The following is a 112,517-nucleotide window of genomic DNA, read 5'->3' as shown; positions in this document are numbered from 1 at the left end:
TCGACCTTTTGCTCATTCTGCACCAGGCGTTTATACAGCGGCGAGGTGCGGCCGAACGACAGCGACAGCAGGGTTGCCAGCGCAGCCTGGTCCTTGTCCTTCACGGAAAACGCGGGCGCGTGGAAGCCGACGGCCACCCACGGCAAGGTCGGCGTTGGCCAGGCCACGTGCTTGTAGACGGGGCCGCGCGGCGCGGGTTCCACGGGCACGGCCGCCTGCTGCTTGCCGCGCTGCCAGCTGCTCCAGTATTTTTCCACCAGCGCGATGGCTTGCTGCGGCTCCACGTCGCCGGCGATGATGATGGTGGTGCGCTCGGGACGGTACCAGCGGTCGAAGAAGAGCTTCGAATACGCGTACTGGTTCGGCATGTCTTCGATGTCCTGAATAAAACCCATCGTCGTGTGCTTGTAGGTATGCGTCGTGTAGGCGCTGTCGCGCATCACTTCGAACAGTTTCGAAACGGGATTGGCGCTGTTCTTGTTGTATTCGCCCAGCACGGCCCGCGATTCCGTCTTGAACGCGTCTTCCGCATAGTCGAGGTGCTGGAAACGGTCAGCTTCCACCTTCAGCACGGTTTCCAGGTCTTGCTTGGCAAACGTCGTGTGGTAATTGGTCAGGTCGTCGCTGGTATACGCGTTCTGGCGCGCGCCGGCGCGGGTGATGACTTCCTGGTATTTCTCGGGCGGATACGCCTTGGTGCCGCGGAACATCATGTGCTCGAAGAAGTGGGCAAAGCCGGACTTGCCCGGCTCGACTTCATTGCGCGAACCCGTCTGCACGGGAATCTGCAGCGAGACCAGGTTGGGAAAACCGGTCGGCACGATGATGATTTTTAATCCATTGGCCAGGGTCTTTTCCGTTGCCTTGAACGGCAGCAAATCGGCCTTGCTGGCGGCAGCGCTGTGGGCGGCGGCCGGTTTGACGGGCGCGGCGCCCAGGTTCGACGAGGCCATGGCCGACAGGGCCAGGGCGAAAGCGGGTAATAAAGCGGGCATGATTCTTGACACGAAGGCTCCTTCTTTTCTTGGAATGTGGAAAGTGCAACGCCGCAGCATAGAATATTCACGCCGCCCTGCATAGGGGCTAAAAGTCGGGCCGCAGAATGCGCGTCGTGAGATGGCTGAGAAAATCGCGCCGGGTGGGCAGGAACATGCGGATGTACACGCTGCCGTGCGCACGGTCGTGATGGTAGATCACGCGGATATCCTCGCACAGGCGTTGCCGCACATCCATGCCGACTTCGCGGGCAGCCTCGACGGGCGTCTCGCTGTCGGGAAAGGCTTTCAGATCAGCGAATAATTGCCGGAAAGCGGCGGTGAACTGCGCCTGGGCGGCGGCCGTGTGGCGCGCCTTGAAGTCGCTGCGCAGTTCATTGAAATCGGCTTGCGCGCTGTTCAGCACGACGATGCGCGCCATCTCAAGCCTGGTCAAGGCTGGACAGGAAGTCTTCTTCGGACACCACGTCGCCGCGCGCGATTTCCTGGTTGCCCATGGCGATCAGCTTCATGAACGCATGCTGTTCCTGCATCTGCCGCGCTTGCCGCTTGCCTTCCTGGTAGGCGTGCATGGACAGCACGACCATCTTCGCCTCGCCATTTTGCGTGATGATGATGGGCTCATCCTGGCCAGCGTCAAAGCTGTTGACGATTTCCGTCGTATTGGCCTTGAGATAGGAGATCGGTTTGATGCGTTCCTTGAGGTTCATGGCGGCTCCGAATGAGACAAACTGCGAGACGACCAAATATACGCCAAATTTGGTCGTGTTACTTGGACGCGTATTTGCTGCTTACGTCAGCGTCGTTTCCGGCAGGCTGATGCGGTTGCGGCCCAGGTGCTTGGCGCGGTACAGGGCGCAGTCGGCCGTGTGGATCAGCTGCCCCAGTTCCGTGCCTGCACCGGGCAGGGCCGTGGCGGCGCCGATGCTGACGGTAACGCAGGCGCCATCGGGGCGCTTGCGCGGCAGTTGCAGCCGCTCCACGCGCTGGCGGATGCGTTCGGCCACGATGGCCGCGCCCTTGAGCGACTGGTTCGGCAGGATGACGGCAAATTCTTCGCCGCCATAGCGGGCCACCAGGTCGTTCGTGCGCATTTCGCTGGCCACGGCGCCGGCCACCTTGCGCAGGCACAGGTCGCCGCCCTGGTGGCCGTGGCTATCGTTATACTCCTTGAAATTGTCGACGTCGACCATCAGCAGCGACAGGGGCTGGCTTTGACGCTGGGCGCGCTGCCACTCGGCCAGGATGGTATCGTCGAAGCAGCGCCGGTTTGCCAAGCCCGTCAGGCCGTCGCGCGTGGCCAGGCGTTCCAGTTCCACGTGCGCGCGTTTTTCATCTGTCATGTCGCGCAGGGTTTCGACGACGGCGATCAGTTCGCCGTGATTGCCATAGATGGGGCTGGCATCGACGGCCAGGTAGCGCCGCCGCCCCGTGCGCGGCATGTCGCACCAGTTTTCCGCGCACAGATTGTTGCCCGTGCTGCTGCGATATTGCTGCTGTGCATGCAGCGCGCGCATGTCGCCGCCGCGCCCGGTCAGCAGCAGGTCGGCCAGGGTGGGGCGCTCGTCGTTGTAGAAGCAGCGGCCCGGCTCGCGCGTGCGCAGCACTTCGGCCGCCGGCACGCCCGTCAGCTGTTCGCAGGCGCGGTTCCAGATCATCACCTGGCCATGCACGTCGAGGACAAAGGTGGGCACGACCAGCAATTCCATCATTTTGACGGCAAAACCCTGGGCTGCATCGCAGGGCGATGCGCTGGCATGTGCATGGCTATCCGGCATGTAAACATCCTTCTTGGGGTGAATGGGGCTGGCTCGCTGGCCATGATGCAGCGCAGCGAGACAGGAGATGTTGATATTGAGCAATATTTTCAGCGATGCGCCATCGCTTCGTCGTGGCAGTCCGGCAGGGGCAGCGACACGCGCAAGGTGGTGCCGGTGTCGATTTGGCTTTCGATGTGCAGGCTGCCGCCGGCGGCTGCCACGCGCTCATGCATGCCGGACAGGCCGCAACCGAGTCGCGGCGGCGAGCCCGACAGCCCGACGCCGTCGTCGCTGATGCTGCAGGCCAGGGTGGCGCCCGTTTGTTGCAGGCTCAGCTGGACATGCGTGGCGCGCGCATGGCGGGCGATATTCGCGAGCGCTTCCTGCAGCGCGTGGTACAGCAGGGGGCCGTGCGCGCTGCCGGCGGCCGCGTCGAGCCGGTAATCGCAGCTGCAAGCGATGCCCGTGGTACGCTTGAAGTCCGCCAGCAAGTCGTCGCACGCCGCTTGCAGGCCCGCGTCGAGGGCGGGCGGGCGCAGGTCGTGGATGACGCAGCGCAGCGCAGCGATGCTGAGGTCGACATTGCGCGCCATCACGGCCAGTTGCCGCGCCAGCAAGGGCGCCGCGTCATGCGTGCTGGTCTGCAGCATGGCCAGGTCGAATTTCAGGGTCAGCAGATGCTGGCCCAGGTCGTCGTGGATGTCGCGCCCGATGCGCAGGCGTTCCTGCGCGCGCGCCTGTTCGGCCTCGGCGCGCAGCTGTTCCAGCGCCTGCAGGCGCAGCGCCAGGCGGTGCTGGCGCCACAGCAGCAGCGCCAGCGCAGCGAGCAGGATGGCGCAGGCCAGCATCAAGGGGGAGGGCGTGCCATCCAGCAGCATCGGCCCGGCGGCGTATCCGGCGTGCAGGGAAGCGAGTGCGGCGGCCCCCAGACAGGCCAGAATGCTCAGGCGGTACGGCGGACGTCTCCAGCGTTGCAGCATGTCCATCCTCCCCAAGAATGTTTTCCATCAGGCAATGTTATTACGGAAAATATATTAACTTGGGGCTATTTATATTGTCTAAACGCAAAAGCTGCGCAGTTATGCCTGCGAATATGGTTTTCTTGCCCCGGATGCCGCAGCAGCAGGGAGCGGGCACGGCATTTGCACGGGAAGTGTCGTGGCGGCATATAATAGAGGGTTGTCAATCGGCTTTTGCGGCGACGGCGCGGCGCGCCGGCCCCGATGCGTTCGCCCCGCGCGATGACGCCAGCCAGCTCTTAGGAAATACAGTGACTTATAGCATCAAAGAGATTTTTTACACCCTGCAGGGCGAAGGCGCGCACGCTGGCCGTCCGGCCGTGTTTTGCCGCTTTTCCGGCTGCAACCTGTGGACGGGCCGCGAAAGCGACCGCGCCACGGCCGTGTGCCAGTTCTGCGACACGGATTTCGTCGGCACCGATGGCGAACTGGGCGGCAAGTTCAAGACGCCGCAGGAACTGGCCGCGCTGATCGACAGCCTGTGGCCGGCCAGCTACGCGCCCAGCAAATACGTGGTGTTTACGGGCGGCGAACCGCTGCTGCAACTGGACACGGCCCTGATAGCCGCCATGCACGCGGTGGGCTTTACCATCGCCATTGAGACCAACGGCACCTTGCCCGTGCCGGCCGGCGTGGACTGGATCTGCGTCAGCCCGAAGATGGGTTCGACACTGGTCGTACACAAAGGCAATGAAATCAAGGTGGTCATTCCCCAGTTCCAGCAAGACCTGGCCGCCTACGAACAACTGGATTTCGAGAACTTCTTCGTGCAGGCGATGGACGGCCCCCTGGCCGCGCACAACATGAAGCTGGCGATCGAAACATGCAAAAGCAACCCGAAGTGGAAGCTGAGCCTGCAAACCCATAAACTCCTGCAAATACCTTAACAAAACAATATGCTGACTATCACACGCAAGCTCGAATTCGACGCGGGCCACCGCATTCCCGACCACAAAAGCCAGTGCCGCAATCTGCATGGCCACCGCTACACGGTGGAAATCACCCTGGTCGGCAAGGTCATCGAAGCGGAAGGCAATTCCGACAATGGCATGATCATGGACTTTTCCGACGTGAAAACTCTGGCCAAGCAGCACCTGGTCGATGTCTGGGACCACGCCTTCCTCGTCTACGAAAAAGACACGGCCGTGCGCGACTTCCTGGCCAGCCTGCCCGACCATAAGACCGTCGTCATCGATCGCATCCCGACGGTGGAAAACCTGGCCCGCATCGCCTTCGAGATACTGAAAGCGGCATTTACCGACCACTTCGGCACGGGCTTGCACCTGCATAAACTGGTGCTGCATGAAACGCCGAATTGCTGGGCAGAAGTGACCGATGACTGAAACGCACGCTAGCGCGCAGGACGCGCGCTACATGCAGCTGGCCCTGGAGCAGGCACAGCACGCATGGGACCTGGGCGAAGTGCCCGTTGGCGCCGTCGTCGTCAAGGATGGCGAAGTCATCGCCGTCGGCTACAACCAGCCCATCGGCCGCCATGACCCCACGGCGCACGCGGAAGTGATGGCCTTGCGCGCGGCCGCTGAAAAGCTGGGCAACTACCGCTTGCCCGGCTGCGAGCTGTACGTGACCTTGGAACCGTGCGTGATGTGCTCGGGCGCCATGTTGCATGCGCGCCTGGCGCGCGTGGTGTATGGCGCGGGCGACCCGAAGACGGGCGCCTGCGGTTCCGTGCTGAACCTGTTCGAGCAGCCGGCGCTGAACCACCAGACGGCGATCGTTGGCGGCGTGCTGGCCGACGAATGCGGCGCTTTCCTCAAGCGCTTCTTTGCCGAGCGCCGCCGCGCGCAGGCGGAAGCGCGCAAGCTGGCCCATCCTCCGGCCTGACCATGCCAGCCATCGCGGCTGGCATTTTTTACAACTGTTGCGAAATAACATCTGTATAGACCACTTTGCCATTCTCAAATGAGAATGATTCGTGTTACAGTATTGTTTTCGCCAGCAAACTTTCCTTATGCATCGTTAACACTTTCGTTATCGATCCGGGTTCAAGAGCCAGCCTTTACTCTTCCACCGGATCATCATGACTACTGTGCCTACGCAGCGCCTCGCTGCACCCGTCGTATCTCCAGCTCACCTGCCTGTCCGCCGCCATAACCTGGTGCTGCGCGCCGCTTTGCTGGGCCTGTTCGCCGCGCCGCTGCTGCCCGTGGCCGCGCAAAACGCCGCCATCAATGCAGGCACGGCCGCGCAGGAACCGGCCAAGCTGCCTGTCTTCCCGGAAATCGTCGTGAACGCCAAGCAGGATTACGAGCGTCGCGCGGGCACCAAGACGGTGATCCGCAGCGACGACCTGGAACGCCGCAACGTGACGGACATGGCCGGCGTCGTGCGCTATCAGCCGCTGATCAGCACGCCAATGGCGGCCTCGGGCGGCGGCGGCATCTGGGATGGCGCGGGCAATACCGGTTACAACATCCGTGGCCTGGAAGGCAACCGGATCAGCCTGGAACTCGATGGCATTTCCCTGCCGGATGCTGCACCGAAGCCGGACAGCAATAACATGAACGCCTTCGGCATGGGCCGCGATTATTTCGATCCAGAAACCTTCCGCGAAGTGCGCATCGATTCGGGCACGACGGCCGTCAGCGGCGCCAATCCCGGCCTGGGCGGCGGCGTGGCCTTCATCACCAAGTCGCCCGAAGATTACCTGGGCGAAGGGCAGGACCATTACGTGGCGTATAAATACGGCCGCGCGACCGCCGACCGCAGCAATGCACACACCCTGACGGGCGCGGCCAAGATCGGCGCCAGTCTGCAAGGTCTGGCCGTGTACGTGCACCGCGATGGCGAGCAGCTGGACAGCCGCGGCAGCGCCACCGTCAACCCGGATGACTGGCATTCGAACGCCTTGCTGTCGAAGCTGGTGTGGGCTCTGCCGGGCGAACAAAAGCTGGACTTGACGGTCGACATGTTCGAACGCAAGAACAAGCGCGATCTCAACAATAAAGTCAGCGCCATGTACCCGGACGGCGTGCAGCAGGATTCCACCACCAAGCGTACCCGCGTCAGCCTGGGCCACGATGTGGTGCTGAAGGATTTCGCCCTGTTCGACCGCCTGACCTCGAAAGCTTATCTGCAGAACGCGAAGATCGACGACAAGAGCAAGGGACGCTATACCTATCAAGGCAACTTCCAGCGCGCCATCGACACCAGCTTCAAGAATGACAGCATCGGCCTGACTTCGGAAGCCGTCAAGCAGCTCAATGCCGACAACGCGCTGCTGTACGGCGTGCAGCTGGAACAGACAAAATCGCGCCGCCCATGGATGGAAGACCGCACCCTCATCGCCACGGGCGTGCACCAGATCACGCGCAAGAACCGCATGGCCGACATGGATGTCACCAAGCTGGCTCTGTACGTGCGCGACGACTATGGTTTCGACCTGGGCGGCAAGAAAGCCGTGCTGACGCCGGGCCTGCGTGCCGACTACCGCAAGCTGGAACCGAAAAACCTGCAGAACTACCTGATCGGCGTGCCGAACGCGGCCAAGGAAGTGCGCAAGGAGAGCGATTCCTACTTCACGCCGAGCCTGAGCCTGTCCGTGGAAGTGCTGCCGCAAATGAATGCCTACGCCACGTTCACGCGCGGTACGCGCCTGCCGACGGCGGTCGAACGCACGGGTACCTATGATTCCATCAGCTATACGGGCACGGGGAATGGCTATGCCGTGCTGGGCAATCCGAATCTGGGCAAGGAAACCAGCAAGGCGTATGAACTGGGGCTCAAAGGCGACGTGACCAGGGGCTTGAGCATGCACGCTTCCGTCTACCAGACGGAATACAAGAACATGATCGAGTACGTGGCGCAAGACCTGGACCCGGTGAATTACCCGACCCTCACCTGGGGCTTGTACCGTCCCGAAAACATCGGCAATGCGCGCACCTGGGGTGCCGAGCTGAGCTTGCACGCGGAACTGGGCACCTGGTTGCCGGCCATGCAGGGCTACCGCGTCGACCTGGCCACGGGCGTGGCCAAGGGGCGCTCCTTCAATACCCTGACGGGCGAGAGCGGCGGCCTGGCCTCGGTGGCGCCGGCCAAGACGGCGCTGACCTTCGGCTATGACCATACGAACAAGTTGTTCGGCCTGGAACTGACGGCGCTGCATGCCGGTGAGAAACAGGCGCCGAACGACTTGCTGATGGGCACGACCGCGCCGCGCTTCAAGGTGCCGTCGTACACCATCTTTGACCTGTCGACCTACTGGAATGTGCACAAGAACGCCAAGATCATCGTCGGCGTGTACAACTTGACGGATCGCAAGTACTGGGATTACGCGGCCGCGCGCAGCCTGTCTGCCGGCACCACGGTGGCCAGCCGTTTGGAGATCGAGCGCTACGCCAAGCCGGGCCGCAACGTCGCCGCCAGCCTCAGCGTCAACTATTGATTTTTACCGGGGAGGGGCGCTTGCCCCTCTTTTTTTCCATGTTTGATTGAATGGTCTCTCTATGAAGTTATCCAAACTCGTTCTATCCCTGCTAGGCAGCCTGCTGATTGCAAACGCATATGCGGCCCCAGCCACCTTGGCGGAACGCTGGTCCACCTTGCGCACGGAACAGCCGAAGCTGCAGATCCGCGACGCGGCGCGCGCGCTGGGTGTATCCGAAGCGCAATTGCTGGCAACCAACATCGGCAAGGGCGTCACGCGCCTGCAGGCCGACGGCAACCAGCCGCGCGAAATCATGCGCGCCGCGCTGGACCTGGGCATCGTGCAAGCCATCACGCGCAATGAAAACGGCGTCATCGAAACGACGGGCGTCGCCAGCAAGTTCAAGCAGGCGGGCGACAAGTCCGAGCAGGCCGACGCCAAGGACCCGGAAACGGAAGCGCGCCAGCGCAATATCGCCGGCGGCTACCTGGGCGGCCAGATCGACCTGCGTTTCCACTTTGAAAACTGGAAATACGCATTTGCCGTGGAACAGGCGGGCCGCGATGGCAAGCCGACGCGCAGCCTGCAATTCTTTGACGCCAACGGTACGGCCGTGCACAAGATCTACCTGCGCAACGAACCGGGCGTGGCCGTCTACGATAAATTGGTGGCGACCTTCCGCCTGCCGCAGCAAAGCGCCGAACTGAACGTGCTGGCCGTGGCGCCGAAAGCGGCGGAAAAGCCGGATGCCGAAATCGACGTCAAGGAATTTCAGCTGGCCTGGAAAGACATGACGGACGTGCACCAGTTCGCGCAAATCATGCGTGAATTCCACCTGTCGCGCGAACAGGCCCTGCGCCTGGCGCCGGCCGGCGTGGTCGAGCGCGTGACGCCAGCGGCGCTGCGTACCCTGCTGGAAAACGCGGCAAAGGACAAGGTCGCCATCATGGTGTTCCTGGGCAATGAAGGCTTGACGCAGATCTACAGCGGCAAGATCGAGAAAACCATGGCCGCCGGCGGCTTCTTCAACGTGCTGGACCCGGACTTCAACCTGCACATCCGCGACACGGCCCTGCGCAGCGGCTGGGTCGTCAAGCGCGGCGGCGTCACCTCCGTCGAGTTCTTCGACAAGGAAGGCACGCAAGTGGTCTCCTTCTTCGGCGTGCGCGAACGGGGCAAACCGCAGCCACAAAGCTGGGTCGACCTGGCCGATTCCTTGCCTAAAGCCAAGTAAGCAGCACCGTTGATTCGTCACCGTTGCCGCGCGCCGTACCGGCGCGGCAACACTTCAGCTGAGTGCCGCGTGCCGGTCTCATGTCTGAAGCACAATAGTGGTATGCTGATTACAAGGCCGCAGCGATCGTGCCTGCGTGCTGGTTCCTGGAAGAGAGGCAATCATGGCAACCATCATGGCGAACGGCCTGAACATAGCTTATGAGAGCCACGGCGACCCCAACGATCCGTGCGTGCTGCTGGTCATGGGCCTGGGCATGCAATTGATTGCCTGGCCGGCGGACTTCGTCGAAGGCATCGTCGAGCAAGGATTTCGCGTCTTGCGTTTCGACAACCGCGACAGCGGCCTGTCGAGCAAGATGGCGCTGGCGGGCAAACCCTATCTGCCGCTGGCCTATGTGAAAAACCTGGTCGGCTGGCCCCTGAAAACTTCCTACACCCTCAATGACATGGCGGAAGACGCGCTGGGCTTGCTGGCGGCCTTGCGCATTGCTCAGGCGCATGTGATCGGTGTGTCGATGGGCGGCATGATCGCGCAAGTGATGGCGGCGCGCGCGCCACAGCAGGTGCTCAGTTTGACGTCCATCATGTCGAGCAGCGGCCGGCGCGGCTTGCCCGGCCCCACGCGGGCCGCGCGCAACGCTTTATTGCAACGCCCGAAACGCAACGCCAGCCGCGCCGAACTGATGGCGCACATGGCCGCCACCGTGCGCGTCATCGGCAGTCCCGCCTATCCCGTCTCGGAAAAACTGCTGTACCAGCGCATCGAAGCGGCGCTGCAGCGGGGCAGTTGCCCGGAAGGCGTGGCGCGGCAAATGGTGGCCATCGCCGCCTCGGGCGAGCGCACGGCCTTGTTGCCGAGCATCAGCTGTCCGGCGCTGGTGATCCATGGCGCGGCCGACCCCCTGATTCCCGTCGCCTGCGGCATCGATACGGCGGCGCTGATCCCGGGCGCCCGGCTGGAAGTCATCGAAGGCATGGGGCACGACATGCCGCCCCAGCTGATCGAGCGCCTGCTCGCCTTGATCGATGTGCATCTGCAAGGTAAGATGGCGCCCCAGATGCGCTCCCAGCCAGCTTGAGCCAGGCGCGCCCACCCCTTGACTAGCCGGGCATATTTTGAAGACACCTGAGATTGGCATCGCCATCGTCGCGCCGGGCGGTTATGCGCCCGACGAAGCGGCCTTGGCACGCGGTATCGCCCGCTTGCAGGCGCAAGGCGCCACCGTCCACAATTACTACGATCACGAACATAGATTCCAGCGCTTCGGCGGCACGGATGCGGGCCGCCTGGCGCAGCTCCATGCCGCCGCGGCCGACCCTGCCGTGCAGGTGGTGATCGCCTTGCGCGGCAGCTACGGCATCAGCCGCATCCTGCCGGACATCGATTTCGACCTCATGGCGGACAGCCGCAAGCTGTTTGTCGGCTACAGCGATTTTACGGCCTTCCACATGGGCTTGATGGCCAAGACGGGCCGCGCCAGCTTTGCCGGCCCCATGATCTGCGACGATTTTACGCGTGATGAGCCCGAGCAATTTACGCTCGATCAGCTGTGGTCGTGCCTGGCCGGCCCCACGCACACGGTCACGGGCACGGCAATAGGCAATCCGCAGGTCGAGCTGAAAGGCAAGCTGTGGGGCGGCAACCTGGCCATGCTCGTGCATCTGCTCGGTACCCCATATTTCCCGGAAATCGACGACGGCATCCTGTTCCTGGAAGACGTCAACGAACACCCGTACCGGGTCGAGCGCATGCTGCTGCAACTGCTGCACGCGGGCGTGATTGGCCGCCAGCAAGCCGTGGTGCTCGGCGATTTTTCCGCGTATAAACTCAGTCCCATGGATAACGGCTACGATTTCGACGCCATGCTGGCATACGTGCGCCAGCGCCTGCCCGTGCCCGTGCTGACGGGGCTCGAGTTTGGCCACATCCGCCGCCGGGTCACCTTGCCGTTCGGCGGCCAGGCGAGCCTGCAATCGGATGCGTCCGGCTTCAGCCTGCGGGTGACCGATTACCCCACCCTGGCGCGCACCTGAACTCCATGTCCGCCAGGCCCGGCAGGTTGCTGCAGCTCGATGTGCTGCGCGGCCTTGCCGTGTTCGGCATCTTGCTGGTGAATATATGGGGCTTTGCCTGGGGCACGATTTCCTTGCGCTACGGCACCTTGCCGGCGCAGCCGCCCGTGCTGGACCAGCTCGTCATTTTTTTGGTGGCGGCGCTGGCGCAATTCAAGTTCTATCCCATCTTCGCGTTTCTGTTTGGCGCCGGCTTTGCCTTGCAGACACGCTCATTGCAACGCCAGCTGGGCAGCTGGGAGCAGGCGCGAGCGGCTTATCGGCGCCGGCTGCGCTGGCTGCTGGCATTCGGCCTGTTGCACGGTTTCCTCATCTGGAGTGGCGACGTGCTGACCTCGTATGCCGTCGCCGGCATGCTGATCCTGCCCCTGGCATCAGCCCGGCTCAGCCGCGTGCGCAACCGCGCCTGGCTGGTGGCGGCCGGTTTTTTGCTGTTCATGTGCCTGCTCATTCCCGTGGGCCAGCAGGGCGGCGCACCGGACATCGCGCGCGACCTGCACAGTTTTGCGCAGCGTTACGCCATCTACACGCAAGGCGGCGCGTGGGCCGTCGCCAAGCTGCGTGCCAACGATTTCCTCGTTTCCTTGCTGTACGCCGCCGTCATGCTGCCGCATATCATCGTGTTGTTCCTGCTGGGCATCTTGTCCGTGCGTTGTGGCTGGCTGACGCAGCCGCAGCGCCACCAGCGCCTGTGGCGCCGCGTGCGCGCCGTGGGACTGGGCCTGGGCTTGCCGTTCAACTTGCTGGCGGCGGGCGCCGTCGCGTGGCAAGTTGCCGACCCGTATCAAACCGTGTTTGACACGGCCCTGTTCGAAGTGGGCCTGTTTGCCGGCGGCCCCGTGCTGGCGGCCGGCTATGTGGCCGCGCTGATGCTGACCGGTCCTTTCATGCTGCGCTGGCTGGGCGCATGGCTGGCGCCCGTGGGCCGCATGGCGCTGAGCAATTATCTGCTGCAATCCTTGATCGGCACCTGGCTGCTGCAGGGGCCGGGCCTGGGCTGGGGCGCAACACTGCGCCCGGCCGAGATGCTGGGCCTGGCGGTAGTCATCATGGCGGGGCAGGTGCTGCTCAGCCGCTATTGGCTGCGGACGTTCCGCCAGGGACCGATGGAAGCGCTGTGGCGACGGCTGGCGCGATTGCCTTAATCCGTTCCCCAGTCAAACGCGCCTTGCGCCGCAGCCGGCGGTGGCGGCTTGGGCTTGGCAGACGGCACCAGCGGATTATCGACGGCATGCCATTCGAACAGTTCTACATCCAGCATGCAGGTGCGCGCCAGGTGCAGCGCCTGCTCCGGCGTCAGGGCGGGGTCGAGCCAGCGGTGCGCGTCTTCCAGGCTGACGGCGACGGGGCGGCGGTCGTGGATATCGACCATGCCGCCCATGCTGTCGGCCGTCACCAGCACGAAGCCGGCTTCCTCGCGGTTATGCTTGTACGGCCCGAACTGGGCCAGCGCCAGCAGGAACAGGGGCGCGCGGTCCTTGCGGTGGATGTGCCACGGTTGCTTGCTGCCTTTCTCTCCCGTCCATTCATACCAGCCGGAAACGCTGACGATACCGCGCCCCGCGCGTAGCAAGGGCTTCCAGTAGGCGCCAGCGAGTTTTTCCAGACGGGCATTGATGGCGATGGGGATTTTTTTCTTGCCGGGGGCGGGCACGGCTTGCGCGGCCCAGGCGGGGCGGTAGCCCCAGAAGACGTCATCGACCCTGTGGACGCCATCCTGGATATGCAGCACGGGCCGGTAAGTGCCGGGCGACACGTTCAGGTGCGGCTCGGCCTCGCTGTCGAACACCGCGTCGGTCCAGCCGAAGGATGACGCCAGCACGGGCGCCGTGTCATTTTGATCGAGTCGTCCACACATGCTGAAATCATACCCGATTGCCCGGCGCCGCGAGGCAGGCGCGCGCGTGCTTTCTGTGTGTGGTCAAACGTACAGACTGCGGGCGGCAGGTGGCGCACAGTGGAGACCAGTCAGCTTCCTGACGCTTCTTGCACCGGAGGAACTATGTCGTTTGAAAATCCCACCATCCACAAAGGTTTTATTATCAGCGCCACGGCCAGTCAGCGCCGCGATGGCCGCTGGGTCGGCTCGTATGTCAGCCAGAACCAGGCATGCGGCGCGTATGCGGACACCTGCGATTACGACGATTGCAGCAACGAAAAAGAGGCGCAGCAACTGGCGCTGTCCGTCGGCTGGCGCCTGGCCGATGGCGTGCAGGCACGCTGAGGCAGCTTGCCGGTCAGCGCTTGCGCCGCAGGGCCAGCAGCAAGCCGGCCACGGGGAAGAGCAGGGCGGTGCCCAGTCGTACGGAGGTCAGCGTAGCGGCCTCCGCGCCGACCACATGCGGCAAGGCCAGCAGCAACAGGGGCGTGGGCACGGCGATGGCAAAGAAAAACAGATACCACGAATAGCCATTCTTCTTGGCCAGCAAGGCAATCAAGGCGCAGCCGACGAGGAAGACCAGCGGCAAATTCACATATTCCATGGTTCTGAGTTTTCATCCGGGAAAGCGCGTCATTATACGCGCGCACCAGGGGTGCCGGATGGACTTGCCGCATCAATTGCCGACGAAATCCGGCGGCTGCGGCGCCTGCTTTTCGGCAAGTGGCGCATCGGCCGGCAGCAGCGCCTTGATGGCGCCGTTATAGATGAGTTCCTGGGCATACGCCGAGGCCTCGATCAAGGCCGCATGCACGGACTTGAAACTGCTGGGTGTTTCAATCAGCACGGGCTTGGCGTACACCTGCAGCGTATCGCCACGCTTGCTGATCAAAATCATGCCCCGGTAGCGCCCATCCTTCTCCAGCGCCCCCGCCACATGAAATTCATACCCCCTGATCTGGTGTTTTTGTTGCTGATCCATGTCTCCCGCCTCCAGACCTGATTGTCGTGGCCCAGGCCTTTTTACGCCTATAGAACAGCTGAGTGTTTGATCTGAATCAAGACTGCCAATTCAAGCCACGATCCAACGAACGTCACGACGGCAGCCGTCATCACCCAGCGCGAATGGCGCGGATCTGCTGGGCCGTTTCCTCGATCTCGCGATACGCTTCCTGGATATAGCCACTGATCGGATGCCCGTCCATCCATTCGAAATAGGCGCGTTCGTCATGCTTGATGGAAAAGGGGACGTGGTGGTCGCGGATCGATTCGGCCGTTTCGCGCACCAGCGAGGCAAACAGCAGCTCCAGAGTTTCCATGATGGTCACCTTGCGAGACATAGAGCTTTTAATGTAGCACAAAGCCACCGGCCGGCCAGGGCGCCAGCCGCAGGCGTGCGGACCCGCCTTCAGGCGTCCTCGTAGCGGACGATGTCGAGCGCGCATTCGGGATATGCCTGCTCGAACAGGAACTGGTCTTTTTCGTACACGCAAAAGACGGCCGTCCGGTTTTCTTCCTCTGGGAAGTAGTCGCCGTCGATGCACAGCACCGTCATTGCGGGGCCGCCGCATTTGACGCGCACGATATCGCCTTCATGAAATTGCTTCATCGCTGATCCCATGCCGTAGGAGTCGAAATGGATGCCGTTGCTGGCAGATTATATTGTCAGTAATCATACGCCAGGAATAGTTGGTCGCGCACACGCTTGACATGCCGCTTGCAGCTATCATGATGCGAGGCGGCATATCGTGTGCCCGCATGCTTGACCCGAACCGTAGATTGTTTGCCATGGAAATTATTCTCGCTCCTTCCAACCTGGGCTTGCGGCCTCTGGCGCCTGGCCATGAACCGGGCACCTGGCGCGCGCCAGCCGTCCTGATGGCGCAGGGCTTGGAGGCGGCTGTGGGCGCACGCACTTGCGTGGCGCTGCCGCGTCCTGCTTATACGCCCATGGCCCAGCCTGGCACGCGCCTGTACAACGGCGTGACGATGCGCGCGTTCAACCTGGAACTGGCCGCGCGCGTCGCCGACAGCCATGCGCGCGGCGTGTTTCCGCTGGTCATAGGCGGCGACTGCTCGGTGCTGCTGGGTGCCCTGACGGGCGCGCGCAGCGCTGGCGGCGTGTCGCTGGTGCATGTGGATGGCCACAGCGATTTTCGCCATCCCGGTAATTATGATCCTGCGCAAACACTGGGCGCCGTGGCCGGCATGGACCTGGCCCTAGCCACGGGCCGGGGCGAGGCGCTGATGACGCAGTGGCCCGGCGTGACGGCGCCGCTGGTGGCGGAAGAGTATGTCGTGCAACTGGGGGAGCGGGAAAACCGCGATGCCGATTTTGCCTGGCCGGATGTGAATGACACGGCCATCACGCGCATCGATGTGTTTGAGGCCAACGCGGCGGGTGCCGCCGTGGTGGCCGAGCGTATCAATGCTGTGCTGGACAGGCGCGCGCCGCGGCGCTTCTGGTTGCACCTCGATGTCGATGTACTCGATCAGGCGCTGATGCCGGCCGTCGATTCTCCAGGCAGTCCTGGCATTGCACCCGATGCCTTGCTGGCCATCCTGCGGACCTTGCTCGATGGTGGTGGCTGCTGTGGCATGACGGTGACGGTGTTTGATCCCGACAAGGATCCGGATGGCGCGTGCACTGCCTTGCTGGTGGCGCTGCTGGGCCAGCTTTTCGCGCCGGCACCGGTGTCAGGCCGGGTGGCCGATATGCTCGTATAAGATCACGCAGCCGATGACGATCAGCACCAGGCCGCCCACCAGTTCGGCGCGCCGGCCCGCCACCGTGCCCAGCACGCGGCCCAGCATCACGCCCAGGGTCACCATGACGAAGGTGGAAAAGCCGATGGCGGCCGCCGTCACGACAATATTTGCGCCCAGCAAGGCCAGGCCCGCGCCCACCACCATGGCGTCGATGCTGGTGGCCAGGCCCGTCACGGCCAGCACCCAGAACGAGTGCGACTGGGCCGGCGCCTCTTCCTCGTCGGCATCGGACAGCGCGTTGCGTATCATCAGCAAGCCGATGATGCCCAGCAGGCTGAAGGCGATCCAGTGGTCCCACGCTTCCACGTAAGGTGCTGCCACGCTGCCCAGGGCCCAGCCGATGATGGGCGTGGTGGCTTCGATGACGCCAAAGATCAGGCCAGTGCGCAACGCCTCGCGCCATTGCGGCTTGTGCAGGGCGGCGCCCTTGCCCACGGCGGCCGCGAAGGCGTCGGTGGACATGGCAAGCGAGAGGGCGGCAGTGGCGGCGAAATTCATCGTTGGCTTTCAGTAAAACCTGGCTGGGATGATAGTTAACACAATAACGCCTAAGAAAACCGTAGCGAGCGGAAGGGAGTTATGGTCGAGAAGCGCAACTGTACGAAGGTACAGTGAGCATCGCAGGCCGTAAATCACGACGCGCAGCAGGTTTGATAGGCGTTTAACGCAAACCCGGCGATTTTACCCCAGGTACAGCACCACCAAGGAAGCCAGCAGGCAATATGCGCCAAAGAAATGCCAGCGGCCCTGTTCCAGCCAGCGCGACAGCCAGCGCAGGGCCAGCAAGCCGGCCAGGAAGGACAGCAGCATGCCCAGCAGGCTTGGGCCGAGCAGGTGCAGCAGGCTGTTGCCGTGTTCCAGATGGTCCAGGCTGCCATTCGCCACGGCCTGGTAAAAGCGCCAGCCTTCCTTGACCAGCACGGCCGGGGTCAGCACGACGGCCAGGGCAAAGCTGAATTCCTCGGCGCGGCGCTGCGGCACGCCCATGGCGATGCCGGCGGAAATGGTGGCGCCCGAGCGTGAAAAGCCGCGGAAAGGCAGGCACAGGCCTTGCACGGCGCCGATCACCATCGCCTTGCCGATGGACAAGGTGCCATGCTGGCGCGCTTGCAGGCGCGACGACACAATGATCAGTACGCCTGCGGCGGCCAGCGCGGCGGCCATCAGCTTCGCGTTGCCGAACAGGTGCTCGATTTCAAAGCCGGGCGCATCCTTGCTCATGACGTGCGTAATGCCTTTCAGCAAGCCGAAGCCGACGATGCCCGTCAGGGCAGTGGCGGCCACGAGCAACAGCACATTGCTGCGAAAGGCGCTGGCCGAGCTGAAATACGTGGCGCGCCAGGATTTCCAGAAATACACGATGACGGCAAACATGGTGCCTGTGTGCAGCATCACCAGCAGCATGGTCAGCTCTGGCGAGGTCGGGTCCAGGCCCATCAGCTTTTCCGCCATGATGACGTGGGCGGAGCTGGACACGGGCAGCAGCTCGGCGAAGCCCTGGACGATGGAAAGAATAAATAATTGCAAAAAACTCATGATTATCTGGACTCGGGCGGGAAAAGCAGGGCCGCCGATTTTACCCGCCCGATCCTGCGGCTACGACCCTCGCCAGATTACAGTTTGTCCATGTTTTATTGCCCAGCCGGCGCCTGCTGCTTGAAGACGCTGCGGAACGCCTTCAGTGCTGCCGGGTGATAGATCGTGCCGTGGGTTTCTTCCGGCATTTTTTCCACATGCCATTGCAAGCCGGGCGGCGCCTGCTTTCGCAGCACCTCCGACAGGCGCTGCACTTCGATGGCGATGCCTGACTCGCTGCTGGACGCCAGGTACAGGCTGTGCTTGCCTGCCGCGCCTTGCGCGAGCAGGGTTGCCGCCTGGCGCGGCAGTGCGCCGTGGTTCCACCACAGGCTGGGATCGAACGCCAGGTAATGGTCGAACAGCTGCGGTTCCAGCAGGTATGTTTCCACTACGAACAGGCCGGCCAGCGATTCACCGACGATGGCCGTCTCGCCCGTCGTGCGGTAACGGCGCCGCACCTCTGGCATCAGCTCGTCGCGGATGAAGGCCCGGTAGGCGGACGCGCCGCCCACGACGGGGGCGATCTTGCGGTCTGCCGCGCTCTCCGTCGGGCCCGTCAAGTCGCGCCGGCGCTGCGTGTTTTGCATGCCGACCAGCATGAAGGGACGCATCGTGCCATTCGCTACCGACACTTGCAGCAAGCCGGCCACGTGCAAAAAGTCTTCCGCCACGCCGCCGTCCGGCATGTACAGCACGGGCAGCGGCGCGTCGGGCGGCGTATCCCAGGCGCGCGCCATATAGACATTGATGTGGCGCTTTTCCTGCAGTGCCTGCGAATCGATGCTGAAACTTTCACCGATGACGAGCGGCGCGGCCGCGCTGGCGGCGGGTGCTGCAATGGCGATGTGGTGGAAGGGGCTGGACAGCAGCAGGGCGGCGGCGAGGTGCAGTGCAAGGCGAGAGTGGCGCATGTTTTCCCGTGATAAGTAAGTCGGATCGATGGCATGCACGTGTATGGACATGCCATCGGGCAATTCTATCTTATCTTTGGTGCAGCATTACTTGATCGTCAAGAGCTTCCGCTCGCGCACGATACCCGCCTTGTCGATCGTGTAGGCGACGAGCAGGGCGCCATCCTCGGCGCAGGCGTGGCAGGTGATCAGGGGCGTGGAAAACAGCACGCTCTGGCCGCCATCGCTGGTCGCCGTGCTGCCCACGAAGTCGGCGGGCGCAAACGGGACAGAGTCTGGATGGGCAGCGGCAAACGCGCGCCAGGCCGGCGTGGCGCGGTCTTCCTCGCCCACGGAGCCTTCGTCGACGTCGATGGCGGCACCATCGCTGCCGATCAGCAAGGTGCCTTCATTCGTGTTGGCGCGGAACGGATAGGTAACGGTGGCCAGGGCCGCCTTGCCCAGCGGCCGCCAGGCGGAGATGAAGCCGGCCTTGTTTGCCTTCACCAGCATTTTGGCCGCGGCGACTGCTTGCGGGCTGGCGCCCGAGCGCTGCATGGTGCGCAGCAGGCAGACGTCGGGCGCCGTGGGCGATTGTTCGCTGCGGCAAGCCGACAGCGAGCGTTCCTGCCACACGGCGCGCGCATCGATGGGGCCGATGTGCTGGGGGCTGGCCGCCTGCGCGCTCGCCAGAGTGGAGAACGCAAGGATGGCGCAGCCGAATACATGGCGGGAAAATTGTGTGGACATGGGGAACTTTCTGTAGCGGAAACAATAGAGCCTCCGATTATAGGAGGGGGCCGGCGAGCTTGCCCACACGAAACGGCCTCGCTGGCGGCCGGCTTGCGTCTCGATTAGCGCTTCTTTGCCGCCGCCTGGCGCAAGGCCTTCGCTTCCTGTTTATTGGGAATATGCGGGCGCGTGGCCAGCTCCCCCTTGACGGCGGCGATGGCGGCGCCGAACAGCTGTTCGGCTTGCTCGACGCTGGCGCCCGCATAGTGCTGCTGGTTGGACTGGGCGGCACGCAGCCGGCGCAGCAGCGCCAGCAATTGTTTGCCGTGCAGGGCGCGCAAGTCCTGCGCCAGCACTTGCGCGCCCAGCGTGACCTCCACATGCTCGGGGGCGAGCAGGTGCAGCAAGGCCAGGCCTGCGGGCTGTGGCACCGGTGTCAATTTATCCATCCGACCATTGTAAACGGGACCCGGATTACAGGTATTCCCAGATTTCATCGAAGGTTTCACGCGCGAAATCGTTACGCCAGGCTTCCGAGTTCTTTTCACGGCTGACGGCAAACACGGCGCGCCAGGTCTGCTTCGGCGAGCTCGTGTAGGTCGCGGCGATCTTTTGCAGACCCGCCTTGCATTGCTCGACCTTGCAGCCGCTCTTCGCCAGTTGCTGGGCCGCAGGCGCCCAGGCCACCGCTACCTTGACGACCTGGCATTCGAAGCTGACGGCAGCCGTTTGTATGCCGTTTTCCACCGTTACCGGGTCAGCCTTGGTGGCCTGGCACGCGGCGCCATTCTTGGCGGCAATGACGTTTGCCGCCAGCTGTTCGGCGGCCGGCGTCAGTGCCGCGCGCATGGTCGCGGGGAACAGGTCGGCGATCAGTTTGCCCGTTTCCGTTGGGAATTTGGCATCCGCTTCCTTCAAGCCGCTGTACGACGCGTATTCGGCGCTCTGGTGGCCCGCCAGGCGCGTGGGGCGCAGATAGGCATTGAGCTTGGCGACGCTGGCTTCATCCTGGTTGATGATGGTCTTGATGTACAGATTGGCCACGTCGACGGGCGCCAGTTCCACGGCGGTGTCGGCGGCGAAGGCGGGCTGGGCCAGCGCCACGGTGGCGGCAAAGCTTGCTGCCAGCAAGAAGGTGCGCGATGTTTGTTGTGTTTGATGCATGTATTTTCTCCACGATTCAATGTCAGGCGCCAAAAGATGCTTTACGGCAATTTTGGCGCCCGAATTATATATGGTGAAAGTCATAACGTTGCGCACATTAGGCCTACGCCTTGCTGGCCGCTTCCAGCAAGGCCAGCAGCAGCTCCTTGCGCCGGCCTTGCGCCTTGCGCGCCAGGGTCGCCAGTTTTTCCAGCTTGCCCCAGACGGGATACAGCATGTGCTCGACCAGATAGCCTTCCAGTCCTTGTAGTTGCTGGCAGAACAGTTCCAGTTTCTCCACGTCCTCCAGTTCCGCCTGGATTTTCACCTTTGCGTTATCCGTGCACGCGCGCAGGCAGGCCGCCAGCACGGGAACGGAGTCTGGCGTGACGCCATGCTTTTCAGCAAAGGCGGCCGTGAACTGATCCTGCACGGACTGGTGCTCCTCGTCGACGTTGGTCATGTAGTGCTGCACCAGGGGGAAATAGCGAGCGTCGAGCAGGCCCAGGCCAAACGTGGCGTAACTGCCTGGCATGCAATTCTTTTCGCCTTCCGTGTCGGCATAAAATTCGAATTGCTCGATGGCGGCGTGCGCATACGCTTCCAGCTGCGGCTGCAAGGCGGGCCAGGCGAGGGCGTTGGCAAAGAAGCGGTGCGTGTCTGACCTGGCCAGGCCTTTCAGGGGAAGATATTCCTTGACCTTGGACTTGAGCTTGATCTGGTAGCTTTTCGGGAAACCGTTGTTCAGCAAATGGGTGATGAACGCCAGCGCCTGCGCATACGCGCCTTCCTCTTCCCGGGCGATGACAATGGTGATGGTGGCAAACACATCATTGGCGCGGCATTCCAGCTGGGCATTTTTCAGGTGGATGGCGTCTGGCTCGAAAGTGCCGCTGCCTTCCTTGAGCATGCGCACGGCCCGTTCGCTGCCCAGTTCGCGGGCGATTTCCAGGAATTTCAGGCCTGTCGATTTGGCGTAGCTCGGTTCGTGGCGCAATATCATCACGGCGCCATATAGCAGCAGGTCGATTGGCTCCAGCGCCTGCGCGTCTGGCGCCGCGCCCGCTTTCAAGCTGTATTCCGCGCTGCGGTAGCTCGATTTCTGCACGTCATAGAACTGCGGCAGGAACTGCTTTTCCACCCAGGCCGTCACGGCCTGGATGATGTCGCTGCGATGTTCGGCCAGCGCTTGCGGGCGCGACTTGTTCAGTTGTTCGATGCGCTCGAATAGCGCGATCGTCCGGGCGATATCGGGCTGCGGAAACAGCTGGGGATCGAGCAGGTGGCGCGCGAGGAAGAAGGTTTCCAGCTTTTTCGTCGGCCGGTTGCCGTGCTCGAGTTTTTGCGTGACGTAGCTGTGTATGCGCTCGAGCAAGGTTGTGCGTTTGCCTTCGTTGACATAATCGAGCAGGTTCAGGTGCAGCATGCCCTGTGCCGTCTGGAATTTGCCGCGAAAGCTGAAGCGGTAGTCGATCAGGGGGGTGTCGGCCAGTGTCTCCAGCTTCGCTTGCACCATGGCAAGCAACTGGGGTGCGATGCTGTCGCGCACGACGGCTTCGTCCAGGCGCGATGGCGTCCTCGGTGCGAATTCCTCGGCATCGGCCAGCTGGAAATCGTCGGCCGTGGTGCGGCCGGGTTTGTAGTCGAGCAAGAAATCATTAAAGATGCCCATCTGCAGGGTGGTCCGATTCACGGCGCTTTCCAGATCGGTGCGCTTCAGGCGTTCGACAAACCACGCTTCCACGGCCGCCATCATTTCCGCCGTTGCCTGTTCTTGCAGTGTGCTCATCCTCTCATGCCTTTCGGTAGTTGTTGTCCTGGCGGCGCCGTTGCGTCCCGCGGAGGCAGTATAAGTGATGCTGCCTTTTCGCCATGGTTTCAAGCGTGCCAGGCTGATTCTTTCTACATGCTTATCTTCCGCATAATGTTGCCTTGCGATGTATTGGTATTTCCGCACAGATCGTCAAGTAAATGCAGGTATGGCTGGACGGAAATGTTACATCTGGGTATTCTGCGCATGATACTTATTTCTATACAGAAAAAGGTAAGAGGGCGGTTCGGGCCAGCGGCAACGCGGCGCGCGCCGCCACGCAAGGTCAGGCATGCAAAGGTGAAGTCGTCCGCTTGCTGAGCGAAACGGTCAAGTTTCGGCTCGCGGCGGGCAGGGAACAGTGCTGTCATCTTTAAAATAGTAGGAGAGGTTGCTCATGGATGCAGAAAAGGATGTTGTGTACGGTACAGAAGATTTGTTGATGAGTTTGTGCAACTCGGTAGTTCGGGTGCTCAACGTTGCAACGCAAAGTAAAGTCAATTATTCGGGCATGGTGCAGCGCATCACCAAGACGGGCTTGAAGCCGGACATCGGCTGTTTCGTCATGTTCGACGGTGGTTTCACAGGCCTGGTGGTGCTTAATTTCGCCGCCGATACGGCAATGGAAATCTACGAGCGCTACATGTTGCACATGGGCATGCCGAAGTCGGAGCTGGCCAGCTTCTACACATCGGACGAAGTGTCGAACATCATGGGCGAGCTGATGAACCAGATCGTGGGCGACTTCACGGGCAAGGTGCGGCGCGAGCTGCAAACGAACATCACCCAGAGCCAGCCGAAGATGCTGGTGCTGAACAAGCAGGTGATGCTCAGCGTCGACACGCCGCTGGACCGCCCGGAAATGCGCCGCGTCACGTTCTATACGGAAAAGAACAATATTTTCTATTTGGAACTGGCGATCGACCGTACCGAGTTCATCAAGCTGCACGATTTCGATTCGCGCGAAGTCGACGCCGACTCGCTGATGGATGGCGAATTCGCGAACCGCGAACGCGACGCCGCTCCGGCGCCTGCAGCGGAACCGGAAGACGACGACAACGCCGATCTGCTCAAGTCGCTGGGCATGTAAGCAGCGGTTGTTGACCGTGCTTGATAGTGGCTGGTGGCAGGTTTGCCGTCAGCCATTGTCGTTTATATGCCTACAAGGCCTTGCTCATGAATACCCGGCTCGTGCCTTCCGGGCTGCAGGCGATGTCGCCGAAGCGGCGCCAGCCGCGCCGTTCGTAAAATTCGGGCGCCTGGAAACTGATGGTGTACAGTACCGCCGAAGCGCAGCCGCGCCGGCGTCCTTCCTCTTCGAACTGCGCCAGTATCTGGCTGCCCAGTCCCAGCCCCCGCAAGGCGGCGGGCAAATAAAACAAATCGAGAAACAGCAGGCCCAGCGAAGTCCGGCCCATGGCGCCGCCCAGCACCCGCTGGCTGTCGCGGTCGCGCACGACCACGCTCAATACCTGTCTGTCGCTATAGCCGGTGATGGCATCGTTATAGGCGTTCAAGCCTTCGAGGATGGTTTGTTCGACCTCTGCGTCGATCGTGGCGCTGACGCAGATGGTGTAGGATAAGTCGATGGGCGTATGTGCTGGCATGCTCGGCAGGGTGAGAGTAAATAACTGTATGAATATACAGTATTTTACCTGTTTTTACCTGTCTTATTGCGGCAATATCAATGTTTCCATCCTACGCATGCCGACCATGCCGCTTTGCTGGCTGTCATCGAGCGACCAATACTCGAGCGCATACGCATAGCTGCCATCGACGATGGTCAGCGATTCCTTCTGGCGCCCGTTGGGTGCCTTGTAATACAGGCGCCGCGCCAGCCTGCCGTCGACCGTGTGCTTGAACGACTGCGGCGAAATGCTGGCGCGCTTGCCCGCCTTGCCGGCCATCGACATGGCCGTGATCGTCACATAGGCCCTGTCCGGGCAGCGGGCCAGCAGGTGCGCGCCGCTCAGGACAGTCGCTTGCGCTGGTTCCAGCGGGAAACCGAACGGCTGCATGCCGACGATATCGTGGCACCCCATCTGCTGCGCCAGGGTGCTCAGCACGGCCGGATCGAGCGCGCTGGTATAGTGTTTTTCAGCGGCCTGCGCCTGCCCCAGCGCCAGGCGGCGCTCCAGTTCAGCCAGCGAAATGTCGCTGGGCACGGGCAGCGGCGCGGGGGCGTCGGGATCGGCGGCCGCGGACGTTTCCGCCTGCATGCGCGCGGCGACAGAGTGGCTGCTCCCGGCTGTGCCATCGAGGGCGTGGGCGAGTGATGTGGCGCTGGCAATGGCCATGGCCAGCGAAAAGGCCGTGTGTTTCAGCATGAAATTTCCCGCTTAACGTGCGGCCATCGCCGACGCAATCTCGATCGAACTGAGTTTCCAGCCCCACACGCCATGGCGCAGCAGGACCAGCGCGCCGTCCTGCGCATTACCGTCTTTTGCACGCACGACAAAGGTGTTCACGCCGGCATAGCCTGCCGAATACTCGGCCTTTTTCTGCGCGCCATCGGCGGGCGCGTCCGCGTCCGCGTTCGCATTCGCTTGCGGGCTGACGGCGCTCTTGTTCACCAGCGCGACGACACCTGCGGGCGAGACCATGGTGTCGACCATCTTGCCCAGCATGGCGCTGGCGATCGACTGGCCCAGCGCGGCCAGCGGGTTGCCGCTGCCGGCTGTCGCTTCGATGCTGCGCGCCATGCTGGCTTCCAGCTGCGTCTTGACGCTGGCGCGCAGGGCGGGGAAGTCCACGTGTGCGGCCAGGGCTTCGGCGTTGCGCTCGGCCAGCGCGGTCTTGATCTGGTGCAAGGCGTAGTACGGCGAAGCGTAGACGGTGGCGGCGAGGGCAATGATGGCCGCAGCGGCGGCAATGGTAGTTTTTTTCAAGTGATGCCTGTGAGTCCGGTAGGGTTGGGATGCGCCCGCACAATACCAATGCCTGGTGGCGGGCGAGCACGCAGCCTAACTGCTAAATACGGACAAGGCAATCATGATGCATGGATAATTTTCAGGGGCAGGCACCGATGTGGATTGCTGCGTCGATGCCTTGCCGAAAAAACGGAGGTTGGAACGGGACGACATACTTTGTGCCGTAGCGGGACTTGCGTTCCAGGGAGCCGAACCGGAGCACGCCTGCAGCGCGATAGTGCCGCGCTGCAGTGGAGGACCTATGGCGATATTTCACAGGTCCGACGTTGCGTTCCCCTCGGGAATGACCAGTACAAAATCGTAGCCCTGAATCATGCCTTGGACACTGCTGTCTCCATTCGCCAGGGATTTGGCCGATCCCAGCAAGGGGCGCACGTCGAACAATGACCAGTCCTTATGCTCTTTCGCCGCGGCAAAGAAGGGTAATACGCCAGCCATGGAGGACTTGGTATCGACTTTTTCGATTTCTGTGATGGCCGACGCGCGCCCAATGCCGGCAAATTGCGCCTGCTTGCCTTTGGATGCCAGCACCAACACATGCAGCGATTTTTGTCCGTGGCCTTCCGCATATTCAGCCAGATAATTGCCGATCTCACGGCTACCGGCACCAAGCGGGTTATAGCCTCGGAATACATGCACTGCACCGGCTTTCAGCAACATGCGCTGTGCAGGCGCAAGCGTCAAATGGCTGGTCACATACTGCTTCATCAGCCTGGCACGCTGTATATTCGACGAATATCCTTGTCCCGGCGTCATGTTTTTGGTGTATATGCTGCGGCTTTCAAGCAATGAATTCAACATCGCCAAGGCGGGCATTTCCTTGGGTGTCGTGAGCAGCTTCTGTAATGCGACTAATTCTTCTTCTTTGATTTTTACCATGAAAAGCTCACGCGGGTCTCCGCTCTCCGATGCTCGGCGATAGTCGTCGCTTTCAAGCTTGCGGAAGGCCTCGACTTTTGATTTCGCCAAAGGACCAAGCGGTTGTTCAGCCATTTGGTCGAGCAAATATTTCGAAGCGCCCATGAGCTCCTGATCCATTCCCACTAAATGGAACGATGGTCCGGCAGCTTTGGCGATACGGGCCAGGAATTGCGCCTCAGCTTGCCACTTGTAAAAAGCAGTAGCGACCGGATATGCCTTATTAAATGCTGCTATGCCAGCGACGCCAGTATCGGCTTTCAATGTTTTTTCCAAAGCATCAGCAACCGTCGGCCCGTTTTCGATAATAAGCGTCGTAAATCCTTGATTTGCCAATTCTTCAAAATACGCCGCCGAAAAATGCGCAATTTCTGCAATGCCATGGTCTTCGCCGATGAGGACGAATTGGCTTTCCAGGCCCGCGTTTATCAATGTTGCCGCGCCGGTACCAACCATCTTTCCATGATCGATTGCGATAGTCGTGCGAAGGGCGGCCAGGCGGTCTGGCAAAGATAGCGGCGTATCCGCCGACAATACAGGTATGGCCAAGCTGGCCAATATGCTAAAAATAATCAAGGAATGAGGTTTTCGCATTATTTTTCTCAAAAGGGTGTTCTGGTCGGCGATTTCAGTCGCGGTGTATTTGGTAGCAGGATTTAACGCCTCCAGTTGACCTTGAAGGATACTTCCTCTTATAAATTTTATATATTGCGGCATGGAGAAACTCGGCAATCCTACGGTAAATCAGGGGGCGCGACAACTATCCGGATACAGGCGGTATTAATGATTTTCTGTAATCGGTCATTAGCACGGCGCTGCCGCCATCAAGGCAACACTATGACCGCAGTAAAGCGCAACAAGCGGGCCAAGCCCGGCCCCAAGCTGCTGACACTGGCCAACTGCCAGAAACCCGCGGACCTGAGCGGTGAAAACGGCCGGCTCAGGCAGCCCACCAGGATAGTGGTTCATGGTGGTTGCTGTATAATGGGAGAAAAGTACCTAACTACCTGTTTTCACTGGATAAAGACCTCACTAATGCTTTCTACAGCAAATATTACGATGCAGTTTGGCGCCAAGCCATTGTTTGAGAATATCTCCGTCAAGTTCGGCGACGGCAACCGCTACGGTTTGATCGGCGCGAACGGCTGCGGCAAGTCGACGTTCATGAAGATCCTGGGCGGCGATCTGGATCCGTCGGGCGGCAATGTCATGCTCGATACCAACGAGCGCCTGGGCAAGCTGCGCCAGGATCAGTTTGCGTTTGAAGACATGCGCGTCCTCGACGTCGTCATGATGGGCCACACGGAAATGTGGGCCGCCATCCAGCAACGCGACGCGATCTACGCGAACCCGGAAGCGACGGACGACGACTACATGCAGGCGGCCGATCTGGAAGGCAAAGTCTCCGAATACGACGGCTACACGGCTGAATCGCGCGCCGGCGAACTGCTGCTGGGTGCCGGTGTCGCCATCGACCTGCATCAAGGCCCGATGAGCAATGTCTCGCCAGGCTGGAAGCTGCGCGTGCTGCTGGCGCAGGCGCTGTTCTCGAACCCGGACATCCTGCTGCTCGACGAGCCGACGAATAACCTGGACATCAACACGATTCGCTGGCTGGAAGACGTGCTCAACGAGCGCAACTCCACCATGATCATCATTTCCCATGATCGCCACTTCCTGAACCAGGTCTGCACCCACGTGGCCGACATGGACTACGGCACCCTGAAGATTTACCCAGGCAACTACGACGAATACATGTTCGCCTCGACCCAGGCGCGCAACCAGCAACTGGCCAACAACGCGAAAGCGAAAGACAAGGTTGCCGAGCTGCAGGAATTCGTGCGCCGCTTCGCCGCGAACAAGTCGAAGGCCCGCCAGGCCACGTCGCGCGCCAAGCAGATCGAAAAGATCAAGGTCGACGACATCAAGCCATCGTCGCGCGCCTATCCGTTCGTGCGTTTCGACGGCGAAAAGAAATTGCACCGCCTGGCCGTGGAAGTCGAGAACATCTCGAAAGGCTTTGACCGCCAGCTGTTCAAGAACTTCAGCATCATGGTCGAGGCAGGCGAGCGCATCGCCATCATCGGCGCCAACGGCGCCGGCAAGACCACCATGTTGCGCTGCATCGCGGGCGACATCGCCGGCTTGCAGCCTGACCAGGGCCGCGTGAAGTGGGCGGAAAACGCCAACGTGGGCTACATGCCGCAAGATCCGACGGAAGATTTCGCCAAGGACACGAACCTGACCGACTGGATCGGCCAGTGGACGAAAGAGGGCGACGACGACCAGGCCGTGCGTTCCATCCTGGGCCGCTTGCTGTTCGGCGGCGACGATGTGAAAAAGGCCGTGAAAGTACTGTCCGGTGGTGAAAAAGGCCGCATGATGTACGGCAAGCTGATGCTGGGCCGCCACAACGTGCTGATGCTCGATGAGCCGACCAACCACATGGACATGGAATCGATCGAATCGCTGAACATCGCGCTGGAAAAATACGCGGGCACCCTGATCTTCGTGTCGCATGACCGCGAATTCGTCTCCTCGCTGGCGAACCGCATCATCGAGATCAAGGAAGATGAAGTGGTCGATTACCGCGGCAACTACGAGGATTACCTCAGAAGCCAAGGTATTGATTAAACACCTGATCAAACCTACTGCGCGTCGCGCTTTGCGGCCTGTGATGCTCACCGTACTTTTGTACGGTTGCGCTTCTCGGCCACAAATCGCTGCCGCTCGCTACGGTTTTATCAGGCGTTTGGAAAGCCGGTGGGGTACTCTGGTACCACCCACACCGACGCGCCGCGGTCCTTTCGTTCCGGCGCACCTGCTTTATTGCAATCGTGCCGGTCTATCCCGTTTTGTTTGACACAGCCATGCAAACTTTAGCCATCAAATCCGTCGAGTACGAACATCCACAAGACGGAGCCAGCTGCACTGCCCACGCCTGGGCACGCACGCCAGCGACGCCTTCCCCGGCTGAAAAAGCCGAACTGATCACGCGCATCAAGCGCTTGCTGATCGAGCGCGAAGCCGTGCTCGTTGCCCACTACTACGTTGATGCTGACCTGCAAGACCTGGCGGAAGCCACGGGCGGCTGCGTCTCCGATTCCCTGGAAATGGCCCGCTTCGGGCGCGACCATCCTGCCAAGACCCTCGTCGTGGCCGGCGTGCGCTTCATGGGCGAAACGGCGAAAATCCTCAGTCCCGAAAAAACCGTGCTGATGCCCGACCTCGACGCGACCTGTTCGCTCGACCTCGGCTGCCCGGTGGATGAATTCACGGCCTTCTGCGACGCCCATCCGGACCGCACGGTCGTCGTCTACGCCAACACCAGCGCGGCCGTGAAGGCGCGCGCGGACTGGATGGTGACCTCGTCCATCGGCCTCGATATCGTTGCCCATTTGCATGCGCAGGGCAAGAAAATCCTCTGGGCACCCGACAAGCACCTGGGCGGGTATATCCAGAAGGAAACGGGTGCCGACATGCTGCTGTGGCAGGGTAGCTGCCTCGTGCATGACGAATTCAAGGGCATCGAACTCGATCTGCTCAAGGAAGAGTATCCGCAAGCGAAGGTGCTCGTGCATCCGGAGTCGCCCGCGAACGTGGTGGCGCTGGCCGACATGGTGGGTTCCACGTCGCAAATGATTGCGGCAGCGCAAACCATGGACACGGACACGTTCATTGTCGCCACCGACAACGGCATCCTGCACAAGATGCGCGCGGCCGCGCCGGGCAAACGTTTCATCGAAGCGCCCACGGCCGGCAACAGCGCCACCTGCAAGAGTTGCGCGCATTGCCCGTGGATGGCCATGAACGGTTTGCTGAACCTGGCGGAAACGCTGGAAAACATGCACAACGAAATCCACGTCGATCCCGCCGTCGGCCAGCTGGCCGTGCGCTCGATCAATCGCATGCTCGACTTCGCCGCCGCCAAGAAGGCAGGCCTTAAGCCGGGTGCGGATCTGGCAAAAGAAACCACATTGTTCCAAGGAATCGGTCCAGCATGAGTACCCTCGTTAATTCTTTCGCTCCTTTCGATCCGGCCCTGGCGCGCGCGTTCGAAGGCAATTTGCTGGCCGCCTTGCTGGAAGACGTGGGTCAATGCGACCTGACGGGCGAGCTGGTGCCGCCTGACCATATCGTCACGGCCCGTGTCATCGTGCGCGAAGCGGCCGTGCTGTGCGGCGCGCCGTGGTTCGAAGGCATCATGAAAAGCCTGGACCGCAGCATCGATATTGCCTGGCATTACGCCGAAGGCGACATGATGGCGGCCGACAGCGTCGTTTGCACGATCGAGGCGCCGGCGCGCGCCTTGCTCACGGCCGAGCGCAGCGCTCTCAATTTTCTGCAACTGCTGTCGGCCGTGGCCACGGCCACGCGCCAGTATGTCGATGTGGTCGCCGGCACCAAGGCCTCCATTTTAGATACGCGCAAGACCTTGCCTGGCCTGCGCCTGGCACAAAAGTATGCGGTGCGCGTGGGTGGCGGCAAGAACCAGCGCCTGGCCCTGTATGACGGCATCCTGATCAAGGAAAACCACATCGCGGCCGCGGGCGGCGTCAGCCAGGCCCTGGAAAACGCGCGCAACCTCGACGCGGGCGTGCCCGTGCAAATCGAGGTGGAAACCCTGGCGCAATTGCAGGAAGCGCTGGATGCGGGCGCCGTCTCCGTCCTGCTCGATAACTTCAGCAACGACATGATGCGCGAGGCCGTGGCCGTTACCAAGGGCCGCGCCTTGCTGGAAGCGTCCGGCGGCATCAATGTCGACACCGTGCGCGCCATTGCCGAAACGGGCGTGGACCGCATCTCGATCGGCAGCCTGACCAAGGATGTGCGGGCCACCGATTACTCCTTGCGCATCGTCGGCTGATGAGCAGAGCAGGGCGGCGCCTGCTGGCCCTGGCGCTGCTGTGGTCTGCGCTGCTTGTACCATCGCAGGCGCCAGCGCGGGAACTGCTGGCCGTGGGCGCGCAGTTCGAGCGCGTGTTCGAGTATCAAAACAGCGGTGAATATGGCGGCCTGGGCGCGGAACTGCTGCGCCTGATGGCGGCGCGCACGGGCAATACCGTGCGTTTTCGCATGGTGCCATGGGCGCGCGCGCAAGCCATGCTGGTGCAGGGCCAGGCCGATATCCTGATCGGCCCCTACAAGACGCCCGAGCGCATTGCCAGCATGGCGTTTTCCGACAAGCCGTTCTACCAGGACCAGATGGTCTTCTATACGCGCCAGGACGCCAGCTTCGGCTGGGATGGTGACTACGCGGTGCTGAAGAGCCGCCGGGTGGTGCTGCTCAACGGCTGGGCCTATGGCGCGGACTGGGAGCGCGTGCGGCCCGGCTTGCAGGTCAGCGTGGCCAACAATGTGGAAAATGGCTTGAAGATGCTGGTGCACAACCACGTCGACGTGTTTGTCAGCAACCGCCGCAATACCGACCCCGTCATTGCCCGCCTGGGCTACGGCCGCCAGGTGAAGCCCTTGCCCAAAGTCATCGACATACAAAACGGCTATTTCGCCTTCCCCCGCTCGCCCGCTTTCGACAAGCTGCGCCTGCAGTTCGACCAGGAACTGAATAACCTGATCGAGACGGGCGAGCTGAAAAGACTGGGCAAGCGCTACGACGTCAGCGTGCCCTGATGGATGCGCATGCCGGCCCGCGCGGGGCGGCATGCGTGGATTCATTTACAACTGGCGCGCTTCGAACGTATTGCACTGGGCAATCTGGCCGCTTTCGATGCCCTTGGTAAACCAGCGCACGCGCTGTTCCGAGGTGCCGTGCGTAAACGAATCCGGCACGACATGGCCTTGCGACTGGCGCTGCAGCGCATCGTCGCCGATGGCCGTGGCCGCTTTCAGGGCCGCTTCCACGTCGCCTTGTTCCAGGATCTTGCGGTCGGCGTTCGCGTGATATGCCCACACGCCGGCAAAGCAGTCGGCCTGCAATTCCAGGCGCACGGACATGGCGTTGGCCTGGCGCTCCGATTGCGTGCGGCGGGCCTTGTCGACCTTTTCGGACAAGCCCATCAGGTTCTGCACGTGGTGACCCACTTCATGCGCGATCACGTAGGCTTCGGCAAATTCGCCCGAGACCTTGAAGCGCTGCTGCATCAGGTTGAAGAAGTCGAGGTCCAGATAGACTTTCTGGTCGCCGGGGCAGTAGAACGGCCCGCTGGCGCTCTGGCCCGTGCCGCAAGCCGTCGGCGTGCTGCCGGAAAACAGTACCAGCTTGGGTTTCACGTAGCTGCCGCCTTCGGCCTTGAACAGGGCGCCCCACGTGTCTTCCGTATCGGCCAGCACGGTCTTCACGAAGCGGGCCATGTCGTCCGATTCGGGTGGCTGGCGCGCCGGCGCCTGGCTTTGCTGGGTGCTGATCTGGCCGCCACCGCCGCTGAGCAGGTTGAGCAAAGTCAAGGGATTGACGCCCAGCACATACGAGCCGACGAGGGCGATGACGATGGTGCCGATGCCGATCGAGCGCCCGCCGAAACCAAAGCCGCCGCCACCGCCGCTCCCACCGCCGTCTTCGCCACGGCGATCTTCCACATTGTCGCTTTCGCGATTGCCTTCCCATTTCATGATATCTACTCCTGCTGCGATTTGCGATTGATTGGTGACGCCGCAAGATGTCTCTTGCGGTGAATCTTATAATGAATCTTACAATTATCGCAGCAAACCGCGCCGCGACAGGAGCGACAGTGTTACGCTTTGCAACTTTCCAACCACATCACAACAGGTGCACGCATGGCGCTTGCCAACGATACACTCATTTCGCCAACGGCGGTGATCCAGGCACAACTGGACGCCTATAACGCACACGACGTGCCAGCCTTGCTGGCCATCTATGCCGATGACGCACAGCAATTCCAGCACCCCGACACCTTGCTGGCCACGGGCAGCGCGCAGATCGGCCCCCGTTTCACGGCCCGCTTTGCCGCCAGCCGGCCGCGGGCGCAGTTGCTCAAGCGCATAGCCTGCGGCAAGCTGGTGATCGACCATGAAATCGTCCATGGCGACACGGACGATGGCGTGTCGGCACAGGAACTGGTGGCGACGTATGAAGTGGAGCAGGGCCGCATCCGCCGTGCCTGGTTCAGCTTTGGCGCTTTGAGCAGCTTGCGCGTGGCGCTGCCGGCCGATGTACCGGCCATGAATGCGCTGATCACCCGTTCCGGCGTGGAACTGAGCGCGGGATTTTATACGCAGGAACAGGCCGCGTCCGTGACGCGCCACGTGTTCGGCGTCGATACGCAACTCGTTGCCGACCGGACGTATTTCGTCATCGAACGCGATGGCGCCATGCTGGCTTGCGGCGGCTGGAGCCAGCGCGCCACCCTGTATGGCGCCGACCGCGCCAAGAGCGGGCCGGACCCGCTGCTCGATCCGGCCAGCCAGCCGGGCCGCATCCGCGCCTTCTTTGTCGAACCCGCTGCCGCGCGCCAGGGCCTGGGCAGCATGCTGATGCGCCATTGCGAACGCCAGGCCCTGGCTGCCGGTTTTACTGCCCTGGAACTGGCCGCCACCTTGCCCGGCGTGCCGCTGTACCTGGCCAGCGGCTTTGCCGTCACGGAAGAGTTTCACCTGGACTTGCCTGACGACATCAAGCTGCCGCTGGCGCGCATGCACAAGCGGCTGTGAATCTCGGTTGTGAAGCTCGGTGGGCCGGCGTTCAGCGTGGCTGGTGCTTCAGCGCTTCGCGGTAGCTGAGCGGCGACAGTTGCTGGCGGTGCGCGTTGGCAAATACCGTCACGGCTTCGGGCGCGTGGCGGGCGTAATCGCGCAAGGCCCAGCCGATGGCCTTGCGGATGAAAAACTCATCTTCATGCGCCAGCGCGAGGGCCGCGTCAAATAGCCAGCCGGCATCCGTGTCGGCGCGCCAGCCCAACTGGTGCAGCATGGCGATGCGGCGCAGCCAGAAATCGTCATGCCGCAAGGCGCCCGCCATGTGCGCATGGCCGTCGCCGCCGCGCTGGTGCGCCGCCTGCAGCACCTCGCCGATGATGCCCGCCATGCCATCCACGCTGTCCCACCAGGCCCTTTGGCGCGCCAGTGCCAGCAGGGCGGGGAGGTGGCAGACGTCCAGTTGCCGCCGGTGCAGGGCCAGCATGTCGAGCGCCACGTGCTGGTATTCGCGCTGCGGCTGCTGCCACAGCCGTTGCGCATGTTGCAGCAAGGTCCCGGCATCGACGCCCTTCAGGCCCGCCAGCAAGCCCCTGGCGGCCAGCCGCCGCTGCGGCGCTGCCACGCCCAGGAACACAAACTGGCCGCGCATGTAGGCTTGCATGGGCCCCGCACGGCCCGGTTCGGCAACCGCTTCCAGCGCGATTTTTAATTCTTGATGTAGATTCATGGTATCTCCAGGCGTAAAAAAGGCGCTCCGTGGAGCGCCTTTTCATCTTCATCCGATATTACTGGATTTTTGCCTTCTTCATCAACTCATCGCGGTAAGCGGCGAGTTTCTTCTGTTGCAGCGATTCGGATACCTGGCCCTTGACTTCTTCCAGTGCCGGCAGCTTCGTCGGACGGGTTTCTTCCAGCTTGATCACGTGGAAGCCGAATTGCGATTGCACTGGCGTTTGCGTGACCTGGCCTGGTTTCAGGGCGACCATGGCGTCGGAGAATGGCTTCACGTACGAAGCTGGGCTGGCCCAGTCCAAGTCGCCGCCATTGGCTGCGGAGCCGTCTTTCGATACTTTCGCCAGTTCTTCGAACTTGGCGCCGCCTTTCAGCTTGGCGATGATGTCTTTCGCTTCCGCTTCGGTGGCCACCAGGATGTGGCGTGCATGGTATTCCTTGTCGCCCGCTTGCGCCTTGAACTTGTCGTATTCGGCCTTGATTTCAGCGTCCTTGACGGGGTTTTTCTTGACGTAGTCGGCCAGCAGGGCGTTGATGATGATGCTTTGACGGGCATTGTCGATCTGCGACTTGACTTCCGGACGCGTGCCGTAGCCTTGCTTGTCGGCTTCCTGGATCAGCACTTCACGGCCGATCAGGTCTTTCTTGATGGCTTCGCGCAGTTGCGGCGAATCCGCTTGTTTGCCTTGGGCGACGACTTGCTTGACGACCTGGTCGACGCGCGACGACGGGATGGCCTTGCCATTCACGGTGGCCACGTTTTGCGCGAACGCAGGGATCGCTACAACGGCGACCAGGGCTAAGATCAGGCGGGCTGGCTTCAAAATCATGTTCATTCCTAATAAGTATACAAAAACCGATACAAAAGATCGCGACTGACGTGCAGTGCGCATTCAGGCGCAGAATACACGACCGGCGCCGAAAAGGGCGCCGGGGAAGTCAGTTCTTACTGAACTTTTGCTTTTTTGATCATTTCTTCCTGATACGCTTGCAGTTTCTTTTGCTGCAGCGCTTCGGCGATCTGTGGCTTGACTTCTTCCAGGGTCGGCAGTTTTGCCGCGCGGGTGTCGTCCAGCTTGATCACGTGGAAACCGTTAGGCGTTTGCACCGGGGTGTCGGTGACCTGGCCTTTTTGCAGTTTCACGAAGGCGTCGGAGAAGACTTTCGGGAAGGACGATGGCGCTGCCCAGTCCAGGTCGCCGCCATTGTCGGCCGAACCGGCATCTTTCGATTGCTTGGCCAGGTCTTCGAACTTGGCGCCACCTTTCAGCTTGGCGATGATGTCTTTCGCTTCCGCTTCGGTGCTGACCAGGATGTGGCGCACGTGGTATTCCTTGTCGCCGGTCTGGGCCACGAAGCGGTCGTATTCCGCCTTGATTTCAGCGTCGTTGACAGGGTTCTTTTTCAGGTAGTCGCCGACCAGGGCGTTGATGACGATGGCCTGGCGTGCGTTCTCGATTTGCTGCTTGACGGCTGCATCTTTACCGAAACCTTTGTTTTCCGCTTCTTGCATCAGCACTTCACGGCCGATCAAGTCCTTCTTGATCATTTCGCGCAGTTGCGGCGAATCCGGTTGCTGGCCTTGGGCGACGACTTGCTTGACGACTGCATCAACGCGCGACGATGGGATAGGCTTGCCATTAACAACGGCAACATTTTGCGCAAAAACAGGTACCGCGACAACGGCGAGTAGTGCGATCAGCAAGCGGGCTGGCTTAAAAGTCATTATTAAATCCTGTTAGGGAAAGTTTCGTAAAAAACGCATGGAAAGAAATTGATAACATGGCTCGGGTACGCCAAAACGCCATCCTTACACTACTTCGGACGGCGCCAGGGCCACAATCGCCAATGCATGTATCTCATTATGCATCATATCGTGCACGGAATCATACACCAGTCGATGGCGCATGACGAGCCTGAGCCCCTCAAATTGATTAGAAATAATGCGTAGATTGTAATGGCCTCCGCCGGAGGCTGCGCCGGCATGGCCCCGGTGGCGCGCCGAGTCGTCTTCCAGCACGCATTCCAGAGGGGAAAGTGCCGTTTCAAGGCGGGTACGAATACGCTGCATGCGCGTTTCCGGCGCGGTGTTTTCGGTGGTGGTGCTCATCATGCGTCTTCCTTGATATGTTTAGCCAGGAACAGGGTTTGCGCCACGATGAAGGCAAAGAAGATGCCCGTCGCGCCAAACGCCTTGAAGCTGACCCAGGCAGCCATGTCGCCCTTGTACAGCACGAAGGCGACGAACAGGTTCAGTGCGCCGATGGCGCCAAAGAAAATGATCCATGCGGCCAGCAACTGGTTCCATACGGCATCAGGCAATTGCACCTGCGCTTCCATGGTCTTGCGGATCAGGTTTTTCTTGAAACCCACCTGGGCGATCAGGAGGGCGAGGCCGGACAGCCAGTAGATCAGGGTCGGCTTCCATTTCAGGAAGAAATCGTCATGCAGGTAAATGCTGGCGCCGCCGAACACGACAAAGATGAACAGCGACAGCCACAGCATGCCGTCCACCTTGCGTCCGCGCAGCAGCAGATAGCTGACCTGGCAAGCCGTGGCGACGATGCCGACGAGGGTGGCGAGTATCCACGGCGCCTGGTCGGCTTTGATCAGGCCGCCAGACACGAAGCCGGACAAATATTGCTGCACGAAATCGTGCGTGGCCGCTTCATACATGCCGCCCAGTTTGAAGGCGGCGAAGAAGGCGATCAGGGGGAATAGGTCGAATAGAAATTTCATGGCGAGACTTTACACTGGTCTTATTAGAATCATCTTAGGAATGGCTTAGGAGCAAGGCCCAAGCCATTGCCAGCATCAAGGCTGCGGATCGAAGCGCAAGGAGGCCGAATTGATGCAGTAGCGCAAGCCGGTCGGTGGCGGGCCGTCCGGGAAGACGTGGCCCAGGTGGGCGTCGCAGACGGCGCAGACGATTTCCGTGCGCAGCATGCCGTGGGTACGGTCGACGATCTCCGTCACGTTGGCCGGGTCGAGGGCCTGGAAATAGCTGGGCCAGCCGCAGCCGGAATCGAACTTCGTATCCGAGGCAAACAGGGGCGTGTTGCAGCAGACGCAGGTATAGATGCCATGTTCATGGTGGTCCCAGAACTTGCCCGTGAACGCGCGTTCCGTGGTTGCGTGGCGCGTGACTTCGTATTGCATCGAGTCGAGCATGGCGCGCCATTCGGCGTCGGTTTTTTTGACTTTATTCGTGGTCATAATGACTCCTCAGGATGAGCAACTGACTTCAAGGTGGCTGGCCCAGTCGGGCGGCAGGGCCGCATAGTGCTGGTGTTCAGGCTGTTCGTCAAATGGCTTTTGCAGTATTTCCAGCAATTTCGCCACTTCCGTGTAATCGTGCTGCTGGGCTTTTTCGATGGCCACTTGCGCCAGGTAGTTGCGCAGCACGTATTTCGGGTTGACCAGGTTCATCGCTGTTTGCCGTTCGGCATCGACGCTGTGCTCTTGCAACAGGCGCGCGCGGTATTGTGCCGCCCACGCATCGAAGGCGGGGCGGTCGATGAACAGGTCGCGCAGCACCGTGTCGTGCTCGGGGGCCGCCACTTGCAGAGTCGCCAGAGCGCGGAAGAAGTTCGTGAAATCCACGTGATTGGCTTGCATCAGCGCAAACATGCTGTCGAACAGCGCCGTATCGTCGTCTTGCGCCGAGCGCAAGCCCAGCTTGGCGCGCAGCAAGGCATTCATCTTCTCCGCAAAGGCCGGCTGGTAGCTGTCCAGCGCAGCCTGCGCCAGTTCCACTTCGCCGATCAGCGGCAGCAGGGCCTGGCCCAGCGCATAGCAGTTCCAGTGGCCCACCTGCGGCTGGTTGGCGTAGGAATAGCGGCCCTGCTGGTCAGTATGGTTGCAGATGTGCTCGGCATCAAACGCTTCCATGAAGCCGAAGGGGCCGTAATCGAGCGTCAGCCCCAGGATCGACATATTGTCCGTGTTCATGACGCCATGCATGAAGCCCACGGCTTGCCAGTGCGCAATCATGTGCGCCGTGCGCACGCTCACTTCGGCCAGCAAGGCTTGATATGGATTTGATGCAGCGCGCAAATGGGGATAAAAACTGTCGATGACGTAATCGGCAAGGATTTTCAGCTCGTCCGGCTGCTTGCGGTAAAACCAGTGTTCGAACGAGCCGAAGCGCACAAAACTGGGCGCCATGCGCGTGACGACGGCGGCAGTCTCGACTGTTTCACGCATGATGCCTTGCTGCGAACCCATGATGGACAGCGCGCGCGAGGTGGGAATGCCCAGCGCCGCCATGGCTTCCGAGCACAGGAATTCGCGGATGGACGAGCGCAGCACGGCGCGTCCGTCGCCCATGCGCGAATACGGCGTGGCGCCGGCGCCTTTCAGCTGCAGCTCCATCGGACCGGTTTCTGTGGCGATATCGCCCAGCAGGATGGCGCGGCCATCGCCCAGCTGGCCGGCCCAGACGCCGAACTGGTGGCCCGAATACACGGCCGACAGGGGCAGCGAGCGCTCGGCAACCGCATTGCCGCTCAGCAGTTCCACGTAAGCGGACTCGGCCAGGCGCGCGGCGTCGAGGCCGATCAGGCTAGCGGCTGGCGCGCTGGCGGCCACGAAATACGGGGCGGGCAGGGGCGTGGGCATCAAGCGCGTGTAGAACGCGGGCGGCAAGGCCGCAAAGGCGTTATCCAGTGGTAAGGTATGAGCGGTAATGGCAATTCCATTCAAATAAGATGTAGCGGCACGGTGCGCCAGCCTGGAAGGCGATTTTACCGCACGGCGCGAAGGTGCGTGGCGGGCCCGGTAATGGGAGCCAATGCGGCAAAAAACGGAATCAAAAATTCCATGCTGCAATGCAATATCGAAATGCGTTGACGATTTCCGCACGACCGTACGAAACTAAGGAAAATCTTTAAATTCCAACAACAAGCAAGCAGCCAACCCAGGAGACACGATGTCGGCATTCCCCTTGAGTCCAGTGATGGGCCAGATGATGAATCAGCCCCTGCTGATTTCCAGCATTATCGAGTTTGCAGCGCGTCATTATGGAGGCAGCGAAATCATTTCGCGGCGGGTGGAGGGCGATATGCACCGCTACACCTACCGCGATTGCCACCAGCGCGCGCGGCGCCTGGCGAATGCCTTGCATGGCCTCGGCGTCGGCATGGGCGACCGGGTCGCCACGCTGGCCTGGAATGGTTATCGGCACCTGGAAGCCTATTATGCCGTGTCCGGCTCGGGTGCCGTCTTGCACACGATCAATCCGCGCCTGTTTCCCGACCAGATCGCCTACATCTCGAACCATGCGGAAGACCAGGTCTTGCTGTTTGATCTGACCTTTTTGCCCGTGGTGGAGAAAATCGCCGCCGACTGCACCTTCGTGCGCCATTTCGTGCTGATGTGCGACCGCGACCGCATGCCCGCCAGCAGCACGATTCCCGACCTGCTGTGCTATGAAGACTTGATCGCCACGCATTCCGACGATTACGCCTGGCCCTTGTTCGACGAGAATGCGGCCGCCACCCTGTGCTACACGTCGGGCACGACGGGCAACCCCAAGGGCGCCCTGTATTCGCACCGCTCGACCGTGCTGCACGCGTATGCCTCGGCCATGCCCAGCGCCCTCAACGTGCGCGCCTCGGATACCGTGCTGCCCGTCGTGCCCATGTTCCACGTGAATGCCTGGGGCCTGCCGTATTCCGTGCCCCTGTCCGGCGCGCGCATGGTGTTTCCCGGCGCGGCGCTCGATGGCAAGTCGCTGTATGAATTGTTCGAGGCGGAAAAAGTGACGTTCTCGGCCGGCGTGCCTACAGTCTGGCTGGGTTTGCTCAACCACGCCTTGCAGAATAATCTGCAATTTTCCACTTTCCGCCGCACGGTGATCGGCGGCGCGGCGTGTCCGCCGGCCATGATGGATACCCTGATCGACAAGTTCGACGTGGAAGTCATCCACGCCTGGGGCATGACGGAAATGTCGCCGCTGGGCACGGCCGGCGGCTTGCAGACCAAGCACCTGGACTTGCCGAAGGACGAGCAGCGCAAGATCCTGCAAAAACAGGGCCATGCGATCTACGGCGTGGACATGAAGATCGTCGACGACGACGGCAAGGAATTGCCGTGGGATGGCATCAGTTATGGCCATTTGCTGGTGAAAGGACCGTGGATCATTTCCTCGTATTACAAGAACGAGGGTGGCGACGTGTTACAGGATGGCTGGTTCCCCACGGGCGACGTGGCCACCATCGATACGGATGGCTACATGCAGATCACGGACCGCAGCAAGGACGTGATCAAGTCGGGCGGCGAGTGGATCGGCACCATCGACCTGGAAAACCTTGCCATGGCGCACCCGGCCGTGTTGCAGGCGGCCTGCATCGGCGTGTTTCACCCGAAATGGGACGAGCGCCCCGTGCTCGTCGTCGTGCTGCGCCCCGGCATGACGGTGACGCGCGATGCCTTGTTGCAGTTTTTCGAGGGCAAGATTGCCAAGTGGTGGACGCCGGACGACGTGCTGTTCATCGACGCCTTGCCCATGGGCGCCACGGGCAAGATCCAGAAAAACAAGCTGCGCGAGCAGTTCAAGGGGCACCAGCTGCCGGGGATGTAAAGCAGCCTAGGCCGCCCGCGGCAGCGCCGACCCCAGCTTTTCCAGCAAGTGATCGCACTGGAAAACGGACAGGGTCTGGCGCTGCGCATCCGTGCCGATATCGATCATCTCATCCATTTCGCTGCGCAAGTCGTCATGCTCTCCCGTGCGGATGATTTGCGGCGCCGCAAAGCGCTGGCTGTCGGAAATGGTCATGATGTTATCGACATGGTCGACAAGGAAGCCGTAGCGCTCGGCGCCCCGTTCCACGATGAGGATCTTGCCCGCGCTGGCGTCCGGCAAGGCCGGCATGGCGTACAACTGGCGCAGGTCGATGATGCTGATCATTTGCTGGCGTAAATTGAGCATGCCGCGCATGCAGGCCGGCATGCCCGGCGGCGTCGTGATGGCGCCGCTGAAGTCGATGATTTCGCGCACTTGCCCGATTTCCACGGCGAAGCGGGTTTCCACCGTAAACGTGATGTAGACGCGGCGCGGCGCCTTGCGCGTGGTGGCCGTTTTCGCGTCCGTGTCGGCCGGGTACAGGCGCGCGTGGCCGTCGCGCATCTCGACGATCTCGGCCTGCGACAGGATGCCCTTGTGGTCGAGGAAAATGATGTCGCCCAGCCCCTCTTTCGTGATACAGCCGGCAAACATGGCGGCGCGCGCCTTGCTCAGCAGGGGAATCGGCAGCACCTCGTCGCCAAAGAAATGCACGATGCTGTCGACGGAATCGACGAGGAAGCCCACGGTCGTGTCGTCGAGGCGCACGACGATGATGCGCTGATCGCCTGTTGCGGCCGTGACCGCCGTGCCGGACGCGGGCGCCTGCAGCAGCGCGCCGAAGTCGACGACGGCCACCTGGCTGCCGCGAAAATGCATGCGCCCCAGGCACAGTTCGCTGTTCAGCAGGGAGCTGTGCAGTTCCGGCACCCGGATGATTTCCTGGATGGCCAGCATTTCAAAGGCAAACGTGGCGCCGGCCGCACGGAAGCTGACGCATTGCCGGCGTTCGCTTTGGGCATGGTAGCGGGCCGTGCTCAGCTTGGCGCCCGTCGCCTGCAGGGCCAGCACATGGGGCACGTTTTCGATGCGCAGCAGGGCGTGCGGGTCGAGTACCTGCAGCAGGCGCGCGCCGCCGCCCTGCAGGATGGTGCCGGCGATGACGGCGTGGCTGTCGCCGGCCGCATATTGCAGGGCGCTGCGGGCGCTGGCGGGCACGCGCAGGATCTCTCCCGTATCCTGGAAGACGATGCCGATCAGCACTTGCTGGAAGTCGAGGATGGCGATCTTGTCCGTGGCCACGGCGCGCGGCGCATCGGCGCGGAACAAGCGGCCCAGGTTGACCACCGGAATGACGCTGCCGCGCAAGGTGAACATGCCTTCCAGATACGCGGGCGACAGGGGCAGGGCCGTGACTTTCGCGGGGTAGTTCACCACTTCGCGGATGCAGCTGGCGGGCAGGGCGAATTCATCGTCGCCCAGGTGGAAGGAACCGAACAGTTCTGTGGCCGTGTCGCTTGCGCCCTGCGCTTGCAAGCCTGTCGCTTCATGCATATCCATATGCGCCTTCCTTGCGTGGAATCCATTCGGGTTGCGCCACCACATCGGTGACGGCATAGCTGTGCCGGGCGCAATCGATCAGCAACTGGCGCCCATGGCGGCCGCCCAGCGCGCAAAAACTGACGTGCAAGCCGCACTGGTCCAGGTACTTTTGCGCCGCTTCCGCGTTTTGCCGGCCCACTTGCAGGCGTCCATTGCGCGGGCCAAACATGCTGGCGCCGCCCGCCAGCACCACGTCGATATCGGCGTAGTCGGCCTGGCGCACGCCCATCAGGCGCAGCAGCGAAGGCACGGCCTGGCTTACATAGCGTGCCCCCAGGCTGCTGTCGGCGCCCGGCGCTTCCGGCAGCAAACAGTGGGCCAGACCGCAGCACGGGCCATTCTTCCAGATGAAGCCGATGCCGATGCACGAGCCCAGCAAGGCTTGCAGCTGCTCGCCATGCGTGCCCACGCTAAGTTGTCCCATGCCAACATGGTGCAGCGGCAAGCCAGGGTCGAGGATGATGCTCATGCGCTACCCGCCTTATAAATCATGGGAAACTCAAATTGGTAGCCGGTGCCGAGCCGGGCGATGGTTTCCGACTCGCCCAGGATCAGCCGGCCTTCGTCCTTCAGGCTCAGGCGCGCCTGGCGCAGCACGGTTTCCTGGTGCTCGGCATCGAAATAAATGAGCACGTTGCGCAGGAAGACCAGGTCGAACTGCCGCGCCGGGCGCAATGCGTCCAGCAGATTATGCTGGGCAAAGCTGACGTTTTGCCGCAATTCCTCGTTGACCTGGACGCCATACGGCGCGGGCGTGAAATATTTGCGCAGCAAGTCCGGGTGCGACAGGCGGATGCGCTCGACGGAGCGGCCGCTGTACTGGCCGGCCCGCGCCGCGCCGAGGATCTGCTGCGAAATGTCGCTGGCCAGGATCTGGTAGCGGAAGGCGGGCGCTTGCAGCTTGAATTGCTCGCACAGCATGGCGATCGAATACAGTTCTTCGCCGCTGGCGGCGGCCGCCGACCAGATGGACAGGCAGCCGTCCGGATGCGCGCGGGCCCAGGCGGGCAGGTAGCGGTCGCGGAAATAATCCCAGATCGACGGCGTGCGGAAGAACAGGGTGTCATTGGTGGTCACCAGGTCGATGAAATGGGCCACTTCATCGCGGTCGCTGGCCACGCGGTCCAGATAAGCCTGGTAGCTGTGCAGGGACAGCGCCTGCAGCCGTGGCTGCAAGCGCCGTTCCAGCAAGACGCTCTTGCGCGCCGTCATGGCGATGCCCGTATGCTCGCGCACCAGCGCGATCAGGGTCGTCAGCACCTCGGGCGTCAAGGTGGCCGCGTGGCTCATGGCCTACACCACGAAGCCGGAGACAGTCTGGTTCAGGCTGCCAGCGCGCTCGTTCAAGCCGTCCGTCGAGCGGGCGATGCTGTCGCAGTTGGCAGCCGACTTTTCCGTTTCCTCGGCGATGTACTGGATGGCCGTGGACACTTCGCGCGCCGTCAGCAGCTGCTCGTTGGCCGCCTTCGAGATATCGGAAATGGCCAGGGTGGTTTTCGCCACGCCCGAGACGATCTTGTCGAAGGCGTCGCTGGCCTGGCGCGAAATCTCGCTGCCGGTGGAAACGCGCTTGACGGACTCGTTGATCAGCTTGGAGATTTCCTTGGTGGCCTGCGAGGAACGCTCGGCCAGCTTGCGTACTTCGTCGGCGACGACGGAAAAGCCCAGGCCGTGCTCGCCCGCGCGCGCCGCCTCGATGGCCGCATTGAAGGCCAGCATATTCGTCTGGTTGGCGATTTCGCTGATGACCTTGACGATTTCGCCGATGTCTTCCGACGAGCGGTTGATCAAGTCCATCGCCTCGATCGACTTGGCGACGGCGCGCGCGCCCGCTTCCGCTTCCTGCTGCGTGGCTTTCGCCAGGAAATCGGCATTCGAGGTGTTTTCCGCGATGGAATTGATGGAAAAGGTCAGGCCATCGATGGAGGCGTTCATTTCTTCCACCGTGGCACCCAGCGCCTGCGTGCCCACGGCCACGCCCGTGGCCCGTTCGGCGATCGTGTGCGAGGCGTCGGCAAAGCCGTTGGCGGCCGACACCACGTTGCCGATCACGCCGCGCAAGTCGACGATCATCTTGCTGATGCCGCCGGCCAGCAGGTCGATCGGCTCGTCGCCCTCGGGCACGATATTGCAGGTCAGGTCGCCTTGCGCCGCGCGCGCCACCGATTCGAGCAGGGCATTGACCTTGCGGCTGTCGTTGGCGGCCTTGGACTGGATGCTGTTTTCCAGGTTCACCTGTTCGCTGATGTCGATGGCGAACTTGACCACTTTATATGGCTTGCCGTTCAGGTCGAGGATGGGGTTGTAGGTGGCCTGTATCCACACCACCTTGCCATGGTTGCCCAGGCGCTTGTAGCGGCCCGCGTCGAATTCGCCGCGGTTGAGCTTTTGCCAGAATTTCTTGTACTCGGCGCTGCTCGCATACTCGGGCTCGCAGAACATGCGGTGGTGCTCGCCCTGGATATCGCTCAAGTCGTAATCCATGACGGCGAGGAAATTCTCATTCGCTTCCAGCACATTGCCCTGCATGTCGAATTCGATCACGGCCTGCGCCTTGCCGATGGCGCTGACCTTGCCTTCGTATTCGACATTGCGCTTTTTCAGGGCCGTGATGTCGGTAGCGAACTTGATGACTTTATACGGCTTGCCGTCCGCGTCGAGGATGGGGTTGTAGGAAGCGTTGATCCACACTTCGCGCCCATCCTTGGCGCGGCGCTTGTATTCACCCTGGTCGAATTCGCCGCGTCCCAGCTTGGCCCAGAAGTTGCTGTATTCGTCCGTTTTGACATACTCGGGGTCGCAGAAGATGGCATGGTGCTTGCCTTGCACTTCCGCCAGGGTATAGCCGACGACACGCAGGAAATTCTCATTCGCATGCAGGATGGTGCCGTCGAGCTCGAATTCGATGACGGCCTGGACACGGTTCAATGCAGTATTTATCGCTTGTAAGTCCAGATCCTGGGAGTGGCTGACATGGCTGGCTGCGTCCATAGTATTTCCTTCGGGGTGAGAAGAGGAAGGGGAGCGATAAGGCTGCTTTTATTATTTTTTCTGCTATCGGTTTAAGACAATGATTAAGACAGCGGTGTTATTGCATGGGCCGACACCTGGTGATAATCGGTGAGAATGTGCGCGATGAACGGCCGCCAGTGTTTGCCCCGCAGTATGCCTTATGGTAAATAAATTGTAGAGTATTGATTTGAATCAATAATTTTATTATTCCCCAGCATCTGGCGAAAAACAAGGGGCGGGAATAAATAATGTCAAAACTGTCGCAATTGGCCCCTGTCCACATATAACAAACCCATTCTTTCACATAATAAAACGACGTTATTATTATTGTGGTTTTATTATTTAAATGAATATCCAAGTGATAGCTTCTACTGGCGCTTGCTGCATGCAGCAGAATCTTTCCGCAAACGATGTTGTACCATGGCGTAACATGCTGACGGCTGCGCGCACGCGACAAAAATAATACGAGCGTTCTTTTATGCGGTATAGTGAAGCTTCATCCCTTGCAACCACCTCATCGCTGAGCAAAAATCAATAAGGAAGAGACATGAGTGCTGAATATCAAGTGAACGGCGCCGTTGCCGTCATTACCCTGGCCAACCCGCCCGTGAATGGCCTGGGCCTGGCGACGCGCACGGCCGCCGTTGCCGGCATCCGCCAGGCGCTGGCAGACGAGGCCATCAAAGCCATCGTCATCACGGGCGCCGGCAAGGCCTTTTCGGGCGGCGCCGATATCAAGGAATTCAATTCGCCCAAGGCGCTCACGGAACCAACCCTGCATACCCTGATCAATGTCGTCGAGCAGTCGACCAAGCCGGTGGTGGCGGCCATCCACAGCGTTTGCATGGGTGGCGGCCTGGAGCTGGCGCTGGGCTGCAACTATCGCGTGGCCGCGCCTGGCGCACAGATGGCCTTGCCGGAAGTCAAGCTCGGCATCTTGCCGGGCGCGGGTGGCACGCAGCGTCTGCCTAGAGTGCTGGGCCTGGAAATGGCCCTGAACATGATCGTTTCCGGCACGCCCGTCGCGTCCGAAAAACTGGCCGGCACGGCCCTGTTCGACGAAGTCATCGCGCCCGGCGCCGATTTGCTGGCCGCCGCCGTGGCCTTTGCCACCAAGGTGGCCGACGTGCGCCCGCTGCCGAAAGTGCGCGAGCGCAAGGTCGACTATCCGAACCACGAAGCGTTCCTGCAGTTTTCGCGCAATACGGTGAAAGCCATGTCCGGCCCGTTCCCCGCGCCGCTCAAATGCGTCGACGCCGTGGCGGCTGCCGTGACGATGAAATTCGACGAGGGTTTGAAGTACGAGCGCGACCTGTTCATGCAACTGGTGCAGTCGCCTGAATCGAAAGCCCTGCGCCACGCTTTTTTTGCCGAACGGGTCGCCAGCAAGGTGCCCGACGTGCCGTCCGATACGCCCGTGCGCGCGATCGCCAGCGCGGCCATCGTCGGCGCCGGCACCATGGGCGGCGGCATCGCCATGAACTTCGCCAACGCGGGCATCCCCGTGATCTTGCTGGAAACCAGGCAGGAAGCGCTGGAGAAGGGCCTGGCCACGATCCGCAAGAATTACGAGAACACGGTCAAGAAGGGCAAGCTGACGCAAGAGAAGGCCGAGCAGCGCATCGCCCTGGTCAGCGGCACGTTAGCCTATGCCGACATTGCGCAAGCCGACATCGTCATCGAAGCCGTCTTTGAAGAGCTGGGCGTCAAGGAAGCCGTCTTCAAGCAGCTCGATGCCGTCATGAAGCCGGGCGCCATCCTCGCCTCGAACACGTCCACCCTGGACCTGGACAAGATTGCCGCGTTTACCCAACGCCCGCAAGACGTGATCGGCACGCATTTCTTCAGCCCGGCAAATGTGATGAAGCTGCTGGAAATCGTCCGTGGCAAGGAAACGGGCAAGGATGTGCTGGCCACGGCGCTGGCGCTGTCGAAAAAGCTGAAGAAGACGGGCGTCGTCTCGGGCGTGTGCGACGGTTTCATCGGCAACCGCATGATCGAGCAATACAGCCGGCAAGCCGGCTTCCTGCTGGAAGAAGGTTGTCTGCCGGAACAGGTAGACAAGGCGGTGGAGAAATTCGGTTTCGCCATGGGCCCGTTCCGCATGGGCGACCTGGCCGGCAACGACATCGGCTGGGCCATCCGCAAGCGCCGCTACGTGGAAAAACCGGACGTCACGTACTCGAAGACGGCCGATCTGCTGTGCGAATTGAAACGCTACGGCCAGAAGACGGGAGCCGGCTGGTACGACTACAAGCCGGGCGACCGCAAGGCGTATCCATCGGAACAGGTCAACGCCATGATCATCCAGCACTCCGCCGACATCGGCGTGGCGCGGCGCAAGATCAGCGACCAGGAAATCGTCGAACGGCTCGTGTACGCGCTGGTCAATGAAGGCGCGCGCATCCTGGAAGAGGGCATCGCCCTGCGTGCCTCGGACATCGACATGGTGTATTTGACGGGCTATGGCTTCCCGCTGTTCCGCGGCGGCCCGATGTTCTATGCGGACACGGTCGGCTTGCCGAACGTGCAGGGCACGATAGCCGGCTATGCCAAGGGCCGCCACGGCGAAGCATGGACGCCGGCGCCGTTACTGGTGAAACTGGCGGGCGAGGGCAAGGGTTTCAATAGCTGATGTTGGGCTGTTGAATGACAAAGGGCAGATTTCTCTGCCCTTTTTTTATTTCTTCTTCGCCACCATCTTGACCGCCTCGTTGACGATGACGGGGTTGTCTTTCTGGATGTAGTAGCCGGCGCCCGTGATGCGCTCGATGGCTGGCGCGCCAGACAGGCGCTGCCAATCCTTTTCCTGGGCCCGCACCACGTTCTCGAACGAACCCATTTCCTCGATGCCGAACTTGTCGCGTACCAGCAGCATGGCGGGCACGCGCAGCGGGCTGCTCATGTCGACATGCTGCAGGCACTGCGTCTGGGCATCGAATTCGGCCGATTCCGTACTGTTGAACATGAGTTTGCGCCGCGTTTTGACGAGCATGGCGTAGGCGGACGCGTCCGTCTGCAGGCGGTTCCATTGCTGCGGGTGCGTGGGATCGAGCAAGACCAAGCCGGCCACGTCCTGCGGGTACAGCCTGGCATACACATATTGGTACAGCCCGCCCAGGCCATGGCCGACCAGCACATACGGCGGCTTCAGGCCCGCTTGCGCCAGCAGGGCGCGCTGCTGGGCGGCAATGGTGCACGGGTCGCGCGGCGTGGTGGTTTTTTTGCTGTCGCCGTAGCCGGGACGGTCATACACGAGCACGCGGTGCTGCCGAGCTACTTCGGGCACCACCTTGGCCCACACATCCTTGCCGTCGCCCATGGCCGACTGGAACACGACGGGCAAGCCGCCCTGGCCGCTCAGGGTGTAGGCGATGCTGGCGTCGGGCAGGGCGGCCGTGGCCGGCACGCCGGGCATGACCGGGGTCGATGGCAACAGGGAGCAGCCGGAAAAACAGCCTGCCAGCAGCAGGCCGGCGCTGGAGAGGAGCATGGTGCGCGCGGGGCGGCCGACGAATAGATGATGCATGAATCTCCTTCTTGGTGCACGGACCGGGGACGGGTATGGCTTGCCAGCCATTATAGGCAAATCGTGCCGAAGTGGAAATGCCGAACAGAGGCGTATTTCCCGTCCTGTCAGCCGGCGTCGGCGTGATGGCAGACGGCTTCGATGCGGTTGCCGTCCGGATCGAACAAAAAGGCCGCGTAATAGCTGGCGTGATAGTGGCGCAAGCCGGGCGCGCCCAGGTCGATGCCGCCGTGCGCCAGCCCCGTATGCCAGAACGCTTCCACGGCCGCGCGCGAGGGGGCCTTGAAGCAGTAATGGCGGCGCGGCGCGTCGTCGGGCGTGGGGCCGAGGCGCACGGAAAAATAGCTGCGCTCGGGATGCTGCGCATCGCTGCGCTCGCCATAGCCTATCCATGCATCGGCATGGTCGCTGCCCACCTTGGGCACGCCAAGCGCGGCGAAGATGGCGTCGTAGAAGCGCTCGGCGCGTTCCAGGTCGCTGACGGTGAGGGAAACGTGATCTAGCATGGGTACTCCGCTATAAAAACAAGGACGGCCATAGCATAGCCCGGATCAGGGCGGCCGTGGGCGGGAGTGACCGAGTGATACTGTTGCTGGCCGACTGCCGGTTAAGGGCGGCTGGCGAGCCGGGCCACGATGCTGCGGCTGAACAGCTGCACGCGGGGCGCGAACAGCATCACGGCGCAAAAGGCCACCGGCCAGGCGGCAAAGAACGCATGGCGCCAGCGGGGCAGGAAGTCGGCCTGCAGGCCGATATTGAGCCAGGTGACCCAGGCGCTCATCAGCAGGGTCATGACCAGCGACATCAGGAAGGCAAATACGCAGCGCAGGCGCAGGGCATCGGACATGGGGCACTTTCAACATGGTAAGGATATGCAGCGTAACGACTTGCAGCAATCTATACTAGAGCCATATTTTTAATTTCAAATTCCGAAAATGCAATCATGCTTGATGATTTAGCCTTATTTGTCGCCATCGTGGAGGCGGGCAGCCTGCATGCGGCGGCCGTCAAGGAAGACTTGCCCGCCGCGACCGTCACGCGCCGACTGCAAAAGCTGGAAAGCCAGCTTGGCTACCGCTTGCTCAACCGCAGCGCGCGCCGTCTGCAGCCGACGGCGGAAGGCTGGCAATACTACGAGCAGTGCCGTCCCCTCGTGCACGCCCTGCGGCAGGCGACGCAGCAGCTTGACGCCAGCCTGTCGGCCGTCTCGGGCAGCATCCGCGTGCTGGCGCCCGTCAACTTCGCCAGCGGCTTGCTGACGCCGGCCTGGGTCAGCTTCATGCAGAAGTATCCGGACATCCGCCTGGAGCTGGAACTGTCGAACCTGCTGCAAGACCTGGTGGGCAGCGGCGCCGACCTGGCCATCCGCGTGGGCGCGCTCGACGATTCCTCGCTGATGCAGCGCCGGCTGGGCAGTGCCGCGCTGGTGATGGTGGCCGCGCCCGGCTATCTGGCGCGTGCCGGCGTGCCGCGCGACTTGCAGGCATTGGAAAAGCACGAGCTGATCGTGGCCGAGCCGCTGCGCAGCTGGCGTTTGCGGCGGCCCGGCGACGGCGCCGAAATGGTGATCGAACCGCAGGCGCGCCTGCGCGTCAACGAGATGCGTTTGGCCGTGGAGATGGCCGACGCGGGCATCGGCATCCTGCTGTGCCCGCTTTTGCAATGCCGCGAGGAAGTGGCCCGGGGCAGCCTCGTGCGCGTCTTGCCCGACTGGATGCCGCAGCCGCGCCATGTGTATGCCGTGTGGACGCAGCGGCGCTACCTGCCGGCCCGCGTGCGCGTGCTGCTTGAGCACCTGGCGGCGTTTGCGGCCGGCAATCCGCTGTTGAACGAGGAGGCTGGCGCTGATCAGCTCCTTGTGCCGGGTATCCTTTCCAATAAGTAATACCGAGCGCTTGTATTTTTCGTCAAGATCGCGTTAAGATAAAGCTGCCCGCTTATCCAGTGGGCAATCTGGTGTTTTTCGCGCAATCCCGTCCCTATCCATGAGAGTAGCAATGAAATATCTGATCATTCCCTTCTTGCTGGCCATCACCGGCTGCGAAGTACTGTATGACGCGAACCGGGACAAGATCGGCGAGTACTGCAACAGCCTTAATAATTTTGACGACCGCAACGCCTGCCGCAAGCGCAACCAGACCAGCTATCAGGAATACGTGCAGCAGCGCGACCAGCTGAAAAAGAGCAAGAGCGACAAATAAGCTCGCCGCCGCAGACGCCGCATACGCTGCACAAAAAAACAAACGCCGCTGACCAGTCAGCGGCGTTTTGCTTTGCGGACCCCGGCCTTGCGACCGGGGCTTGCTTCAGATTAATCGTCAGCGTAGATATTGTTGTCCTTGGTTTCCTTGACGAACAGGGTGCCGATCACGACAGTCGCCAGGGCGACGACGATCGGATACCACAGGCCATAATAAATGTCGCCCTTGAAGGCCACCAGCGCGAAGGCCGTTGTCGGCAGCAAGCCGCCGAACCAGCCGTTACCGATATGGTAGGGCAGGGACATCGAGGTGTACCGGATACGCGTCGGGAACATTTCCACCAGCATGGCGGCGATCGGGCCATACACCATGGTCACGTACAGCACCAGGATGAACAGCAGCAAGACCACCATCGGCTTGTTGATCTGGTCCGGATCGGCTTTCGCAGGGTAGCCCGCTTCCTTGATGCCGGCGCCCAGTTCTTTCTTCAGCGCCACTTCGTGGGCCTTGCTTTCCGCATCGAAGTTCAAGCCATCGGCAGTCATGACGGCGTTAAACGACGTGAATTCCTTCGTACCGATGCGCACCTTGGCGATGCTGCCCGCTGGCGCGTCTTCCTTCGTGTAGTTCACCGAGCTGTTCGACAGGAAGCCCGTGGCGATGTCGCACGACGAGGGGAATTTCTTGGTGCCCGTCATGTTGAACTGGAAGTGGCAGGACGCAGGATCGGCAACCACCACTACTGGCGAGTTCTTCAGTGCCGCTTCCAGTTGCGGGTTGGCGAAGTGGGTCAGGCCGTTGAAGATCGGGAAGTAGGTCGCCGCGGCGATCAGGCAACCGCCGAGGATGATGTACTTGCGGCCGATGCGGTCGGACAGGCTGCCGAAGAACAGGAAGAACGGCGTGGCCAGCAGCAGTGCGATGGCGACGAGCACGTTGGCCGTTGCCAGATCCACTTTCAGGGTCTGGATCATGAAGAACAGGGCGTAGAACTGGCCCGTGTACCACACGACTGCCTGGCCGGCGGTCAGGCCGATCAGGGCCAGGATGACGATCTTCAGGTTTTTCCACTGGCCGAATGCTTCCGTCAGCGGGGCTTTCGAGGTCTTGCCCTCGGCCTTCATCTTGGAAAACGCCGGCGATTCATTCATGGCCAGGCGGATCCACACGGAAATACCCAGCAGGATGACGGAGACCAGGAAGGGAATGCGCCAGCCCCATGCCTCGAAATCCTTCTCGCCGGTCGCCAGGCGGGTGCCCAGGATGACCATCAGCGACAGGAAGAAGCCCAGGGTTGCCGTCGTTTGTATCCACGCCGTGAACGCGCCGCGCTTGCCTTCAGGCGCGTGCTCGGCCACATAGGTGGCTGCGCCGCCGTACTCGCCGCCCAGCGCCAGGCCTTGCAGGATGCGCAGGATGACGAGGATGATCGGTGCGGCGATGCCGATGGAGGCGTGGCCCGGCAGCAAGCCGACGATGAAGGTGGAGCCGCCCATGATCAGAATGGTGATCAGGAAGGTGTACTTGCGGCCGATCATGTCGCCCAGGCGGCCGAAGACCAGTGCGCCGAACGGACGCACGATGAAGCCGGCGGCGAAGGCCAGCAGCGCGAAGATGAAGGTGGTGGTGGGGTCGCCGATGAAGAATTGCTTGGCGATGATCGATGCCAGCGAACCGTACAGGTAAAAATCGTACCATTCAAAGACGGTGCCCAAGGATGACGCAAAGATGACCTTGCGTTCCTCTGGCGTAATCGGCGTTCCTTTGGTGGAAATTTTCCGTACGTCGGCAGAGCCGGATGGTGATGCCATGGTTTGTCTCCCTATGTTTTATAGTGAACTGATGCCGCGGTCTTTTTGACCATTCTTGCAACAGCTGGAGGCGAGTGTGTTCTCCGAACCTTACGTCATGCTTGCTTGAAACTTACAGCAAGCTTACAAATAGATGTTCGTCCGAACTTTGCGAACGACCGTACTTAAATGTGCTATTCTCATTGCGCAGATACCTCACCCCATAATATCCCCACAAGGAGACACAGCATGAATGAAGCCGTCATCGTATCGACCGCCCGCACGGGCCTGGCCAAGTCCTGGAAGGGCGCGTTCAACATGACGCATGGCGCCACCCTGGGCGGCCATGTGCTGGCGGCCGCCGTCGAGCGCGCGCGCATCGAGGCGGAGGAAGTGGAAGACGTGCTGGTCGGCTGCGCCTTCCCCGAAGGCGCGACGGGCGGCAACATCGCGCGCCAGGTGGCCTTGCGCGGCGGCTGCCCCGTCACGACGGCCGGCATGACCGTCAACCGTTTTTGTTCTTCAGGCTTGCAGGCCATCGCCCTGGCGGCGCAGCGCATCATCGCCGGCGAAGGCGATATCTATGCGGCCGGCGGCGTGGAATCGATTTCCTGTGTGCAAAATGAAATGAATACGCATATGTACCGCGACGTCTGGCTGCAGCAGCACAAGCCGGAAGTGTACTGGCCCATGCTGCAGACGGCCGAAACCGTGGCCAAGCGCTACCAGATCTCGCGCGAACGCCAGGATGCCTATGGCGTGCAAAGCCAGCAGCGCGCAGCAAGCGCCCTGGCTGCCGGCCTGTTCGACGCGGAAATCGTGCCGATGACCACCATCATGGGCGTGGCCGACAAGGCCAGCGGCATGCTGGTGTCGCGCGAAGTGACGATTTCCGCCGATGAAGGCATCCGCGCCGACACGACGTATGACGGCGTGGCGAAGATCCGCCCGGCCATTCCTGGCGGCGTCATCAGCGCCGGCAACGCCAGCCAGTTTTCCGATGGCGCCTCGATGGCCATCGTCATGAATGCGAAAGTGGCCGAAGCGAAAGGCTTGCAGCCGCTGGGCATCTTCCGCGGCTTTGCCGTGGCCGGCTGCGAACCCGATGAAATGGGCATCGGCCCCGTGTTTGCCATCCCGAAACTGCTGAAAAAGGCGGGCTTGACGGTCGCCGACATCGGCCTGTGGGAACTCAATGAAGCGTTCGCCGTGCAAGTGCTGTACTGCGCCGATACCCTGGGCATCCCCATGGACCGCCTGAACGTCAACGGCGGCGCGATCGCCGTCGGCCACCCGTACGGCGTGTCGGGCGCCCGCCTGACGGGCCACGCCTTGATCGAAGGCAAGCGCCGCGGCGTCAAGTACGTGGTCGTGACCATGTGCATCGGCGGCGGGCAGGGCGCGGCCGGTCTGTTCGAAGTACTGTGATTTAAATGAAACCCAGTCTGCGGGCGGCCTTCGAGGCCGCCCGTTTGCTTTGCGCGCCTGCTTCCTGCAAGACGCGCCGATAGCGGGTACAGTAATGCTTCATTAATAAACAAGCAGCCTGCCACCATGATCAAGCACATCGTTTTCTGGAAACTGTTAGACCACGCCGAAGGCGCCGACCGCGCCACGAACGCCTTGAAACTGAAAGCCTTGCTCGATTCCTGTTCCGACCTGGTGCCCGGCATATTGAAATTCGAGGCAGCCGTGGCCCAGCCGGGCCTGGAAGCGACCTACGACATTGTCCTGTACAGCGAATTCGCCAGCCGCGAAGCGCTGGATGCCTACCAGAACCACCCCGAGCACGTGAAAATCAAGCCGTTTTTTGGGGCTGTACGGGAAGCGCGGCAGTGCATGGACTATGAGATTTAGTCGTTACGCAACAGACATCCGGGGTCAGACCCGGTGTCGGGAATATCAATAGTAGTCATCAACTTTATTGACAGGAGCATCATGAGCACATACCAACGCATCGTCCTCGCCTCGCGGCCCGCGTCCAATGAGGAAGTGCAGCCGGCGCATTTTCGTCTGGAAACGAAAGACATTCCCGCCATCAAGGATGGTGAATTGCTGGTACGCAACCAGTTCCTGTCACTCGATCCCTACATGCGCGGGCGCATGAGCGCGAACAAAAGCTATGCGGCGCCGCAAGCGCTCGATGAAACGATGATTGGCGGCACGGTGGGCGTGGTGCTGGAATCAAGGCATCCGAAGTTCGCCGCAGGCGATACGGTCGTGGGGACCTTGGGCTGGACGGAAGTGGCCGTGTCGGACGGCACGATGCTGCGCAAGGTCGACACGACGCATATCCCTGCGTCCGCCTACCTGGGTTCCGTCGGCATGCCGGGTATGACGGCCTGGTATGGCTTGAACCAGATCATGGCGCCGAAAGCGGGCGAAACCGTGGTCGTGTCGGCCGCCAGCGGCGCCGTGGGCAGCGTGGTGGGCCAGCTGGCGAAATTGAAAGGCTGCCGTGTCGTCGGTATCGCCGGCGGCGCGGACAAGTGCGCCTATGTGGTGAATGAACTGGGTTTCGATGCCTGCGTCGACTACAAGGCGGGCAGCTTGGCGTCGGATCTGGCGGCGGCCACGCCGGATGGCATCGACGCCATCTTTGAAAACGTGGGCGGCGCCATCTTCGACGCGGCCCTGGCGCGCACCAATGCGTTTGGCCGGATTGCCGTGTGCGGCTGGATCGCCGGCTACAATGGCGAACCGACGCCGCTCGACAATGCGCGCTTGATCCTCACCAACCGCCTCACCGTGCGCGGCTTCATCGTTTCGGAACAGCCGGAATTCTGGCCGCAGGGACTCAGTGAACTGGGTAGCCTGGTGGCAACGGGCAAGCTGAAATTCCGCGAATCCGTGGCCGACGGCCTGGCCAGCGCACCCGAAGCCTTCATCGGCCTCTTAAAAGGGCGCAACTTCGGCAAGCAGCTGGTGAAGTTGTAACCGATCTGCCCTGAAGTGACCGGGCGTGCCGCCAGTTCCTCGCCCGCCTGCGCCCGGTAGCACAGCAAAGCTTTCAATAGATCGGGAGCGTGAAATCCTCGTCGATCTTGCGCGCCCTGGCCGTGGAGTTCGCTTGCAACAGCGACTGGATCAGGGCGCTGCCGAAGCACCGTTGCAGCAGGTGCGCGATGGCGATGCCGAACCGCGTCCGCACGTGCATGAGCCGGATGAGGCGAGGGCTCAGCTCCCGCTGTGTACGCTCGGCATACGGGCGAAGGATGCGTTCGTATGCCTCGAAAGCCTGGGTGTGGGTCGCGCACCTCTTGATTTCCCCCGCCAGCACGTAGGCTCCCATCAGCGCCAGAGCCGTGCCCTTGCCCGTGAATGGCGTCGGGCAGTGCGCCGCATCGCCCAGCAAGACCAGTCGGCCTTTTGACCAGGTGGAAGCTTGCACCTGGCTCATCGGCCCGAAGTAGAAGTCCTGGACGGCATCAAGCTCGGCGATGATACGATCGGCCACCTTGCCCCGGCCTGCCAGCGCCGCACGCAGCATCTCGCGCCGCGACGGCGCCGTCGGACTCCGCATGTCAGGTTCAGCGGCAGGAAAGGTCATCAGCACGGTAATTTCAGTCAGGCCACCTGGCCTGAGGTTGATCATCGTACCGCCAATGCCGTTGACGGAGCAGGCCCAGAAGTCGTCTTCCGGCCGCCGGGGAATGTTGAAAAACGCCATGTAGGCACCGAGGTAACGCATGCGCGTTTCAGCAGCCAGCGCCAGGTCTCTGGTCGGCGAGCTCACGCCATCGGCGCAGATCACCAGTTCAAAGTCCTCTGCCGTGCCATTGGCAAAGGTTGCCCGCACACCATTTTCAATCTCTTCAACGCCACTGACGGACGTGCCAAAACGGTATTCGCAAGTGCCGTGGGTCGCATCGAACAAAATACGGGCGAAATCGCCGCGCAGGATTTCGAAATCGCAGGTCAGTCCACCGATACTACCTTTCGGAAAAACAGCCACCACCTTGCCGGCCGCATCGAGCCACTTCTGTCCGCATTCCAGCGTGTTGCGCGCCTCGACCTGTTCCGTCAAACCCATGCGCTTGATGACCTGCTGCGCGGCATCCTTCACATCGACGTTCTGCCCGCCGACCCTGAGCGCGCCAGCCTTTTCGACAAGCACCACGGAGTAGCCGTACCTGCTCAGCCACCAGGCACACGCAGGGCCGGCGATGCCGCCGCCGCAGATCAGGATTTTCTTCGTTTGTTCCATTTGACAGCTTTCGTGGTTGTGATGTCACTGTCCATGTTAGACGCGCCACGTGTTGGTCACAATGAGCCAACAGGTCATGTTATATTGAATTCTTGCCACTGATACTGACCCTTGAAAGGTGCCCGATGCCTGTTTTCAGCGACGACTCGTCCAGTGAATGGGAAGACCCCGACTGCGTGCCAAGGCCGGTGGTCACGCTTGGCGCCGTTGGCCGCGAGATGGATAGCCACAAGGAGGCGGGTTTCCATCAGCATCGAAAAGGCCAGTTCCTGCTCTGGATGCGGGGCGTGCTGACCTGCGAGGTGGACGGCGGCTTCTGGCTGGTGCCGCCAGGAAGCGCCATTTGGGTGCCTGGCGGCACACAACATCGAATGGATGGGGCCGGCACGGTCGATTGTTACGTGGTGTATGTCGATCCTGCGGTGGACGACGCGTTGCCGCGGGAGTGCTGCACCTTGTCGACCACGCCGCTGCTGCGTGAATTGGTGATCCGTTCAGCGGCATTGCCGATGCGCTACGAAGAGGGCGGCATGGCGTCACGAGTGATGACACTGCTTCTCGACGAAATGGCGCTGGCGCAGCCCGGCCAGGTTCATCTTCCCCTGACGCCAGACAAGCGGCTACGCAAACTGGTCGAGTGGATCATGGCGCGTCCGTCCGATCCGGGCAACATCGAATCGTGGGCGCAGCGGATGGGCATCAGTGCGCGCACGCTGTCACGCCTGGTGTCCCGGGAAACCGGCATGAGTTTCGGACGCTGGCGCAGGCAACTGCATATCCTGCTCGCTTTGCAATGGATGGCCAGGGGTGCCACGGTCCAGCATGTCGCGGAGGGCCTGGGTTACGAGAACGCGAGCAATTTTGTTGTCATGTTTCGCAAAATACTCGGTGAAACACCTGGACGTTACTTGAAATCGAACGCTTGAGCCGCACCACCTGCCAAGGCGTGGCAGGCCGTGCGACAATGGCGGCCCCTCTCTTATTACCGCATGCCATGACCAAGCACACCATCCGCCTCGGCGACTGGGCCACCCTCGGCCCCGACGCTACCGCCATCCGTTTTGAAGTCTTTGTCGATGAACAGAAAGTGCCGTCCGAGATCGAACTCGACGACATGGATGCCGTCTGCCTGCACGCCGTCGCCTATGACGACTTTGGTGCCGCCATCGGCACGGGCCGGCTATTGCCCGATGGCCACATCGGCCGCATGGCCGTGCGCCAGCCGGGCCGCGGCACGGGCGTGGGCGGCGCCATCTTGACCTTGCTGATGGAGAAAGCCCGCGAACGGGGAGACCTGGCGGTGGTGCTGAACGCGCAAACCGTGGCCGCGCCATTCTATGCGCGCCACGGTTTCGTGCAGCAGGGGGAACAATTTGAAGAGGCGGGGATTGCGCATGTGGAGATGCGGCTGGTGTTCTAGTGTATTGTCGGATTACGCGCAAGGCGCGTAATCCGACACCACCAGCACAATCAGTTCTGCGCGTGCGACTGGCGCCATTTGTCGAGGATCACGGCCAGCACGATCACGACACCTTTCGCCACATACTGCCAGAACGACGACAGTCCCAGGATCGTCAAGCCGTTGTTCATCACGCCGATGATCAGGGCGCCGATGACGGTACCCCAGACGGAACCCACGCCGCCCATCAGGCTGGTGCCACCGAGCACGACGGCCGCAATCGCATCGAGTTCATAACCTGTGCCCCAGTTGCCGTTGGCCGCATACAGACGGCTGGCCGACATGGCGCCGCCCAGGCCCGCAAACAGGCCGCTGATCGTGTAGACAAACATCAGCACGAGGCCGACCTTGATACCCGTCAAACGTGCCGCCTGGATATTGCCGCCGACGGCGTAGATATGCAGGCCCAGGGTTGTCTTGCGCAAAATAAACCACGTCAGCACGACGACGGCCGCCGCCAGCCAGATCAGCCAGGGCACGGCCAGGAAGCTGCCGTTGCCCATCCATTCGAAGCTCGGGATTTCCGTGTTCAGCACGCTGGTACCGTCGGCCAGCAGGTAGGCGGCGCCGCGCAGGGCCGTCATGGTACCCAGGGTCACGACAAAGGGATTCAGGCCGACGAGGGCGACCAGCACGCCATTGAGCGCGCCCAGCAGCAGGCCGACGATGAGGAAGGCGGGAATCGAGAAGCCGGCGAACTGGGCCGACAGCGACATTAGCATGCCTGCCACGGCCGAGACCGCCAGCACGGAGCCGACGGACAAATCGATGCCGCTGGTCAAGATGACGAAGGTCATGCCGGACGCCAGCACGATGTTGATCGACACCTGGCGGAAGATGTTCATGGTGTTATTGCTGGTCATGAACGTCGACGTGCCGTCGGCCGAGAAATACACGGTCAGGCCGTACATGGCCAGGTAGAGCACCACCAGCACGGGCAGCATGCCCAGGCGGCGCATCAGGTTCGAGGCATTGAAGGGTTCGCCGGCGCGCGCGGCGCCGCTGGTGGTACTCGTTGTCATGTTGAATCTCCTGAATGATTATTTTTATGCCGCTTCTTGCAGCGTGGCATAGGCAAGGATGTTTTCCTGCGTGATGTCGTCGCCCGTGACTTCGCCGGTGAGCCTGCCTTCGCACATCACCATCACGCGGTCGCAAATGCCGACCAGCTCGGCCAATTCGCTGGAAATGCACAGCACGGCCGTGCCCGCGTCCGCCAACTGGTGGATGATCTTGTAGATTTCGCTCTTCGCGCCCACGTCCACGCCCCGCGTCGGTTCGTCGAGGATGAGCACTTTCGGCGCGATGGCCAGCCAGCGCGCCAGCAAGACTTTCTGCTGGTTACCGCCGGACAGCCCGCCGACGATGCCGTCCGGCCCCGATACCTTCACGTTGAGGTTGCTGATCGCCTCGCGCGTGAGCTGGGTCAGGGCGCCACGGTTGACCACGCCCGCCGTCGAATGCCTGGACAGGATATTCATCGACATGTTTTCCATGGCCGACAATTGCATGAACAGGCCCAGGCTCTTGCGGTCTTCCGGCAGGTAACCGATGCCGTGGCGGATGGCCGCCAGCGGCCGGTGGATATGCACTTCCTGGCCATCGAGCCACACTTGCCCTGATTGTTTCTTGTCGGCGCCAAAGATCAGGCGCGCCAGTTCCGTGCGGCCTGCGCCGACGAGGCCGGCCAGTCCCGTTACTTCCCCCGCATGCAGGGCGAACGAGGCGGGCTTGACCTTGCCGCCGCCCACGTTTTCCACGCGCAAGCGCTCGGCACCGCGCGTCGTGCGGCGCTGGTGCGAATAAAAGTCATCGGCAGGGCGGCCCACCATCATTTGCACGACTTTCTTTTGATCCAGCTCATCCTTGCCCAGCTCGCCCACATAGGCGCCGTCGCGCAGCACCGTGATGCGGCGCGCCAGGCGTTCCACTTCGGCCATGCGGTGGCTGATGTAGAGCACGGCCAGGCCCTTGTCGCGCTGTTCTTCGATGATGCGGAACAATTGTTCTGTTTCCCGGTCGGACAGGGCGGCAGTGGGCTCGTCCATGATCAGGATGCGGCTTTCATGCACGAGGGCGCGGGCGATTTCCACCTGTTGCTGCTCGGCAATCGACAGCGATGACACCATGGTGTCGGCGTCGAAGCGGGAACCGAGGTCGGCCAGGATGGCGTTCGTGCGCGCGCGCATTTCGCCGCCCTTGACGGTCCAGAACGGTCCTTGCGGCTCGCTGCCCATGAAGACGTTCTGCGCCACCGTCATGTTCTTGGCCACGCTCAATTCCTGGTAGATCAGGTTGATGCCCAGCGCGCGTGCCTCGCCCGGGTTGCGGATACGAATCGGTTTACCGTCGAGTATGATTTCGCCCGCATCCGGTGTGTACACGCCCGACAGGATTTTCATCAGGGTGCTCTTGCCGGCGCCGTTTTCGCCCATCACGGCATGGATTTCGCCGCTGCGCACCGTCAGGTGCACGCCGCGCAGCGCGCGCGTGGCGCCAAAGCGCTTCTCGATGCCGCGCATTTCAAAAATAATATCGTCGCTCATGACTGTCCTTCCTTGCTTGTGAAACTGGCGCCGCCTGCCAACTGGCTGGCGGCGCCACGTGGTTCAGGTCAGGCAGATCAGTTCTTTACCCAGCCCGTGTAGGTGGCGACGTTTTCCTTGGTGATGGCCGGGGTCGGCAACAGCACCATGGTTTGCTTCGGCGTGCGGCCGTTCATGATGTCGTAGCCCATCTGCACGGCGTCCGTTGCCATGCGGTACGGGTTTTGCGCCGAGGTGGCGGCAAACAGGCCGGCCTTGTTTTTCAGGGCGTTCTGGCCATCGGGCGCGCCATCGACTGCCGTGATCAGTTTCACGTCCGTGCGCTTCGATTGCTTGATCGCCAGTTCGGCGCCGATACCGGTCGGATCATTGATGGCGAACACGCCGTCGATCTTCGGATGGGCCGTCAGCAAATTCGACATCACGGTCATGCCGCCGTCGCGGCTGCCGCCCGCGTTCTGGTTGTCGGACAGGATCTTGATATCCTTGAACGCGGCCAGGGTTTTCTTGCAGCCATTCACGCGGTCGATCACGGACGTGACCGGCGGGCCGTTCAAAATCACCACATTGCCTTTGCCGCCGATCTGCTTGGCCAGGTAGGCGCACGACACGTCGCCAGCCATGGTGTTGTCGGACATCACGGTGGCCGAAGCGCCCACGGCGCCCACGTCAACGGCGATCACGACCACGCCCGCATTGCGCGCTTTCTTGATGGCTGGCGCGATTCCCTTGGAGTCGACGGCGTTCAGGATGATGATGTCGGTCTTGTTGGCGATGAAGTTCTCGATCTGGTCCACCTGGGTGTTCAGGTCATACTTGCTGGACACTGTGGTGACTTTCACGCCAGGGCCGCCGAGCTTTTTCGCGCTTTCTTCCGCGCCGCGGCCGATGGCGACAAAAAACGGGTTGGCCAGGTCGCCCACGCTCACGCCGATCGATTTCAGCGGTTTGTCAGCAGCGAAAGCGCCACAGGCGGCGGACAGCAGCAGGGAGGCGGTAATGACTTTTTTCATGAGGATCTCCAAGGGTTTTTATTGTAAAAACAAACGGTGCTACGGGTAAAAACGGGGTGCAAACTTATTGATTGCGTAATTTCTCGATCATGGCGTCCAGCTTGCCCGCATCGACGGCAAAGCCGCGGATGCCTTCGGCAAGTTTCTCTGTCGCCATCGCGTCGTCGTTCAAGGCGTAGCGGAAAGCCGCTTCGTCATACGTGATGGCCGGCTGCGCCGCGCCCAGGTCCCCGCCCAGGGCGCGCTCGAATGGTGCGTCAAGCGCTTCGAGCTTGGCCAGCAAGTCGGGGCTAATGGTCAGCAAGTCGCAGCCGGACAGGGCCGTGATCTGCCCCACGTTGCGGAAGCTGGCGCCCATCACTTGCGTGGCGATGCCATGTTGTTTGTAGTAATTGAAGATGCGCGTGACCGACTGTACACCTGGATCGTTGGACAGGCTGCGCGCCGCTTCGTCCCATGCCGCGCCCAGCGATTTTTTATGCCAGTCGTAGATGCGGCCCACAAACGGCGAAATCAGGCGCACTTTCGCGTCGGCGCAGGCAACGGCCTGGCAAAACGCGAACAGCAGGGTCAGGTTGCAAAAGATGCCGTCTTTTTCCAGCTCGCGCGCTGCCTGGATGCCTTCCCAGGTGGCGGCAACCTTGATCAGCACGCGCTCGCGCTGGATGCCGGCTTGCTCGTACAGGGCGATCAGGCGGCGCCCGCGGGCGACCGTGGCATCGCGGTCAAAGCTCAGACGGGCATCGACTTCCGTCGATACGCGACCCGGCACTACCTTCAAGATTTCCAGGCCGAAGCGCACCAGCACCTGGTCGACGATATCGTCCAGCGCAGCGTGCTTGTGCGCGGCGACCGTGCTTTCCAGCAAGGGCGCGTAATCGGGCTGCAGCACGGCTTTTAAAATCAGCGACGGGTTGGTGGTGGCGTCTTGCGGCGCGAAGCGCGCCAGTTGCAGGAAGTCGCCCGTGTCGGCGACGACGGTGCTGTGTTGTTTCAATTGTTGCAGCTGATTCATTACTATTCCTTATCACTGAGTTGGTGCAAGGCTTGCACGGCGGGAAACAGGCTACGGTAGCGGCCGTAACGGATGCTCAAGGCTGCGCTGTGCGCGGCATCGGGCAAGAAAGTGTTTTTGATGGGTAACCCTTGCGTCAGCAGGCTGGCGTCACCGATGGCGGCAAAGCCCAGCTTGGCCGCACCCAGGCTGGCCGACAATTCGCTGTTGTGCAGGGTGCGCATTTCGCGTCCCAGCACATTGGCCAGCAATTGCGCCCAGTACTGGCTGCGTGCGCCGCCGCCCACCAGCATGCAGTGGGGAACGACGGCACCTGTCGACGTGACGGCCGCCATGGCGTCGCGCAAGGCGAAGGCCACGCCTTCGAGCACGGCGTAGCCGAGCTGCGCCGGCGTGCTGTCATGGCCCAGCTGCAAGAAGGCGCCGCGCACTTGCGGGTCGTTATACGGCGTGCGCTCGCCCGACAGATACGGCAGGAACAGGGGCGCGGACGGGGCGACGGGAGTATCGAGCGGTAAGTCCGCTTCCACCAGCGCCAGCAGGGCTGCCTCGTCGGACTGGCCCAGCACGCCCGTCGCCCAGCGCAGGCAGCTGGCACCCGACAGGATCGCGCCCATCGCATACCAGCGGCCGGGCAGGGCGTGGCAAAAGCTGTGCACGCCGCCGGCCGGATTGCCCAAAGGCTGTTCTGTGACTGAAACGATGGCGGCGCTGGTGCCCAGCGAGATAAAACTGTCGCCGCCATTGACGGCGCCGATGCCCACGGCCGAGACGGGGTTGTCGCCGCCGCCGCCCGCCACCACCACGTTTGCTGGCAAGCCCAGCTTGTCTGCCATGGCTGCCAGTACCGTGCCCGTGGCGGCGTCGCCTTCGGCCAGCGCCGGCATCTGTGCCAGGGCCAGGCCGCAGGCGGCCAGCATGGGGGCGAACCAGGCACGGCTGGCCTCGTCCAGCCACAAGGTGCCAGCCGCGTCGGACATGTCCGTCAGTTTGATCCCCGTCAAGCGCAGGCGCAGATAGTCTTTCGGCGACAGCAGGCAGGCGATGGCGGCAAAGGCATCTGGCTCGTGCGTTTGCAGCCACAGCAGTTTCGGCGCCGTCAGGCCTGCCATGGGCAGGCTGCCCGTCACGTCCGCATACGCGGGATAGTCGCGCGCCAGGCTGGCCGCCTCGGCTTCGGCGCGCGCATCGTTCCACAGGATGGCGGGGCGGATCACGTTATCGTTGCTATCGAGCAGCACGGCGCCATGCATCTGGCCCGACAGGCCGATGCAGGCGATCTGTGCGTATTCCTGTGGCCAACTGGCGCGCAGCTGGCCCAGCGCGTTGACGCAGGCGGCCCACCAGTCTTGCGGCGCCTGTTCGGACCAGCCTGCTTGCGGGCGGCTGGTGTCGATGCGCACGGAAGCCTGGCCGCGCACCTTGCCCGTGCTGTCCATCAGCACGGTTTTCAGTTCAGAGGTACCGAGGTCGATACCGAGGGAAATCGCTGGATGCATATTGTTTGCTGTAAAAGGTCAGGGGCAGCCGCAGGAATTGCGTACGCGCAAGGTCGGCGACAGGCGCTGCACGTGCTGGTCACGGCCGGGATGGGCGATGCGCTCGATCAGCAGGTCGACGGCCATGGCGCCCAGCTCTTCCAGCGGCTGCGCCATCACGGTGAGGCGGGGGCTGAAATAATCGGCCCAGTCGAAATCATCGAAGCCGGCCAGGGCGACGTCTTGCGGTACGGCAATGTGGGCGTCGCGCAAGGCATGCATGGTGCCGATGGTCATCAGGTTATTGCCGGCCACGATGGCTGTCGGGCGCTGTCCGGCGGGTAAGGCCAGCAATTCGCGCGTGGCCGCGCCGCTGCGTTCCAGGTTGGAATCGCCCGAGCGCAGCAGGTCCGCATCGAAGGTGATATTGGCGCGCTGCAAGGCCAGGCGGTAGCCGTCGATACGCTCGTCCGTCGTGGACAGGCCGGGCGCGCCCGCAATGAAGCCGATGCGGCGGTGGCCGTGGGCCGCGATCAGATGGCTGACCAGTTGCGCCGTCGCCTCGACGTTTTCCACGCCCACCTGGTCGAACGCTTGTGGCGACATGCGATCGACCAGCACGGAAGCGATCTTGTTGCTGGTTAAATAGTCGAGGGCGCGGTTGTGCGGATCGCCGGACGGCGCCAGCACGATGCCGTCGACCCGGCGCTGATGCAAGTTCTGCACCACCTTGAGTTCCTGCTCGGGATCGTCATGCGTATCGGAAAACAGCATCATCAAGCCATGGCGCGTGCAGGCCGCCTCGATGGCGCGCACGGTTTCGCTGAAGTAATGATTGGTGAAGGCGGAAATGGCAACGCCGATGGTGCCCGACGAGGAACCGGCCAGCGCGCGGGCCAGCATGTTCGGCACATAGCCGATCTGCTGCATGGCCGCGTTGACGGCGGCGACGGTTTTCGGGCTGACCTTGCGGGTGCCGTTGACTACGTGAGAGACGGTCGACAGCGATACGTCCGCCGCCCGCGCTACATCTTCCATGGTGGCCATGGTGTCTCCTGAGGTTTTTTTATTATTGTGTGCTGCGATAGTGTGCGGCTGTGTCGCCGCGATTGAAGCTATCGTAAACAAAAGAAAGCGCTTGCGCAAGCGCTTTCTTTTTTTGCGTGAACGATGTTTTGCCAAGGCAAGGAAGCCGCGCAGGAGGGACGGGATGCGGAAACAGGGCGGAGCCGGACGGTGCCGGCCCCGCAAGAATTACTGAATTACCAGCTCATGCAATTCGCCGGGAGAGTCCGGGAACAGTTTCACAACGGTGGAAGTGCGCGTGCCGTAGCCCGGCGTTTCGATGCAGACGGCGGACAGTACGCGTTCGAGGTCGAGCGGCACGCCCGTGTCCGGCAAGCGGAAGTCGGGCGCGCGCGTGGTGTCGGCCAGCATGTCGAAATACGCTTCATCGGGCGCACCCTGGCACAGCAGGCTGGCGAACTGGGCCTTGGTCTTCAGGACTTTCGGCCACGGCGCGTCGAGCAGGGCGTTCGACAGGCCGTAGATGCCCGGTTCCAATGGCTGGCCATTGCGCGCATCGCCATCGCCCCGGTTGGAAAACCAGATCAGGGTATCCGCATCGCCCAGCACCAGATTAAAACCGTTGTAGGCTGTGCAGCCGGGGCGGATTTGCGCGATGTAGTCTTGCGGCGACATGTTGCCGGCCAGATAGTCGGCCACCAGGGCGCCGCGCGAGGGGGCGTCCGGATCGCGGTCTTGCGGGCTACGGATATTCGTGATGGCGGCAAAGCGCGAGCTGCCGCTGCCGGCTTGGGTGATGCCCATCCAGCTGCCGCCCGCCTGCAGGTCGCGGCCTGCATACACTTGCGGGTGTTCGGCCCAGGCGCCGGCGGGGGCGCTGGCGCGTTCATAGAATTCGTCGCGGTTGGCGGCGGCAATCAGCGGGATGTGCGGATTGACTTTCCAGGCAAAAACGATCAGGCACATGGAGGCAAATCCATGAACACTTCCGTATGGCGCGCGCCGGCCGTCAGGGACAGCAAGCCCGCTTCGTCGGATGCGCTGGCCAGCAGTTCCGTAAAGCCTTCGCCGACGACGGGATAAATTTCCATCCACGTCTGCAAGCCATCCTTGGCGTCAGGGCGGCGCTTCAATTGCGGCGCCACGCCGGACGCGGCCGCCAGTTTCGCCTGCAAGGCACGCACCCGCGCTTCCAGCGCCTGGGCGTGCTCTTCCTTCACTTGATAGTAAATGTACAAATCTTTCATGGCATTCTCACAAGTCGAGTGCGTCGAGCACGTAAGGCATGGGCAGGAACTGCACGTGAACGCCCAGAGCCGAACCGTAGCGCACGGCGCCGGCGGCGCTTGAACCTTCTGCTATCGCCCCCAGCTTCATTTCGACGAGGGCGTCAATGCCGCCTTCCCCATTGGGCGCGGCGTTGACGAGCATGCCGCAAGGCTGATCCGGATCGCTGACGGCGAACAGTTCGCCGCCGGCCACTGCAGAGGGATCGGCGATGCTGACGAGGGTGGTGCGGCGCTTGAGCTTGCCCAGATACTGGCTGCGCGCGACGATTTCCTGGCCCGGGTAGCAGCCTTTCTTGAAATTGACGCCGCCCAGCAGCTCGAAGTTGACCATTTGCGGCACGAACTGTTCTTGCGTGGCGGCCGTGATCTGCGGGATGCCCGCGTGGATTTCCGATAATTGCCAGGCGTCATTGCCGCCCTTGGCCAGCTGTTGCGTCAATTGCGGCCACACGTCGCGCGCCGTGGTGGCCGACGTCAGCCATTCATAGCGGGCGCTGCCAAAGGCATCGGCCACGCGCAGCAGCGTGCCCAGCGGGTTATCCACCTTGCTGAACGGCGTGGCGGGCAGGGTGGGGAACCAGGCGGACAGGGCCGTGCTGGCAAGTTTGCCGCCCAGGCCCAGGACGACCTGGTTCGCGTCGTCAAAGGACGCATCGTGCAGCTTGGCCTTGGCGCGCAGCACGAACATCTGCAAGCGCTTCTGGATGGCTGGCTGTATGGCGCGCGGCAATTGCAGATAAATGGTGGTGGCGTTGCGCCACATCAGGAAACTGGCCAGCATCCGGCCCTTCGGCGTGCAGTAGCCGGCCAGGCGCACTTGCTCCTGGCTCAGGTGTTCCACATCGTTGGTCAGCTGGCCGTGCAGGAAACTGGCTGCCTCGTCGCCGTTCAAGCCGATCAAGCCCTGGTCCGTGATGGCCGCGACAAAACCGTCTTGCAGCTGGGGCACTGTCAGGGACTGGCCGAAATCGGCGATAGGGGTGGCGGCGAGGGGAGCGCTGCTGTCAGGCGCGCCATCGATGGCAACGGGGCGGGCGCCTTGGGCGGTTAAAAATTGATTCCAGTTATTCATAATTTCCATTAGATCAGCGATTAAGCATTATCATTACGGGTTCATTATAGTGATGTCGCGCAAATTGCGTCGGCAGCGGCAAGATTGCCAGTGTTGGCGCCGCTTTGCGCGCACTTGCTTCACAAATGAACGATCATAACAAGCGGACGTTGGCCATCAGCGCCCGCATCACAAGAATCGGAACAATGGCTTTCTTTAAAAAACTTGTAGTCAGCTCAGTCATCGCCGCCATCGGCGTCGGTGGTACTTTTGTGTACTGGGCGCAGCAGCCCATCACCACGGACGGCGAAGCGATTCCGTTTACCATCGCGCCGGGCAGCGGCGCGCATGCGGCCGGCCAGCAGATCGCGGACGCGGGCGTGCCCATCGTGCCCATCCTGTTCAACATGCTGGCGCGCATCGAAGGCAAGACCTCGAAGATCAAGGCCGGTTCCTACGAGTTGAAACCGGGCACCACGCCGCAGCGTTTGATCACGCAACTGGCGCGCGGCGAGTTCGCGCAAGAGTCGCTGACCATCATCGAAGGCTGGACCTTCAAGCAGATGCGCCTGGCCATGGCGAATCACCCTGGCCTCAAGCACGATACCGTGGGCCTGTCCGACAAGGAACTGATGGCGAAAATCAGCCCGGAATACATGTTGCCGGAAGGCCTGTTCTTCCCGGACACGTATCTGTTCGCCAAGGGCGCCAGCGAAATGCAGATTTTCAAGCAGGCGCACACGGCCATGATCGGCCGCTTGTCCGAAGCGTGGTTCAAGCGCGATCCGGCCTTGCCATATAAAAACCCGTACGAAGCGCTGATCATGGCTTCCATCGTGGAAAAGGAAACGGGACAAAAGTCCGAGCGCGCCATGATCGCCGGCGTGTTCGTCAACCGCTTGAAAACAGGCATGCTGCTGCAGACGGACCCGACCGTGATCTATGGCATGGGCGACAGCTACCAGGGCAAGATCCGCAAACGCGACCTGGAAGCGGACACCCCGTACAATACCTACACGCGCGGCGGCTTGCCGCCCACGCCGATCGCCCTGGCCGGCGCGCAATCGCTGACGGCGGCGCTGGCGCCGGCCCGCACGCAGGCGCTGTATTTCGTCGCGCGCGGCGACGGCACCAGTCAGTTCTCGGCCAACTTGCCCGACCATAACCGCGCCGTGAACCAGTATCAGCGTTAATATCATTACAAGATTAAGAGTTTCATGACACAACACTATCAACCCCGCTTCATCACCTTCGAAGGCATCGATGGCGCGGGCAAGTCGACGCATATCGGCTTTGTGACCGACTACCTGCAGCAACGGGGCGTGACCCTCGTTTCATCGCGCGAACCGGGCGGCACCAGCCTGGGCGAAAAGCTGCGCGAACTGCTGCTGCATGAAAAAATGCATCTGGAAACGGAAGCCTTGCTGATGTTCGCCAGCCGCCGTGAACACATCGCGCAAGTCATCGCGCCCGCCCTCGAACGTGGCGAGTGGGTCATTTCCGACCGTTTCACCGATGCCAGTTTCGCCTACCAGGGCGGCGGACGGGGCATGGATTTACGCAAGATGGAAGCGCTGGAAGCGTGGGTGCATCCGCACTTGCAGCCGGACCTGACGTTTTTGTTCGACGTGCCGCTGGCCGTGGCCAGAGCCCGCCTGGACGCCACGCGCGCGCTCGACAAGTTCGAGCAGGAGCGATCGGACTTCTTTGCCGCCACACGCAACGAGTATCTGCGCCGCGCAGCCCAGTTCCCGGAACGCTTCCGCCTCATCGATTCCACGCAAAGCATTGCCGATATTCAAGTGCAACTCGCGCAACTGCTTGATGTTTTGCTTGAAAAAAGTATTGCAACACCTTGATTTGCAAAGAATAAAATGACCAGTACTCTCTATCCGTGGCAACAGGACGCTTGGCAGCAATTGCAAGCCTTGCGCCCACGCATGCCGCACGCTATTTTGTTCCATGGCGCGCAGGGCATCGGCAAGGCCGACTTCATCGAGCATTTCGCGCAAGCGCTGCTGTGCGAAGACGTGCGCGCCGATGGTCATGCCTGCGGCGCCTGCGCCTCGTGCGGTTGGTTTAGCCAGGGCAACCATCCCGATTACCGCCGGGTCCGTCCGGAAGCGCTGGAAGACGAGGTGGCGGACGACGGGGAAGAGGGCGAAGGCGCCAAGAAAAGCGCCAAGACCAAGACGCCGTCGAAAGACATCAAGATCGAGCAGATCCGCAATCTGGCCGACTTCATGAACATTTCCACGCACCGCCAGGGCTTTCGCGTGGTGGTGTTGTACCCGGCCGAAGCGCTGAACACGCCTGCGTCGAACGCCTTGCTGAAAACGCTGGAAGAGCCGCCGCCGGGCACTCTGTTCCTGCTGGCATCGAACAGCCTGGACCGCTTGCTGCCAACCATCCTGTCGCGCTGCCGCAAATTCGCCTTGCCCATGCCCAGCCACGAGCAAGCCTTGACGTGGCTTAAGCAACAAGGCTTGAACGATGCGGACAGCTGGCTGCGCGAGCAGGGCGGCGCGCCGCTGGCCGCGCTGGCCCAGTCAGAATCGGGCGGCCGCGAGGAAACGGAACAGTTGCTGCAGGTGCTGGCCAACCCCGGCGTGGAAGCGGCCCTGAAGGCGGCGGAGAAATTGCAGAAGGCGCCGCTGGCGCCGTTGGTTGCTTCATTGCAGCGCTGGCTGTACGACGTGTTTTCCGTCAAGCTATCCGGCACCATCCGCTACTACCCGCGCCACCGGCGCGAGCTGGAAGCGCTGGCCGGACGCATCAACGTGAGCCGGCTGATGGCCGCCATCAAGGCCGCCAACGAACGCCGGGCAATTGCCGAGCACCCCTTGTCGCCCAAGCTGTTCCTGGAAGACATGCTGCTCGACTACGCATCCAGCTGCCAATAAAATCAAGCGCTTGCGTTATCAAGTTAATCCAGATTGTGCGCTTATTGGCCTGCTTGGAATGGCATAGCCGCAAGCACTTCACAGGCATCCCCGTTTGCCACGCTTGGCTCCCCGGTGATACAGTCATGGCACTGGACAGCAACGGAGGCGGGCATGAAACGAGTCACTGGCATCGGCGGCATCTTTTTCCACGCGCAAGACCCGGCCGCGCTGCGCGCCTGGTACCAGCGCCACCTGGGCCTCGACGTGCAGCCGTGGGGCGGCGCCGCTTTCAGCTGGACGGACGCCGACGGCAAGCCGACTGGCGGCACCACCATCTGGTCCGTCGCCGCCAGTGACAACGAGCAATTCGCACCCAGCAAGGCGTCCTTCATGATCAACTACCGGGTCGACGACCTCGACGCGCTGCTGCAAGCCCTGCGCGACGAAGGCTGCAACGTCCTGGAAAAGGCGCCCGATTCCGAGTATGGCCAGTTCGGCTGGGTCATCGATCCCGAAGGCAACAAGGTGGAGCTGTGGCAGCCGCCGCAGGGGCAGTAGGCGAACCACGCGGGAGTCGTCAGCGGCAGGATGGATTTGCGCCTTCCTCCTGCCAGATTCCGCTCCCTCCGGTACAATCCCGCCTTATGTATATCGATTCCCATTGCCATATCAATTTCCCCGAGCTGGCTGCTCGCATGCCCGAGATCCTGGCCAAGATGGCAGAGAACAAGGTGACCCATGCCTTGTGCGTGTCCGTCGACTTGCCGGACTTTCCACAGGTGCTGGCCCTGGCCGAGCAGTATCCGCACATCTTCGCCTCCGTCGGCGTGCATCCCGACTACGAAGACACGCCTGAGCCGTCCGTGGAAGACCTGGTGCGCCTGGCCGACCATCCGAAGATCATCGCCATCGGCGAGACGGGCCTCGACTATTTCCGCCTGACGGGTGACCTGGAGTGGCAGCGCGAGCGTTTTCGCACTCACATCAAAGCTTCAAGAATCACGCGTAAGCCTTTGATTATTCACACAAGATCGGCTAGCGAAGACACCATACGCATCATGCGCGAAGAAGGCGCGGGCGTGTCGGACGGCGGCGTGGCCGGCGTCATGCATTGCTTTACGGAATCGCTGGAAGTGGCGCGCGCCGCCATCGACATGGGTTTCTATATTTCGTTTTCCGGCATCGTCACGTTCAAGAGCGCCAAGGATCTGCAGGCCGTGGCCCTGGAAGTGCCGCTCGAGCGCATCCTCATCGAAACGGATTCGCCGTACCTGGCGCCCGTGCCGTTCCGCGGCCGCATGAACGAGCCTGGCTACGTGGCCCACGTGGCGGAATACCTGTCGACCCTGAAAGGCATATCGCTGGCTCAGGTGGCGCAGCAGACGACGGATAATTTCTTCAAGTTATTCAATCAGTTGCCATAACTTCTTAAGGTCATACATGATGAAAAAACTTGCGCTGGCGATGCTGCTGTGCTGCGCCACCGCCAGCCACGCGGCGCCGGAACCGGACGCTTTCTTCCGCGCCGTGTCCGTGAATAATGTCAGTGGCGTGCGCAGCATGCTGCTTGACGGCATGAATCCGAACCAGCCTGACGCACAGCGGGGCGACATTCCCCTGGTGCTGGCCTTGCGCGACGATGCGGACCGGGTTTTCCAGGTACTGCTCGACGCGCCCGGCATCGACATCGAAGCCCGCTCGGCCAATGGCAACACGGCGCTGATGATGGCGGCCTACAAGCACAAGCTGGACGCCGTGAACGCCTTGCTGGCCAAGGGCGCCAAGGTCAACCAGAGCGGCTGGACGGCGCTGCACTATGCGGCCTCGGCGGGCGACTTGCCCATCATGAAGATTTTTCTCGACCGCGACGCCGTGGTCGATGCGCGCGCCCCTGCCAACGTCACGCCGCTGATGTTTGCCGCCCGCGAAGGGCAGGAGGGCGCCGTCAAGCTGCTGCTGTCCTGGGGGGCGGACGCCAGCCTGAAAAGCGACCATGGCTGGACGGCCGTGCAGTTTGCCCAGGCGGGTGACAAGCCCGGTGTAGTCGCCATCATCGAAGCGGCACAGAAGGCGCGCGCGGCACGTAAATAAGCAGATGCAAGTCATGCATTAATTTCAATACTTTCCATGCCAGCGCTGAAACTGGCATGGAATTGCCTCTCACCTCAGCCCTTTGTTCTCCTTGCCGATTAACGATAATGATCGTGTCGCATTAATCAGGAGATACGTCGCATGGGTCATCACCTCACCGTCAGGCGCCGGCTGTATTGTCGCCGCCCCTCGCGCAGCCCGTGCGATATCACTGCTTTCTGGAATGACAAAACCGATCGGCCATCGGAGCCAGACTCCAAGAGGACAGACATGCTGAATGAACGAGAAATCGAGAGTTGTTACCTGGGGCAATTTATCCCCGTCCATTACCACCACAATATGTTGATGGACCAGAACCGCATGCACGGGTTCAAGTCGGCGATCGATTACGCGGTGAAGCCTGGCATGAAAGTGCTGGAGTTGGGCGGCGGCACGGGCGTGCTGTCGTGGTTTGCGGCCGCGCGCGCCGACAAGGTTTGGTGCGTGGAGTTCAATCCGGACATGGTCAAGGAAGCGCGCAAGATGCTGGCGCTCAATCCCAACGGTGAAAAGGTCGAAGTCGTCCATGCGGACGCCTTCGAATACCTGCCGCCAGAGCCCGTTGACGTGGTCATCTGCGAAATGATCCATGTTGGCATGCTGCGCGAAAAGCAGGTGGAAGTGATCGAATCGTTCAAGCGCCGTTACCTGGCCCGCTTTGGCGGCCCGCTGCCTATCTTCCTGCCCGAAGCCGTCATCATGGCCGTGCAGCCGATGCAGCAGGAATACGATTTCGAAGGCTTTTATGCGCCCATCGTGCAATTCCAGGAAACCACGGCCATCCATCCTGGCGTGCTGGAACTGGCGCCGCCTTCCGTCTACAGCATCATCGACTTCAGCCAGCCGACGGACAGCGTGTTCGGCTTTGACGGCAAGTTTGTCGTCGAGCGCAGCGGCACCTTGAACGCCTTGCGTTTCGTCACCAAGAACATTCTGGCCGTGGTGCCCGAGCGCTCGACCACCATCGACTGGCTGAACCACTACATGTGTTTGCCGCTGGCCACGCCGGTGGCCGTGAAGGCGGGCGACGTGCTGCAGGTGAGCTTCCAGTACCGCGCCGGTGGCTCGATCCCGTCGCTGGAAGCATCGATCCGCGCCCAGGTTATCTATGACGTGAATCTTCAGCCCGCTACGCAGAACGCCGTGTATGCATAAGCATCGTTAATTCCAAGGCAACGCCGCAGCGATTTCGTCCTGCGGCGTTTGTCCATTCAGGGTATATTTCGTCTTTTACCCACTGGACAGCTTTACTATCATGGAACAGATCGATCAGCGTTACCTCGTGCAACAGAACAAAATCAGCGATGGCGAGACCAGGCCACCCGTGTTTGCCAAGGTAATGCGCAGCAAGGAAGGCGTGTTTGAAGGCGTGTCCTTCATCAAGTCGAAGGAAAAGGCCACCATCATGACCATCGAAGATGCCAACCAGGCCATCAAATGGGCCACCAGCAAGAAGCCGAACGCGCATGAATACATCACGAAAGTGATTTGCGTCGGTCAATAAGCCCCCGTTCATTCCCGTTTTTGCGCCGTTCATCCCCGTAGCACGCAGTTCATCGCATGGCCGTTGCCGCCGTGGCGGCACTTTTATATAGTGCTGTCACGGTAGCGGGGCAAGCACGGCTTGCTCCGCACATTTCATTCTAGGGGGAACGCGATGCTGGGATTCGTGCTGTGGTTGCTGCTCTTGCTGGTGTGCTGGCCCCTGGCCTTGCTGGCCCTCGTGCTGTATCCGCTGGCCTGGCTGCTGTTGCTGCCATTCCGTTTGATCGGCATCGGCGTGGAAGGCGTCTTTGAATTGCTGCGCGCCATCGTCATGCTGCCTGCCCGCGTGCTGGGCGGCGGCCGGCGCTAAACCAGATATTTCCCATAAGAAATGGCGCCCTCGGCGCCATTTTTGTTTGCGTGACTGTGTTGCTTACAGGTCGACCATGAAACCGGCGCCGATCGATTTCTGCGAATAGTTGTAGTCGATCAAGCTCTGGCCATAGCCGGAGAACAGTTGCAGATAGCCTTTCAGGTTGGCCTTCAAGGGGAAAGCCCAGCTGGCCTGCATGGAGCCATGCTTCTTGCTGAAATTGCGGCGGGCCGTCACGGCGTATTCATGCCCCTTGTTGCGGTAGCTCACGCGCAAGTCGCCATGTCCCATGTAATCGGTGATGTCGATATTGTCGTTGTCGGTCTTGCCATTGTCGAGGCGGTGCCAGACGCGCGCCGCGACGGCCAGGTTGTCCTTCTCCATGCCCAGCTCGGCATACACGCGGTTCCAGCTGCGCGACAGCGTCGACGTCTGTCCGTTGGACTGGTGCACGAGGCCGAAGTTCAGGTAATTGAACTCGATGCCCGCGAAATTCTTGTTGATCGGCATGACCAACATCAGTTCCGGCTGGTAATTGGTCTCGCGGAACGGGCTTGAGGCCTTGCGGTTATACGCCTGCCAGAAACTTTGCTGCGTGTAGCCGAACCACATGTCGATGGGCGTGCCGGCGATGTCTTCCAGCAGCTTCATCTTGAAGCTCAGCTGGAACGTCAATTCCACGTGCTGGCTCTTGATGCCGGCCGGCGTGAAATCCTGGAACGGTTCGTCGTTGGAGGCGTCGCTGTAATTGGCCAGCAACAGATAGGTGTCGCGGTGCGGACGGAAATTGAACAGCCCGCGCTTCGAGGCGTCGTTGAGTTCCCAGGACTGTTGCGTGCGGGAAATTGGTGCTTCCGGTGGCGCCGAGCCTGCCTGTGCGATGGCGGGAATGGCGGCGTTGACGGCGTCCGGCGTGGCCACGCCAGGCGGGCTGACAAACGTGAGCGGGGCGACTTCGGCGGCGGCGGCCAGGGTGACAGCCGCGGTGGCGGGATCGCCGCCGGCCGCGATGGTGGCCTGTTCCGCCGCCTTGGCCAGGGTGTCGAAGCAGCCCAAACGGGCGCTGGCGTCACCAAGCACGGCGCAACGCTGCATTTGCTGTTCCAGTTCGCCGGCCATGGCCAGCGCTGGCGACGCCAGCAGGGAAGTGAGGATTATTTTTCTTAGTCGGATAGTCATAGGCTGAGTGGGGCATGTCGTTCGGTGCGCACCTGGGCTGCATGCCGGCGGCGTCGCCTTGCACGATAAATCACCGTGCGTCTTGATCCTGATTAATCTTTGTTAGATTAATAGAGTTGAAAGTATAGCTGAATCGCACATTTCCCCCAGCGTCCCTGACGTGCGCGCGGAGGACAGTGTTGTGCGCTTGGTAAACAGCCTGCTGCCGTACCGCCCAAATCGATGTCTGCTACACTGGAAAACCGGCGCAAACCCAGTGAGGCCGGGGCTAGCCATGGAGATTGTGATGACCCGCAAAACACCTATCGAGCGCTACCGCAACATTGGCATCAGCGCCCATATCGACGCCGGCAAGACCACCACCACCGAGCGCATCCTGTTTTATACGGGGGTCAATCACAAGATCGGCGAAGTGCACAATGGCGCTGCCACCATGGACTGGATGGAGCAGGAGCAGGAACGGGGCATCACCATCACCTCGGCCGCCACCACGGCGTTCTGGAAAGGCATGGCCGGCAACTTCCCCGAACACCGGATCAACATCATCGATACGCCCGGCCACGTGGATTTCACGATTGAGGTGGAGCGCTCGATGCGCGTGCTCGACGGCGCCGTGATGGTCTACGATGCCGTCGGCGGCGTGCAGCCGCAATCGGAAACCGTCTGGCGGCAAGCCAATAAATACCATGTGCCGCGCATCGCCTTCATCAACAAGATGGATCGCGTGGGCGCGGATTTCTTGCGCGTGCGCAAGCAGATCGCCGAGCGCCTGAAGGGCGTGGCCGTGCCCATCCAGCTGCCCATCGGCGCGGAAGAGCATTTCACGGGCGTGATCGACCTGTTGAAAATGCGCGCCATCACCTGGGATGACGCCAGCCAGGGCGTGCAGTTCAGCTATGGCGAGATTCCCGCCGAGCTGCTGCCGCAGGCGCAGGAGTGGCATGACCACATGGTCGAGCACGCGGCCGAAGCCACGCTGGACATGACGGAACGCTACCTGAATGGCGACACGTTTACGGAAGCGGAGCTGAAACAGGCCTTGCGCGCGCGCACCATCCGCAACGAGATCGTGCCCATGTTGTGTGGCAGTGCCTTCAAGAACAAGGGCGTGCAGGCGATGCTCGATGCCGTCATTGAATACTTGCCGTCACCGATGGAAGTGCCGCCCATCATGGGGCACGACGAGCACGACAACGAGGTGGAGCGGCATCCCACGGATGAGGAATACTTTTCCGCGCTGGCCTTCAAGATCATGACGGACCCGTTCGTGGGGCAGCTGACGTTCTTCCGCGTGTATTCGGGCGTGGTGAACTCGGGCGACATGGTCTACAACCCCACCAAGAGCGCGCGCGAGCGGCTGGGGCGCATCCTGCAGATGCATGCGAACGAGCGCAAGGAAATCAAGGAAGTGTATGCGGGCGACATCGCCGCCGCCGTGGGCCTGAAAGCCGTCACCACGGGTGACACCCTGTGCGCCATCGACCACATCATCGTGCTGGAAAAGATGATTTTCCCGGAACCCGTGATCTCGCAGGCGGTCGAACCAAAGACCAAGCCTGACCAGGAAAAGATGGGCATCGCCCTGAACCGTCTGGCGCAGGAAGACCCGTCGTTCAGGGTGCATACGGACGAGGAATCGGGCCAGACCATCATGTCGGGCATGGGCGAGCTGCACCTGGAAATCCTGGTCGACCGCATGCGGCGCGAATTCGGCGTGGAAGCCAATGTGGGCAAGCCGCAGGTGGCGTACCGCGAAACCATCACGCGCGCTGTGGAAGACGTGGAGGGCAAGTTCGTCAAGCAATCGGGCGGACGGGGCCAGTACGGCCACGTGGTGCTCAAACTCGAACCCTTGCCGCCAGGCACAGGCTACCAGTTCGTCGACGCCATCAAGGGCGGCGTGGTGCCGCGCGAATTCATTCCGGCCGTCGACAAGGGCATCGTCGAAACACTGAAGGCGGGCGTGCTGGCCGGCTACCCGGTCGTCGACGTCAAGGCCACCTTGACGTTCGGTTCCTACCACGACGTTGATTCGAACGAAAACGCGTTCCGCATGGCCGGCTCCATCGCCTTCAAGGATGGCATGCGCAAAGCGTCACCCGTGCTGCTGGAACCGATGATGCAGGTGGAGGCGGAAACGCCGGAAGAGTTCATGGGCAACGTCATGGGCGACTTGACGGCCCGGCGCGGCATGGTGCAGGGTGTCGACGATATTCCCGGTGGCGCGGGACGCATCGTCAAGGCCCTGGTGCCGCTGGCGGAAATGTTCGGTTACTCGACAACGCTGCGTTCGCTGACCCAGGGCCGCGCCACCTACACGATGGAATTCAAGCACTATGCGGCCGTGCCCAAGCATATACTCGACCAGGTGGCCGCGGCGGGCAAAGCCAAGTAAACTGGATCAAACCCGCAAAGCAGAGGCCGGGGTCGTACCCTCAGGGTACGCCCCCATTCCTTGCTGTTGGGTTTAACGTGCAAGATTCTGCGCAATGATGGCATCGGCCATCTTCTCCGCCTCGTCCACCGGCTGGCTCAGGGCCTGGGTCGTGTAGACAGTGCTGGCTACCATCGGCTGGTCCAGGGTCGCGCCTTCGCCATGGCTCGTGTCCACCGTCACCGTGGTCGACAGACCGATGCGCAGCGGGTGGGCGGCCAGTTCCTTCGGATCGAGCGTGATGCGCACGGGTACGCGCTGTACCACCTTGATCCAGTTGCCCGTGGCGTTTTGCGCCGGCAGCAGGGAAAATGCGCTGCCCGTGCCGGCCGACATGCCCAGCACCTTGCCGTGGTACACCACCTTGCTGCCATATAAATCCGTTTCGATGGTCGCCGCCTGGCCAACACGGATATTGCGCAATTCGGACTCCTTGAAGTTCGCATCGACCCATAATTGATCGAGCGGCACGATGGACATCAGGGGCGTGCCCGGCGTTACGTGCGTGCCCAGTTGCACGCTGCGCTTGGCGACATAGCCCGAGACGGGCGCAACGACGGCGTTGCGGCGCACGGTCAGCCACGCTTGCAGCACGTCACCCCTGGCCGACAGCACGGCCGGATGACTGGCCAGGTTCACGCCAGCCACGCCCGATTTGGTCGACTCGGCCTGGCGCTGCGCCACCGTCAACGCCGCTTTCGCATCGTCGACGGCCTGTTTCGCATGGGCCAGGTCTTCGCCCGAGATCGTCTGGTCCGCCGCCAGCGGCGCGCGCCGAGAAAGGTTGCCTTGCGCCGTGGCCAGGGCCAGCCGGCGCTGCTCGATGACGGCGTCGTACTGTGCCACGTTCGCATAGCGTTCGCGCTCCTGACGCACGACGTTGCCCAGTCGCGCCTGCGCCTGGCTCAGGGCCAGGTCCGCATCGATGGCGTTCAGGGTGATCAGCGGCGCGCCCGCCTTGACCATCTGCGTCTCGTCGGCGCGGATGGCGTCGACATTGCCCGTCACTTGCGCGGACAGGGTGACCAGGTTGCCGCCCACGTAGGCGTTGTCCGTGACTTCTTCCTTGGCCAGCACCAGCTGGTAATACGCGCCCCAGGCGGCGCCCGCGACGAGGAAGGCGGCCGTGATGGCGATGAGGACGGCCTTGCGCTTGCCCGGCTGTTCGGTGGGGGTGGTCGTTGCTGTGGTATCGCTGCTCATGATGTGTTCCGTAATCGATGGTTATTGTTTGCTGGCGCTGTCGGCGAAATCGCTGCTGCCCCGGTAGCCGCCGCCCAGCGCCACGCTCAGGCTGATTTCCGCGTTCTGGCGCTGGTTTTGCAGCTGCATGCCCAGGTCCACCTGGCCGCGCACGGTCATTTCCGCATTCAGTTGCGTGGCGCGGTCGGCCAGACCTTGCTTGAGTCGCGCATTCGCATTGCGCAATTGCGCTTCGCTGGCGCGCAGGTTTTCCTGCTGCAGGCGCAGCTGGTTTTCCACGCCTTGCACCCTGGCGCCGGCCTGCGCCACGTCGCGCACGACGTTGAAGACATTCTGGTTGTAATCGGCGATCAGTTCGTTGCGTTCGCTGCGCGCGCCACCGAGCTGCGCCTGCAGGCGGCCGCTGTCAAACAGGGGCAAGGACAGGGCCGGGCCGATGAACAGGGTGCGGCTGCCGGACTGCAGCAGCTTGCCCAGCTTGATCGCATCGAGGCCGAACGAGGCACCCAGGTCGATATCGGGGTAGAACGATGCCTGCGCCGCCTCGATGTTGCTCATGGCCGCCTGGACTCGCCAGCGCGCCGCCTGCAAGTCGGGCCGGCGCGCCAGCAATTCCATGCCCAGCTTGCCGGGCAGGGCGTGCGGCAATGGCTGGGCCTGCTTCGGCTGCAGTGTCGCCAGGGCCGTGCTGTCGGCGCCGAGGAGCGCGCGCAAGGCTTCGCGTTCCGTGACGATCTGCGTTTCCAGCAAGGCAATCTGCTGCTGCAGCAGGCTCAAACGCGTTTGTGCGGACAGGTGGTCGTCGCTGACGCCGAGGCCGTTGGCGATGCGCTTTTCCTTGTCGAGCACCAGTTGCTGCTGCAATTTGACCAGCGCATGCAGGTTGTCCATGCGGGCCCAGCCGTTTTGCATGCTGAAGTAGTGGCGGGCGATCTCGGCGGCCAGCATTTGTTCCGCCATCGCGTATTCGGCACGGCGGGCGTTGACTTCGCCCAGGCTGGCCGCGATCTGCGCCTTGTGCTTGCCCCACCAATCGAGGTCGTAATGGGCTTGCGCGCCCACGGTGATTTCATTGTAGTAATTGCCGCCGATGGGGGCCGGCATCAGGCCATTGCCCGAATAGCGCTGGCGGCTGGCATTGGCGCCCAGGTCGATCCTGGGGCCGCGCTGCGCATGCTGCGCGTCAAACGCGGACAGGGCCGAGCCGATGCGGGCATTCGCCACGTCCAGGCTGGGGCTGGCGGACAGGGCGTTTTCAATCAGCTGGTCCAGCTGAGCGTCCTGGAACTGGTGCCACCATTGTGCGGCGGGCCAGCCTTCGCTGGCCAGGTGGATGTCGGCCGCCAGCTGTATCGTGGCCAGGTCTTGTTGCGGCAACTGTTGCGTGTCGGGCGGGATGCTGGCGCAGCCGGCCAGCGACAAGCTGAGCGCCAATATGCGCAGGGAGAGTTTCATAGGTGTGTGCATGAGGGTTATTCCATGGCCGCGTGGTCGACCACGACAGGCGCATTCTTCTTCGGTGGTTTGATCAGGAGCAAGAGCGGCAGCACGAGGATGGTCAGCCACATCATCAGCCAGAAGTCGTCGAGGTAGGCGATCATCGACGCCTGCCGTGTGATTTCGCCATTCAGCGCCGCCATGCCCGTGCTCGTACCCAGGTCGAACATCTGGGCAATGCCGGGGTCATGCAGGGCCGGATTGGCGATAGTGATGTGCTCCGTCAGGGACGCATGGGCGATCTGCGTATTGCGCACCAACAAGGTTTGTACGAGCGCAATGCCGATGCTGCTGCCGATATTGCGCACCAGGCTGTAGATCGCCGTGCCTTCCGCCCGCATCTGCGGCGACAGGGTGGCAAACGTGGCCGCGCTCAGGGGCACGAAGACGAGGCCCAGGCCGATGCCCTGGATGATGCCGTTCCACACGACCGTTTTCGGCACCAGATCCAAGGTGAAATTGGCCATCTGCCACAGCGAGAACGCCGTGATGGAAAAGCCCACGCCCAGCAGGATGCGCGTATCGATCTTGCCCGTCAGCCTGCCGACGATCAGCATGGCCAGCATCGTGCCCAGGCCGCTGGGTGCCGTCACCAGGCCTGCGATAGCCGCCGGGTAATTCATCAAGCCTTGCAGCATCGACGGCGTTAGCGCACGCGTGGCGAACAGCACCATGCCGACGATGAAGATGAACAGCAAGCCGCTCACATAGTTCGAGTTTTTCAACAGGCGGTAGTCGAGGAAGGACTTGCCGGCCGGGCGCAGGGCCGTGTGGGCGATGAAGTAGCACAAGCTCATGGCCAGCACGATGGCCTCGATCCACGTTTCGGTGGAAGAAAACCAGTCGTTCTGCTCGCCCCGGTCCAGCAGCATCTGCAGCGCGCCGATCGACAGGCTGAGCGTCGCAAAGCCGAACATGTCGAAGTTCATGCGGCGGTTCGGCGGGTCCTTGCGGATGTAGCGCCAGATGCCATAGAAGGCCATGGCGCCGATGGGGATGTTGATGAAGAAGACCCAGCGCCAGCTGTAGCTGTCCGTCAGCCAGCCGCCCAGTGTCGGTCCCAGGATGGGGCCGATCATCACGCCCATGCCCCAGATGGCCATGGCCGAGCCATGTTTCTCGCGCGGATTGATGTCGAGCAAGACTGCCTGCGACAGCGGCACCAGCGCCGCGCCGAATACGCCTTGCAGCAAACGGGCCGCGACGATCTCGGACAGGGTGCCGGACAGGCCGCACAGCACGGACGCGAGCGTGAAGCCGGCAACAGACACGAGAAAGGTGTTCTTCTGGCCGAAGCGGTCGCACAGCCAGCCCGTCAGGGGCGTGGCGATGGCGGCGGCAACGATGAAGGAGGTCAGTACCCAGGTGATCTGGTCTTGCGAGGCGGACAGGCTGCCCTGCATGTGGGGCAGGGCGACGTTGGCGATGGTGCCGTCGAGCGCCTGGATGATGGTGGCGAGCATGATCGAAATCGTGATCATGCGCCGGTTCAGGGTGGGGTCTTGTGAAGCGGGCAGCGCCGGTGTGGCGCTGGCTGTGGCCGAACTCATGCGGATTTCTCCGTGGCCGCCTGTAACGCTTCCAGCAGTTCGGTGGCGGCCAGCAACTGATCGGGATCAATTCCCTGCAGCAGTTCCTTGCGGAAGCCATCCGCTTCCTTGCGCACGGTGTCATACACTTGCAGGCCCGCCTCGGTCAGCACGACGAGTTTCACGCGGCGGTCCGTTTCCGATGGCTGGCGCTGCACGAAGCCCGATTTCACGAGCCGGTCCAGCATCGACACCATGGTGGGGTTTTCCACGCCCAGTTGATGGGCCAGCTCGCTTTGCGAGGGCGGCTGCGGCGACTTGGCGATCATGGCGATGCACATCCAGCTCGCTTGCCCCAGGTCCAGGTCTTTCAGGCGCCGGTCGATGGCATGGCGCCAGCCGCGCGCCGTCTTGTGGAGCGCGGCGGAAAAGCGCTCTTCGATAGAAATCATAAAGTAAGTCGTCTAATGGTTAGGTATCTAACTAATATTCTAGCATGCTGGTTTGGCCGACGTACAGGCCTTCCCGTTTATCGGCGCCGCTGGTACATTAGTGCCAGTCCATCACCATCAGGAGAGCGCCATGACCACCGCAGAACAGAAGCAGGACGGACAGCACCGCGACAGCAGCGACTTTGTCATCACGCAAACCTTCGACGCGCCGCGCGAACTGGTGTTCCAGTCGTGGGTGGAGCCGGAGCGCCTGGCGCAGTGGTGGGGACCTGTCGGCTTCGAATTGAGCGTGCTGGCGCTGGACTTGCAGCCGGGCGGCATTTTCCACTACGGCATGCGCGCCGATAATGGCTACGAGATGTGGGGCAAGTTCACTTACCAGTCTATCGAAGCGCCTGAACGCATCGTTTCCATCCTGTCGTTTGCGGACAGGCAGGGCAATGCGGTGCAGCACCCGGTCAGCGCCACCTGGCCGCTGGAATCGTTCAATACCATGACGCTCACGGAAGAGAATGGCAAGACGACGATGACGTTACGGTCCACGCCGCACAAGGCCACCGATGAGCAGCATGAGACTTTTGTCCAAGGGCATGAGTCGATGACGGAAGGCTTCAAGGCTACCTTTGCCCAACTGGCCCAGTACCTGGCACGTGTTCAGTAATATTTAAGAACAGCGGGCCAGAGCCGCGGGCCTGAGAAAATGTCCATGGCTGCGTTGCTTGGTCTCGCCGTACATGCGTACTGTCTTCGCCCGCGCGCCTTGCCCTGGCCATTTTTCAGGCCCGCTGGGCCCGGGGGCCTTTGTTTGGGGCGCGGGCGTGTTCTTGCTGTCGTTGGCGGTTTGCGGTTGAGGAAGGTCTGCTTACGCCCCAAAGCGGACCTGGCAACACTATTTTTAGCAGAAGTTTATAGAGCTTGGCCCAACCATTTTTCGACTAACTTCGGAACGATGCTTGTGGCGTTGCCGCGTAAAAAACTGAATCCGAATGGGACTTTGCCGATATCCAAACCGTTAAGAACCTTTTCAGCGCGCCCGCGCGCCACCTTCACTAGAGCAGCTGCTGGATAGACAGATAGTGAAGTTCCGACTACAAGGACTTTCGCCGCGGAAGCAACGTGCTGGCGTGCCTCTTCAATGCGCTGAACATTTTCACCAAACCATACGATGTCTGGACGGAGCTGAGTACCGTCTTCGCAAAGTTGCCCCAGTAGAATTGGGGCCGAACCAATGCGATAGCGCTTAGGCCGATCCGATGTACCTCTTGCGCATGAGAGTTGACCGTGGAGGTGAACTATCTTGGTAGAGCCAGCCCGTTCGTGCAGCTCATCTACATTTTGTGTGATCACTACGACGTCATATGCCGCTTCAAGCGATGCAATAGCTTCATGAGCAGCGTTTGGTGCAGCCTCTGAAGCCTTTGCTCGGCGCTCGTTGTAAAAGGCCAGCACTGCTTCTGGTCGAGCCTTCCAGCCCTCAGGCGACGCAACTTCATGCCAAGAAAATTCGTTCCAAAGCCCGTTCGAATCGCGAAACGTCGGTAGTCCACTCTCCGCGCTTAGCCCCGAGCCGGAAAGAACGACGATCTTGTTTTGCTGAACTTCGGCTTTCATTCATATTCCACTGAGCAGGATATAACTGTGTCAAAAGGAGTAAAGGGCGCGACCGTCTGCTTTTGGCTGCGGATTCAATCGGTGGTCGCAACACTCTAACCTAAACGTCCAGGTTACAGGAGTGTTGAAGATGAAACAGAAACCACGCATTTATTACACCGATACCCAGAAGGCCTTGATGTGGGAGCGCTGGAAACAAGGCGACTCCCTGCAGATGATAGCCCAGCTATTTGATCGGAATCACTCGTCGATACAGCGGATTCTGGCTGAGTCTGGTGGCATACGGCCAGCGCCACGACGCCGTTCCAGATTGGCGCTAACACTGGCCGAGCGCGAGGAGGTATCGCGTGCCATCGTTACCGGCGTATCCATCCGCGCACTTGCCAGGCGCCTTGGCCGAGCACCATCGACCATCAGCAGGGAACTCAGGCGCAATGGTGGCCGCGAAGCATATCGTGCGATTCAGGCGGATCAGCATGCTTGGGATCAGGCGTGCCGCCCCAAACCTTGTAAGTTGACGGAGAGCCGCATGCTGGCCAACATGGTTGCCAGCAAGCTCCAATTGCAGTGGTCGCCGGAACAGATTGCTGGCTGGCTCAAGCAGCTGTTCACGAGCCATGAGGAGTATCACGTGTCGCACGAAACCATTTACCGCAGCCTCTATATCCAGGCCCGAGGCGCCTTAAAGAAGGAGCTGCTGGAGCACTTGCGCCGTACGCGCGCCATGCGCCGCTCACGTCATCACACCCAAAAGACGGACAACCACGGCAGAATTGTCGACGCCGTGTCGATCAGCGAGCGTCCAGCGTCGGCAGTGGATCGAGCGGTGCCCGGGCATTGGGAGGGGGACCTGCTCTGCGGCAGCCACAACAGCCAGATCGTGACCTTGGTTGAGCGCCAGACGCGCTATGTCATGCTGATAAAAGTCGTTGCCAAAAATACCGAAACGGTGGTCAACGCATTGATTGACAATGCCCGCAGGCTGCCCCACGAACTGTACAAATCACTGACCTGGGATCGTGGCAGCGAGCTGGCTGGGCATAAACGCTTTACGTTGGCCACCGATATCCAGGTCTACTTCTGCGATCCACAGAACCCTTGGCAGCGTGGTTCGAATGAAAATACCAATGGCCTGTTGCGCCAGTATTTCCCCAAGGGATTGGATATTTCCACGTATTCGCAAGAGCAACTCGATGCGGTAGCCAGAAGACTCAACGAGCGCCCCAGGAAGACGCTACACTACCAAACACCGGCTCAACGATTTGAACAGTGTGTTGCGTTGACCGATTGAATCCGCAGCCGCTTGCAGTCAACCTCACTAACTTGAAAACTAGCCTACACTCCAGGGCGCCTTGCATGGTTGCTACATCTCTCTACATACTTCTGGCACCTGACACACTGCATCAGTTCATTTTTTCGACATCTGACCATCTGAATGCACCAGTACGCCTTGCTCGTTGAACTGCTCAGTACTCTGCAGCTCGCCTTTCTCATTGTAAACTAGCCGAATGTATAGCTTGCCGTTACGGTGGTAACTGTTTTGCACACCTACGGGCAGACCATCGCGCCATTGTCCCAACGACTCCAGCTTGCCGTCGTCAAAATATGTAGTCGCGACTCCATGTTTGCGCCCATTTGCATCGAGCCTTACCTGTGATCCGATATTGCCATCGCTATCATAATCCCGGTAATCGCCTACCATCTTGCCTGAAACAAAATCAGCCGCATCGGTCTGTCCGGAGATTCGCACCACGTCGCGTCTTATCGTATCGAAGATCTCCACCTTCCAAGTACCGGGAAGCGCTGCTTTCGGCAAGGGCAACACCAGCAGATAAGGCGAGCGCTCCTTGACCTGCGGCATGAGTTCTTCGTCCAAGTACAGGCGCGCCTTATCGTCGAAACAGGAGCTGGGGCCGCAACCGGCAATCATGCGTGCAAACGGTATCGCCTCCTCGCCAGTTTTCCCTGCAGGGCAGCCAAACAAGGTCACGGCCATTGGTGTCTTATCGTGGATCCGTTGGACGAGTCCGGATCTGAGGTCCGCATATTCGTCTTTGTTCTCGAGCATCCCCTCCTTCATGCGCAGCTGATTGCCACCACATGCAGTCGTTTCCGCCACGGTGAGTACCTCGGCACCTTCGCTGTCCTGCCCGCTAGAAATAGCCGTAAACACATGCCGTTGAATAATATCGGCCTTCGCCGTTATTGGCCCAAGGAGCATGGCACTTAACGCCAGGCATATCATTTTCTGATTTATCAAGCACATCTCTAAACAATACGCCTCTAATAATAATGGTTGGGGGGAGCCGATGAATGCTTTCCAATGTCCGATTATGGGAGGAGGCTGCCTAAAAGGCATCACCTAAGCATAGCGGAAGAGCAGCGTCTCGCTTTACAAGCGCCCGTCGTTAGTATCATTGATCGACGTACTCGGAAGCAGAAGCCTTGCCTCCCTCATTGGCGCACCAAACCGTAACACGGCGCCTGACGTTGACAGCACCACAACCCAGTCGCCCTTGATTGTTATTTGATCAAATGGATTGGATTGATCCGAAACAAACGTCCAAACAGGTTCATGATTTTGCAGCGATTCCAAAACGACTACGCCGATTGAGCCGTGTTCCATAGCCTCTCCGCATTTAACTATGTACTGTCCACCATACAGCTCTTCTTGCGCCAGAATCGCGACATTGAGCCAACCGCCAAGCTCCTGTTTTTCATGTACTCCGACCATCCAGGTTTCGTGCACTTCGTAGATGTCACCGTTGCTGCACATGAGGCCATTGTAGCTTCGCACCTCCTGGTTCATCCACTTTATTGCCATCACTGTTATTGATTCCATATTTAGAAACGGGCGACTGCACGCCCTGAATTAAACAACATCTACTCTACCGAACCATCTGCTCGGAGCAGCTCAGAGGGGCTGTCGTCGATGCAGTTTGCCTAGACTGCCGGACTCACGATTACTCGCTGCGGCCAGAAATAAGGTTTGCATTGATCCATGATGCCACGTCGGTAACAGGAAGGGTGCGGAGTTGATTGAACGTGCCTTGCTTGTCCCATGCGACACCCCGCCCCTGAGCAAAGGCCGCACGATACTTACGCATCATGTTTTGCGGGTCGCGCGCCAGCTCGTCCAACAAATACTGCACGCTCCACTCCGAACGCCTGAAGGGGCGGCCAAGGGCCGCTTGAAGCTTGTCGGCGACCTCCCCGTAAGTCACGGTGTCGCCAGCCAGATATACGATCTCGTTCCGGATACGGGGTTTGGAGAACACGATCTCGGCAGTCAGCGCTCCAATATCGTGCGGAGTCGTCAACGTCACAGCGGTGTCAAGACTGCCCAGGGCGTGGACTGCGTCGTCGTGCAGGTCAACAACACCGAATTCCGGCTCAAACAGGTAGCTCATGAACATCCCGGTCGAGATGATGACCCACTCAGTCTGGTGCTGACTGCGCAGTAACTCGCGCACGTCCAACTGTGCGTCGAAGATGTCCTGTGGACTGCCACGACCGATCACGTCAAAATCGACCCCGAACTGCCATGGGAAGTATCTCGGTATCCGCGCCTGCAAGGCTGCCCGCGCCAGCTTCATTGGCGTGTCGATTCCCACGGCATAGCCTGCGCAACCGATTACTGTGTCATATTGCGCAAATACTCCGGCGAGCTCATCAATGGTGCTCTTCACAAGGTCGCCTATGACGATCTCGATCCCAAGACCTTGGATCTCCGCGATATCATGTCGCCTGCCTGATGCACTGGACTCAACGGCACTTGCGCGCAGCAGCACGCTGATCTTTGCACCTTCCACGTCCTTCGCGCGGCGCGCAAGATTGCGTAGCACCGGAAGGCCGAGCTCCCCGGCACCGAGCACGAGAATGTTTTGAGACGTGGCGTTAGGATCCGTTTGGCTCATCGGATAGCTTGGCGGCACCAGCAGTTGGCGGTCCTGATCGGACATTGTTGTTTCTCCTGTAAGTATGATGCCTGCACTGTAGCAGGTGCAGCAACGCAGAAAAAGCAGCCCAGGAGGTTTTCAGCATGCAGAAAATCCGAACAATATTGGGGTATAGTGCCGTTTCCTTTAGCGCCACACGGACAAGACATGGATCGCGTACAAGCAATGCAGGTATTCCTTCGCGTGGTCGAGAGCAAGAGTTTTGTACGCGCAGCAGAGACCTTGGGCTTGCCCGCATCGTCGGTCACCGGCATCATCAAGCGGCTGGAAAAACACTTGCAGACGCGCCTGCTGAACCGTTCCACTAGAAACCTCAGCGTGACACCGGAAGGCGAACGCTACTTCCACCGTTGCCGCGAAATACTCGACCTGATAGCCGACACCGAATCGAGCCTGCAAGGCTCAAGCGAGCGCCCGCAAGGACGCCTGCGTGTGGATATGCCTGGCGGCATTGCCCATGCCGTGATACTGCCGCGGTTGTGGCAATTCCAGCAGCGGTACCCGGACATCTACCTGATGATCGGCGTGAATGATCGCCAGGTAGACTTGATACAGGAAGGCGTCGATTGCGTCATCCGCACCGGCAGCCTTGATGACTCGGCGCTAGTCGCGCGACGCCTAGGCGAGCTGAGCTGGATCACCTGCGCGGCGCCTTCCTACCTGGCCGAACACGGTGTTCCCGGTGTCCTGGCGGATTTGCCAGGACACCGGGCGGTCCACTATTTTTCCAGCACGACGCGGCGAGGGAGCGATCTGCATTTCGTCGACGAAGACATCAGCATTGTCGTCCCGGTGCCGGGAACGGTCGCGGTCAATGAGACTGGGCTGTACATCAAGCTGTGCCTTGATGGCCACGGTTTGACGCAGCTAGCTGAGATTCTGGTAGCGGACCATTTGCAGGCCGGAAAATTGGTCGAGGTGCTAGCCCACAGCCGGCCGACGCCGGTGCCGGTATCATTGCTCTACCCCCATCACCGCTTCCTATCGCCGGCGATGCGAGCGTTCGCTGACTGGACGACTGAGCTGTTCAGCAACACCGAACTGAAGTGAAATCAGTTGCCGCTCAAAACTAAGTATTTATCTGCGCAGCTCTTAGCTCTTTGTGAACGCGACAAATTCGAAACACATGATGGAATTCGAACTGCCATCGCGCCACCCGGTTAAATGCCAGGACTTGGCATTTGCGCTGAGTTCGGCCAAGCGCGGTGGAGTTCCATCGTGATTGCTGCGGCCGGGAGGAATCGTGAATGGCCATGACACGTTTTCGTCGAGAACTTCTACTTGAATCATGCATGGCCCCAAACCGGAATGATGCTTCAAGGCAGCATCCCCAACATCCCCCGCACCACAGGCAAAATCATCCCCCACGCATTCGACGTCGCCGCAATCTCGTCGTAATGGCTGGCTCCTGGCAAAATCAGCACTTCCGCATGGTCGCCGGCCAGCTTGGCCTTGGCCGCGTAGTCGTGCGCGACGCGGGGTGGGGAGATGGTGTCCAGTTCTCCCGTGACAAGGACGGTGCGGCTGCCGTTGGGGATCAGGTCGGCGGCGTTGGTGTCGCTGTAGATGTCGGGGCGGTCAGTGCTGGCGCTGCCTGCCAGTTGGGCGATGTCGCGCTCGCAGCTGGTCTTGATCAAGTCTTTCTCATGGCGCAGGTCGGCCAGGCCGCCCAGGCTGACAATGTTTTTTACTGGCAGGAACTTGTCGCGGTACAGGGGGGTGGTCTTTGGCAGCCTTTCCCGGCCGGCGATCCATTGCACCAGCTGGCCGCCTGCCGAGTGGCCCATGGCGAGGAGGCGGTTCACGTCCAGCTGGTATTCGGGGGCGTGCTGCTGCAGGCTGTCCAGTGCCGCGTGCATGTCTTCGTAGGTGCCCGGATAGCCGCCACCCGGCTCGTCCACGCGCCGGTATTCCACATTCCACACGGCGATGCCTTGCGCCACGAGGGCGCCGGCCACGTTGCGCATCTGCTTGATGCCGCCGAAGGCTACCGTCCAGCAGCCGCCATGCACGAGCACGACGACGGGGAACGGTCCGCTGCCTTCGGGTCGGAACAGCTGCGCGTATTGCGACGGCGCGGGGCCATACGCGATCTGCGCCGTAGGCGGGGGGCCGTTCAGGGCCAGGTAATCGTCCAGGCTCATGGGGGCGGCGACGGCGCCGTGGACCGAGGCGAGCAGGGCGGTGGCGATCAGGGAGGATGGCAGGGAAGTAGGCATGCTGGAATTCGCTTGAGAAGAGAGCAACACTTTAGCATAGGACCGCGTGGGCGCAGAGATCAAGCACTGCGCTGTTTTCCTCCTGCAAGAGGGGTGCCCCATGGTATATTTCGGGCATCAGTTTTCCCCTTATCGACACGGTGCACGCAAACAACATTCTTTCCTTGCTGGACGCCGAGCATAGTGCGCTGGGCAGCATCGCGGCAGGCGCCGACCTGGCTCATGCATTGGAGCATTTGTTGCTGGCGCTGCAAGACCTGGCCGAGGGCGGCGCGCATGCCTGCCTCGTGCTCATCGACGAAGCCGACCGCTTTTGCGGCTTGTCCGCGCCCAGCCTGCCACAAGACCTGTGCCTGGCCCTGCGCCACGGCGGCGAGCAGCCATCCCCGTTCGGCACGGCCGCCTTTTCCGGCGCGCCCGTGTATTGCGGCGACATCACGCGTGACGTGAACTGGAGCGCGGGACGCAAGGAAGCCATGCTGCACGGCTACCGCGCCTGCTGGGTTGCTCCCGTGTTTGGCGCCAAGGGGCATATCCTGGGCGTGCTGGGCCTGTTTTTCCCCGCGCCATGCCATCCGACGCAACCCGAAACCGAATTGCTGGCGCTGGCCGCGCGCGTGGCCGCGCATGTCATCGAGCGGGGCCAGCTGGAACAGGCGCTGCACGACAGCCGCGAACACTTTCATTACGCCATAGAACTCAACACGCAAGTGCTGTGGACGGCCGACGTCGACGGCAAGCTCGACTATGTGGCGCAGCGCTGGCGCGAATGGACGGGCGGCAGCGGCCTGGGCACCAGCTGGCTGGACGCCATCCACCCGGAAGATGTGCCCCATTCCTTGGCGGCCTGGAGCGAAGCGGTGGGCAGCGGTCAGCCTTTCGACCAGGAAATGCGCGTGCGCCGGCAAGACGGCCAGTACCGCTGGATGCATTCGCGCGCCTACTGCCGGCAAGACGGGCGCGGCCAGCCGGCGAAATGGTATGGCTCGTGCGAGGATATCGACGAACACTGGCAGGCGCGCAATGCCTTGCTCGACAGCGAAGCGCAGTTCCGTTCGCTCGCTTCCACCATGCCGAACCAGGCCTGGCTCGCGCATGGCAGCGGCGCCACCTACTGGGTCAACGAGCAGGTGTGCGAGTACACGGGGCAATCGCTGAAGTCGCTGGTCACCAGCGGTTTTCGCCACTGCGTGCATCCGGACGACGTGCAGGCCACGCAAAAAAGCTGGGACCGGGCCGTCGCCACCGCCAGCGCCTATGAACACGAGTTCCGCATGCGCCGCGCCAGCGACGGCGCCTACCGCTGGTTCCTGGCGCGCGCCTTGCCCCTGTTCGACGAAGCGGGCACGGTGCTGCGCTGGGTGGGCACGAATACGGACGTGCAGGAACAAAAGAACGTGCTGGAAAAGATGGCCTACCTGAATTCCTCGCTGGAAGTGGAAATGGCCAACCGCACGGCCGACCGCGACCGCATGTGGCGGCTGTCGACCGACATCATGCTGGTGGCCGACCTGGCCGGCATGATCATCGCCGTCAATCCCGCCTGGAGCAAGATCCTCGAGCGGCCGGAAATCGAGTCGCTGGGCATGGATTTCATCAGCCTCGTGCATCCCGACGACCGCATGGCGGCCTTGAAGGATTTGTCGCGCCTGGCCCATGGCGCGCCCACCTTGCGCATGGAAAACCGCTACCGGCGCCGCGATGGCGGCTACCGCTGGATTTCCTGGACGGCCGTGCCGGCGCAAAAGCTGATCCACGCCATCGGCCGCGACGTCACGGACGAGAAGGAGGCGCGATTGGCGCTGGTGCGCAGCGAGCAAGCTTTATTGCAGGCACAAAAGCTGGAATCGATCGGCAAGCTGACGGGTGGCGTGGCCCACGATTTCAATAACGTGCTGCAAATTATCTCGGGCAATTTGCAGTTGCTGAAGCTGACCGTGGCCGACAATCCGCAGGCGGCCAGGCGCCTCGCTTCGGCCGCCTCGGCCGTCGAACGGGGCGCCAAGCTGTCGTCGCAACTGCTGGCCTTTGCGCGGCGTCAACCTTTGCGGCCGCTGGTGACGGACCTGGGGCGCTTGCTGCGCCGCATGCATGAGCTGATCCGCCGCGCCCTGGGCGAAGCGATTGCCGAGGAAACCTTCATCAGCGAAGGCTTGTGGCATACCCTGGTCGACCCGAATCAGATGGAAAACGTGCTGCTGAACATGGCCATCAACGCGCGCGACGCGATGGAGAAGGGCGGGCGTCTCACTTTTACCTTGAGCAACGTCACGCTCGATGCGGCCTACGCCAGCCGGCATGCGGACGTGCTGGAAGGGCAATACGTGCTGCTGACCATCACCGACACGGGCCATGGCATGGCGCGCGACGTGATCGACCAGATTTTCGAGCCTTTCTTCACGACCAAGCGCGAAGGCGAGGGCACGGGCCTGGGCCTGTCCATGGCTTACGGCTTCATCCGTCAGAGCGCGGGCCACATCAAGGTGCACAGCGCGCCGGGCGCCGGCACGACGTTCAAGATTTACTTGCCCCGTTCGCTGGAAAAGCTGGCCGAGCCGCCACCGGGCCTGACGGGCCCCGTGCTGGGCGGCAGCGAGACCATCCTCGTGGTGGAAGACGATGCTCCAGTTCAACATACGGTGGTCGACATGCTGCGCGGCCTCGGCTACGACGTGCTGCACGCGGACGATGGCGCCTCGGCCCTGGCTTTGCTGGGCACGGGCGTGCCCATCGACCTGCTGTTTACGGACGTGGTCATGCCTGGGCCCGTCAGCAGCAAGGAACTGGCGCAACAGGCCAAGCTGCTGCTGCCGGAACTGGCCGTGTTGTTTACCTCGGGCTATACGCACAACGCCATCATGCAGGGCGGGCGGCTCGATCCGGGCGTCGAATTGTTGAGCAAACCGTACCAGCGCGAAGACCTGGCGCGGCGCATCCGCCATGTGCTGGCCGACCGCCGCCTGGTGGGTGCGCCGGACCCGTCCGGGCGGCGCATCCTGCTGGTGGAAGACAATGACGATGCGCGCGAAATGACGACGGAAATGCTCAATATGCTGGGCCACACCGTGCACGGCGTGGCCAGCGCCGAAGAAGCCTTGCCCTTGCTGGCCTTGCCTGGCCTGGACGTGCTGGTGACGGACATCAGCCTGCCCACCATGTCCGGCCTGGAACTGGCGCGCCATGCGCGCGCGCACTGGCCGCAGCTGGACGTGGTGTTTGCTTCCGGGCACGACTGGGGCGCCAGCCTGATGCAGGACGCCAGCGCGCGCTTCCTGCGCAAGCCGTTTGGCCTGGAAGAGCTGGCCGGCGCACTGAAGGCGCGCCGGCTCGACGTCTATTAGCTTAGCGGCTTGATGGCAGCAAGGCTTGCTGCAATTGCTCGACGGTAAATGGTTTCACCAGGAAGCGCGCCTGCGGGTCCAGCACGCCGGAATTGGCCGGTGCGTGGCCGGTGGAAAACACCACTGCCAGCTGCGGATGGTCGCGCGCCACCAGTTCGGCCAGCTCGGCGCCCGACATCTGCGGCAAGCTGATGTCGGTCAGCAGCAGTTCCAGTCCCGGCGTGTCCAGCAGGAGCAAGGCTTCCTCGGCCGTGCCCACGGCCAGCACCGTGTGTCCCAGCATGGCCAGCAGGTCGCCTGTCATGGCGCGCGCGTCGGCATTGTCTTCCACCAGCAGGATATGGCGTCCTGCCGGCAGCGCCGGCGCAGCTTGCGGCGCCAGCTGCGCGCGGTACTGGTGCAGGGCCGTCACGTGGCGGCCATTCGCCAGCAGGTGGCGGATGCGCCGCGCCAGGTCTTCGCGCCGGTACGGCTTGCTCAGCAACTCCACGCCCGGCTCCAGGCGGCCGCCCTGCATGATGGCGTCCTGCGTGTAGCCCGAGGTAAACAATACGGCCAGCTGCGGCAGCAGCACGCGGGCCTGGCGCGCCAGTGCCGTGCTGGCCACCTTGCCCGGCATCACCACATCCGTAAACAGCAGGTCGATGGGGACGCCGCTGCCGACGATGGCCAGTGCGCTTTCGCCATCGCTGGCGCGCAGCACGACATAGCCGAGGCCGCGCAGCATGTCCACCACCGTCGTCTGCACCTGCACGTCGTCTTCCACGACGAGGATGGTTTCCTTGCCGCCCAGCACGGGGCCGCCCAGCTGCAGCGGCAGTTCCGTTTCCGCTTCAAGCGAGCGCGGCAGGTAGATGCGGAAGGTGCTGCCATGGCCCGGCAAGCTGTCCACCGTCAGGTGGCCGCCGCTCTGGCGCAGGAAACCGTACGCCATGCTCAAACCCAGCCCCGTGCCTTCTCCCTCGCTTTTTGTTGTAAAGAACGGTTCGAAAATCTTGTCCAGCAGTTCGGCGGGAATGCCCGTGCCCGTGTCCGAGACAGCCAGTTGCACGTAGTCGCCGGGCGCCACATCCGCATGGCGGGCCGCGTAGTCGCTGCCCAGCACGCTGTTGCTCAGTTCGATGGTCAGCTGGCCCTGGCCATCCATGGCGTCGCGCGCGTTGATGGCCAGGTTGAGGATGACGTTTTCCAGCTGGTGCGGGTCGACCAGGGCGCGCCAGCAGTCGTCGGCCAGCAGCAAGCGCGTCTCGATGGTTTCACCGGTGGCGCGCCGCAGCAACTCTTCCGTCGCACGCAGCAGTTGCGCCAGGTCCGTCACCAGCGGTTTCAAGGGCTGGCGCCGCGCAAAGGCCAGCAGCTGGGCCGACAGCTTGGCGCCCCGTTCCACGGCGGCCGACGCGCTGGCGATGCGCTTGGCGGCCAGCGGGTCGTCGTCCAGGCCAAGCTGCAGCAATTGCAGATTGCCGGAGATAATTTGCAGTACGTTATTGAAATCGTGGGCCACGCCGCCCGTCAGCTTGCCCAGCGCTTCAAGTTTTTGCGATTGCAGCAGGGCCATTTCGCTGTGGCGCAATGATTCCTGCATGCTGCGCAAGGTGTCTTGCGCTTCTTTTTCCACAGTGACGTGGCGTCCGGTGGCAAACACCAGGTCGCCTTCGGGCGCCGCCACCCACGACAGCCAGCGGTGGCCGCCTTCGCGGTGCCGGTAGCGGTTTTCAAAGCTGGGCATGGACTCCTTGCCGACTTGCAGCAAGGCCAGGCGCGTGGCGGCGGCATCCTCGGGCAGCACGAAGTCGAACAGGCTGCGGCCCAGCATTTCCTCGGGCAGCCAGCCCAGGATGGCGGCCGAGGCCGGGTTGACGGCGGCAAAGCAGCCTTCCGCATCGATGGCCACCATCAAGTCTTGCGCGCTGCGCCACAGCCGCTCGCGCTCGCTGTTGCGCGCGGCCAGGTCCGCTTCCAGTTTCTTTTCCACGGTGATGTCGCGCGCGCTGCAATACACCTTCTCGCCCTCGGGCACGGCGACCCACGACAGCCAGTGCCAGCCGCCCAGCTTGTGGCGGTAGCGGTTTTCGAAGCGCAATGCCGGCTGGCCCTGGTTGGCCGCGTCCCAGGCCGCATGGGTACGCGGCAAGTCGTCGGGATGGACCAGTTCCAGGAAGCGCGTCGTGCGGATTTCCTCCACCGACCAGCCCAGTGTGGCTTGCCAGGCGGGGTTCGAGTGCTCGAAATAGCCGTCGAGGTTGAGCACGCCCAGCAAATCGGGGCTGACGTTCCAGGTGCGGCCGAATTCGCGCGTGCGCTCGGCCACCTGCGTTTCCATGCTGGCACTGAGGGCGCGCAAACGCGCTTCCGCCTGGGCCCGCAAAATGGTCGACCAGACCCGTTCCGACACTTGCACGGCCAGTTCGATCTCGTCCGCATGCCACAGGCGCGCGGCGCGGCTGTGCACGACGAACAGGGCCGCCAGCTGGCCATCCTTGGCAATCGGAATGTTCAGGAAGGCACGGATGCCCAGGCGCGCAAACGTGGCCAGCGCGGCCGGCATGGCCGTGCGCGGGTCGCTGGTTACATCGCTGACGGCCAGCGCCTGGCCCGCGCCAAGCGCTTCGGCCAGGCCTGCAGCATAATCGCCGAGGAAATACTCACCGGCGGCGCCCGGCGCCAGGCCGTCGCTCCAGGCATGCTGCAGGGTGGGGCACTGCAGGGCCTGGTCGATATCGAAACACGCCACTTGCTGGGCGCCCAGGCGCTGGCCCAGCAGCTGCGCCGACAGGGAAAGGATCTCGCCTGTGTCTTGCAGCAGCCGCAGCCGGCGTTCCAGGTGCAGCAGGAAGGCGACGCCGCTGGCGCCTGCCTGGCTGCGGGGGGCGTGTGTGCTGCTCATGCGGGCCTCAGCTGCCGGCCAGCGGCAGGGTGACGCTGAACAGGGCGCCATTGCCGGGCTGGCTTTGCAGGGTGATGGCGCCGCCGTGCGCATCGACCAGCTGCTTGGTGATGAACAGGCCCAGGCCCAGGCCGCCCGTGCGGTCCTGGTGGATGACGCGCTCGAAGGCGTCGAAAATGCGTTCCTGGTCGCGCGCGTTGATGCCGATGCCATGGTCGCGCACTTCGATGACGGCGCTGTTCTGCGTGTGCGCCAGGCTGATTTCCACGGGCTGGCCCTGGCCGTAGCGCACGGCATTGCTGATCAGGTTGACAACGATCTGTTCGACGCGGAAGGCGTCCCAGAAACCCTGGATCGGCTCGAAGGCCATCACTTCCAGCACGCTGCCCGTCGTGGCAGCATATGGCGTCAGGTCGTCCGCCACGCGGCGCACGAGGCTGGTCAGGTCGACGGCTTCGCGGCGGATCGACAGCTTGCCGCTGGTGATGCGCGACACGTCGAGCATGTCGTCGATCAGGCGCACCATGCTGCGGATTTGCCGGCCGTCGCGCGCCACCATCTTGCCCAGCTTGTCCGGCTCGAAGGCGGCCAGGTTGCCCCGTTCCAGGTTGACGGTGCGCATCTGCGTTTCCAGGAACAGCGTGTTCAAGGGCGTGCGCAATTCATGCGCCACCATGGACATGAATTCGTCGCGCAGGCGCAGCGAGCGCTGCAGTTCCGCCTGCGTGGCGCGCAATTCTTTCAGCAGTGCTTCCTGCTGCTGGCGGCTGTGCTCGAGCGCCTGCACCTGGCGCCGCGTTTCGCTGCGCTGCTGGTGCAGGGCCACGAAGACGTTGACCTTGCTTTGCACGGCATTGATGTCGAGCGGCTTGTGCAGGAAGTCGACGGCGCCGCTTTCATAGCCCTGGAAGGCGAAATTCATTTCCTTGCCGGCCGCCGTGACGAAGACGATGGGGATGTGGCGCGTCTTTTCCGTGCCGCGCATCAATTGCGCCAGTTCAAAGCCATCCATTTCCGGCATTTGCACGTCGAGGATGGCCAGCGCGAAATCGTGTTCCAGCAGCAGGGCCAGCGCTTCTTCGCCCGAGGATGCCTGGTAGACGCTGCGGTCGCTCTCGCGGATCAGCGCATTGAGCGCGCGCAAGTTTTCCGGCAAGTCGTCGACGATCAGCAGTTTGGTGCTTGTTTCATTCATCATGTTTCATTCCTGGCATGGCTTTGCCGTCCAGCGTAGTGGGAAGCGGCGTGCGACGGCGCACGCTTGCGGTAGAGCTTTTCGGGACCCGGCAATGGCTCGAAGTCGGCGGCAAAGCGGGTGAAATGCGTGCTTTCCTTGCTGCCCAAACCGAGGAAACCCCGGTGGCACAGCGAGTCGTGGAACAGGCCCAAGGCCCGCTCCTGCAAGGTTTTATTGAAGTAAATCAGCACGTTACGGCATAAAATCAATTGCGTTTCAATAAACACACTGTCCGTGGACAGGCTGTGGTCGGCAAAGTTGATACTGTCGAGCAGGTGCGGCTGGAAGCGCGCCGTGGCATGCTCGACCGTGTAGTAGTCGGCCAGCTGGCCCAGGCCGCCCGCGGCCAGGTAGTTGGCGCCGTACTCATCGAGCCGGTGCAGCGGATACACGCCGCGCGCGGCCGTGGCCAGCGCTTGCGGATTGATGTCGGTGGCGTAAATCGTGCTGCGTTCGAGCAAGCCTTCCTCGTGCAGCACGATGGCCAGCGACAGTGCCTCTTCGCCCGTGCAGCAGCCGGCCACCCAGATGGTCGGTGACGGGTAGGTTTTCAGCACGGGCACGACCTGTTCGCGCAAGGCGAGGAAAAAAGCCGGGTCGCGGAACATTTGCGTGACGGGCACGGTCAAAATCTGCAGCAGTTTGCCAAAGGCGGCTGTGTCGTCCAGCACCAGTTGCTGCAAGGCTGGCACGTCGGCGCAATGGAAGCGCTCGAGTGCCTGATGCAGGCGGCGCCGTTGCGAGGGCAGCGAATAGTCGCGGAAATCATAGCTGTAGCGCTGATAGATCGCCTCCATCAGCGCCTGCAGTTGTACGTCCGTGATGCGCAGGGACATCAGATGCGTTCCATCTTCGGCATCCACACGCGCAGCAGCGAATACAGGCGGTCCAGGTCGATCGGCTTGGCCAGGTAGTCGGACGCGCCTGCCTGCAGGCATTCCTCCTGGTCATTCTTCATGGCCTTGGCGGTAATGGCGATGATGGGCAGCTTGTTGTAGCGGCCATCGGCGCGGATCAAGCGCGTCGCTTCGAGGCCGTCCATGCCCGGCATCATGACATCCATCAACACGAGGTCGATATCGTCTACGCTGTTGAGCTTGCTGATGGCTTCGAAGCCGTTGCGGCCGATTTCCACCACCACGCCTTTTTGTTCCAGCGCATTCGTCAGGGCAAAGATATTGCGCACGTCGTCGTCCACCAGCAAAATCTTGCGCCCTTCAAACACGCGTTCGCGGCTGCGCACCTGCTGCAACATGCCCTGGCGCTCGCTCGACAATTCCGATTCCACCTTGTGCAGGAAGAGGGTCACTTCGTCGAGCAGGCGCTCGGGCGAGCGGGCGCCCTTGATGATGATGGAACGCGAATACTTCATCAGGTCCGCTTCTTCCTCGCGGCTCAGGTTGCGGCCCGTGTAGACGATGACGGGCGGGAACGAGCACAGTTCTTCATGTTCCATGCGTTCGAGTAACTCGTTGCCCTGGATATCGGGCAGCTTCAAGTCGATGATCATGCAGTCGAAAATCTGTGTTTTCAGCAATTCCAGCGCCTGCTCGCCCAGCGCCACGGCCGTGATTTCCACGTCGTCGTCGCTGATCAGGTGCACCACGCTTTCGCGCTGGCGTTCGTCGTCCTCGACCAGCAGGATGCGCTTCATCTGCTGCGTAAACTTCGATTCGAGCTTGCGGAACACTTCCTTCAGCTGCTCGCGCGTGCGCGGCTTGGTGGCGTAACCGATGGCGCCCAGTTGCATGGCTTCCTGGATCTGGTCGTTGCCGGAGACGATGTGCACGGGAATGTGGCGGGTCAGCGGGTTTTCCTTCAATTGCTGCAAGACCAGCAAGCCCGGACGGTCCGGCAAGCCCATGTCGAGCAGGATGGCGTCGGGCAGGAATTCTTGCGCCAGGCGCAAGCCTTCGTCGGCGCCGTGCGCCACCAGGCAGCGGTATTGCATTTCATGCGCAAGGTCGAACAGGATGCCGGCAAACGACGGTTCATCCTCGATCACCAGCACGGAACGCTGGCCCGTCTTGACGGCCGGCACGCTATTCCTGTCATCCTCAAAGGTGGGCAGCGGCACGGGCTTGGCGGCAGGCGCCGCCTTGGGTGCGGCGGCCGCGATTTTTGCGGGCGCCTGCGGCGCGGCGGCCGGCACGCTTGCCGCTTCCACTGCGCGTTCCGGCATGACGGCTGGCAGCACCAGGGTAAACGTGCTGCCCTGGCCCGGGGTGCTGGCCAGCTCGATGCTGCCACCCAGCAAGGCGGCCAGGTCGCGCGAAATCGACAGGCCCAGGCCCGTGCCGCCGTAGCGGCGGCTGGTGGTGCCATCGGCCTGATGGAAGGCGTCGAAAATCTTGTGCTGCTGGTCGCCGGCGATGCCGATGCCCGTATCCTGCACCTGGAAGCGCACCTGGCCGGCAGCATCCGTGCTCACGTGCAAGGACACGGTGCCCGCATCGGTAAACTTGATGGCGTTCGACAGCAGGTTTTTCAGGATTTGCTCGAGGCGCTGGCGGTCGCTGACGAAGGACGGCGGAGCATCCGGCGCCACCTTGACGTCAAACACGAGTTTCTTTTGCTGCGCCTGGGCGCCGAACAGCATCCTCATGCTGCTGAGCAGTTCGTCGAAGGGCACGGCTTCCGGCGTCAATTCCAGCTTGCCCGCCTCGACCTTGGAAATGTCGAGGATATCGTTGATGAGGGTCAACAAATCGTTGCCGGCCGAATAAATGGTTTGCGCGAACGTCACTTGCTCCGGCGTCAGGTTGCCGCTGGTGTTGTCCGACAGCAGCTTCGACAGGATGAGCGAGCTGTTCAGTGGCGTGCGCAGCTCATGCGACATGTTCGCCAGGAATTCGGATTTGTAGCGGCTGGCCCGCTGCAGCTCTTCGGCGCGGGCTTCCAGCTGGGCATGCGCCTCGCCGATGGCCATGTTTTTCTGGTCCAGCGACAGCGCCTGCACGGCCAGCTGCTCGTTCGACTGCTCCAGTGCCGCCTTTTGCTCTTCCAGGTGGGCTTGCGACTGTTCCAGCACGCGCGACTGTTCGCCCAGCTCCTCATTGGCCGTACGCAATTCTTCCTGCTGCACTTCCAGCTCTTCATTCAATTGCTGGGTTTCTTCCAGTACATTTTGCAGGCGCTGGCGGTACAGGGCCGCTTCCAGCGAGGTGCCGACATTCGCGGCAATCAGGTTCAGCCATTCCTTGGCGCGGGCGCTGACGGGATGCGTAAAGCCCAGTTCGATGACGCCGTTGACGACGCCTTCGTTGTTGACCGGGGTCAAGACCAGTTCCAGCGGCGTGCCGCGGCCAAGGCTCGATGTCACGGTCAGGTAATTCTCGGGCACCTGCTGCACATGCTTGAGGCGCTTTTCGCGCGCCGTCTCGCCCACCAGGCCTTCGCCCAGCTTGAAGACTTGCCTGTCCTTCACGCCCTGGTCGTTGAAGCCGTACACGGCCGTGCGGCGCAGGCTGCCATCCTCGTCGACCACGTACAGGGTGGCGACGGCCACGTCGAGGCGGTGGGCCAGGAAATCGAGCACATGCCGTCCCAGCTGCGGCAGGCCCAGCTGGCCACTCGTGTGGGCCGCCAGTTCCGTCTGCCCCGTGCGCAGCCACGCTTGTTCCTGCAACACATCGTTATCCTTGCCGCGTTGTTCGAGCGCATCGTTGTAGATGTCGGACAGGCGCAGCAGTTCGCGCCGTCCCAGGTAGGCCAGCAAGCCCGACAATCCCAGGCTGAGGATCAGGAACACTACCACGGCCAGCATGGTACGGCTTTCAGCCGTATCGGCCCGTTCCTGGCGCAGCCGCTGCTCCATCGACAGGAAAGTGAGGAATTCGCGGCGGATTTCGTCAAATTCCAGCTTGCCTTCGCCCTGGCGCACGCGCGCGAGGAATTCCTGGTTGCTGCGGCGCTGGGCGATCACGCCTTCCGCGTAATCGAGCCACTGGCCTTGCAGCGCGCGGATGCGGCGCAAGCGGTCCACCTGGATGGGGCTGTCGGATACCAGTTCCAGCAGGGTGTTCATTTCGACGGCGATCTTCGCCTTGCCCGACTTATACGGCGCCAGGAAAGTCTCGTCGCCCGTCAGCAAATAGCCGCGCATGCCCGTTTCCAGGTCAACCGACAGCTTCATGACTTCATTCGCATTGCCGATCACCCGTTCGGAATGCTCGACCGAACGCAGGGCCGAGAGCAGGTAGGCGATCAGGCCGACAAACACGAGGGCGGTGATGACCCCGATGACCAGCGGCAAGGTCACATTGCGGGCGAGGATGCGGCGAAAGCTGAAGGAGTCGATCGGGGTCTTGGTATTCATCATGTCCGTGTAAGGCTGTCGCGAAAAAATCAATTTTAATTGAAATGCAAGTTTTCTGGTGGTCAAGCAAAGTGTGCGCTAGCATAACAGCCTTGCGGTCAATTGCCGATTCGTAAGCCTGTGCAATGCGGGGCAGCGCACAGATGAGGTGGCGTGGCTGCCAGGCATAAAAAAACGCCGGACGGTGCCGGCGTTTTTCAGTGCTGCGCGCGCTGCGCTGTATATATATGTCAGTCGCGGATTTCCAGCGCCCGGTTCAGGCTCAGGGCAGCCAGCGAAGCGACGGCGCCCGACAGCAGGTAGAAGCTGACGTAGGCGAGGCCGAAGTTGGCCGACAGGCCCAGTGCCACGAGCGGGGCGAAACCGGCGCCGACCAGCCAGGCCAGGTCGGACGTCAGGGCCGCGCCCGTGTAGCGGAAGCGGGCAGGGAAGTTGGCCGTCACGGCGCCGGCTGCCTGGCCGTAGGACAAGCCCAGCAGGCTGAAGCCGACGAGGATGAAGACGTCCTGGCCCGTATTGCCGCCGCCCATCAGGGTCGGCACGAAGGCGCTGAAGATCGCGATCAGCACGGCCAGCACGCCCAGGGTGGTGCGGCGGCCCACTTTATCGGCCAGCAAGCCGGAAATCACCACGCCGATGGCAGCCAGCACGGCGCCCAGCATCTGGATTTGCAGGAAGTCCGAGGCGGACCGGGTTTGGTAGACGGAAATCCACGACAGCGGGAACACGGTCACCAGGTGGAACAGGGCGTAGCTGGCCAGCGCGGCGAGGGCGCCGATCAGTACGTTGCGGCCCTGGCCGCGGCTCATTTCAAATACGCTCACAGGCTGCAGTTCGCGTTCGTCGAGCAGGCGCGCATATTCATTCGTCGACACCAGGCGCAGACGGGCAAACAGGGCGACCACGTTGATGGCGAAGGCGACATAGAAAGGATAGCGCCAGCCCCAGTCGAGGAAGTCTTCATCCGTCAGGGTGGTCAGCATGAACCAGAACAGGCCGGCGGCGATCAGGAAGCCGGCAGGCGCGCCCAGCTGGCCCAGCATGGCGTACCAGCCGCGCTTGTTTTCCGGCGCGTTCAGGGCCAGCAGCGACGGCAAGCCATCCCACGATCCGCCCAGGGCCACACCCTGGCCGATGCGCAGCACGGACAGCCAGATGATGGCGGCAAAGCCCAGGTGCGAATATGTTGGCAGGAAGGCGATGCCGGCCGTCGACACGCCCAGCAGGAAGAGGGCGATCGTCAGCTTGGCGCTGCGTCCCATGCGGCGCTGGATCTCCATGAAGATCACGGTGCCGAACGGACGGGCGATGAAGGCAAACGAGAAAATCAGGAACGCATATAAAGTACCTTCCAGGCGTTCTTCAAACGGGAAGAAGACGCGCGGAAACACCAGCACCGAGGCGATGGCGTAGACAAAGAAGTCAAAGTATTCGGAAGCGCGGCCGATGATCACGCCGACGGCGATCTCACCGGGGTCGATATGCGATTCGACCGTGCCGGCCCCGCGTGCGTCGCGCAGGGAGTGGGGGGAAAAGTCGGCGGGTACATCCCCGCTGTGTATGCGCGTGCTGGACATGATGATCGTCTCCAATATAGTTTCGAGTTCGGCCAACGCGTAACATACCCCGGGTGTCTCACGCCCGGAGTAGGACTATTCAATAGATAGCTGTAGGAAAACTCCGCAACTACCGAGTGAAAATCCGAGCAAGGGGTAGGACAAAACGTCCAATTGCCAACGCGCTCCAGTGAGAATACAGTACCATATCTTCATCCCCTGTACTGGACTTTCCTGTATGTTTTCATTAAAAGTTCGTCGCGGACTGCTTCTTTTACCCCTCGCATTGTTGGCTGGTTGCAATACGGTGGTACTGAATGCGTCTGGTGACATCGCAGTTCAGCAAGGCAATCTGATTGTCATCTCGACATTGCTGATGCTGTTGATTATCGTTCCGGTAATCGCCCTGACCCTGCTTTTCGCATGGCGCTATAGAAAAAATAACACCGCGGCCAAATACGAGCCGGACTGGGACCACTCGACTCGCCTCGAGCTGATCATCTGGGGCGCGCCCCTGCTGATCATTATCGTGCTGGGCCTGCTGACCTGGATCAGCACCCACACCCTCGATCCATACCGCCCATTGAGCCGTATCGACGCCAACCGTCCAATTCCTGCCAGCCACAAGCCGATGATCGTCGAAGTCGTGGCCCTGGACTGGAAATGGCTGTTCATCTACCCGGAGCAAGGCATCGCTTCCGTGAATGAACTGTATGCGCCCGTCGATCGTCCGATCCGCTTCAAGATCACCGCGTCGTCCGTCATGAACTCGTTCTTCATCCCCGCACTGGCAGGTCAGATCTACGCCATGCCGGGCATGGAAACGCAGTTGAATGCCGTCATCAACAAGCCTGGCGTCTACAAGGGCTTCTCCGCCAACTACAGCGGTGCCGGTTTCTCGGGCATGCGCTTCAAGTTCCACGGCGTGAATGATGCGGACTTCGACAAATGGGTGGAATCGGCACGTGCCGGTGGCGGCGCGCTGAACCGCGACGACTACCTGTCGCTGGCCCAGCCTAGCGAACGCGACCCGGTGCGCCGCTACAGCGCCGTACCTAACGATCTGTACAAGGCAATTCTGAACCGCACCATCGTTTCCGACGCCCTGTGCGTGACGCCGGTCGAGCCATACAAATTGACGATGGCAAATAGCCCGGTAGCGGCCGTAACGGCAGTAGTCGCTAGCGATGCAGTAGTTGAAAAGGGCGTTCAAGCCAAGTAACGACTGCATGAATCCCGCAGCGCATTGCGCTGCAGATACTGGCGCCGCTTGCCTGGCGCCTCCCTTTTTTCTCTGAGAGTAACAATGCTAGACCATATTGATCTGACGAAGCTTATATTCGGCCGTCTGACTTGGGATGCAATTCCATTTCACGAACCTATCCTGCTGGCGACCTTTGCGATGGTCGCCCTGGGCGGTATCGCACTCGTTGCGGCACTGACGTATTTCCGCGTCTGGGGTACCCTGTGGCGCGACTGGATCACCAGTATCGACCATAAAAAAATCGGTATCATGTACATGATCCTGGGCCTGGTCATGCTGCTGCGCGGCTTTGCCGACGCGCTCATGATGCGTACCCAGCAGGCGATCGCCTTTGGCGACAATGCCGGCTTCCTGCCACCGCATCACTACGACCAGATCTTCACCGCCCACGGCGTGATCATGATCTTCTTCGTCGCGATGCCTTTCGTGACGGGTCTGATGAACTACGTGGTGCCGCTGCAAATCGGTGCGCGCGACGTGGCTTTCCCTTTCCTTAACAACTTCAGCTTCTGGATGACCACCATGGGCGCTGCCCTGGTCATGGCTTCGCTGTTCGTCGGCGAATTCGCCCGCACGGGCTGGCTGGCTTATCCGCCGCTGTCGGGCATCGTCGGCAGTCCGGACGTGGGGGTAGACTATTACATCTGGTCCTTGCAGATTGCCGGGGTCGGGACGCTATTGTCCGGTGTCAACCTGATCGCCACCATCGTCAAGATGCGCGCGCCAGGCATGACCTGGATGAAAATGCCAGTCTTCACCTGGACCGCACTGTGCACCAACATCCTGATCGTCGCCGCTTTCCCTGTGCTGACGGCCGTGCTGGCCATGCTGTCGCTGGACCGCGTTGCGGGCTTTAACTTCTTCACGACGGAACTGGGCGGCAACGCCATGATGTACGTCAACCTGATCTGGATCTGGGGTCACCCAGAGGTCTACATCCTGATCCTGCCACTGTTCGGCGTGTTCTCGGAAGTCGTCGCCACGTTCAGCAGCAAGCGCCTGTTCGGCTACGCCTCGATGGTGTACGCCACCTGCGTCATCATGATCCTGTCGTACCTGGTATGGCTGCATCACTTCTTCACCATGGGTTCGGGCGCCAGCGTCAACTCCTTCTTCGGCATCACGACGATGATCATCTCGATCCCGACGGGCGCGAAGATCTTCAACTGGCTGTTTACCATGTACCGCGGCCGTATCCGCTTTGAACTGCCTATGCTGTGGACGATCGGCTTCATGGTCACCTTCACCATCGGCGGCATGACCGGCGTGCTGCTGGCCGTACCACCAGCGGACTTCGTGCTGCACAACAGCCTGTTCCTGATTGCCCACTTCCATAACGTGATTATCGGCGGCGTGGTCTTCGGTGTGTTCGCTGCAATCAACTACTGGTACCCGAAAGCCTTCGGTTACAAGCTCGACGCGTTCTGGGGCAAGTGCTCGTTCTGGTTCTGGTTCGTCGGCTTCTACCTGGCCTTCATGCCGCTGTACGTGCTGGGCCTGATGGGCGTGACCCGTCGTGTCAACCACTTTGAAGATCCATCACTGCAAATCTGGACCATCATCGCCTGGTTTGGCGCCGTCTCGATCGCACTGGGTATCGCTTCCATGCTGATCCAGTTCTTCGTCAGCTACCGCAACCGTCACGCCCTGCGCGACGTGACCGGTGACCCATGGGGTGGCCGTACGCTGGAATGGTCGACGTCGTCGCCACCGCCAGACTATAATTTCGCCTTCACGCCACAAGTGCACGAACTCGATGCATGGACTGACATGAAGAAACACGGTTACCAGCGTCCGACGTCCGGTTTCACGAAGATTCACATGCCGAAGAACACCTGGGCTGGTTTCGTGATCGCCGCACTGTCCGCACTGGTTGGTTTTGGCCTGATCTGGCAAATGTGGCTCGTCGCCAGCATTGGCTTCGTGATCATGATGATTACCATCATCGTCCATACCTTCAACTACAAGCGCGATTACTACATTCCTGCGGAAGAAGTGGTCCGTACCGAAGACGCTTATACTAAATTGCTGAGCAGCCATGTCTGATACCATCGCCCATAACACCGGCGCCGCTGGCGCCGCACCAAGCACGCGCAGCTACTTTGTGCGCGAGCACCACCCGGAAAACGGCAGCCTGCTGGGTTTCTGGCTCTACCTGATGAGCGATTGCCTGATCTTCGCCTGTCTGTTCGCCACGTACGCCGTGGTCGGCCGCAGCTATGCGGACGGCCCGACGGGCGCCGCGCTGTTCGACCTGCCGCTGGTGGCCGTCAACACGGCCATGCTGCTGCTGTCGTCGATCACCTACGGCTTCGCCATGCTGGCCATGCAGCGCAAGCAATTGCGCAGCACCCTGGTCTGGCTGGGCATCACGGGCCTGTTCGGCCTGGCCTTCCTGTCGCTGGAAATGTATGAATTCATTCATCTGATCCACGAAGGCGCCGGTCCGCAGCGCAGCGCGTTCCTGTCGTCGTTCTTCGCCCTGGTCGGTACCCACGGCTTGCACGTGACGTTTGGCGTGATCTGGCTCGTGACCCTGATGTTCCAGTTGAACAAGCATGGCCTGACCCCGGAAAACGGCCGTCGCATGATGTGCCTGTCGTTGTTCTGGCACTTCCTGGACGTCATCTGGATTGGCGTCTTCACCTTTGTCTACCTGATGGGAGTGCTGCCATGAGCGACCACCACACACACGGCGATAGCCACCACCATGACAATCACGATCATGGCAGCCTGAAAAGCTACGCAATCGGCTTCATCCTGTCGGTGATCCTGACGGCCATTCCTTTCTGGCTGGTGATGACGAAAGCCATCACCAACTCGGGCACCATGGGCCTCGTCCTGCTGGCGTTCGCGGCTGTTCAAGTGGTGGTACACATGGTGTACTTCCTGCACATGAACACCAAGTCCGAAGGCGGCTGGAACATGATGGCGCTGATCTTCACCATCATGATCGTGGGTATTGCCATGGCCGGTTCCCTGTGGGTCATGTACCACATGAACCACAACATGATGCCGGATCTGATGCCTGAGTACATGCATACGAAAACGGCTCCATGATGAGTAATACGCGCCCAAGCAACACCGGGCGCGCCCCTGGCGTCGCATCGCAAGATGCCGCGCCAGGCCCACGCGGCATGGTCGTGCATTATTCAAAAATTGCACTGGCCTTGCTGGCGGGGATCTTATTTGCCGGTTTCTGTGCCCTGGGCACCTGGCAAGTCAAGCGCCTGTTCTGGAAGCTTGACCTGATCGAGCGCGTCGAACAACGCGTACACGCGCCCGCAACGGACGCGCCTGGACCTGCAGCCTGGGCCAGTGTCACGCAGCAAACGGATGAATACCGCCATGTGCGAGTCTCCGGTACCTATCTCCCCATTTTCAATACCCTGGTGCAAGCAACGACGGCACTGGGCAGCGGTTACTGGCTGATGACGCCCTTGCGCCTGGCCGATGGCAGCACCGTGCTGGTCAACCGCGGCTTCGTGCCGAAACGCGAAGGCATCGCCGCCAGCACGCCGGCCGGCATCGTCCACGTCGACGGCTTGCTGCGCGTCAGCGAGACGGGCGGCGGTTTCCTGCGCGAAAACAGTCCTGCCACGCAGCACTGGTATTCGCGCGACGTGGCCGCCATCGGTGCCTCGCACATGCTGAGCAACGTGGCGCCGTACTTTGTCGATGCGAAGGAAAAATCGGAAACGGCTGCCGACGCCCCCGTCGGCGGGCTGACCGTGATTTCCTTCCACAACAACCACCTCGTGTACGCCTTGACGTGGTTCGCCCTGGCCCTGATGGTGGCCGGCATCACGTGGTGGCTCGTGCGCGAAGACAAGCGCCGCCGCGCGCGTGGCAAGAACCTTGATCAATCGCAAGAAAGCGACCATGCCGGGCAGGATTGAGATCCTGCCCAACCGCGAGGTATTAGAACGCGGTGCGGTGGCTGCCGAGATGGAACATCCGGCCGGCCACCAGAACATGAAGTTGCTGATCCAGCTGCGCTGGCTGGCCGTGATCGGCCAGATCAGCACGATCTTCGGCGTGGGCGTGGGACTGGGCATCGCCTTGCCCGTGCCCTACATGCTCGAGGTGCTGTCCTGCCTCATCGCCTTCAACCTGGCCAGCCTGCTGCGCTGGCACGAGCGCCAGCCCGTGTCCAACACGGCCCTGTTCCTCGCTCTGCTGGTCGACGTCACCGTGCTGACGGCCCAGCTCTACCTGAGCGGCGGCATCAGCAACCCGTTTGCCTTCCTGTACTTACTGCAAGTCATCCTCAGCGCCGTCCTGCTGGAAGTGTGGTCAACCTGGATCATGGTGGCCATCACGAGCCTGTGCCTGGCCGGCCTGGCCTTGCTGCCCGGCCCCTTGATCCTGCCGATCGACCCGGAGCGGGGCTTTTCCAGCCTCTACGTGCAGGGCTTGCTGATCTGTTTCATCCTGAACGCGGCCTTGCTGGTGGTGTTCATCACGCGCATCAACCGCAACCAGCGCGCCGGCGACGCCAAGGTGGCGGACTTGCGCCAGCGCGCGGCGGAAGAAGAGCACATCATCCGCATGGGCTTGCTGGCTTCGGGCGCCGCGCACGAGCTGGGCACGCCGCTGGCGACCCTGTCCGTCATCCTCGGCGACTGGCGTCGTATGCCGGAATTGAGCAAGAACAGCGAGTTGCTGGAAGAAATCACGGAAATGCAGGCGCAGTTGCAGCGCTGCAAGAGCATCGTCAGCGGCATTCTGTTGTCGGCGGGCGAGGCGCGCGGGGAATCTTCCGTCAAGACGACGATCAATACCTTCCTCAACGACCTGGTCGACGAGTGGCGCACCAGCCGCCCGATCCAGGATTTCGAGTACGATAACCGCATCGAGCACGACGTACCCGTCGTCTTCGATTCGACCCTGAAACAAACCATCTGCAATGTGCTCGACAATGCGCTGGAAGCGTCGTCCGACTGGCTGCGCTTCGAAGCGACGCGCGAAGCGGATGCCTTGCACTTGGTCATCACCGATGCGGGCCCAGGCTTCGAGCCGTCGATGCTGACGCATCTGGGCAAGCCGTATCAAAGCAGCAAGGGCAAGCCCGGCGGCGGCCTGGGCCTGTTCCTAGTGGTGAATGTTGCGCGTACCTTGGGCGGTACGGTGACGGCGCGCAACCGCGTGCAGGGCGGGGCGGTGGTGCACCTGGCCTTGCCGCTGGCGGCCATCAAACTGGAAAGAGAAAGCGACCACCATGCAGGATGACCGTCTGTTATTGATCATCGAAGACGACGCCGCGTTTGCCCGCACCCTGGGGCGCTCGTTTGAGCGGCGCGGCTACCAGGTCATCCTGGCCACCAATTTCGATGAAGCGAGCGCCTTGCTGGAGCAGCATTGCCCCGACTACGCCGTCGTCGATTTGAAACTCAATGGCAATACCTCGGGCCTGGCCTGCGTGCAAATGCTGCACCAGCACGACCCGGAAATGCTGATCGTCGTGCTGACCGGCTACGCCAGCATCGGCACGGCCGTCGAAGCCATCAAGCTGGGCGCCTGCCAGTACCTGGCGAAACCGTCCAACACGGACGACATCGAAGCGGCCTTCGGCCACGTGGCCGGCAACGCCGACATCGAACTGACCAACCGCGCCACCAACATCAAGACCCTGGAATGGGAACGCATCCACGAAATGCTGGCCGAGACGGATTTCAATATCTCGGAAACGGCGAGAAGGCTGGGCATGCACCGGCGCACCTTGGCGCGCAAGCTGGAAAAGCAGCGGGTGAAATAGTCACTGCGCAGTTTGGGCGTCGTCGAACGTCAGCTCAAGTACGCTGTCGTCGCTCCAGTCCTGCTCCCGCAGCGGCGGCGTGAACGACGTTCCGCTGAAGGGCACGGGCGCGCTTTTGCCGTTGTAGCTGATCGTCGCGGCCGCGATGCGCCGGGGTTCTGAAAAGCTGTAGGTGCCTTTTTGCGACACGAAATTGCAGGGCCCGCCCAATGCGCCCATCGCCGTGCGCATCGCAAACGGCAAGGTGTCCTTGTCGATGGCCCAATGGACCTCGCACGCCAGCCGCAGGTCGCCCAGGCGGCGGATGGTGTCGCTGGTGGCCGCGCTCCTGACGTAGGGTATCCACCTGACCGACCCAGCCTTGCGGTTCACGGTCAACTCGGCCTGCTCATACAGCGGACCTTGCTCGACGGGCAAGCTGAAGATATTGCGCTCGCCCAACGCTATCGCCATGCCCGCGTCGTCGCTTTCCAGCCTCAGCGCGATGGCGTGCATGTCGACATCGGCACGGCGCGGCTCCAGGATGAAGCGCAGCTGCGCGCCAGGCGCCAGAGCATGCTTTTCCTCGAAGCGCTTGACGCCCTTGAGCATGGCACTGTAGGGCTTCCAGTCAGGATCCCGGATGCCTTGGACATTGACGGAGGCTGCGGCCTCCTGGCCGGCTGGCTCCACGGCTTGCGGCGTGTCCGCCCGGGCCTGGACCGCGGCGGCGCATAAACACAGCAGAAAACCAGTTTTTTTGATTGCACGCATATTCATCCTGTTCATTTGACTCCCAAGTAATCGTAAGGCTATGTCACCGTCAGATGTGGGAATACTCCCAGGGTTGCTTTCAATAACGTTTCTGGTGAACGGATGCGTCTGGCGTCGAGTATCCAGCGCCAGCCCAGGTAATTTGGCAGGTAGCGCGTGGCCACGCCATGAAACGGACCGAGCCATTGTCTCAGGCGGC

General features: G+C 61.7%; 109 protein-coding genes and 1 pseudogene (1 of these 110 running past the window's edge). 46 read left to right on the top strand and 64 right to left on the bottom strand.

Annotation, left to right across the window (positions count from 1 at the left end; genetic code table 11):
* The 5 genes from CSQ93_RS06040 to CSQ93_RS06020 all read right to left on the bottom strand — a co-directional run.
* Positions 1-1,007, bottom strand: the 5' end (the start) of a protein-coding gene (locus CSQ93_RS06040) for a M16 family metallopeptidase (RefSeq protein ID WP_099377242.1). Its footprint begins 1,870 nt before the window's first position; 1,007 of the gene's 2,877 nt are visible here — the first part of the coding sequence; it begins with the start codon at positions 1,005-1,007; its stop codon lies beyond the left edge, outside the window.
* A gap of 76 nt (positions 1,008-1,083) precedes the next feature.
* Positions 1,084-1,416: a type II toxin-antitoxin system RelE/ParE family toxin gene (locus tag CSQ93_RS06035; protein WP_099377241.1), complete on the bottom strand. Its 333-nt coding sequence runs from the start codon at positions 1,414-1,416 to the stop codon at positions 1,084-1,086.
* 1 nt (position 1,417) lies between these two features.
* Positions 1,418-1,705: a type II toxin-antitoxin system Phd/YefM family antitoxin gene (locus CSQ93_RS06030; protein ID WP_099377240.1), complete on the bottom strand. Its 288-nt coding sequence runs from the start codon at positions 1,703-1,705 to the stop codon at positions 1,418-1,420.
* Between the two features lie 81 nt (positions 1,706-1,786).
* Positions 1,787-2,773 carry a sensor domain-containing diguanylate cyclase gene (locus CSQ93_RS06025; RefSeq protein ID WP_099377239.1) on the bottom strand — a complete coding sequence of 329 codons (987 nt, stop codon included), beginning with the start codon at positions 2,771-2,773 and terminating at the stop codon, positions 1,787-1,789.
* 89 nt (positions 2,774-2,862) lie between these two features.
* Positions 2,863-3,735 carry a sensor histidine kinase gene (locus tag CSQ93_RS06020; protein WP_158301138.1) on the bottom strand — a complete coding sequence of 291 codons (873 nt, stop codon included), beginning with the start codon at positions 3,733-3,735 and terminating at the stop codon, positions 2,863-2,865.
* A gap of 290 nt (positions 3,736-4,025) precedes the next feature.
* On the opposite strand from CSQ93_RS06020, the gene queE reads away from it, so the two are divergent.
* The 8 genes from queE (at position 4,026) to CSQ93_RS05980 (ending at position 12,615) form a co-directional block, all read left to right on the top strand.
* Positions 4,026-4,661, top strand: a complete 636-nt coding sequence (gene queE / locus CSQ93_RS06015) for a 7-carboxy-7-deazaguanine synthase (RefSeq protein ID WP_035819193.1) — start codon at positions 4,026-4,028, stop codon at positions 4,659-4,661.
* 9 nt (positions 4,662-4,670) lie between these two features.
* Positions 4,671-5,117, top strand: a complete 447-nt coding sequence (queD, locus tag CSQ93_RS06010; protein WP_035819191.1) for a 6-carboxytetrahydropterin synthase QueD — start codon at positions 4,671-4,673, stop codon at positions 5,115-5,117.
* Positions 5,110-5,619: a tRNA adenosine(34) deaminase TadA gene (gene tadA, locus CSQ93_RS06005; RefSeq protein ID WP_034755999.1), complete on the top strand. Its 510-nt coding sequence runs from the start codon at positions 5,110-5,112 to the stop codon at positions 5,617-5,619. Before queD ends, tadA begins: the two co-directional genes overlap by 8 nt.
* A 196-nt stretch (positions 5,620-5,815) precedes the next feature.
* The gene (locus CSQ93_RS06000; RefSeq protein WP_099377237.1) at positions 5,816-8,179 is read left to right on the top strand and encodes a TonB-dependent hemoglobin/transferrin/lactoferrin family receptor; all 2,364 of its coding nucleotides are present in this window, start codon (positions 5,816-5,818) and stop codon (positions 8,177-8,179) included.
* Between the two features lie 61 nt (positions 8,180-8,240).
* The gene (locus CSQ93_RS05995) at positions 8,241-9,395 is read left to right on the top strand and encodes a hemin-degrading factor (protein ID WP_099377236.1); all 1,155 of its coding nucleotides are present in this window, start codon (positions 8,241-8,243) and stop codon (positions 9,393-9,395) included.
* 163 nt (positions 9,396-9,558) lie between these two features.
* Positions 9,559-10,476, top strand: coding sequence for an alpha/beta fold hydrolase (locus CSQ93_RS05990; RefSeq protein WP_070259397.1), 918 nt, complete (start codon positions 9,559-9,561; stop codon positions 10,474-10,476).
* Positions 10,477-10,513: 37 nt separating this feature from the next.
* Entirely contained in the window at positions 10,514-11,431 is a 918-nt protein-coding gene (ldcA, locus tag CSQ93_RS05985) for a muramoyltetrapeptide carboxypeptidase (RefSeq protein ID WP_099377235.1), read from the top strand.
* A 5-nt stretch (positions 11,432-11,436) separates the two neighbouring features.
* On the top strand, positions 11,437-12,615 hold the full coding sequence (locus CSQ93_RS05980; protein WP_099377234.1) for a DUF418 domain-containing protein: 1,179 nt from the start codon (positions 11,437-11,439) through the stop codon (positions 12,613-12,615).
* On the opposite strand, the gene CSQ93_RS05975 is transcribed toward CSQ93_RS05980, so the two are convergent.
* Positions 12,612-13,328 (bottom strand): SOS response-associated peptidase, encoded by a 717-nt coding sequence (locus tag CSQ93_RS05975; RefSeq protein WP_099377233.1) that lies wholly within the window; start codon positions 13,326-13,328, stop codon positions 12,612-12,614. The genes CSQ93_RS05980 and CSQ93_RS05975 overlap by 4 nt on opposite strands.
* 144 nt (positions 13,329-13,472) lie before the next feature.
* Here CSQ93_RS05975 and CSQ93_RS05970 point away from each other — a divergent pair, with 144 nt between their 5' ends.
* A complete protein-coding gene (locus CSQ93_RS05970; protein ID WP_099377232.1) occupies positions 13,473-13,694 on the top strand; it encodes a hypothetical protein in 222 nt (73 codons plus the stop codon).
* Positions 13,695-13,707: 13 nt separating this feature from the next.
* Here CSQ93_RS05970 and CSQ93_RS05965 read toward each other — a convergent pair whose 3' ends face one another.
* From CSQ93_RS05965 to CSQ93_RS05950, 4 genes are all read right to left on the bottom strand, one after another.
* Positions 13,708-13,953 carry a hypothetical protein gene (locus CSQ93_RS05965; protein WP_099377231.1) on the bottom strand — a complete coding sequence of 82 codons (246 nt, stop codon included), beginning with the start codon at positions 13,951-13,953 and terminating at the stop codon, positions 13,708-13,710.
* Positions 13,954-14,025: 72 nt separating this feature from the next.
* Positions 14,026-14,331, bottom strand: coding sequence for a hypothetical protein (locus tag CSQ93_RS05960; protein WP_099377230.1), 306 nt, complete (start codon positions 14,329-14,331; stop codon positions 14,026-14,028).
* A 130-nt stretch (positions 14,332-14,461) separates the two neighbouring features.
* The gene (locus CSQ93_RS05955) at positions 14,462-14,668 is read right to left on the bottom strand and encodes a hypothetical protein (protein WP_158301137.1); all 207 of its coding nucleotides are present in this window, start codon (positions 14,666-14,668) and stop codon (positions 14,462-14,464) included.
* Positions 14,669-14,757: 89 nt separating this feature from the next.
* Complete coding sequence (locus tag CSQ93_RS05950; protein WP_099377228.1) at positions 14,758-14,958, bottom strand: DUF2158 domain-containing protein; 201 nt, start codon at positions 14,956-14,958, stop codon at positions 14,758-14,760.
* A gap of 179 nt (positions 14,959-15,137) precedes the next feature.
* Between CSQ93_RS05950 and CSQ93_RS05945 the strand changes: the two genes are divergently transcribed.
* Entirely contained in the window at positions 15,138-16,076 is a 939-nt protein-coding gene (locus tag CSQ93_RS05945; RefSeq protein WP_099377559.1) for an arginase family protein, read from the top strand.
* Here CSQ93_RS05945 and mntP read toward each other — a convergent pair.
* From mntP to CSQ93_RS05910, 7 genes are all read right to left on the bottom strand, one after another.
* The gene (mntP, locus tag CSQ93_RS05940) at positions 16,047-16,616 is read right to left on the bottom strand and encodes a manganese efflux pump MntP (protein ID WP_099377227.1); all 570 of its coding nucleotides are present in this window, start codon (positions 16,614-16,616) and stop codon (positions 16,047-16,049) included. The two genes, CSQ93_RS05945 and mntP, sit on opposite strands and share 30 nt — an antisense overlap.
* Before the next feature lie 183 nt (positions 16,617-16,799).
* Entirely contained in the window at positions 16,800-17,654 is an 855-nt protein-coding gene (locus tag CSQ93_RS05935; protein ID WP_099377226.1) for an undecaprenyl-diphosphate phosphatase, read from the bottom strand.
* Between the two features lie 95 nt (positions 17,655-17,749).
* A complete protein-coding gene (locus CSQ93_RS05930) occupies positions 17,750-18,607 on the bottom strand; it encodes an alpha/beta hydrolase (RefSeq protein WP_099377558.1) in 858 nt (285 codons plus the stop codon).
* Positions 18,608-18,694: 87 nt separating this feature from the next.
* Complete coding sequence (locus CSQ93_RS05925; RefSeq protein ID WP_099377225.1) at positions 18,695-19,336, bottom strand: hypothetical protein; 642 nt, start codon at positions 19,334-19,336, stop codon at positions 18,695-18,697.
* Positions 19,337-19,440: 104 nt separating this feature from the next.
* Positions 19,441-19,749, bottom strand: a complete 309-nt coding sequence (locus tag CSQ93_RS05920) for a hypothetical protein (RefSeq protein WP_233516067.1) — start codon at positions 19,747-19,749, stop codon at positions 19,441-19,443.
* A gap of 43 nt (positions 19,750-19,792) precedes the next feature.
* Positions 19,793-20,482, bottom strand: coding sequence for a hypothetical protein (locus tag CSQ93_RS05915; protein ID WP_099377223.1), 690 nt, complete (start codon positions 20,480-20,482; stop codon positions 19,793-19,795).
* A 103-nt stretch (positions 20,483-20,585) separates the two neighbouring features.
* Positions 20,586-22,250 (bottom strand): DUF6138 family protein, encoded by a 1,665-nt coding sequence (locus tag CSQ93_RS05910; RefSeq protein WP_099377222.1) that lies wholly within the window; start codon positions 22,248-22,250, stop codon positions 20,586-20,588.
* Positions 22,251-22,668: 418 nt separating this feature from the next.
* Between CSQ93_RS05910 and CSQ93_RS05905 the strand changes: the two genes are divergently transcribed.
* The gene (locus tag CSQ93_RS05905; RefSeq protein ID WP_034784631.1) at positions 22,669-23,361 is read left to right on the top strand and encodes a DUF3334 family protein; all 693 of its coding nucleotides are present in this window, start codon (positions 22,669-22,671) and stop codon (positions 23,359-23,361) included.
* A gap of 70 nt (positions 23,362-23,431) precedes the next feature.
* Here CSQ93_RS05905 and CSQ93_RS05900 read toward each other — a convergent pair whose 3' ends face one another.
* The 4 genes from CSQ93_RS05900 to CSQ93_RS05885 form a co-directional block, all read right to left on the bottom strand.
* Complete coding sequence (locus CSQ93_RS05900; RefSeq protein WP_099377221.1) at positions 23,432-23,878, bottom strand: GNAT family N-acetyltransferase; 447 nt, start codon at positions 23,876-23,878, stop codon at positions 23,432-23,434.
* Positions 23,879-23,941: 63 nt separating this feature from the next.
* Complete coding sequence (locus CSQ93_RS05895; protein ID WP_099377220.1) at positions 23,942-24,598, bottom strand: hypothetical protein; 657 nt, start codon at positions 24,596-24,598, stop codon at positions 23,942-23,944.
* A gap of 12 nt (positions 24,599-24,610) precedes the next feature.
* On the bottom strand, positions 24,611-25,159 hold the full coding sequence (locus CSQ93_RS05890; protein ID WP_099377219.1) for a DUF2939 domain-containing protein: 549 nt from the start codon (positions 25,157-25,159) through the stop codon (positions 24,611-24,613).
* A gap of 294 nt (positions 25,160-25,453) precedes the next feature.
* On the bottom strand, positions 25,454-26,836 hold the full coding sequence (locus CSQ93_RS05885; protein ID WP_099377218.1) for a hypothetical protein: 1,383 nt from the start codon (positions 26,834-26,836) through the stop codon (positions 25,454-25,456).
* A gap of 318 nt (positions 26,837-27,154) precedes the next feature.
* On the opposite strand from CSQ93_RS05885, the gene CSQ93_RS05880 reads away from it, so the two are divergent.
* The 4 genes from CSQ93_RS05880 to CSQ93_RS05865 all read left to right on the top strand — a co-directional run bounded on the left by CSQ93_RS05880 (position 27,155) and on the right by CSQ93_RS05865 (position 31,750).
* On the top strand, positions 27,155-28,753 hold the full coding sequence (locus CSQ93_RS05880; protein WP_099377217.1) for an ABC-F family ATPase: 1,599 nt from the start codon (positions 27,155-27,157) through the stop codon (positions 28,751-28,753).
* Positions 28,754-28,989: 236 nt separating this feature from the next.
* Positions 28,990-30,123, top strand: coding sequence for a quinolinate synthase NadA (gene nadA / locus CSQ93_RS05875; RefSeq protein WP_099377557.1), 1,134 nt, complete (start codon positions 28,990-28,992; stop codon positions 30,121-30,123).
* Positions 30,120-30,986: a carboxylating nicotinate-nucleotide diphosphorylase gene (gene nadC, locus CSQ93_RS05870; protein ID WP_099377216.1), complete on the top strand. Its 867-nt coding sequence runs from the start codon at positions 30,120-30,122 to the stop codon at positions 30,984-30,986. The genes nadA and nadC overlap by 4 nt, the downstream gene beginning before the upstream one ends.
* On the top strand, positions 30,986-31,750 hold the full coding sequence (locus CSQ93_RS05865; protein WP_099377215.1) for a substrate-binding periplasmic protein: 765 nt from the start codon (positions 30,986-30,988) through the stop codon (positions 31,748-31,750). Before nadC ends, CSQ93_RS05865 begins: the two co-directional genes overlap by 1 nt.
* Before the next feature lie 45 nt (positions 31,751-31,795).
* Here CSQ93_RS05865 and ypfJ read toward each other — a convergent pair whose 3' ends face one another.
* Positions 31,796-32,689, bottom strand: coding sequence for a KPN_02809 family neutral zinc metallopeptidase (ypfJ, locus tag CSQ93_RS05860; protein ID WP_099377214.1), 894 nt, complete (start codon positions 32,687-32,689; stop codon positions 31,796-31,798).
* Between the two features lie 165 nt (positions 32,690-32,854).
* On the opposite strand from ypfJ, the gene CSQ93_RS29350 reads away from it, so the two are divergent.
* Complete coding sequence (locus CSQ93_RS29350) at positions 32,855-33,748, top strand: GNAT family N-acetyltransferase (protein WP_099377213.1); 894 nt, start codon at positions 32,855-32,857, stop codon at positions 33,746-33,748.
* A gap of 31 nt (positions 33,749-33,779) precedes the next feature.
* Here the strand turns inward: CSQ93_RS29350 and CSQ93_RS05850 are convergent, their stop codons facing one another.
* The 7 genes from CSQ93_RS05850 to CSQ93_RS05820 form a co-directional block, all read right to left on the bottom strand.
* Complete coding sequence (locus tag CSQ93_RS05850; RefSeq protein WP_099377212.1) at positions 33,780-34,460, bottom strand: DNA alkylation repair protein; 681 nt, start codon at positions 34,458-34,460, stop codon at positions 33,780-33,782.
* A 58-nt stretch (positions 34,461-34,518) separates the two neighbouring features.
* Complete coding sequence (locus CSQ93_RS05845; RefSeq protein WP_099377211.1) at positions 34,519-35,295, bottom strand: peptidylprolyl isomerase; 777 nt, start codon at positions 35,293-35,295, stop codon at positions 34,519-34,521.
* A 116-nt stretch (positions 35,296-35,411) separates the two neighbouring features.
* Complete coding sequence (locus CSQ93_RS05840) at positions 35,412-36,191, bottom strand: peptidylprolyl isomerase (protein ID WP_099377210.1); 780 nt, start codon at positions 36,189-36,191, stop codon at positions 35,412-35,414.
* 84 nt (positions 36,192-36,275) lie between these two features.
* Entirely contained in the window at positions 36,276-36,578 is a 303-nt protein-coding gene (locus tag CSQ93_RS05835) for a BolA family protein (RefSeq protein ID WP_233516066.1), read from the bottom strand.
* Positions 36,575-37,204: a septation protein A gene (locus CSQ93_RS05830; protein ID WP_099377209.1), complete on the bottom strand. Its 630-nt coding sequence runs from the start codon at positions 37,202-37,204 to the stop codon at positions 36,575-36,577. Before CSQ93_RS05830 ends, CSQ93_RS05835 begins: the two co-directional genes overlap by 4 nt.
* Before the next feature lie 75 nt (positions 37,205-37,279).
* A complete protein-coding gene (gene msrB, locus CSQ93_RS05825; protein WP_099377208.1) occupies positions 37,280-37,681 on the bottom strand; it encodes a peptide-methionine (R)-S-oxide reductase MsrB in 402 nt (133 codons plus the stop codon).
* A gap of 9 nt (positions 37,682-37,690) precedes the next feature.
* Positions 37,691-39,169, bottom strand: a complete 1,479-nt coding sequence (locus tag CSQ93_RS05820) for a protein adenylyltransferase SelO (RefSeq protein WP_099377207.1) — start codon at positions 39,167-39,169, stop codon at positions 37,691-37,693.
* A 226-nt stretch (positions 39,170-39,395) separates the two neighbouring features.
* Between CSQ93_RS05820 and CSQ93_RS05815 the strand changes: the two genes are divergently transcribed.
* On the top strand, positions 39,396-41,048 hold the full coding sequence (locus CSQ93_RS05815) for a 3-(methylthio)propionyl-CoA ligase (protein ID WP_099377206.1): 1,653 nt from the start codon (positions 39,396-39,398) through the stop codon (positions 41,046-41,048).
* A gap of 6 nt (positions 41,049-41,054) precedes the next feature.
* Here CSQ93_RS05815 and CSQ93_RS05810 read toward each other — a convergent pair whose 3' ends face one another.
* Genes CSQ93_RS05810 through CSQ93_RS05795 form a run of 4 tightly spaced genes read right to left on the bottom strand, consistent with a single transcriptional unit; the run spans position 41,055 to position 45,623 of the window.
* Positions 41,055-42,590 carry a chemotaxis protein CheW gene (locus CSQ93_RS05810; RefSeq protein WP_233516064.1) on the bottom strand — a complete coding sequence of 512 codons (1,536 nt, stop codon included), beginning with the start codon at positions 42,588-42,590 and terminating at the stop codon, positions 41,055-41,057.
* Positions 42,577-43,101, bottom strand: a complete 525-nt coding sequence (locus tag CSQ93_RS05805) for a chemotaxis protein CheD (RefSeq protein ID WP_099377205.1) — start codon at positions 43,099-43,101, stop codon at positions 42,577-42,579. Before CSQ93_RS05805 ends, CSQ93_RS05810 begins: the two co-directional genes overlap by 14 nt.
* Complete coding sequence (locus CSQ93_RS05800) at positions 43,098-43,922, bottom strand: CheR family methyltransferase (RefSeq protein ID WP_099377204.1); 825 nt, start codon at positions 43,920-43,922, stop codon at positions 43,098-43,100. The genes CSQ93_RS05805 and CSQ93_RS05800 overlap by 4 nt, the downstream gene beginning before the upstream one ends.
* 3 nt (positions 43,923-43,925) lie before the next feature.
* Positions 43,926-45,623, bottom strand: a complete 1,698-nt coding sequence (locus CSQ93_RS05795; RefSeq protein ID WP_099377203.1) for a methyl-accepting chemotaxis protein — start codon at positions 45,621-45,623, stop codon at positions 43,926-43,928.
* Between the two features lie 568 nt (positions 45,624-46,191).
* On the opposite strand from CSQ93_RS05795, the gene CSQ93_RS05790 reads away from it, so the two are divergent.
* Positions 46,192-48,279: a 3-hydroxyacyl-CoA dehydrogenase NAD-binding domain-containing protein gene (locus tag CSQ93_RS05790; RefSeq protein ID WP_099377202.1), complete on the top strand. Its 2,088-nt coding sequence runs from the start codon at positions 46,192-46,194 to the stop codon at positions 48,277-48,279.
* A 45-nt stretch (positions 48,280-48,324) separates the two neighbouring features.
* Here CSQ93_RS05790 and CSQ93_RS05785 read toward each other — a convergent pair whose 3' ends face one another.
* From CSQ93_RS05785 to CSQ93_RS05775, 3 genes are all read right to left on the bottom strand, one after another.
* The gene (locus tag CSQ93_RS05785) at positions 48,325-49,173 is read right to left on the bottom strand and encodes an alpha/beta fold hydrolase (RefSeq protein ID WP_158301136.1); all 849 of its coding nucleotides are present in this window, start codon (positions 49,171-49,173) and stop codon (positions 48,325-48,327) included.
* 107 nt (positions 49,174-49,280) lie between these two features.
* Positions 49,281-49,679 (bottom strand): VOC family protein, encoded by a 399-nt coding sequence (locus CSQ93_RS05780; protein ID WP_099377200.1) that lies wholly within the window; start codon positions 49,677-49,679, stop codon positions 49,281-49,283.
* Positions 49,680-49,780: 101 nt separating this feature from the next.
* On the bottom strand, positions 49,781-50,020 hold the full coding sequence (locus CSQ93_RS05775; protein ID WP_099377199.1) for a DUF2798 domain-containing protein: 240 nt from the start codon (positions 50,018-50,020) through the stop codon (positions 49,781-49,783).
* A 96-nt stretch (positions 50,021-50,116) separates the two neighbouring features.
* Between CSQ93_RS05775 and CSQ93_RS05770 the strand changes: the two genes are divergently transcribed.
* Both CSQ93_RS05770 and CSQ93_RS05765 read left to right on the top strand, forming a co-directional pair.
* Positions 50,117-51,058: a LysR family transcriptional regulator gene (locus CSQ93_RS05770; protein ID WP_099377198.1), complete on the top strand. Its 942-nt coding sequence runs from the start codon at positions 50,117-50,119 to the stop codon at positions 51,056-51,058.
* 112 nt (positions 51,059-51,170) lie between these two features.
* Positions 51,171-51,374, top strand: a complete 204-nt coding sequence (locus CSQ93_RS05765; protein ID WP_035819100.1) for a hypothetical protein — start codon at positions 51,171-51,173, stop codon at positions 51,372-51,374.
* 110 nt (positions 51,375-51,484) lie between these two features.
* Here the strand turns inward: CSQ93_RS05765 and CSQ93_RS05760 are convergent, their stop codons facing one another.
* On the bottom strand, positions 51,485-53,185 hold the full coding sequence (locus CSQ93_RS05760) for an MFS transporter (protein ID WP_099377197.1): 1,701 nt from the start codon (positions 53,183-53,185) through the stop codon (positions 51,485-51,487).
* A gap of 228 nt (positions 53,186-53,413) precedes the next feature.
* Here CSQ93_RS05760 and CSQ93_RS05755 point away from each other — a divergent pair, with 228 nt between their 5' ends.
* The 3 genes from CSQ93_RS05755 (at position 53,414) to CSQ93_RS05745 (ending at position 56,101) form a co-directional block, all read left to right on the top strand.
* Positions 53,414-54,592, top strand: a complete 1,179-nt coding sequence (locus tag CSQ93_RS05755) for an acetyl-CoA C-acyltransferase (protein ID WP_099377196.1) — start codon at positions 53,414-53,416, stop codon at positions 54,590-54,592.
* Positions 54,593-54,718: 126 nt separating this feature from the next.
* Positions 54,719-55,021, top strand: coding sequence for a Dabb family protein (locus CSQ93_RS05750; RefSeq protein ID WP_099377195.1), 303 nt, complete (start codon positions 54,719-54,721; stop codon positions 55,019-55,021).
* 81 nt (positions 55,022-55,102) lie between these two features.
* Entirely contained in the window at positions 55,103-56,101 is a 999-nt protein-coding gene (locus CSQ93_RS05745) for an NADP-dependent oxidoreductase (RefSeq protein WP_442778296.1), read from the top strand.
* Between the two features lie 73 nt (positions 56,102-56,174).
* On the opposite strand, the gene CSQ93_RS05740 is transcribed toward CSQ93_RS05745, so the two are convergent.
* On the bottom strand, positions 56,175-57,371 hold the full coding sequence (locus tag CSQ93_RS05740) for an FAD-dependent monooxygenase (RefSeq protein WP_099377194.1): 1,197 nt from the start codon (positions 57,369-57,371) through the stop codon (positions 56,175-56,177).
* Between the two features lie 125 nt (positions 57,372-57,496).
* Here CSQ93_RS05740 and CSQ93_RS05735 point away from each other — a divergent pair, with 125 nt between their 5' ends.
* On the top strand, positions 57,497-58,297 hold the full coding sequence (locus CSQ93_RS05735) for an AraC family transcriptional regulator (RefSeq protein WP_099377193.1): 801 nt from the start codon (positions 57,497-57,499) through the stop codon (positions 58,295-58,297).
* Between the two features lie 68 nt (positions 58,298-58,365).
* Positions 58,366-58,791, top strand: coding sequence for a GNAT family N-acetyltransferase (locus CSQ93_RS05730; RefSeq protein WP_099377192.1), 426 nt, complete (start codon positions 58,366-58,368; stop codon positions 58,789-58,791).
* Between the two features lie 50 nt (positions 58,792-58,841).
* Here the strand turns inward: CSQ93_RS05730 and CSQ93_RS05725 are convergent, their stop codons facing one another.
* The 9 genes from CSQ93_RS05725 to ygfZ all read right to left on the bottom strand — a co-directional run bounded on the left by CSQ93_RS05725 (position 58,842) and on the right by ygfZ (position 68,278).
* A complete protein-coding gene (locus CSQ93_RS05725) occupies positions 58,842-59,852 on the bottom strand; it encodes an ABC transporter permease subunit (RefSeq protein WP_035819084.1) in 1,011 nt (336 codons plus the stop codon).
* Positions 59,853-59,876: 24 nt separating this feature from the next.
* Positions 59,877-61,376, bottom strand: a complete 1,500-nt coding sequence (locus tag CSQ93_RS05720) for a sugar ABC transporter ATP-binding protein (RefSeq protein WP_099377191.1) — start codon at positions 61,374-61,376, stop codon at positions 59,877-59,879.
* 77 nt (positions 61,377-61,453) lie between these two features.
* Complete coding sequence (locus CSQ93_RS05715; RefSeq protein WP_077404737.1) at positions 61,454-62,389, bottom strand: ABC transporter substrate-binding protein; 936 nt, start codon at positions 62,387-62,389, stop codon at positions 61,454-61,456.
* Positions 62,390-62,453: 64 nt separating this feature from the next.
* Positions 62,454-63,404, bottom strand: coding sequence for a transaldolase (gene tal, locus CSQ93_RS05710; RefSeq protein WP_099377190.1), 951 nt, complete (start codon positions 63,402-63,404; stop codon positions 62,454-62,456).
* A gap of 2 nt (positions 63,405-63,406) precedes the next feature.
* Positions 63,407-64,891: a xylulokinase gene (xylB, locus tag CSQ93_RS05705; RefSeq protein WP_199534296.1), complete on the bottom strand. Its 1,485-nt coding sequence runs from the start codon at positions 64,889-64,891 to the stop codon at positions 63,407-63,409.
* A gap of 30 nt (positions 64,892-64,921) precedes the next feature.
* Complete coding sequence (locus CSQ93_RS05700; protein ID WP_099377188.1) at positions 64,922-65,929, bottom strand: LacI family DNA-binding transcriptional regulator; 1,008 nt, start codon at positions 65,927-65,929, stop codon at positions 64,922-64,924.
* 207 nt (positions 65,930-66,136) lie between these two features.
* Entirely contained in the window at positions 66,137-66,874 is a 738-nt protein-coding gene (locus CSQ93_RS05695; RefSeq protein WP_099377187.1) for an NRDE family protein, read from the bottom strand.
* Positions 66,865-67,155 carry a DUF4936 family protein gene (locus tag CSQ93_RS05690; protein WP_034784600.1) on the bottom strand — a complete coding sequence of 97 codons (291 nt, stop codon included), beginning with the start codon at positions 67,153-67,155 and terminating at the stop codon, positions 66,865-66,867. The genes CSQ93_RS05695 and CSQ93_RS05690 overlap by 10 nt, the downstream gene beginning before the upstream one ends.
* 7 nt (positions 67,156-67,162) lie before the next feature.
* Positions 67,163-68,278, bottom strand: coding sequence for a CAF17-like 4Fe-4S cluster assembly/insertion protein YgfZ (gene ygfZ, locus CSQ93_RS05685; RefSeq protein ID WP_099377186.1), 1,116 nt, complete (start codon positions 68,276-68,278; stop codon positions 67,163-67,165).
* Between the two features lie 176 nt (positions 68,279-68,454).
* On the opposite strand from ygfZ, the gene mltG reads away from it, so the two are divergent.
* From mltG to CSQ93_RS05640, 9 genes are all read left to right on the top strand, one after another.
* Positions 68,455-69,441: an endolytic transglycosylase MltG gene (gene mltG, locus CSQ93_RS05680; RefSeq protein WP_099377185.1), complete on the top strand. Its 987-nt coding sequence runs from the start codon at positions 68,455-68,457 to the stop codon at positions 69,439-69,441.
* A gap of 24 nt (positions 69,442-69,465) precedes the next feature.
* Positions 69,466-70,107: a dTMP kinase gene (tmk, locus tag CSQ93_RS05675; RefSeq protein ID WP_099377184.1), complete on the top strand. Its 642-nt coding sequence runs from the start codon at positions 69,466-69,468 to the stop codon at positions 70,105-70,107.
* A gap of 15 nt (positions 70,108-70,122) precedes the next feature.
* Positions 70,123-71,151 carry a DNA polymerase III subunit delta' gene (locus CSQ93_RS05670; protein ID WP_099377183.1) on the top strand — a complete coding sequence of 343 codons (1,029 nt, stop codon included), beginning with the start codon at positions 70,123-70,125 and terminating at the stop codon, positions 71,149-71,151.
* Between the two features lie 153 nt (positions 71,152-71,304).
* Positions 71,305-71,691, top strand: a complete 387-nt coding sequence (locus tag CSQ93_RS05665; protein WP_099377182.1) for a VOC family protein — start codon at positions 71,305-71,307, stop codon at positions 71,689-71,691.
* An 86-nt stretch (positions 71,692-71,777) separates the two neighbouring features.
* Positions 71,778-72,557 carry a TatD family hydrolase gene (locus CSQ93_RS05660; RefSeq protein ID WP_099377181.1) on the top strand — a complete coding sequence of 260 codons (780 nt, stop codon included), beginning with the start codon at positions 71,778-71,780 and terminating at the stop codon, positions 72,555-72,557.
* Between the two features lie 16 nt (positions 72,558-72,573).
* A complete protein-coding gene (locus CSQ93_RS05655; protein ID WP_099377180.1) occupies positions 72,574-73,224 on the top strand; it encodes an ankyrin repeat domain-containing protein in 651 nt (216 codons plus the stop codon).
* A gap of 270 nt (positions 73,225-73,494) precedes the next feature.
* Positions 73,495-74,418 (top strand): methyltransferase domain-containing protein, encoded by a 924-nt coding sequence (locus CSQ93_RS05650; RefSeq protein ID WP_099377179.1) that lies wholly within the window; start codon positions 73,495-73,497, stop codon positions 74,416-74,418.
* A gap of 100 nt (positions 74,419-74,518) precedes the next feature.
* Complete coding sequence (locus CSQ93_RS05645) at positions 74,519-74,767, top strand: hypothetical protein (RefSeq protein WP_099377178.1); 249 nt, start codon at positions 74,519-74,521, stop codon at positions 74,765-74,767.
* 153 nt (positions 74,768-74,920) lie between these two features.
* A complete protein-coding gene (locus tag CSQ93_RS05640) occupies positions 74,921-75,118 on the top strand; it encodes a hypothetical protein (protein ID WP_034784591.1) in 198 nt (65 codons plus the stop codon).
* A 63-nt stretch (positions 75,119-75,181) separates the two neighbouring features.
* On the opposite strand, the gene CSQ93_RS05635 is transcribed toward CSQ93_RS05640, so the two are convergent.
* On the bottom strand, positions 75,182-76,300 hold the full coding sequence (locus CSQ93_RS05635) for a phospholipase A (RefSeq protein ID WP_233516062.1): 1,119 nt from the start codon (positions 76,298-76,300) through the stop codon (positions 75,182-75,184).
* A 286-nt stretch (positions 76,301-76,586) separates the two neighbouring features.
* Here CSQ93_RS05635 and fusA point away from each other — a divergent pair, with 286 nt between their 5' ends.
* Complete coding sequence (fusA, locus tag CSQ93_RS05630; RefSeq protein WP_099377553.1) at positions 76,587-78,695, top strand: elongation factor G; 2,109 nt, start codon at positions 76,587-76,589, stop codon at positions 78,693-78,695.
* A 72-nt stretch (positions 78,696-78,767) separates the two neighbouring features.
* On the opposite strand, the gene CSQ93_RS05625 is transcribed toward fusA, so the two are convergent.
* Genes CSQ93_RS05625 through CSQ93_RS05610 form a run of 4 tightly spaced genes read right to left on the bottom strand, consistent with a single transcriptional unit; the run spans position 78,768 to position 83,415 of the window.
* A complete protein-coding gene (locus CSQ93_RS05625; protein ID WP_099377176.1) occupies positions 78,768-79,937 on the bottom strand; it encodes an HlyD family secretion protein in 1,170 nt (389 codons plus the stop codon).
* 21 nt (positions 79,938-79,958) lie between these two features.
* Positions 79,959-81,404 (bottom strand): efflux transporter outer membrane subunit, encoded by a 1,446-nt coding sequence (locus CSQ93_RS05620; protein ID WP_099377175.1) that lies wholly within the window; start codon positions 81,402-81,404, stop codon positions 79,959-79,961.
* A 5-nt stretch (positions 81,405-81,409) separates the two neighbouring features.
* On the bottom strand, positions 81,410-82,984 hold the full coding sequence (locus CSQ93_RS05615; RefSeq protein ID WP_099377174.1) for a DHA2 family efflux MFS transporter permease subunit: 1,575 nt from the start codon (positions 82,982-82,984) through the stop codon (positions 81,410-81,412).
* Complete coding sequence (locus tag CSQ93_RS05610; RefSeq protein WP_099377173.1) at positions 82,981-83,415, bottom strand: MarR family winged helix-turn-helix transcriptional regulator; 435 nt, start codon at positions 83,413-83,415, stop codon at positions 82,981-82,983. Before CSQ93_RS05610 ends, CSQ93_RS05615 begins: the two co-directional genes overlap by 4 nt.
* 130 nt (positions 83,416-83,545) lie before the next feature.
* Between CSQ93_RS05610 and CSQ93_RS05605 the strand changes: the two genes are divergently transcribed.
* Positions 83,546-84,076: an SRPBCC family protein gene (locus CSQ93_RS05605; RefSeq protein WP_099377172.1), complete on the top strand. Its 531-nt coding sequence runs from the start codon at positions 83,546-83,548 to the stop codon at positions 84,074-84,076.
* Positions 84,077-84,321: 245 nt separating this feature from the next.
* Here the strand turns inward: CSQ93_RS05605 and CSQ93_RS05600 are convergent, their stop codons facing one another.
* Positions 84,322-85,026 (bottom strand): SIR2 family NAD-dependent protein deacylase, encoded by a 705-nt coding sequence (locus CSQ93_RS05600; protein WP_099377171.1) that lies wholly within the window; start codon positions 85,024-85,026, stop codon positions 84,322-84,324.
* A 130-nt stretch (positions 85,027-85,156) separates the two neighbouring features.
* Between CSQ93_RS05600 and CSQ93_RS05595 the strand changes: the two genes are divergently transcribed.
* Complete coding sequence (locus CSQ93_RS05595) at positions 85,157-86,317, top strand: IS30 family transposase (protein ID WP_099377170.1); 1,161 nt, start codon at positions 85,157-85,159, stop codon at positions 86,315-86,317.
* A 117-nt stretch (positions 86,318-86,434) separates the two neighbouring features.
* On the opposite strand, the gene CSQ93_RS05590 is transcribed toward CSQ93_RS05595, so the two are convergent.
* From CSQ93_RS05590 to CSQ93_RS05580, 3 genes are all read right to left on the bottom strand, one after another.
* Complete coding sequence (locus CSQ93_RS05590; RefSeq protein WP_158301135.1) at positions 86,435-87,286, bottom strand: toxin-antitoxin system YwqK family antitoxin; 852 nt, start codon at positions 87,284-87,286, stop codon at positions 86,435-86,437.
* A 132-nt stretch (positions 87,287-87,418) separates the two neighbouring features.
* Positions 87,419-87,853: a hypothetical protein gene (locus CSQ93_RS05585; protein WP_233516061.1), complete on the bottom strand. Its 435-nt coding sequence runs from the start codon at positions 87,851-87,853 to the stop codon at positions 87,419-87,421.
* 136 nt (positions 87,854-87,989) lie between these two features.
* Positions 87,990-88,943, bottom strand: coding sequence for an aromatic alcohol reductase (locus CSQ93_RS05580; protein WP_099377552.1), 954 nt, complete (start codon positions 88,941-88,943; stop codon positions 87,990-87,992).
* Positions 88,944-89,132: 189 nt separating this feature from the next.
* On the opposite strand from CSQ93_RS05580, the gene CSQ93_RS05575 reads away from it, so the two are divergent.
* On the top strand, positions 89,133-90,035 hold the full coding sequence (locus CSQ93_RS05575) for a LysR family transcriptional regulator (RefSeq protein WP_099377167.1): 903 nt from the start codon (positions 89,133-89,135) through the stop codon (positions 90,033-90,035).
* 266 nt (positions 90,036-90,301) lie between these two features.
* On the opposite strand, the gene CSQ93_RS05570 is transcribed toward CSQ93_RS05575, so the two are convergent.
* Positions 90,302-91,204 (bottom strand): alpha/beta hydrolase, encoded by a 903-nt coding sequence (locus CSQ93_RS05570; RefSeq protein ID WP_099377166.1) that lies wholly within the window; start codon positions 91,202-91,204, stop codon positions 90,302-90,304.
* A 140-nt stretch (positions 91,205-91,344) separates the two neighbouring features.
* Between CSQ93_RS05570 and CSQ93_RS05565 the strand changes: the two genes are divergently transcribed.
* On the top strand, positions 91,345-94,545 hold the full coding sequence (locus CSQ93_RS05565; protein WP_233516060.1) for a PAS domain-containing protein: 3,201 nt from the start codon (positions 91,345-91,347) through the stop codon (positions 94,543-94,545).
* 1 nt (position 94,546) lies between these two features.
* On the opposite strand, the gene CSQ93_RS05560 is transcribed toward CSQ93_RS05565, so the two are convergent.
* The 5 genes from CSQ93_RS05560 to CSQ93_RS05540 form a co-directional block, all read right to left on the bottom strand.
* Positions 94,547-97,432, bottom strand: coding sequence for a response regulator (locus CSQ93_RS05560; RefSeq protein WP_158301133.1), 2,886 nt, complete (start codon positions 97,430-97,432; stop codon positions 94,547-94,549).
* 7 nt (positions 97,433-97,439) lie between these two features.
* The gene (locus tag CSQ93_RS05555; RefSeq protein ID WP_099377163.1) at positions 97,440-98,630 is read right to left on the bottom strand and encodes a hybrid sensor histidine kinase/response regulator; all 1,191 of its coding nucleotides are present in this window, start codon (positions 98,628-98,630) and stop codon (positions 97,440-97,442) included.
* Entirely contained in the window at positions 98,627-99,505 is an 879-nt protein-coding gene (locus tag CSQ93_RS05550; protein ID WP_099377162.1) for a CheR family methyltransferase, read from the bottom strand. The genes CSQ93_RS05555 and CSQ93_RS05550 overlap by 4 nt, the downstream gene beginning before the upstream one ends.
* Positions 99,505-102,987, bottom strand: coding sequence for a response regulator (locus tag CSQ93_RS05545; RefSeq protein ID WP_099377551.1), 3,483 nt, complete (start codon positions 102,985-102,987; stop codon positions 99,505-99,507). The genes CSQ93_RS05550 and CSQ93_RS05545 overlap by 1 nt, the downstream gene beginning before the upstream one ends.
* 230 nt (positions 102,988-103,217) lie before the next feature.
* Positions 103,218-104,564 (bottom strand): MFS transporter, encoded by a 1,347-nt coding sequence (locus CSQ93_RS05540; RefSeq protein WP_099377550.1) that lies wholly within the window; start codon positions 104,562-104,564, stop codon positions 103,218-103,220.
* Between the two features lie 217 nt (positions 104,565-104,781).
* Here CSQ93_RS05540 and cyoA point away from each other — a divergent pair, with 217 nt between their 5' ends.
* The 7 genes from cyoA to CSQ93_RS05505 all read left to right on the top strand — a co-directional run bounded on the left by cyoA (position 104,782) and on the right by CSQ93_RS05505 (position 111,565).
* Entirely contained in the window at positions 104,782-105,765 is a 984-nt protein-coding gene (gene cyoA, locus CSQ93_RS05535) for a ubiquinol oxidase subunit II (RefSeq protein ID WP_233516059.1), read from the top strand.
* Between the two features lie 84 nt (positions 105,766-105,849).
* A complete protein-coding gene (gene cyoB, locus CSQ93_RS05530; protein WP_099377160.1) occupies positions 105,850-107,853 on the top strand; it encodes a cytochrome o ubiquinol oxidase subunit I in 2,004 nt (667 codons plus the stop codon).
* Positions 107,846-108,484 (top strand): cytochrome o ubiquinol oxidase subunit III, encoded by a 639-nt coding sequence (gene cyoC / locus CSQ93_RS05525; protein WP_034788486.1) that lies wholly within the window; start codon positions 107,846-107,848, stop codon positions 108,482-108,484. Before cyoB ends, cyoC begins: the two co-directional genes overlap by 8 nt.
* Positions 108,481-108,867, top strand: a complete 387-nt coding sequence (gene cyoD / locus CSQ93_RS05520) for a cytochrome o ubiquinol oxidase subunit IV (RefSeq protein ID WP_034788483.1) — start codon at positions 108,481-108,483, stop codon at positions 108,865-108,867. The genes cyoC and cyoD overlap by 4 nt, the downstream gene beginning before the upstream one ends.
* Positions 108,864-109,706: an SURF1 family protein gene (locus CSQ93_RS05515; RefSeq protein WP_099377159.1), complete on the top strand. Its 843-nt coding sequence runs from the start codon at positions 108,864-108,866 to the stop codon at positions 109,704-109,706. The genes cyoD and CSQ93_RS05515 overlap by 4 nt, the downstream gene beginning before the upstream one ends.
* Positions 109,690-111,039, top strand: coding sequence for an ATP-binding protein (locus CSQ93_RS05510; protein WP_099377158.1), 1,350 nt, complete (start codon positions 109,690-109,692; stop codon positions 111,037-111,039). Before CSQ93_RS05515 ends, CSQ93_RS05510 begins: the two co-directional genes overlap by 17 nt.
* Entirely contained in the window at positions 111,029-111,565 is a 537-nt protein-coding gene (locus CSQ93_RS05505; protein WP_099377157.1) for a response regulator transcription factor, read from the top strand. The genes CSQ93_RS05510 and CSQ93_RS05505 overlap by 11 nt, the downstream gene beginning before the upstream one ends.
* On the opposite strand, the gene CSQ93_RS05500 is transcribed toward CSQ93_RS05505, so the two are convergent.
* The gene (locus CSQ93_RS05500; RefSeq protein WP_158301132.1) at positions 111,566-112,318 is read right to left on the bottom strand and encodes a hypothetical protein; all 753 of its coding nucleotides are present in this window, start codon (positions 112,316-112,318) and stop codon (positions 111,566-111,568) included.
* 38 nt (positions 112,319-112,356) lie between these two features.
* Positions 112,357-112,517 (bottom strand): annotated as a pseudogene (locus tag CSQ93_RS05495) (IS1595 family transposase); the annotation flags it as partial.

The organism is Janthinobacterium sp. BJB426 (assembly GCF_002735705.1).
Lineage (GTDB): Bacteria > Pseudomonadota > Gammaproteobacteria > Burkholderiales > Burkholderiaceae_D > Janthinobacterium.
The sequence above is the reverse complement of the archived record's forward strand: the minus strand, read 5'-3'. Positions and strand labels throughout refer to the sequence as shown.

Bases quoted from the DNA above. Each gene is read 5' to 3' on its own strand.
- CSQ93_RS05970 (WP_099377232.1), top strand. From the start codon at position 13,473: ATGTCGTTTGAAAATCCCACCATCCACAAAGGTTTTATTATCAGCGCC.
- CSQ93_RS05560 (WP_158301133.1), bottom strand. From the start codon at position 97,432: ATGAGCAGCACACACGCCCCCCGCAGCCAGGCAGGCGCCAGCGGCGTC.
- tal (WP_099377190.1), bottom strand. From the start codon at position 63,404: ATGAATCAGCTGCAACAATTGAAACAACACAGCACCGTCGTCGCCGAC.
- queD (WP_035819191.1), top strand. From the start codon at position 4,671: ATGCTGACTATCACACGCAAGCTCGAATTCGACGCGGGCCACCGCATT.
- CSQ93_RS05785 (WP_158301136.1), bottom strand. From the start codon at position 49,173: ATGCATCATCTATTCGTCGGCCGCCCCGCGCGCACCATGCTCCTCTCC.
- CSQ93_RS05885 (WP_099377218.1), bottom strand. From the start codon at position 26,836: ATGCCGCAATATATAAAATTTATAAGAGGAAGTATCCTTCAAGGTCAA.
- CSQ93_RS05700 (WP_099377188.1), bottom strand. From the start codon at position 65,929: ATGGCCACCATGGAAGATGTAGCGCGGGCGGCGGACGTATCGCTGTCG.
- mltG (WP_099377185.1), top strand. From the start codon at position 68,455: ATGGCTTTCTTTAAAAAACTTGTAGTCAGCTCAGTCATCGCCGCCATC.
- CSQ93_RS05545 (WP_099377551.1), bottom strand. From the start codon at position 102,987: ATGAATACCAAGACCCCGATCGACTCCTTCAGCTTTCGCCGCATCCTC.
- CSQ93_RS05505 (WP_099377157.1), top strand. From the start codon at position 111,029: ATGCAGGATGACCGTCTGTTATTGATCATCGAAGACGACGCCGCGTTT.
- ypfJ (WP_099377214.1), bottom strand. From the start codon at position 32,689: ATGAAATGGGAAGGCAATCGCGAAAGCGACAATGTGGAAGATCGCCGT.
- CSQ93_RS05510 (WP_099377158.1), top strand. From the start codon at position 109,690: ATGCCGGGCAGGATTGAGATCCTGCCCAACCGCGAGGTATTAGAACGC.
- msrB (WP_099377208.1), bottom strand. From the start codon at position 37,681: ATGACCACGAATAAAGTCAAAAAAACCGACGCCGAATGGCGCGCCATG.
- CSQ93_RS05670 (WP_099377183.1), top strand. From the start codon at position 70,123: ATGACCAGTACTCTCTATCCGTGGCAACAGGACGCTTGGCAGCAATTG.
- tmk (WP_099377184.1), top strand. From the start codon at position 69,466: ATGACACAACACTATCAACCCCGCTTCATCACCTTCGAAGGCATCGAT.
- CSQ93_RS05810 (WP_233516064.1), bottom strand. From the start codon at position 42,590: ATGGATATGCATGAAGCGACAGGCTTGCAAGCGCAGGGCGCAAGCGAC.
- CSQ93_RS05980 (WP_099377234.1), top strand. From the start codon at position 11,437: ATGTCCGCCAGGCCCGGCAGGTTGCTGCAGCTCGATGTGCTGCGCGGC.
- CSQ93_RS05910 (WP_099377222.1), bottom strand. From the start codon at position 22,250: ATGAGCACACTGCAAGAACAGGCAACGGCGGAAATGATGGCGGCCGTG.
- CSQ93_RS05610 (WP_099377173.1), bottom strand. From the start codon at position 83,415: ATGATTTCTATCGAAGAGCGCTTTTCCGCCGCGCTCCACAAGACGGCG.
- CSQ93_RS05500 (WP_158301132.1), bottom strand. From the start codon at position 112,318: ATGCGTGCAATCAAAAAAACTGGTTTTCTGCTGTGTTTATGCGCCGCC.
- CSQ93_RS05950 (WP_099377228.1), bottom strand. From the start codon at position 14,958: ATGAAGCAATTTCATGAAGGCGATATCGTGCGCGTCAAATGCGGCGGC.
- CSQ93_RS06025 (WP_099377239.1), bottom strand. From the start codon at position 2,773: ATGCCGGATAGCCATGCACATGCCAGCGCATCGCCCTGCGATGCAGCC.
- CSQ93_RS05905 (WP_034784631.1), top strand. From the start codon at position 22,669: ATGGATGCAGAAAAGGATGTTGTGTACGGTACAGAAGATTTGTTGATG.
- CSQ93_RS05695 (WP_099377187.1), bottom strand. From the start codon at position 66,874: ATGTGCCTGATCGTTTTTGCCTGGAAAGTCAATCCGCACATCCCGCTG.
- CSQ93_RS05915 (WP_099377223.1), bottom strand. From the start codon at position 20,482: ATGCATCAAACACAACAAACATCGCGCACCTTCTTGCTGGCAGCAAGC.
- CSQ93_RS05625 (WP_099377176.1), bottom strand. From the start codon at position 79,937: ATGAGCAGCGATACCACAGCAACGACCACCCCCACCGAACAGCCGGGC.
- CSQ93_RS05555 (WP_099377163.1), bottom strand. From the start codon at position 98,630: ATGATGAATGAAACAAGCACCAAACTGCTGATCGTCGACGACTTGCCG.
- CSQ93_RS05640 (WP_034784591.1), top strand. From the start codon at position 74,921: ATGCTGGGATTCGTGCTGTGGTTGCTGCTCTTGCTGGTGTGCTGGCCC.
- CSQ93_RS05850 (WP_099377212.1), bottom strand. From the start codon at position 34,460: ATGAATCTACATCAAGAATTAAAAATCGCGCTGGAAGCGGTTGCCGAA.
- CSQ93_RS06020 (WP_158301138.1), bottom strand. From the start codon at position 3,735: ATGCTGCAACGCTGGAGACGTCCGCCGTACCGCCTGAGCATTCTGGCC.
- CSQ93_RS05945 (WP_099377559.1), top strand. From the start codon at position 15,138: ATGGAAATTATTCTCGCTCCTTCCAACCTGGGCTTGCGGCCTCTGGCG.
- CSQ93_RS05650 (WP_099377179.1), top strand. From the start codon at position 73,495: ATGCTGAATGAACGAGAAATCGAGAGTTGTTACCTGGGGCAATTTATC.
- CSQ93_RS05715 (WP_077404737.1), bottom strand. From the start codon at position 62,389: ATGAAAAAAGTCATTACCGCCTCCCTGCTGCTGTCCGCCGCCTGTGGC.
- CSQ93_RS05645 (WP_099377178.1), top strand. From the start codon at position 74,519: ATGGAACAGATCGATCAGCGTTACCTCGTGCAACAGAACAAAATCAGC.
- CSQ93_RS05960 (WP_099377230.1), bottom strand. From the start codon at position 14,331: ATGGATCAGCAACAAAAACACCAGATCAGGGGGTATGAATTTCATGTG.
- CSQ93_RS05775 (WP_099377199.1), bottom strand. From the start codon at position 50,020: ATGTCCGATGCCCTGCGCCTGCGCTGCGTATTTGCCTTCCTGATGTCG.
- CSQ93_RS05965 (WP_099377231.1), bottom strand. From the start codon at position 13,953: ATGGAATATGTGAATTTGCCGCTGGTCTTCCTCGTCGGCTGCGCCTTG.
- CSQ93_RS05765 (WP_035819100.1), top strand. From the start codon at position 51,171: ATGAAATATCTGATCATTCCCTTCTTGCTGGCCATCACCGGCTGCGAA.
- CSQ93_RS06030 (WP_099377240.1), bottom strand. From the start codon at position 1,705: ATGAACCTCAAGGAACGCATCAAACCGATCTCCTATCTCAAGGCCAAT.
- CSQ93_RS05990 (WP_070259397.1), top strand. From the start codon at position 9,559: ATGGCAACCATCATGGCGAACGGCCTGAACATAGCTTATGAGAGCCAC.
- CSQ93_RS05725 (WP_035819084.1), bottom strand. From the start codon at position 59,852: ATGACAACGAGTACCACCAGCGGCGCCGCGCGCGCCGGCGAACCCTTC.
- CSQ93_RS05835 (WP_233516066.1), bottom strand. From the start codon at position 36,578: ATGATGAGCACCACCACCGAAAACACCGCGCCGGAAACGCGCATGCAG.
- CSQ93_RS05735 (WP_099377193.1), top strand. From the start codon at position 57,497: ATGCCTGTTTTCAGCGACGACTCGTCCAGTGAATGGGAAGACCCCGAC.
- CSQ93_RS05925 (WP_099377225.1), bottom strand. From the start codon at position 19,336: ATGTCCACACAATTTTCCCGCCATGTATTCGGCTGCGCCATCCTTGCG.
- CSQ93_RS05570 (WP_099377166.1), bottom strand. From the start codon at position 91,204: ATGCCTACTTCCCTGCCATCCTCCCTGATCGCCACCGCCCTGCTCGCC.
- CSQ93_RS05550 (WP_099377162.1), bottom strand. From the start codon at position 99,505: ATGTCCCTGCGCATCACGGACGTACAACTGCAGGCGCTGATGGAGGCG.
- CSQ93_RS05730 (WP_099377192.1), top strand. From the start codon at position 58,366: ATGACCAAGCACACCATCCGCCTCGGCGACTGGGCCACCCTCGGCCCC.
- CSQ93_RS05575 (WP_099377167.1), top strand. From the start codon at position 89,133: ATGGATCGCGTACAAGCAATGCAGGTATTCCTTCGCGTGGTCGAGAGC.
- CSQ93_RS05995 (WP_099377236.1), top strand. From the start codon at position 8,241: ATGAAGTTATCCAAACTCGTTCTATCCCTGCTAGGCAGCCTGCTGATT.
- CSQ93_RS05745 (WP_442778296.1), top strand. From the start codon at position 55,103: ATGAGCACATACCAACGCATCGTCCTCGCCTCGCGGCCCGCGTCCAAT.
- CSQ93_RS06035 (WP_099377241.1), bottom strand. From the start codon at position 1,416: ATGGCGCGCATCGTCGTGCTGAACAGCGCGCAAGCCGATTTCAATGAA.
- CSQ93_RS05655 (WP_099377180.1), top strand. From the start codon at position 72,574: ATGATGAAAAAACTTGCGCTGGCGATGCTGCTGTGCTGCGCCACCGCC.
- CSQ93_RS05955 (WP_158301137.1), bottom strand. From the start codon at position 14,668: ATGGAAACTCTGGAGCTGCTGTTTGCCTCGCTGGTGCGCGAAACGGCC.
- CSQ93_RS05935 (WP_099377226.1), bottom strand. From the start codon at position 17,654: ATGAGTTTTTTGCAATTATTTATTCTTTCCATCGTCCAGGGCTTCGCC.
- nadA (WP_099377557.1), top strand. From the start codon at position 28,990: ATGCAAACTTTAGCCATCAAATCCGTCGAGTACGAACATCCACAAGAC.
- mntP (WP_099377227.1), bottom strand. From the start codon at position 16,616: ATGAATTTCGCCGCCACTGCCGCCCTCTCGCTTGCCATGTCCACCGAC.
- CSQ93_RS05540 (WP_099377550.1), bottom strand. From the start codon at position 104,564: ATGTCCAGCACGCGCATACACAGCGGGGATGTACCCGCCGACTTTTCC.
- CSQ93_RS05620 (WP_099377175.1), bottom strand. From the start codon at position 81,404: ATGCACACACCTATGAAACTCTCCCTGCGCATATTGGCGCTCAGCTTG.
- CSQ93_RS05605 (WP_099377172.1), top strand. From the start codon at position 83,546: ATGACCACCGCAGAACAGAAGCAGGACGGACAGCACCGCGACAGCAGC.
- CSQ93_RS05690 (WP_034784600.1), bottom strand. From the start codon at position 67,155: ATGAAAGATTTGTACATTTACTATCAAGTGAAGGAAGAGCACGCCCAG.
- CSQ93_RS05880 (WP_099377217.1), top strand. From the start codon at position 27,155: ATGCTTTCTACAGCAAATATTACGATGCAGTTTGGCGCCAAGCCATTG.
- CSQ93_RS05720 (WP_099377191.1), bottom strand. From the start codon at position 61,376: ATGAGCGACGATATTATTTTTGAAATGCGCGGCATCGAGAAGCGCTTT.
- CSQ93_RS05900 (WP_099377221.1), bottom strand. From the start codon at position 23,878: ATGCCAGCACATACGCCCATCGACTTATCCTACACCATCTGCGTCAGC.
- CSQ93_RS05840 (WP_099377210.1), bottom strand. From the start codon at position 36,191: ATGACTTTTAAGCCAGCCCGCTTGCTGATCGCACTACTCGCCGTTGTC.
- fusA (WP_099377553.1), top strand. From the start codon at position 76,587: ATGACCCGCAAAACACCTATCGAGCGCTACCGCAACATTGGCATCAGC.
- ygfZ (WP_099377186.1), bottom strand. From the start codon at position 68,278: ATGGAAATTATGAATAACTGGAATCAATTTTTAACCGCCCAAGGCGCC.
- CSQ93_RS05600 (WP_099377171.1), bottom strand. From the start codon at position 85,026: ATGAAAGCCGAAGTTCAGCAAAACAAGATCGTCGTTCTTTCCGGCTCG.
- CSQ93_RS05805 (WP_099377205.1), bottom strand. From the start codon at position 43,101: ATGAGCATCATCCTCGACCCTGGCTTGCCGCTGCACCATGTTGGCATG.
- CSQ93_RS05975 (WP_099377233.1), bottom strand. From the start codon at position 13,328: ATGTGTGGACGACTCGATCAAAATGACACGGCGCCCGTGCTGGCGTCA.
- CSQ93_RS05830 (WP_099377209.1), bottom strand. From the start codon at position 37,204: ATGAAATTTCTATTCGACCTATTCCCCCTGATCGCCTTCTTCGCCGCC.
- CSQ93_RS05815 (WP_099377206.1), top strand. From the start codon at position 39,396: ATGTCGGCATTCCCCTTGAGTCCAGTGATGGGCCAGATGATGAATCAG.
- cyoC (WP_034788486.1), top strand. From the start codon at position 107,846: ATGTCTGATACCATCGCCCATAACACCGGCGCCGCTGGCGCCGCACCA.
- CSQ93_RS05580 (WP_099377552.1), bottom strand. From the start codon at position 88,943: ATGAGCCAAACGGATCCTAACGCCACGTCTCAAAACATTCTCGTGCTC.
- cyoB (WP_099377160.1), top strand. From the start codon at position 105,850: ATGCTAGACCATATTGATCTGACGAAGCTTATATTCGGCCGTCTGACT.
- cyoA (WP_233516059.1), top strand. From the start codon at position 104,782: ATGTTTTCATTAAAAGTTCGTCGCGGACTGCTTCTTTTACCCCTCGCA.
- CSQ93_RS05865 (WP_099377215.1), top strand. From the start codon at position 30,986: ATGAGCAGAGCAGGGCGGCGCCTGCTGGCCCTGGCGCTGCTGTGGTCT.
- CSQ93_RS05635 (WP_233516062.1), bottom strand. From the start codon at position 76,300: ATGACTATCCGACTAAGAAAAATAATCCTCACTTCCCTGCTGGCGTCG.
- CSQ93_RS05760 (WP_099377197.1), bottom strand. From the start codon at position 53,185: ATGGCATCACCATCCGGCTCTGCCGACGTACGGAAAATTTCCACCAAA.
- CSQ93_RS05750 (WP_099377195.1), top strand. From the start codon at position 54,719: ATGATCAAGCACATCGTTTTCTGGAAACTGTTAGACCACGCCGAAGGC.
- CSQ93_RS05845 (WP_099377211.1), bottom strand. From the start codon at position 35,295: ATGATTTTGAAGCCAGCCCGCCTGATCTTAGCCCTGGTCGCCGTTGTA.
- CSQ93_RS05800 (WP_099377204.1), bottom strand. From the start codon at position 43,922: ATGAGCCACGCGGCCACCTTGACGCCCGAGGTGCTGACGACCCTGATC.
- CSQ93_RS05770 (WP_099377198.1), top strand. From the start codon at position 50,117: ATGCTTGATGATTTAGCCTTATTTGTCGCCATCGTGGAGGCGGGCAGC.
- CSQ93_RS05790 (WP_099377202.1), top strand. From the start codon at position 46,192: ATGAGTGCTGAATATCAAGTGAACGGCGCCGTTGCCGTCATTACCCTG.
- CSQ93_RS05595 (WP_099377170.1), top strand. From the start codon at position 85,157: ATGAAACAGAAACCACGCATTTATTACACCGATACCCAGAAGGCCTTG.
- CSQ93_RS05740 (WP_099377194.1), bottom strand. From the start codon at position 57,371: ATGGAACAAACGAAGAAAATCCTGATCTGCGGCGGCGGCATCGCCGGC.
- CSQ93_RS05780 (WP_099377200.1), bottom strand. From the start codon at position 49,679: ATGCTAGATCACGTTTCCCTCACCGTCAGCGACCTGGAACGCGCCGAG.
- nadC (WP_099377216.1), top strand. From the start codon at position 30,120: ATGAGTACCCTCGTTAATTCTTTCGCTCCTTTCGATCCGGCCCTGGCG.
- CSQ93_RS05515 (WP_099377159.1), top strand. From the start codon at position 108,864: ATGATGAGTAATACGCGCCCAAGCAACACCGGGCGCGCCCCTGGCGTC.
- cyoD (WP_034788483.1), top strand. From the start codon at position 108,481: ATGAGCGACCACCACACACACGGCGATAGCCACCACCATGACAATCAC.
- CSQ93_RS05660 (WP_099377181.1), top strand. From the start codon at position 71,778: ATGTATATCGATTCCCATTGCCATATCAATTTCCCCGAGCTGGCTGCT.
- CSQ93_RS05665 (WP_099377182.1), top strand. From the start codon at position 71,305: ATGAAACGAGTCACTGGCATCGGCGGCATCTTTTTCCACGCGCAAGAC.
- tadA (WP_034755999.1), top strand. From the start codon at position 5,110: ATGACTGAAACGCACGCTAGCGCGCAGGACGCGCGCTACATGCAGCTG.
- CSQ93_RS05930 (WP_099377558.1), bottom strand. From the start codon at position 18,607: ATGCGCCACTCTCGCCTTGCACTGCACCTCGCCGCCGCCCTGCTGCTG.
- CSQ93_RS06000 (WP_099377237.1), top strand. From the start codon at position 5,816: ATGACTACTGTGCCTACGCAGCGCCTCGCTGCACCCGTCGTATCTCCA.
- CSQ93_RS05615 (WP_099377174.1), bottom strand. From the start codon at position 82,984: ATGAGTTCGGCCACAGCCAGCGCCACACCGGCGCTGCCCGCTTCACAA.
- CSQ93_RS05895 (WP_099377220.1), bottom strand. From the start codon at position 24,598: ATGCTGAAACACACGGCCTTTTCGCTGGCCATGGCCATTGCCAGCGCC.
- CSQ93_RS05755 (WP_099377196.1), top strand. From the start codon at position 53,414: ATGAATGAAGCCGTCATCGTATCGACCGCCCGCACGGGCCTGGCCAAG.
- CSQ93_RS05795 (WP_099377203.1), bottom strand. From the start codon at position 45,623: ATGGACGCAGCCAGCCATGTCAGCCACTCCCAGGATCTGGACTTACAA.
- CSQ93_RS29350 (WP_099377213.1), top strand. From the start codon at position 32,855: ATGGCGCTTGCCAACGATACACTCATTTCGCCAACGGCGGTGATCCAG.